The organism is Arthrobacter russicus (assembly GCF_031454135.1).
In the GTDB taxonomy this organism is placed as follows: domain Bacteria; phylum Actinomycetota; class Actinomycetes; order Actinomycetales; family Micrococcaceae; genus Renibacterium; species Renibacterium russicum.
On the sequence record NZ_JAVDQF010000001.1, the window covers coordinates 3352024 to 3465166 of the forward strand.

The window sequence follows — 113143 nt, forward strand, 5'->3', positions numbered from 1 at the left end:
CGCAAACCGCACCCGCGGGCCTGGGGGACCTTTCCGCGCTACCTCGGCCATTACAGCCGGGATCTGGCCTTGCTGGGCCTGGAAGAAATGGTGCACCACCTGACCGGACGACCCGCTGCCCGGCTCAAATTGGCCGAGCGGGGGCTGGTCAAAGCCGGCTACGCCGCCGACCTGGTGCTTTTCGACCCGCTGACCGTCGCGGACCGGGCCAGCTTCGCCGAGCCGCGCCGCGCCGCGATCGGAATCCACTCGGTGTACGTCAACGGGCAGGCCGCGATTTCCGAAGGGCTGCCGACCGGGGTCCGCGCCGGTCGGGCGTTGCGCCGGCAGGCCGATGGCCGGGCCGCGGCGAAAACCCAAAGCCGGCGACGCCACAATGACCAATCCCAAAACCGCCGACCCTGAACCGCCGGCGCTGCACCGCCGCAACGCCCCTACTATCGAAGGACCCGCCATGCCTGCTGAAAACTTCCGGCAACTTTTGCGCCAGGACCGCGCCGTCGCTGTGGTCCGGGCCGATGCCGTGCCGGACCCGGCTGAGCTTTGCCGGGCGCTCGTCCGCGGCGGCATCCGCGCCGTCGAACTGACCTTCACGATCCCCGGGGTCCTCGGCCTGATCGAAACCGCGGCTGGGAGCGCCGCGCAGCACGGCGCTACCGTCGGCGTGGGCACGGTGCTCGACGGCGAACAGGCCCGGGCGGCGATCGATTCCGGGGCCCAATTCCTGGTCACCCCCGGGCTGCGCCCCGAGGTCGCGGAGGTCGCGGTCCGGGCCAGCGTGCCATTCGCCTTGGGTGCATTGACCCCGAGCGAAGTCGGCCAGGCCCTCGACCTGGGTTCGACCGTGGTCAAGATCTTCCCGGCCCGGGCCATGGGGCCGGGCTACCTGAAGGATCTGCTGGGCCCGTTCCCCGGAGTGAAACTCCTGCCGTCCGGTGGAATCGACGCCGGGAATGCCGCGGACTACCTGCGTTCCGGGGCTTTCGCCGTGGCTTGCGGCACCTCGGTGGTGCCGCCGGCCGCCGTCGCTGCCGGCGATTGGGCCGCAATCACGGACCGGGCCGGCGGATTCGTCGCAGCGTTGCCGGCCGGACCGGCCGGGGACCCGCGCTGATGGCCGGTTTCATCGCCTGGCTGCAGCACGATACCGCAGGCTTGCTGCTGCTGGCCGGTGCCGGCATCGCGCTGTTGCTGTTCCTGATCATCAAGGTCAGGCTGGAACCGTTCATCGCCTTGCTCGGCGTGGGTGTGCTGGTGGCGTTGGCCGGCGGGGTGTCCGTCGAGGCGTTGGTCGGCACCGCGACCAAAAGCGGCGATTCGCTGCTGGAAAAGGGATTCGCCGGAATCCTGGGCCACGTCACGGTGATCATCGGACTGGGCACGGTGCTCGGCGCGGTGCTGGAACGCTCGGGCGGCGCCGAGGTGCTGTTGGGCAGGCTGGTCCGGATTTTCGGCGAAAAGGGCACTCCGTTGGCGATGGGCGTCACCGGCTTCGTGCTCGGAATCCCGGTGTTCTTCGACATCGGCATTTTCGTCCTCGCGCCGCTGGTCTACATCGCGGCGATCCGCGGCGGGCTCTCCTTGCTGCGCTATGCCCTACCGATGCTCGCCGGGTTGTCGGTCACGCACGCGTTCCTGCCGCCGCATCCGGGCCCAGTGGCTGCCGCGGGCTTGTTCCAGGTGGAACTCGGTTGGGTGATCCTGATGGGCCTGGCCTGCGGAATTCCCGCCTGGTTCGCTTCCGGCATCCTCTGGGGCGGCTGGATCGGCAAACGCATCATGGTCCGGGTGCCCGAAGACCGGGTGGTCGGCAGCGAACGCGCGGAGGACGGCAAACCGCCGTCGATCTGGGTCGTGCTCCTGGTCATCGGATTGCCGATGCTGTTGATTCTGGGCGGCACTTTCGGCAATGTGCTGTTGCCGTCCGGCGGCGTCCGGACAGTCTTGCAGTTTTTCGGCACCCCGGCCATCGCGCTGACCGTCGCGGTATTGCTGGCCATGTGGTTGCTGGGTCTCCGGCGCGGGATGTCCGGCAAAGAACTCTCCGAACTGAGCGCTGCGTCGTTGCGCCCGGTGGGCATGATCTTGCTGGTCGTCGGGGCCGGGGCATTCTTCGGCGCAGTGCTTTCGGCGACCGGCGTAGGCCAGGCGGTGGCCGGATCATTGGCCCAGCTGGGCCTGCCGTTGATCGTCTCCGCCTTCGTGATCTCCTCCGGGCTGCGGATCGCCCAGGGCTCGGCCACCGTGGCGATCGTGACCACTGGCGGGATTCTGGCGCCGGCGATCCTGGCCGGTGGATTCTCGCAGCCGCAACTGGCGTTGATCGTGATTTCGATCGCCTCGGGGTCGATCATCGCCAGCCACGTCAACGACGCCGGTTTTTGGATCATCGCGAAGTACTTCAACCTCACGGTCAAAGAGACCCTGGCCAGTTGGACGGTATTGGAAACCGTGCTTTCCCTGGTGGGGTTCGGCATGGCCCTGCTGCTGTACCAGTTTTTCTGAGCCGCCCGCTGCGGGGCCGCAGCTCCTCTGAACTGCTGCCCCCAGCCGGTCAGATGCTCGGCGCGCGGACGGTGCAGGGCGCGATGTCCAGGATGCCGTTGCGGAATTGCGGGTTGAGTGCTTTCTGGACGAAATAGATCGCCCGCGGGCTGTTGACGATGTTCAAATGGTCGGAGGCATCGACCTCGCAGCCGTTCTGCAGCGTGATGTTGTTCACCGTGGCACCCGGACCGGCCTCCAGGAAGCCGGATTCGTAGGGCGTGACCACTTGATCGTACTTGGTCACGATCACGGTGTAGTTCACTCCGGGCAGGGTATCGCCCCCGGCATTGAGCTGGTTCAGGAAATCCGAGCCGGCGGTTTGCTGCTCCGCGGCTTTGCCGGCGATCGCCTGGGTGACGCCGAACCGGCTCAACTGCCCGATGAGCTTGCTCGTGCCGAACCCGGTGGTGCCGTGGCTGGAGGGGGCGATGCCGACCAAGTTCTGCACTTTGGCCGCGCCGCCTTCGGCTTTGAGGTACTGCCGGGGCATCATGCCGCCTTGCGAATGGCCGACGATATCGACTTTGCCGGCGCCGGTGGCAGCCAAGACCTTGTCCACGAACCCGCCGAGTTCTTTCGCCGAGGCGGCAATGTCTCCGGTGCCATTCACCCCCGGAGGGATCGCGGCGACGCTGTCCCGGTTTTTCCCATAGTCCAAAGAGAAGACGCAATAACCGGTGCGCTGCAGCACTGGAGCGAGGTTGGACCAGTCGGCATATTGGTTTTCGAAGGTGCCGTGGACCAGGACCACGGGGCGCGGGTTCTGCTCGCTGGGCTTGCAGGACCAGTTGTTAGATCCAGTGGGTTGGACGCCCGGATTCAGCTGTGAATAGGCATAGGTGGCCAGGAAATCATCGGATTGCGGCCCGATTCCGGATGCTTGGGCAGGCATCCCGGTGGCCCACACCAAGGCAGCGCTGGCGGTGAATACCGCAAGCGTGGACGCTACTTTTTTCATCGGAATCAGCTTCTCTCGTCGTTGAGCTTTCTGGATCTATGGAAGAACAGGGGAAATCAGGGAATGGCTGGACGGCCGGGTTCCGGCACCGCAAATAGCACGGTCCCGGAACCCGGCCGGATCAGATCGCCAGTGGGATCGGGTCAGACGCCCGGCAGGCGCGGAGTGCAGGGTGCCACGTCCAGGATTCCGTTCCGGTAGTTCGGGTCCAGGGCTTTCTGCACGTAGTAGATGACCCTGGGGCTATTGACCATGCTCAGATGGTCGGAGCGGTCGATGCTGCAGCCATTCTGCAGGGTGATGTTGTTGACCGTGGCGCCCGGGCCGGCCTTCAGGAAGCCGGATTCGTACGGGGTGACTATTTGGTCGTATTTGGTCACGATCACGGTGTAGTTGATGCCGGGCAGGGTATCGCCGCCGGCATTGAGCGTGCGGACGAACTCGGAGTCCGCAGTCCATTGGCTGATCGCCTGGCCTGCGACCGCCTGGGTGACGCCGAACCGGTTCAGCTGACGTACCAGGGTGTCAAATCCCTGGAAAGTCGAGCCGTTGTTCGTGGGCGCGATGCCGATCATGTTCTGCACTTTCTTGGCACCGCCTTCGAACTTCATGTACTGCCGGGGCATCGTGCCGCCTTGCGAGTGTCCGACGACGTCGACCTTGCTGGTTCCGGTGGCAGCGAGCACCTTGTCGACGAAAGCCCCGAATTCCCGCGCGGAATCCCGAATGTCGCCGGTGCCGTTGACCCCCGGAGGAATCGAGGCCAAGCTCTTGTCGTCATTGCCATAGTCCAGGGAGAAGACGCAGTATCCGGTGCGCTGGAGCACTGGGGCCAGCTTGGACCAATCGGCATACTGGTTTTCGAAGGTGCCATGGGCCAGGACCACCGGTCGGGGCTTATCGGCACTGGGTTTGCAAGACCAGTTATTGGAACCGGTGGGCTGGACGCCCGGATTCAACTGCGAATAGGCGAAAGCTGCCATTGTGTTGTCGGTTTCCGGGCCGGTGCTGGCCGCCTGGGCGGACAAACCGGTTCCCAAGATCAAAGCAGTGCTAGCAGTGAGGACCCCAAGGATTGAAAGAAATCTCTTCATGTGCACGCGAATTTCTCAATTCTGCTCTAGTGGGAAAAGAGGAAAAAATATCAAGTTATTGCTTCAGAATAGATTCATTGAGCGCTCCGGTCCACTACGAAAAATTCAATGAAAGAACTGTGAACTTGGCGGAACCGACAGGATTTTCCGCCCGGAGCGGAGTCAAATCCAGGAATACTCGTTTTCCGGCCGCCCCGGGGTGCCGTAACGCGGCGTCCGACGGGCCGAACCCCGCTCGGCCAAATACTCCAGATAGCGCCGGGCAGTCACCCGGGAGATGCCCAAAGCTGCGGTGACTTCCTGTGCGGAGACCGAACCCGGGGCGTTCTGCAGCAGACCGACGACGGCGGCGAGGGTTTCCGGGGCCAGGCCTTTCGGCAGCGCCAGTGCGGCGGGCGCCGGTGCGCGCAGGCTGGCGAGTGCCTGATCCACCTCGTGCTGGCCGACTTCGGGCCGTCGGGCGGCATCCGGGCGGCCGGCTGCGGCGGCCAATTGTTCCCGGAACGTCCGGTAGTTGCCGAGCTTCTCGGCAAACGAGGCGAAGCTGAAGGGCTTGATCAGATACTGCACGATGCCGGCCGCGATCGCCCCGCGGACCACCTCCAGATCGCGCACCGCGGTGATCGCCACGATGTCCACCGGCCGGCCAGCGCTGCGCAGCCTGCGGGCGACATCCAGACCGTGCAGATCCGGCAGATTCATATCCAGCAGCAGGACGTCGACCAGTTCCGGATGCTCCGCGACGAAGCGCAAGGCGGCCTGCCCGTCATGCACGGTTCCGGTCAGCTCGAAACCCTCCAGCCGTTGCACGTACAGGGCATGCGCCTCCGCCATGATCGGCTCGTCGTCGACGACCAGGACCCGGATCACGCCGGGCCTGCCGGTGCGGTCCGGGGCACGGTCACGGTGAACTCGGCGTCGGGGGAGATCTGCAAACTGCCGCCCAGCTGCAGCACCGACTGCTGCACCAGGGCCAATCCGATGCCCCGACCGGTGGCATCGGCCGCCTTGGTGCTGAAGCCGCGCTCCAAGATCGTCGCCGGCTCGGCTCCGCCGAGGCCGGGCCCGCTGTCGCTGACCCGCAGCCGCAGAGCGGACTCGTCGTGCGCGACGGCCAGTGCCACCCAACGCGGCGGGGTACCGGAGCGGGCCGCATCCATCGCATTGTCGAGCAGGTTGCCGACGATCGTGACCACATCGTGGGCGCTGAGCAGCTCGAAGCCCGCAGCACTGTCCCCGGTGTCTCCCTCGACGCGCAATTCGATGCCGAGTTCCGCTGCCTGGGCGATTTTGCCCATCACCAGCGCGGCGAGCACCGGTTCACGGTCGGCGTCGACGACTTCGTCGACCAGCTGCTGGCTGAGCCTGAGGTCTTCGGTGGCGAAGGCCAGGGCCTGTTCGGTGCGGCCCAACTCCAGCAGCGACACGACGGTGTGCAGCCGGTTCGCGTGTTCATGGGTCTGGGCGCGCAGCGCATCGCTGAGCGTTCGGGTGGAACTGAGCTCATCGCCCATTCGCCGGAGTTCGGTGTGGTCCTGCAGCGTCGACACCGTGCCGTACGACGTTTTGGCTCCCGGCATGCTGGCCGGCTCCTGGCTGACCACCAGGAGCCGGTCTTCGATCACGTGGATCTCGTCACGGACGGAGCGGCCGCTGAGCAGCAGTTCCTTGAGCGAATCGCGAACCGGCAAGGCCTCCAGCGGAAGCCGTGGCACGCCGTCGGCCGGGCGCGGGATGCCGAGCAGATCGGCGGCCTGATCGTTGTACATCACCAGTTCGCCCTTGCGGTCCACCAGCAGCAGGCCGTCGCGGACCGAATGCAGCACCGATTCGTAATAGGAAAACAGCTGGCCCATCCGCTCCGGTCCCCAGCCCAAAGTGACCCGTTTCAAATACCGGCCCAGTAACCACGAGGTCAGTGTGCCCACGGCCAGCAGGCCGGCGCCCAAGAGCAGGATGAACGGGATCCGGCCGCTGGAGGCAATGTCCAGAGCGGAAACCGTCACGCCCACGGAAACCATCGCCTGGACCGCCCCGGCGCGGTCCAGGACCGGCACGATGGTGCGCAGCGAAGGCCCCAAGGTGCCGGCGATGGTCTCGGTGTAGCGGTGTCCGGAAAGCGCCTGGTCCACCGAGCCGATGTACGGCAGGCCGATTTTCTCCGGGTTCGGATGCGTCCACCGGGTCCGGTCCGGAGCCATGATCGTGATGAAGTCGACTTTGGTTTCCTGGATCACGGCCTCGGCGTAGGGTTGCAGCAAGGCGGTGGGGTCGGGGCTCGCCGCGGCTTCGAGCAGCAAGGGCGAATCCGCCAGGGTGGCTGCGATCGAGCTGGTGCGTTCGGTGGCCTGGCTGTAGGCGCGGTCGCTGGCGTCGAAGTAGGCCGCGGTCACCACCCCGGCGGTCAGCAGCAAAATGAACAGGAACTGGCCCAGGAACAGGCGGCGGGCGATGCTCCAGTCCCGCATGCCACCCCTCCTCTTCGTGGTCCGGATGCCGGCTTCCGGCAACTGCGGAACCGGCACCTCGGCGACAGCCCGGCAGTGAAACCGCGTCATGAACAATATGACCGCAACAGTGACCCCAGTCACAATCCCGGGCAGTCTGGATCCTGGAAAACGCTGGGGGGCGATCGCCGTCCAAGGATATCGGAGGAATCAACATGAGCTCTCAACGTGGAGAAGCAACTGTGCCGGGGGAGAAGCGCAAGCGCCGGCTCGACAAGACCCATTGGCTCTACATCGCGGTGATCGCCGCGGTGGTGCTGGGCGTCGTCGTCGGCCTGCTCGCCCAGGCAACCGCGCCGCCCGGGCAGGAGACCAAGAACTTCGCCACCTCGCTCAAGCCTTTGGGCGACATCTTCGTAGACTTGATCAAGATGCTGATCGCACCGGTGATCTTCTGCACCATCGTCACCGGGATCGGCTCGATCGCCAAAGCCGCCACGATCGGCAAGGTCGGCGGCCTGGCGTTGGCCTACTTCCTGGTGATGTCCACGTTCGCGCTCGCGATCGGTTTGGTGGTGGGAAACTTCCTGCACCCCGGCGAGGGACTGAAGCTCCAGGCCTACAAGCCCTCGGGCAGCGGGGGCACCGGCAATGCGCTCTTCGACTTCCTGATCGACATCATCCCGCCCGGAATCCCGGTGCTTCCGACGCTTTTCGTGGCGATCCTGGTCGGCTTCGCGGTGCAGCGAATGGGCAAAGCCGGCGAGCCGATCCTCCGCGCGGTCAAAACCGCCCAGGCTCTGGTCTTCCGGATCCTGATGATGGTCATGTGGATCGCGCCGATCGGCGCTTTCGGCGCGATCGCCGCAGTCGTCGGAGCCACCGGGTTCGAGGCGGTGAAGTCGATGCTGGTCCTGATGCTCGGGTTCTACGCCACCTGCATCGCTTTCATCGTGCTGGTGCTCGGCACCGTGCTCTATGCCGTCGCCCGGGTCAATATCTTCAAGCTCATGAAGTACCTGGGCCGGGAGTACCTGTTGATCTTCTCCACCTCGTCGTCCGAGGCGGCGCTGCCCCGGTTGATCGCCAAGATGGAGCACCTCGGGGTTTCCCGCCCGGTGGTCGGGGTCACGGTGCCCACCGGCTATTCGTTCAACCTGGATGGCACCGCGATCTACCTGACCATGGCGTCGCTCTTCGTGGCGAATGCCATGGGCGTGCAGATGGGCGTCGGCGAGCAGGTTTCGCTGCTGGTCTTCATGATCATCGCCTCGAAGGGGGCTGCCGGTGTGACCGGTGCCGGTCTAGCGACCCTGGCCGCCGGCCTGCAGGCGCACCGTCCGGAGCTGCTCAACGGCGTCGGCGTAATCGTGGGCATCGACCGTTTCATGTCCGAGGCCCGCGCGTTGACCAACTTCACCGGAAACGCCGTCGCGACGGTGCTGATGGGCACCTGGGTCAAGGAAATCGACCGGGCCAAAGTGGACCGGGTGCTTTCCGGATCCGAGCCTTTCGACGAGGCCAGCATGAATGCCGACAACCACGCAGCGGCCGCCGAACCGCAGGAGGCTTTGGCTCGGGTCTGATCGCTGGGCTAACTGCCCATGATCCCGCGCGAGTGCACATTTGGTGCGGATGTTTTCGGAAAACACCCGTACCAAATGTGCACTCGCGCGGGGTTTTGGGGTGTTGATCGAGTCGGAAGATTCAGGTTAAGGCTGAAGGTTGAGGCTTGAAAATGCTCCTGCGGCAATTGCCTTGCCTGCCGTTCGCCGAGCGGTAACGTTGTGGCTAAGCATTGCAAGAGTGCCACAACGAGGAAAGTGTGAACAGGTGAGCAGCGAAACCTTGGACGGAACGGATCTGGAAACCGTGCTCGGCCCCACCGGCCGGCCGATGACGGAATTCCCCGAGCCTCCGGTGCTGACCTCGCACGGCCCCGCCCGGGTGATCGCGATGGTCAACCAGAAGGGCGGCGTGGGCAAAACGACGTCGACCATCAACCTGGGCGCCGCGCTCGCCGAGCTCGGCCGCCGGGTGCTGCTGGTCGACTTCGACCCGCAGGGTGCGCTTTCCGCCGGTCTGGGCACGAACCCGCATGAACTGGACCTGACCGTCTACAACGTTTTGATGGACCGCAAGGTGCACGTCAAAGACGCGATCCGGCAGACCGAAACCGAAAACCTCGACTTGCTGCCGGCCAATATCGACCTGTCCGCGGCCGAAGTCCAGCTGGTCAACGAAGTCGCCCGCGAGCAGGTGCTGGACCGGGCGCTGCGCAAGGTCGAAGACGAATACGACGTGATCCTGATCGACTGCCAGCCCTCTTTGGGTCTGCTCACCGTGAACGCGCTCACCGCCGCGCACGGCGTGATCATCCCGTCGATCTGCGAGTTCTTCGCCCTGCGCGCAGTGGCGCTGCTGGTGGAAACCATCGAGAAGGTCCAGGACCGGATCAATCCCCGGTTGCAGATCGACGGCGTGCTGGCCACGATGTACGACGCGCGGACCCTGCACAGCCGGGAAGTGATTTCCCGCCTGGTGGAAGCCTTCGGGGACAAAGTCTTCGAGACCGTGATCAAGCGGACCATCAAGTTCGCCGACGCCACGGTCGCGGCCGAGCCGATCACCTCGTACGCCGGAAACCACCAGGGCGCGGAGGCTTACCGCCGCCTGGCCAAAGAGCTGGTGGCCCGTGGCGGAGCTCCCTGAGATTGCTGCGGTCGAAACCGAGCCGGCCGGGTCGGCCGACGCCGGATCGGCCGGCCAGGCCCGCTTCGAAGTCCGGCTGGACAACTTCACCGGACCGTTCGACCTGCTGCTGGGGCTGATCGGCAAGCACGAGCTGGACATCACCGAGGTGGCCTTGGCCACGGTGACCGATGAGTTCATCTCCTACATCCGGGCAATGCAGCGCCAGGACGGGCCCGACGGCGGCAAGACCGCATTGTCCAGCGGGGCCTTGGACGAGGCCAGCGAATTCCTGGTGATCGCGGCCACTCTGCTGGACCTCAAAGCGGCGCGATTGCTGCCGCAGGGCGAGGTCGAGGATGAAGAAGACATCGCCTTGCTCGAAGCCCGGGACCTGTTGTTCGCCCGGCTTCTGCAGTACAAGGCGTTCAAACAGGTGGCATCGCTGCTCGGCGGCACCTTGGCGCAGGAAGGCCGGCGCTTCCCGCGTCAGGTCAGCTTGGAAGCGCCGTTCGCCGCACTGCTGCCGGAATTGGTCTGGAAGCACACTCCGGAACAGTTCGCCGCGCTGGCCGCGAAAGCGCTCACCCCGCGGGAAGCCTTGCCGACCGAAGTGGGCTTGGCCCATCTGCATGCCCCGCCGGTGAGCGTGAAGGAGCAGGCGGAAATCATCGGAGCACGGCTCAAAGCCGGCAAACCGTTGTCCTTCCGCGCGCTGATCAACGATGCTGACGGCACTCTGGTGGTGGTTGCCCGTTTCCTGGCGCTCTTGGAGATGTTCCGCGACGCCGTGATCGCCTTCGAGCAGGCCAGCCCGCTGGGCGAACTGACTATCCGCTGGACCGGGGCGCAGCAGGACTGGACGGCGGAGAATCTGAGCGAAGAATACGAAGATATGGAGCCGGTGCCGGATGAGCCACGCTGAAATCGAATCTGAAGCCGAAGCCGGGGCCGGCTCGCCGAAGCCGGAGCCCGAAATGTTCGACGTCGACGCGGTGCCGGGCGGCTTGCCGGCGGCGCTCGAAGCGGTGCTCATGGTGGTCGACGAACCAGTCGACGAGGTGACTCTGGCCAGTGCGGTGGGCCGGCCGGTCGCCGAGGTCGCCCGGGCCTTGGCCGATCTGGTGCTGGAATACAACGGGTATACTGGTACCGATCCGGACGCTGCGTTGCAGGCCGAAACCCCCGCCAAGCAACCGAGGGGATTCGAATTGCGCAATGTGGCCGGTGGCTGGCGGTTTTACTCGCGCAGCGACTTCGCGCCTCTGGTGCAGCGGTTCGTCCTGGAAGGCCAGACGGCGCGGCTGACCCAGGCGGCACTGGAGACGCTCGCGGTGATCGCCTACCGGCAGCCGGTATCGCGGGCCAGGATTTCCGCGATCCGGGGGGTCAATGTCGACTCGGTGGTCAGGACGCTGACCCAACGCGGACTGATCACCGAAATGGAGACGGATCCGGAGACCGGAGCCATCCTCTACGGGACCACTGGCTATTTCCTGGAACGGTTGGGACTGGGCAGCGTTGAAGAGCTGCCGAAGATCGCACCGCACCTGCCAGGGCTGGAAAACCTGGAAGATTTTGACGAAACAAACCACAGCTGAGAAGTTGCGAGATTAAGGACGAACCATGACACCGACCCCCAGATCCGGCGGACAAGGCCGAGGCGGCAACGAGGGAGGGCGTCCCAAGCGGCCGCAATCCGGAGGCAAGCCCGGCGGAGCCGGCAGCAAATCGTTCGGCGAACGCGCCGCCAAGCGGGCCAGTGGAGCCGGCAAAGCCGGAACCCGGCACACCGGCGGCAAAGCCGCTGCCCCGAAAAAGGGTGCGCCGAAGTCCCGGCCGTTCGGCAAGGAACGGTTCGGCCAGAACCTCGGCCCGGTGAAGAATCCGCCGTCGCGCAACCGCGCCAACGACGGCCAGGACATGCACGATCCGGACGGCGTGCGGCTGCAGAAGGTGATGGCCTCGGCCGGCGTCGCATCGCGCCGGGTCTGCGAAGAGATGATCGAAGACGGCCGGGTGGAAGTCGACGGCCGGATCGTCACCGAACTGGGCCTGCGGGTCAATGTCGAAACCGCGATCATCGCGGTCGACGGGATTCGGCTGCAACTCAAAGAGAACATGCTCTACCTGGTCTTCAACAAGCCCAAAGGCGTGGTCTCCACAATGGACGACCCGGAAGGCCGCCGCAATATCAGCGACTTCCTGAAAAACAAATACGCCCATGAGCGGCTGTTCCACGTGGGCCGGCTGGACCAGGCCACGGAAGGCCTGCTGCTGTTGACCAACGACGGCGAGTTGGCGAACCGATTGACCCATCCGAGCTACCAGGTGCCCAAAACCTACTTGGTGCAGACCAAGGGCCCGATGGAGTCCGGGATCAGCAACCAGATGAAAAAGGGCGTCGAGCTCGAAGACGGGGTCACCAAAGTCGATGCTTTCAAGCTGGTCGACTCCACTCCGGGCCATGTGCTGGTCGAGGTGGTACTGCACTCCGGCAAGAACCGGATCGTGCGCCGCTTGTTCGACGCGGTGGGCTACCCCGTGGAGCGTTTGGTCCGCTTGCAGGTCGGGCCGATCCGCTTGGGCGATCAGAAGCAGGGCAGCATCCGCGTCCTCGGCCAGCAGGAAGTGGGTCATCTGCTCGCTTCCGTCGGGCTCTGACCTGTTCCCTATCGCGAGGAGTGTGAGCCGGGATGGCTGAACACAATGCCCAGCTGCCCAACAGCTACCTGAAAGGCCCGGTGGTGGTTTTCGGCACCGGGTTGCTCGGCACCAGCATCGGTCTGGGGTTGAGCCAGCGGGGTCTCCGGGTGCTGCTTTCGGATCCGTCGCCTTCGGCGCTTTCGGTGGCGGTGGACATCGGTGCCGGGATTCCGCTCGGCACCGATCCCGGCGTCTGGCCCGAGCTGGTGGTGGTCGCCGCGCCGCCGGACGTGTGCGCCCGGGTGGTGGCCGATGCGCTGGAACGATTCCCGGCCGCCTTCGTGGTCGATGTTGCCAGCGTCAAGGGCGCGATTCTGCGCGAATTGGCCGAACTCTCCGCCAAAACGCCGCTGGACTTGAGCCGCTACGTCGGCACGCATCCGATGGCGGGCCGGGAACGTGCCGGGGCGGTCTCGGCCCGCGGCGAACTGTTCAACGCGATGCCCTGGGTGGTCTGCCCGCATGCGGGCAGCAGCGCGGCAGCGGTGCAGGCCGCGCAGAACCTGGGTTTGGACCTCGGTGCGGTGTTGAGCCAATTCAGTCCGGAAGAGCACGATGAGGCAGTTGCCCTGGTTTCGCACCTCCCGCAGATGATGGCCTCGCTGGTCGCCGCCCGGTTGCAGGATGCCGCGCCGCATGCGCTCTCGCTGGCCGGCAACGGCTTGCGCGATGTCACCAGGATCGCAGCCTCCGATGCCAGCATGTGGGTGCCGATCATGTCCGCGAACGCGGAGCCGATCGCAGCGATCCTGCACGCCGTGCACGAGGATCTGATCAAGCTGATCGGAACCTTGGACGGGCCGGCTGCGCCGGGGGCCAGTCTGGCCATGGCGAAGCTGATCAGTGCCGGCAACGCCGGTCAGGCCCGGATCCCGGGTAAGCACGGCGGCCCGGCCCAGCCCTATGCCTGGTTGAGCGTGCTGGTGGACGACGAGCCCGGCCAGATCGCGCAATTGCTCACCGAGATCGGCGAAATCGGGGTGAACCTGGAAGATTTGCGCCTGGACCACTCCTCAGGGCGGAACGCCGGGATCGTGGAGATCTCGGTGTTGCCCGCGAAACGGGACGTGCTGATCGACGAATTGGCCGTGCGTGGTTGGAAGGTGTTGCAATGAGCGAACAGGACGCATCGCAGATGTTGCGGATCGGCCGTTCCCTGGTGATCGCGATCGACGGCCCCTCCGGTTCCGGCAAATCCTCGGTAGCCCGGGAAATCGCCCGCCGGCTGGGCCTGGCCTACCAGGACACCGGGGCGATGTACCGGGCGTTGACCCTGGTGTGCCTGGAGAACGGGGTTTCGGTGCAGAACCAGGCGGCCGTCGAGGAGCTCGCCGAACGGTTCTACTTCGAGCAGTGGTTCGACCCCGGAGTGGGCATGGTCGCCGCCGGGCTCGATGCCGAACGGGCGTTGGATGTCACGGATGAGATCCGTGAGCCAAGGGTGTCCGAGGCGGTTTCCGCGGTCGCCACCAACCTGGGCGCGCGTACCGAACTGATCCGCAGGCAGCGCGCCGCGATCGAATCGGTGCGCAACCGGATGGTCGTCGAAGGGCGGGACATCACTACCGTGGTGGCCCCGAAGGCCGAAGTGAGATTGCTGCTGACCGCCTCCGAGGCGGCCCGGCTGGCCCGCCGCGGCGCCCAGCTGGCATCCTCGGGGGAGCAGCAGTCGGCGGAGCAGCTGGCGCAGCAAGTGCTGGCCCGGGATGCCAAGGATTCCACCGTGGTGGACTTCCAACGGGCCGCCGACGGCGTGGTGACGATTGATTCGTCGGATTTGGATTTCGATCAGACCGTGGCCGCCGTGCTGCGTCTGGTGCACGAAACGGTGGGGGGATGAAATGATCGCAAGCGCTCCGGATGGAAGTACCCGGAAACGGAATGCGCCGGCGGCCTGGCGCACCTGGTGGTCCCGGCCGTTGGGTCGGATCCTGGACCATGTGACCTACCGGACCGCGGTGTACGGGAAGCCGGGGATCCCGCGCGAGGGCGCGGTGATTTTCGCCGCGAACCACCTGAGCTATCTGGACGGCCCGGTGATGGTCGGCGCCAGTCCGCGCTATATGCACGTGCTGGTGCGGGACACCATGTTCAAGGGGTTCCTCGGCTGGGTGCTGCATGCCTCGGGCCAGATCCCGATCGACCGGGCCGGGGACCGCGCGGCGCTCCAAGCGGCCAAAGCGGTGTTGGAACGCGGCGAGTGCATCGGAATCCTGCCCGAAGGGACCCGGGGCAGCGGCGACGCCGCCTCGGTGAACAGCGGGGTGGCTTGGCTGGCGCTGAACTCGGGCGCCGTGGTCGTGCCGGTTGCGGTGTTGGGCACCCGGGTGACCGGCGAGCACAAAGACAATATCCCGCCGCTGCGCCGGAAGTTCTCGGTGACTTTCGGCGATCCGCTGCGGATCGAACGGGTGCCCGGCCTTTCCGGGCGTGCTTCAATGGATGCGGCGGCGGAGCAGATCCGTGCGGCGCTCGCGCGCAATGTGCGCGAAGCGATCGAACAGACCGGGCAAGAGCTGCCGGCAGACGACAAGGTTGACAATGACTGACGAAGAATACGTACCCACCGGCGACGACCAGATTCTGGAAAAGCTCGCTGCCCTGGACGAGGACGATGCCGAGCAACGCGCCGAATCGCTGCGCGCCGGCTTGGCCGACTATGAGCTGGACGAAGACGATGCGGCCTTGCTGGCGGGTCTCGATTCCGGCGATTTCGACGACGCCGACGGCGGCTTGGCCCCGGTGCTGGCCATTGTGGGCCGGCCGAACGTGGGCAAATCCACGCTGGTGAACCGGATCCTGGGCCGCCGCGAAGCCGTGGTCGAAGACACCCCCGGGGTGACCCGTGACCGGGTGATGTATTCGGCGGAATGGAACGGCCGTCCGTTCACCGTGGTGGATACCGGCGGTTGGGAATTCGACGCCAAAGGGATCCACCAGCGGGTGGCCGAGCAGGCCGAAATGGCGATCGAGCTGGCCGATGCGGTGCTCTTCGTGGTCGACGCGACGGTGGGCGCCACCGCGATGGACGAGTCCATGATGAAAATGCTGCGCCGGACCAAGAAACCGATCATCCTGGTCGGCAACAAAGCCGATGACCCGCGTACCGATTCGGACGTCGCGACGTTGTGGGGCTTGGGCCTGGGCGAACCGTGGGCGGTTTCCGCGCAGCACGGCCGCGGGGTAGCGGATCTGCTGGACAAGATCATGGAGGTCCTGCCGGAGTTCTCCGAAGTGGAGACCACCGACCGCCGGGGCGGCCCGCGCCGGATCGCGCTGATCGGCCGGCCGAACGTGGGCAAGTCGTCGCTGTTGAACAAACTGGCCGGGTCCGACCGGGTGGTCGTGGACCCGATGGCCGGCACCACCCGGGACCCGGTGGATGAGTTCATCGAGCTCGGCGGCCGGACCTGGCGTTTCGTGGACACTGCGGGCATCCGCCGTCGTCAGCACATGGCGCAGGGCGCGGACTTCTACGCTTCGCTGCGGACCCAATCCGCGCTGGAAAAGGCGGAAGTCGCCGTCGTGCTTCTGGCGGTCGACGAGGTGCTTTCCGAGCAGGACGTGCGGATCTTGCAGCTGGCGATCGAATCCGGCCGGGCGCTGGTGCTCGCTTTCAACAAGTGGGATCTGCTGGACGATGAGCGCCGCCGGTACTTGGAACGCGAAATCGAGCAGGACCTGGCGCACGTCGACTGGGCGCCGCGGGTCAACATCTCCGCGAAGACCGGTTGGCACAAGGATCGGCTGGTGCCCGCCTTGGACACCGCCTTGGAATCCTGGGACAAGCGGATCGCCACCGGACGGTTGAATGCCTTCCTGGGCGAATTGGTTGCCGCGCACCCGCACCCGGTCCGCGGCGGCAAGCAGCCACGGATCCTCTTCGGCACCCAGGCGTCCTCGCGGCCGCCGAAGTTCGTGCTCTTCACCACCGGCTTCCTGGATCCGGGTTACCGCCGCTTCATCACCCGGCGGCTGCGCGAGACCTTCGGTTTCGAAGGCACGCCGATCGAGGTCTCGATGCGGGTGCGCGAAAAGCGCAAGCGGCCCCGCTAGTTCGCTTGCACTTCTGCTCACTGTTCATTGCGAACAGTGAGCAGAAGTGTCTATAGCTCATTATTCGGCTCGAATGGTGAGCAGGGATGTCGACCCAGGCGAGAGGTTGCAACGGATGACGGAGACCCGGCTCGAGGTGAGCCGAAACGGCAAGGCACTGTTGTTGCTGGCCACGGTGGTGGGCGGTGTCTCCTTGGGCGTCGCGTTGCCAGTGTTTTCGCGCTGGATCGCAACCTGGCAGTGGGCTCCGGCACAGAGTGTTTTCAGGTTCATCGGGAGCACCGATCAGTGGTGGATCATCGTTGGATTGCCGCTTCTGGGCCTGCTCGCCGGCCTCGGCTTTGCGCGCTACGTCCTGCACCGGACTCCGGCGTTGTTGATCTCCGACCAGGAAGTCCGGATCACGCAGGACGGTCAGAGCTGGGCGATCCCGCGTTCGAAGGTAACCGGAGTGCGCCGGGAGAAACGGAAGACCGTCATCGAAGCCAGTGGAGACGGGGAGTCGTTCGAAGGGGCGGTGGTGGGTTCCCCGGAAGAAATCCGGGACGCCTTCCTGCGGCATGGCTACCCTTGGGCAAGCGAATAGCCCAAGAGCAATAGTCTCAGCGCAGACCTAGTGAATTCTGGGCGGCACAGCCGTATTCTGAGGCCATGGAGCACGATCCGCTAAGCCCAGAAGGCCCAGAAGACCCCGCTCCGGCGAACAAGTTCGCTGCACTGCCGGAGCGGACTCCGCCGGAAGAATACATCCAGGCGGTCGAGGTGGACGACGTCGACTATGCCGAGCTCGATATGAATGACTGGCTCAAAAGGGCCGGCGGCTGATTCGGGGTCCTAGCGCCGGGGTTCCCCGCGTGCTCAGCCGATGACGCTTTGGCTGCCCAGTACCCCGAGCAGGGCAAGCTTTTCGGCGTCTTCAGTGCCCGGTTCCGCGGTGTAGACCATGATCCGCAGGTCGCTGCCAGCGACGCTGAGCAGATCGCAGTCCAGAACCAGCGCACCGAGTTCTGGATGGTCGATGGTCTTGCGCCCGGCGTGAGGCGAGCCGACCCCGCCGGAATCCCAGATCTCGGCGAATAGCACGCTCTTGGCCTGCAGCTCCGCGATCAGGCTGCGCAGCTGCGCATCAGCCGGATAGCGGTTTGCGCTGGCTCGCAGATCAGCGACCTGGGCAGTTTGCAATTCGCGCAGCGACTGCGGGGTATGCCGGACCCGGTTGCCGGAGCCCAGGAAATTCCGCCAGACCGCATTGCGTTCCTTGCCGGGTTGTTCGCCCATCAATGCGGTGTACTGCGGATTGGCGAGCAGCAGATTCAGTGCCGCATCGAAGACCGCAACCGGGGTGCCGAGCAATCGATCCAGCATCCGCTGCACGCTCGGGGCGATGAAGACGGGTACCATGCCGCGGCCCGGGGGCACCAGGCCGGCAGTGTGGAACAAATGCTCCCGCTCTGCAGCGTTGAGGCGCAGCGCACGGCCGAGCGCTTCGACAATCTGGCCAGAGGGGTTGCTAGCCCGGCCTTGTTCGAGCCGGGTCAGATAGTCGACCGAGATCCCGGCCAAGAAGGCGAGTTCTTCGCGCCGCAGCCCGACTGCCCGCCGATGGCCGCCGGCCGGCAGTCCAGCGGCTTCCGGGGGAACCCGATCCCGCCAGCGCCGCACCGCATTGCCGAATTCCGACGTCGTCATGCCGACCAGCGTACTCTGCCGACCGCCGCGCAGCCTGGCCCTGGCGGTCCCAGGATGCGCGGGGTGCTGGTTGGCTCAGCCGGGCAGGAACAAGCTGGAGGCATGAAAAAGATTCTGATCACTGGAGCAAACAAGGGCATTGGCTTCGAAACCGCACGGCAGCTGATCGCGGCCGGGCACACCGTGTACCTCGGCAGCCGGGATGCCGAGCGCGGGCAATGGGCGGCAGCGGAATTGGGTGCGCGGCTGGTCCAGCTGGACATCACGGACGATGCTTCGGTGGCGGCTGCGGCGCAGGCGATAGCGGCCGACGGCGGTTTGGACGTACTGGTCAACAACGCCGGGATCGAAGCGCGCACCGAAGGCAACGGCGTGGTCGACGCCCGGAATGTCACGGCGGACATCATGCGTGAGACCTTCGAGACGAACGTCTTCGGCACCGTGCGGGTGCTGCACGCCTTCATGCCGCTGCTGGAACGTTCGGATTCGCCGGTCATCGTCAATGTCAGTAGCGGACTGGCCTCGCTGACCGCGCTGAGCAACCCGGAATTCCTGGGAGCCGGCTATCCCGGGGTGGCCTATCCGGCCTCGAAAACCGCGGTCAATATGCTCACCGTGCAATTCGCCAAAGCCTTTCCGGCAATGCGGATCAACTCGGTGGAACCGGGGTTCACCAAGACCGACCTGAACGGGAACACCGGAGTCCAGACCGTGGCGCAAGGCGCGGCGATCATCGTCAAGATGGCTCAGGTAGGCCCTGACGGTCCCACCGGGGGTTTCTTCTACGCAGAAGGCGAGCTGCCCTGGTAGCTCCGGCGTTTTTCGCCGAACCTGCGGCTGACAGCAGGCTAAAATAAACGGAATGACGACGCCTGAGCCGAGAGCAGCAGTTGCTGCGCCCGGAATGGTCGCCGCCGCCCGGATCCCGCTCGGTGCCGGAGTGCTCGCCTCGCTGCTTCTGGTGTTCGGTTCGATAGGGGTCGGCTGGGTCGGCACGTCCTCGGTATTGTGGCGGAACCCCGCGTTCACTTGGATCCGGACCGAACCGGTCGGCGTGACGCTGGCGATCTGCAGCCTCGCCGTCGGCGGGTTGTTGCTGTTCTGGGCCTGGCTCAGACTGGGCCAATGCGCTCAAGGCTGGCCGCCGTCGTCGGGCCGTTTGGTCCGCTGGGCGATGGTGCTCTGGGGATTGCCGATGATGTTCGCGATCCCGCTCTCCAGCCGTGATGTCTACGCCTACATTGCGCAAGGCCGATTGGTGCTCTCCGGCGTCGATCCTTACACCAATGGCATCTCCTCCGGCGCCAATTGGTTCGGACTGGGGGCGGACAAGTTCTGGGCGGAAGCGCCGACGCCGTACGGTCCGGTGTTCTTATGGGTCGAGCATGCTGTGGTCTGGCTCAGCGGCGGAAGCCCGGAACTGGCGGTTTTCCTGTTCCGGTTGAGCTCGGTCATCGGCATCGTGCTCTGCGCGTACTACGTGGTCCGGCTGGCCGAGTTGCACGGAGTCAACCCGCACCGGGCGGTGTGGCTCTCGGTGGCCAATCCGCTCTTGCTGATCAACTTCATCGCTGCGGTGCATAATGACGGGCTGATGATCGGGCTGGCACTCGCCGGACTGTACTACTGCGCCACTAAGCGCGGTTTGCTGGGCGTGGTTCTGATCACGCTGTCGATCGCGGTTAAGCCGATCACGGTGATCCTATTGCCCTTCGCCGGGCTGTTGTGGGCCGGCAAACGGGCCGGCTGGCCTCGGAAGTTCGGATTCTGGGCGATGACCGCGCTGGTTTCGTTGGGTCTGCTGGCGCTCATGGGCTTGCTCAATGGCTTCGGCTTCGGCTGGATCAACGGACTGGCTGCGCCGGGCAGCGCCTGGCTTTGGTATGCGCCGATCGGCGCGTTGGGGTTCATGAGCATGACGGTTGCCTCGTTCTTCGGCGCCGACGGTTGGGGGACCGCCTACTTCGTCTGGAACGCGGCGAAAGTCGCCGCAGTGCTGCTGGCCCTCTGGCTAATCTTCCGGGGCAGCTACGATCAGCTGGTTCGCCGGCTGGCTTTGGCCTTCGCGGGCGTGGTGCTGCTGGCCCCGATCATCCAATCTTGGTATTTGGCCTGGCTCATCCCGCTGTTCGCGGTGACCGGGATCCGCGACGGTTGGCAGAGCAAGACCCTGTATTTCACCTTGGCGTTCTTCTCGGTCTACATGATTTCGGACCAATTGAGCATCTACCCCTATCTCAGTGAGCGCGGCGGAACGCTGACCACGGACAACGCCTGGATGCTGGCCGGCGGGATCGGCCTGGTGCTGGCGGCGTACATCATGGTGTTGGACCGGAATACCCGGCGGCTTTTCCTGCCGCAACGCTGGCTCAAAGACCGGGGTTGACCCGGAAAGCCAGGCACTTGGGCGCAGTTGTGCAGGGTTACGCTTCGATCTACCCTGCACAACTGCGCCCAAGTGGCTCGTGGGTTCCTCGGCTAGGTCTTTGTCTCGGAGCTAGCCCTGCGGATCGTGCAGGTGGGCGCGTTCGCCGTCATGGTCGAGGATCGAGATGATCTCCACCGGGCCGCCATGCGCGCCGATCACGTGCGGCACCATGGTGGAGAACTCAGCGGCCTCGCCGGCGCGCACCAGGAGCGTCCGATCGCCGAGTTGCAGCCGGGCGGTGCCGGAGAGCACCGCGAACCAATCCCGGCCCGGATGCACTTTCCGGTGTTCCGGCTGGGCCGGCCGTTCCGCGGTGATCCGCATTTTCGCCACCGTGGCGCCGCGCAGGGTTTCCCGGGACAGGATCCAGGTGGTCAGTCCCGGAGTGTGCTCGGGTTCGGGGCGGATCACCACATCTGGTTCGTCGGAAGATTCGACCAGCTCGTCCAAGCTCATGCCGAGCGCTTTGGTGATCGGCACCAGTTGGTCCAAGGCGATCCGGCGGTTTCCGGTTTCAATCCGGCTCAAGGTGGACGGGCTGATGGCGCACTTGGCGGCGAGGGATTCCAAAGACCAGCCGCGGGCCAGCCGGGATGCCCGGATGCGTTGCCGGATCATGCCCTCCAGGTCGATTTCTTGCGTCATACGCAATAGTGTATGCCGTTTGAGCAGGTTTCGGTTAGCGTGGCTGATATGACACATGATGCGCACCGGGACCATCCGGGTCACCGGCACCAGCCAGACGACGCCGGGTTGCTAGAAGTCTTGGAATTGGACGCGACGCTGTCCGGTTCGCAGATCGAGCAGATCATCGGGTGGTTGTCCCCGTACGCCCCGCAGCGCGTGCACTCGATCGTCGATGTCGGCGCTGGGCTGGGCGGTGGAAGCGTCGCCTTGGCGGAACAGTTCCCCGAAGCCTGGGTGCAGGCGGTCGACCGTTCCGAACCGATGTTGGCGCGGGTCCGGGAGAGCGCCGGGGCCCACGGGCTGGCGGATCGGATCAGCACATTGCCGGCGGACCTCGACCAGGAGTGGCCTCGGGAGGCAACCGGCGCCGATGTGGTCTGGGCGGCGTCTTCGCTGCACGAGGTCGCCGACCCGGAACGGACTTTTGTCCAGATTCACGCCGCCTTGCGGCCCGGCGGTTTATTGGCCGTCGTCGAACTGACCGGGTTGCCCAGGTTTTTGCCCGACGACGTCGGCCTGGGTGAGCCGGGGCTGGAGGCCCGGTTGCGCCGGGTGCTCAGCGGCTTGGGCTGGAATCGGCAACTGGAGTGGGAGCAGCTGATCCAGGCTGCGGGCTTCGAGCTGCTTGGAAAGGCCGGATTCTCCGCGGGCGGCGGGCACAGTGCCGAGGCGGCCCGGAAGTATGCGCGGACTTCCCTGGCCCGGATCCGTCCTGCACTGCAGGCCGGCGCGGCAACGGCCGACTTGGCGACGCTAGATGCGATCCTGGCCGGCGAAGATCCCGGCGCGCTCCTACAGCGGGGCGGGCTGGACGTGCGGGTGGACCGGGTGGCCTGGGCAGCGCGCAAGCGTTGAGCGGAAGCGCAGGCACGCCTGCGCGGGCCCTGGCAGGGTAGGCCCGGAGCCGCCCCGGGTTCAGTTCCGTCCGGACATCATCCGGCCCACCACCGGGATGACCAACCGGCGTGGGCCGACCCGGCCGAAGAAGGCCAGCGCGCCGTTGCTGGCGCCGTCCACCACGGTGTGCGAGTTGTTCGCCAGGCCCTTGAAGGTGGTCTTGACCACATCGTCCACGGTGCGCATCGAGCCGGCGGCCGCATCGGCTCCGGCCACCTCGAAGAACTGGGTGGAGGTCGCACCCGGGCAGACCGCGAGGGCGCGGACGCCAGTGCCTTTCAATTCGCCCCAGAGTGCCTGGGTGAAGGAGAGCACGAAGGCTTTGGTTGCCGCGTAGACCGCCATTTTCGGTACCGGCTGGAAGGCGGCGGTCGAGGCGATATTGATGATGAAGCCCTTGCGGTTGCTCAGCATGTCGGGCAGGTAGGTCTGGGTGAGGTCGACCAATGCGCCACAGTTGAGTTGGACCTCCTGGTTGACTTTGGCCGGATCCTGGTCCTGCAGGAAGCCGTGCGTGCCGAAGCCGGCGTTGTTGATCAGGCCGTCGACCTTGGGGTGCTTGTCTTTGAGCTTTTGCGCCGCGCCGGGTTCGGAGAGGTCGAGTTCGACGACGTCGGCCTGGATCCCATGTTGCTGTTCCAGTTTGCTGGCGATTTGCCGGAGCACTGCGCCGCTGCGGGCGACCAGGATCAGATTGGCCTTTTTCGCGGCGAAGGCCTCCGCGTAGGCGGTGCCGATGCCGGAGGAGGCGCCGGTAATCAGGATGGTCTGGTTGCTGAAATCGAGGCGGCTGGCCATGAGCGGTCCTTTGGTTGTCGGCGCTTTGATGTACACCGTATAGCAATCACTATACATGGTAAAGTTGGGTTGTGAACAAGCCCCTTTTGAGTCGAGAATCGGTGTTGGAAAAAGCTTTGGCGATTGCCGATGCCGAGGGCCTGGCGGCAGTGACGATCCGGCGGATCGCGGGGGAGTTCGGCGTGACGCCGATGGCGATGTACTGGCACTTCGCGAACAAGGAAGAGTTGTTGGCGGCGCTGGGGCAGCGCTTATGGAATTCCGTGGAGGTTGATCCGGAGGCGTCGTTGCGCGAGCTGCTGACGATTTTGGTCGAGGCCTTGCGGGCGCATCCGGCGATTGCCGGGCTGGCGGACACCCAGATGCTCTCCTCGGAAGGCGGCCTTGCGGTCACTGAGCGTGCCCTGGAACTGTTGGCCGGTTCGGGGTTCTCGGTGGCGGAGGCGTCGGCAATCGCCCGGAATGCAATGCAGCTTGCTGCGACGATGGTGATCGGTGAGCCCGGTGCTGATGTGGGTATTTCTGCCGCCGAGCGCGAGGCGTTGGTGGCGATGAAATGCCAACGGATTGGTGAGTTGTCGCAGCAGAAGTATCCGCGGATCGTGGCTGCGGCGAGTGCGTTGACCGAAGTCGACGATGTGGAGGAGTACTACCGGGTTTCGATCGATCTGTTCGTGGCCGGGGTGGAAACGATGGCGCGCTCGCGCAGCCTCCCCGGGTTCAGCTGATTTTTAGGTCTTTGGTCTCGCTGGAACCGTTGTAGCGGATGCGCAGGGTGAACCCGGCTGTCGGCGCGTTCTCTGGGAGTTCGACGATGTGGCTGCTCGGCCCCAGATCATCGGTGCAGACGTTGTTTTTGCTCGGCTCGAAGGTGAGTTCGACGACGTTGTCCGGCTCTGTGGTGATCGAGGCGGCGAGGGGCGGGCAGGTGGAACTGCCCCAGGTGACTACCCCGATTTTGTTTTCCGGCAGGCGGGCGGCCAACGGACCGTCCTGGCCGAAATAGCCGTCCGGGGTGCTACTGCTCGGGGTTGGGAGCGCCGCCGACAACTCGCTCGGGATGCCGCGTTGCGGGCTGGCTCCGATGCCCGAGGGATCGGGACTGGGGGAGCAGGCGGCCAACGTGAGCAGCGAGATGGCCGCTGCTATTGCCAGGTTTACCCGCCAGGGGAGTCTGCTGCGCTGCATGCCGACGAGTGTAGTCCTGGGTGCTTGCCGGTGGTCGGCCCTGCGGGAACTGCGGCTGAATCGTTAACTGGGGCGCCGTGGGTGGTGCCGGTTTTGGGCCGGTTACTGGGCCGGGCCGAGCGTACTGTATGATTTTCAAGTTGGCTTTCGCCGGGTTCGCCCGGGCTGAAATCAACGTTCGGGCTGTAGCGCAGCTTGGTAGCGCACCTGACTGGGGGTCAAGGGCACTAGGGCAGCGAAGCAGCCAAAAAATTCAACAACGGGATGTGGCGCAGCTTGGTAGCGCACTTGACTGGGGGTCAAGGGGCCGCAGGTTCAAATCCTGTCATCCCGACAAAAAAGCCCAGGTGAGAAGCGATTTTCTCGCCTGGGCTTCGTCTTTTCCAGGCCTTCACTGTTCTGGTCCCCAGAAGTCATGGTTACTTCGATCAGCACCGTCTCTCCTTCTCGCTCTGGTCGCGAGGGGGACCAGACGTGGCCCATTTCTCGCGGAAGTGGGGGGACCAATCCGGGCAGGGGAAGGCGCCGAGGCGCGATCAGCGGCTCGGCGGGTTTTCGTCTCTGGTCAGACCCCGGGTGCCCGGGTCGGCTTGATCTCCCTTCGCGCCGGCTTGGAGAGGAAGGCGTTTGCTTGGCGTGCGGCGTCAAGCAGGTGTCGGGTGTCCGGGTGGAGGTAGAGCCTCGTCGTCTCGATCGATCGATGGCCCAGGATCTGCTGAAGTATGTGTAGCGGCACGCCCGAGTCTGCGAGCCAGGTGGCTCCGGTGTGTCGGAGGCCGTGACGCTTGAGGTTTGGCAGGCCGAGTTCGACCACCAGGCTGTCCCAGTGGGTCGCTCGCCGGATCGAGGCGGTCGTGAGGACGCCGCCCTTCGGGCCGCGCAGCAGGGGCTCCTCCGGTGCGCGGCCCTCGGTAAGGCGCTTAAGAACCGGCTCGAGGGCTTTGAGGATCGGGACCGGCCGCGCTTGGCGTCCCTTAGTCGCTTTGGTGACGAGGCCGCCTTGTCCTGGGTAGGTCTGCTGCGCGATCGTGACGATCTCTGTCGTCCAGTCGACGTCGCCCACGCGGAGCCCGGCGACCTCTGACCCACGAGCTGCCAGGAGCGCTGCCAGCATGACGTGGTCGTGATAGCTCTGATGGACGAGCCCGCAGGCGTCAGCGAGCTTGTCGAGTGTGTCGAGGTCGGGGATTGCGTAGGCGCGCGGTGACCCGGTCGTCTGGGGAGCGCTGGTGTTGAGGCTTCGCCGCGCCCTGTTCTTCGCTGGGTTCGCGGAGATCACGTCTTCGCGAACGGCCTCGTCGAGCACACGCACGAGCGGGGCGATCGAGTTCTTGAGGATCGAGGCGGAGTATCGGGTCTCCCAGTCGTCGATTGCGCGGTCGATCATCCCGGGCGTGATCTTCCCGACCTGGACGTGCCCCAGAGCGGGGAGCACGCGAAGGCGCAGCCCGGCGTCGTAGCCTTGGGCGGTCGAGGTGAGGTCGAGGCCGCGCTTCCATCTATCGGCGATTCTCTCCACGAACGCGGTCAACGTGATCGTAGGGTCCGATCCGGTCTCGGCTGCACGCGCCATCTGAGCGAAGAACTCGTTGACCTCGTCCATGGTTTTCACGACGGTTGAGCGGGTCTGCCGCTGCTTGCTGATCGGATCGGTCCAGCGCACCCGCGCGCGGAAACCGTATGCGCGGCGTTCCACGTCTGGTGACAGCTTGACTCCGACCGGCGGGGTCTTACGCTCCGGTGTCTGCTCTGCCATTGCGGCTTTCCATCGACTCGACCCAGGCGCGAACGGTCTCCGGCCGATAGCGGGCGACGCTGGCAACGTGAATACACCCGGGACCGACGCCGCGTTTGCGCCACCGCGACAACGTCGCCTCGGAGATGTTCAAAAACGACGCAACATCGACGCTGCGCCACAGCTCAGGGGCCGCCATTCGTGCCTCCTGCTGCTCGCTTGTCCCCTCGAACCCATCAGCAGAGAACGGCATGGCGGTCCTCCTTCTCGTGCGCCGGCTAGCGATGCAATCCAGGTACGCCCATGCGGACACCGTTGACGACATATGGCGCACTCATGCGCACCTTCTCGGCGTCGACATGTCCAGGACCAGGGGTGGAGGACTAATGCCCGTTCCGCGCTCACGGCCCGAGCAGTTCGTGCCGTCCGGCTGGGACTCGGGTACACCCGAGCGCAAGGCGAAGTTCGTCAACTCGCTGCTGCGGTTCATCGTGGACGGGTTCCCGCGGGAGCGCTTCACGCGATCGCTGTATCTCGGGCTCTCGAACCACGGTTATTTCGGGTTCATCGCTCACTACGACATCCACGGTTTCTACGCCGAGCGGCTTTCGACCTCAGAGCGGCAAGCGTGCTTCCTGCGTGATCTGACGCGTGACTGCGAGCGAGAGGCAGGTCTTGACCGTCCCGATCTGTGGACCGACGTGAAGGCCGCGCTCGCCAAGCAGCTCCTGGTCGAGCCGGACGAGGCGTCGAGCCGCCGGCCGCGTCAGTTCCCGCCGATGGGTGCTCGCGCAGCTTCCCGCCGTGATGACGCACCAACCCTCTTCTGAGGCGAGAGAAACGTGGCGCGACGCTTAGACCAGATCGGTCAGCTCTCTTTCGACATCGACGCGTTGATCCACGCGGCGGAGGTCGAGGCTGCCCCGCGGTGGCAGGGCGCGCCGCTGCACTTCACGATTGGCTACTTCGCGCCGGCCGCCCTCGACGAGGCGTTCGAGCAGTGGTGCTTTCTCAACGGCCACTTCGATTCCATCGCACAGAGTCATATGTGGCACCGCTACCGCGCGCTGAACGAGCATGTCGACCTGGGTGAGCACAGCATCGACACTTTCACCGCGGACCTGCGCTGCAACGACCATGCGCACCGCGACAGCGCCGAGGACTGCTCGTGCGTCGGCGACATGGTACATCTGGCGATTTGCGAGCCGTGTGGTTGGCATCTCTTCACGGGTGACGAACCCTCGCATGTTGCAGTGAATGCAACTGTCCGTGCTTGCAATCGATACCTATTCGGCTCCTTCGGTGTCGAAGTGTTCCGACCATAACAGCGTGATCTCGCGGATGCGGAGATCTGGGTTGACACAGTGATGCACTGTCCCATACTTTGTTGCATCTAATGCAAGATTTTGAGGCTTCTCCAGCGGCGCTTCGGCTGATCACGTCAGCATCGAACGTCGCACTGGCGAACCCGGAAGCGCAGGTTTTCAGTGCGATGATCGATGGTTGGCGGAACCAGCAGCTGTCGCGCGGGCTCCGTGAGCAGACGATCCGGAACCGGACGGCGACGGTGACACGGTTCCGTGATTTCGTGGACAAACCGCCTTGGAGGTGGACTGTCGCGGATGTGGATGAGTTCACTGCTCAGTCTGGCGGTCGCACTCGGACGTTGTCGACGATGCGCGCCAACCATGGGTCTATCCGTGGGTTCTGTGACTACCTCACGAACCCGTTGTACGACTGGATGGAGATCTGCGATCGCGAGTTTGGGGAGGTCCCTTCGCAGGTGTGCCTGCCGTGGAACACGGTGGCGCACCGGTTCGAGTTCGAAGGCGATGGGAAGCGCCGCCCGTTCACGTACGACGAGATCGAGCGCCTGTTCGATACGGCCGACGCCCGCGTCGAGCTGCTCGTGAGTTCCGGGCGAAAGGGTGCGCTCGGCGCGTTGCGGGATGCCCAGTTGCTGAAGACGGTCTACGCGTTCGGTCTGCGCCGCACTGAGGCGGTGATGCTCGATACCGTCGATTTGCACCACAACGCGAAGATGCGCCAGTGGGGCCGCTACGGCGCGGTCCACGTGCGATGGGCGAAGGCGGCGGGCGGTGGCGCGCCACGACGTCGCACGGTGCTGCTGGTGCCGGAATTCGACTGGTGGGTCCCCGGCATGCAGCAATGGCTCGAGCAGGCCCGGGCCCGTTTCGCGCCCGGAGACGACCTCGACGCGCTCTGGGTGACCGAGCGCCGCACGCGTCTGTCTGCTGGGTATCTCGATCGGAGGTTCGCAGAGTTGCGTGATGAAGCCGGCCTGTCGAAGGACCTGACGTTGCACAGCCTCCGGCATTCCTATGTCACGCACCTTCTGGAGTTCGGGTACGCCGATCGATTCGTCCAAGAGCAGGTCGGGCATATGCATGCCTCGACGACCTCGATCTACGCCTCCGTCAGCTCGGACTACAAGAACCGTGTGCTCGCCGAAGCGCTGAAGGCCCTCATCGAAGGAGAAGCTGATGACCGTTGAGCTCGACACCGGCTGGAATCTGCGCAGCGTGATGGCGTCGCGCGGGATCTTCCAGACCTCCAAACTGAAACCCCTACTCGAAGAGCGCGGCATCGACCTGTCCCGGGAGCAGGTGTATCGGCTGGTGACTCAGCCGCCCCAGCGGGTGCGTCTTGACGTGTTGGCGGCGTTGTGCGATGCGCTGGAGTGCTCGCTCGACGATCTCGTGACGATCACTCGCCGGGAGGCCTCGACCCCGGTGGCGGTGGGCAAGGAGGCGACACGGGGGTCGATCGGTGATCTCCGTCCTGTTCGCGCGGCGATCCGTCGGCCGCGTACGAAGTAGCCGCGGTGGCCAAGCCTCCGCAGCTGCCGCGAGTCGCTGAAGTCGTCGCTCTCGTCCGCCCTCTCGTTCCCGAGATCTCTCGCGAGCGACTCACTGAGATCGTGCATACGGTCGCGCCAGTACCCCTCACGCAGCGGCTTCTTGAGCTCGCGCTGATCAAGCAGCCCGGAGTCCTGGAGGGGCAGCATGCGAACGTGCCAGCGACCGTTCAGAATCTGGCCCATGCGCTGGTCAAAGAAGGGGCGAGCCGGGTGGTGTTGCCGACGTGTGAGTCCTGCGGACGCGCGGTGAGAATGCCCCACAAGACGCCGGGCGGTGGTCGGCACTGCTCCCGATGCGAGCGGAAGGCCCGGTCCGTCTCCTGCGCGTCCTGTGGCCGGGTCCGGCCCGTGCAGCGCACCATCGACGGACAGCGTTTCTGCCGTGACTGTTGGCGAGCCGACCCTCGATCGTTCGGCGACTGCTCGCGGTGCGGTCAGCACGCGACCATCATCGTCCGTCGCCCGGAACTCGTCTGCCTGGCCTGCTACACCGCACCGATCAAGACCTGTGGTCTTTGCGGAGAACCTGGCCGCGTCGCCTCGCACCTCGACGGACGACGAGTATGCGCGCGCTGCTACTACGCGATGCGCAGACCCCAACCTTGTCCCGAGTGCGCGCGCAGAGTGTTCCTCACCGGGTTCATGAATGGCCAGAAGGTCTGCGCCGACTGCGCGGGCACTCCGATCACGATGGCCTGCCCTGGATGCGGCTCGATCGAGGAAATCCGCAAACATCACCTCTGCGTCGAGTGCCGCCGGCCCGTCGCGATCCAACAGCTGCTCGCCGACGATGCGGGAGAGATCCGTGAGGATCTCCACCCGCTTGCTGACTATCTGCTCACGCACCATGGCAAAGCGGCGTCGCTCGAACGCTGGCTGCACAAGAGCAAGTGCGCGATGGTGCTCCGCGAGCTCGCGGACGGGACCCTGCCGCTCACCGCCGAGGCGATCATCACCCGAGCCCGGTCGGGACAGTCGGTCGCGTTCCTCCTCTCACTGCTGGTCCGTTCCGGCGTGCTGCCGGAGCTCGACGTCGAGGGCACGCGCTTCGACCACTGGCTCAACGACTGGCTCGGTGGCATCGACCATCCCGAGGACCGGCTGATCCTGCGCCGCTACTGCACCTGGGAGCTCCTCCGATCCACTCGGACACTGCGCAGCGCGTCCAGCCCTGCTTCCGGCTTCCAGAGGCAGAGGGCTGCACTGAAGTACTGCGCCGCGTTCCTCGGGGAGATCCGGGCGCAGCAGGAGACACTGGCGACGTTCCCGCAGCGCCTACTCGACGCGTATCTGACCGATTCGCCTAGCCAACGCGACGCGCTGGCACCGTTCACTCGCTGGCTGCGAAAACACCGGCTGAGCACCCTTCGGGTCGAGTTTCGAGCCCATCGCCTCGAGGGGCGAGACTACGCCTCTGATCACCGATGGCAGATGGCCCGCAGGTTCCTGTCCGATGCCGACATGGACCCGAAGACCCGGGCCGCGGGTCTCCTCGTGCTGCTCTACGGGATCCAGCTGACCCGCATCGTCACGATCACCCGGGCACAGGTCGACACGAGCTCGCGGCCCGTGACGCTCACCGTCGGGGCCGAGCCGATCGAGGTCCCCGCGATCCTCGGCGACGCCATCGTCGAGCTCGTCGATGCCACAAAGGGCCATCCTGAAGGGTGGTTGTTCCCCGGCCGGAACCCGGGCCGTCACCTCACCCCGGGGCCGCTCAGCCGTCGCCTTCGCGCCGAAGGCCTGCTTGCCGGGAGCGCCCGCACGACAGCGCTCATCGAGCTCACCCGGCAACTGCATCCCCGGATCGTCTCGGATCTCCTCGGCATCACGACGGCATCCGCTGCCTCATGGTCGCGTCTCGCCGGTGGCGAGTGGTCCGATTACCCGGCTCTCCGCTCCACCCACCCCTGATCAAGCATCACCCGTCAGAGCCGGGCCGGAAATCGCTTCGCGCAGTTGCTCGACGGTCGGAGAGCCTCCCAGCCCGGCAGGGGTACGGAACACCCGGCAGGCGAGCCCGACCGGCGTGTGCTCGTCGGCGAAGGGATCGACGCCGTCGACGAGGACGGTCGGTGACCCGTGGAATCCGAGGCGCTCGGCGTCCTCGGCGGTCTCGACCAACTGTCGTGTGACGCGGATATCTGATCGACCGTCGAGCAGCTCAGCAAGCCGGCGGTCGAGTACTTCCCAGTTCGGGCAGCCGTCGAAGTACTGCAGGGTGATCTCCATGGTTGGCCCTCTCAGTTCTCGGTGCCGCGGAGCATCAGGAGCGCTCCGGCAATCGTAGCGGTGACGATCACGATGTCGGCGAGGTTCCCGATGAACCAGTTGCCGTAGGCGAGGAAGTCGACGACGTGCCCCCGGGCGAATCCTGGTTGGCGGAAAAGCCGGTCGCCGGCGTGCGAAGCAGCGGCCCCGCCGAGCGCACCGATCACGATCGCCCACCCGGGGCGTCGGACCCGGAACGCGAACACGATCGCGGTGGCCGTGGCCGCGACGGCGATGAGAGCGAACACCCAGGTGAAGCTCTCCCCGAAGGAGAACGCCGCGCCGGGGTTGTACGCGAGCTGCAGGCCCAACAGGTCGCCGATCAGCGGGATGCGCTCGTGCTCCGACAGGGTGGCCTCGGCCCACACTTTCGTTCCCTGATCGATCACGACGACGACCACGGCGATCAGAAGCGCCCAGGCAGTGAGCCGCCAGCGTCCTCTCTGCGGACGCTCTCCCGACGCCGATGCCGACTCAACGTCGGTATTCGTGTCCGGGGTCATGCGAGGGCCTCGAAGAGACGGACGATAACGCCGGATTCAATGAGGATGAACAGGCCCAGGCCGATGAACACGACGGGGACGAGCCAGTGCTCGACACGTTCGAGCGTTTCGGTGACGGCCTTGTGGGTGCCGATCAGTCGCCCGGCAGCGCACCAGACGGCGACGAGGATCAGGAACACGACGATCATGACCGCGACGTCGCCGGGCGAGCTGGTGCGGAAGATCGGCGTGTAGAGGGAGATGTTGTCGGCCCCGTTGGCGATCGTGATCCCGGCGACCCCCCATAGTCCGACCGCGGTGATCTTGGAGTCGTCATCATCGTCGTCGCCGTTACGGCGCAGGCCGCGAATGAGCGTCCAGATGCCGATGCCGAGCGGGATCAGACCCAGGAAGCCGACCCATTCGTCCGGGACGATCGTGAGACCGAGCGCGGCGATCACGCTGATCACGACGAGTGTGATGAACCCGAGGTACTGGCCTGCGACGATCTGCCACGGTCGCGGCTTTCCCCGGCTGGAGGCGAGGAACAGCACGGTGAGCACGACGATGTCGTCGATGTTGGTCGCCGCGAACAGGCCGATCGCCGACCCGATGGTTGCGAGCATCAGCTTTCCATTCGTGGTGTGCGGGTGCGTGCGGCGCGCAGGCCGTTGAGGATCACGATGACCTCCGCGACCTCGTGGACCAGGACGACAGCCGCGAGCCCCAGGACCCCGAAGAGCGCGAGCGGGAGCAGTGCGGTGATGATCAGCAGGGACAGGATGATGTTCTGGTTGATGATCCGCCGGCCCCGCCGCGCGTGATCGAACGCCCGCGGGATGAGCCGCAGATCATGACCCGTGAAGGCCACGTCCGCAGACTCGATCGCCGCATCGGAGCCGGTCGCTCCCATCGCGATGCCGATGTCCGCGGACGCCAGGGCCGGGGCGTCGTTGATGCCGTCACCGATCATCGCGACCGATCCCGCCTTCGACAACTCGCCGATCGCGGTCGCCTTGTCCTCAGGGCGCAGCTCCGCGCGCACATCAGCGATCCCGGCCTGCGCAGCCAGCGCACGAGCGGTGCGGGCGTTGTCCCCGGTGAGCATCGTCATGCCGACGCCCTGATCCGCAAGCGTGCGGACCACCTCGGGGACTTCCGGACGCAGCTCGTCGCGGACGCCGATCGCCGCGACCGGTGCCTCGTCGCGGTGCACGATCACGACAGTCATGCCCTGCTCCTCAAGCCCTGCAACCCGGTCGCCGAGCTCGCCGGCGTCGAGCCAGCGGGGGCTGCCGACCGTGATACGAGCGCCATCGACGGTGCCGTCGATGCCGTGCCCGGCCTGCTCGGTCACATCCGCGGCCACGGGAACACCCGGGGCTGCAGCGGTGATCGCCGCCGCAAGGGGATGCGTGCTGTGCTGCTCCAGAGCCGCCGCCCAAGCCAGCGCCTGCTCCTCGGCAATGCCGTTCGCAGTGAGGACCGCGGTGACCGCGGGCTCGTTACGGGTCAGGGTGCCGGTCTTGTCGACCGCGACGTGCCGGACCGTGCCGAAGCGCTCGAAGACCGCGCCGGACTTGATGATCACGCCGAACTTGCTCGCCGCGCCGATCGCGGCAACGACCGTCAACGGCACCGAGATCGCCAGCGCGCACGGAGAGGCCGCTACCAGCACGACGAGCGCACGAGTGATCCATACCTCCGGGTCGCCCAGCAGTGACCCAATGATCGCGACGAGCGCTGCGAGAATCAGCACACCGGGTACGAGCGGGCGGGCGATCCGGTCCGCGAGACGCGCACGCTCGCCCTTCTCCGTCTGCGCTTTCTCGACCAACTCCACGATCGTCGTAAGCGAGTTATCGGTACCGGCCGCGGTCGCCTCGACCTCCAGCACGCCGGAGCTGTTAATCGCGCCGGCCGACACCGCGTCCCCGGGCTCGACCTCGACGGGGATCGACTCCCCGGTGATCGCCGAGGTGTCCAGGCTTGAGCGGCCAGAGCGGACGATCCCGTCGGTTGCGATCCGTTCGCCCGGGCGGACCACCATGACCTGGCCGACCGTCAACTCCCTCGCCGGCACCTGCGCAGAGACGCCGCTCTGCAGCACGGTCGCCGTCTCCGGCACGAGCTTCAGCAGCGCCCGCAGGCCGCCACGGGCACGGTCCATCGCCTTGTCCTCAAGCGCCTCAGCAATCGAGTACAAGAACGCCAGAGCAGCGGCCTCCTCCACATAGCCGAGGATGACCGCGCCGATCGCGCTGATCGTCATCAGCAGCCCGATCCCGAGCTTGCCCTTGAACAGCTTCCGAATCGCGCCAGGAGTGAACGTCGACGCGCCCAGCAGCAGGCCGATCCAGAACAGTACGAGCGCCGGGATCTCGAGCCCGGACCATTCAAGGATCAGACCAGCCAGGAACGCGACACCGGAGAAGACCGGCACCATGATCCCACGGTCCCTCCACCAGGGCCGCTCCACCTCTTCGGTCTCATCCTCCGCCGCAGTGGCAGGCTCGTGCTCGCAGCTACACGCCGCGCTCACGCGTCCGCCCCTGTACCGCAGCAGCCCGGCACCGTGCACGACGAGTCCACACACGGCGCGTGCTCATCGACCGCCAGCGTCACATCCACGAGCGCGACCAGCGCAGCCGCAAGATGCGGGTCAGCGATCTCGTAGCGCGTCTGGCGACCCTCAGGCTCGGCGACCACGATCCCGCAGTCACGCAGGCACGTCAGGTGGTTCGAGACGTTCGAGCGGGTCAGCTCCAGCTCGCGCGAGAGCACGGCCGGATAGCTCGGGGCGTTCAGCAGAGTCATCAAGATCCGGGAGCGCGTCGGGTCCGCCATGGCCCGGCCGAGCCGGTTCATGACGTCGAGGCGCGAAGCAATAGTCAGCATGTACTGAACTATACAGCAAGCGCTGATCAATCATTGGTGATCAGTGCCCCACCATTCATTGGGAGAAGAGTCGGAAGCCGCTGAATACGCAACTCAGCAACAATCGGCGCTACCAGTAAAAACACAGCTGTCGAGGCGTGGCACGACCACGCCCTGCCCGGCTGGCGGCGCCTGCCGATCGTCCCGGCGCGGGTGCGCGTCCGTAACGACAAGGGGCTGACGAAGCAGGCGCGCGAGTGGATTACCGACCACTACCCGGCTTCGGCGCAAGTGCCGGGCGCGCCGATCATCACCGAGCGCGGCGAGTACGCCACTCGGCATGTGCCGAACTACTCGCCGTGGGGCGGGTACGACCTCTCGTACACCGCCGTCCCGGCCGAGCTCCGACAGAAGTCGGAGGCAGCGGCGCGGCGCGAGCGCCTGGCGCAGCCGGAGCCATCGGCGCTCGTTTCACGGTCTCGGGATCGTAGCCTCGGCCTCTAGCGCCCTAGAGTCCTAGACTCGGCCGGTCGACAACAACCCGCTCAACGGGGTCCCCCAGGGGTGCCGGGCGGCCCTCTTCTGGAACTCCGGGACGGATGCCCATCGTGGGTCGGAAGTCGCGAACCTGCTCCAGGCTCAACTCGACCTCCCGCTCCGGCGTGCGGGGACCGTCCTGCACCGCCGCCAGTTGCGTCTCGACTCGCGTGAGGTCTTCTTCGGCGTCGGCGAGCGTCTGAGCGTAGCGGAACGGCTGGCCGATGCGCCGCTCGGTGTCGATGACGAGGCGTGCGGCCGCGGCGTGGTCGTCGCGGGCGTGCTCAAGGAGGGCCGGGATGCCGGAGACACGGTTCTCGATGCGTTGGACGAGTCCTGAACCGCCTTCGAGGAATGAGTCTCGGGTCATGATGAAGCTGCTGCGGGGGACGCCGTCGAGGCCGACCTGCACTTCGGCTCCAGCCAGGCCGGAGCGGAGCTGCACGGTGATGTCGAAGCCGCTGAGGCGGCCGATGGTCCCGTAGTCGCGATTGGCGTAACGGTTCGCCCAGCGCATGTCGGTGCTGTTCGCCCACAGGGCGAGGGCGTCGGCGGCGTCGACGCGGGAGTCGAAGGCGCGGTCCTGGATCTGGATGCGGAAGCGGTCGCCGCTGGTGTCGGTGATCCGTGGCAGGGCGGCTTCCAGGCCGGTGATCGCGGCCTCGGCGCGGTCGGCGTCGCGCTGGGCTTCCCGCTGGGTGTGCAGGAGCATGTTCTCGTTGCGTTGGTGGGCGCGTTCTAGCCGGCGTAGTCGCGTGACCTCGTTCTGGATGGTCGAGTGCTCCAGCAGTAGCGGGTTGCCGGAGCTGATGGCCTTGGCCTCGGCGGCGGAGAGGGCGGCGGAGTCGATCTCTTCGATCTCGCGGGTGTCGAGCTTGCCGCGCATGAGCTGCCCGATGAAGGTCGCCTTCCGCTCGACGCCCTGCCACATGTACGAATCGAAGGACCGCTCGGTGACGAAGCGGACGATTGCGACCTCCGAGTTCTGGTTGCCTTGTCGCAGGATGCGGCCCTCGCGTTGGGCGATGTCGGAGGGCCGCCATGGGCAGTCCAGGTGGTAGAGCGCGACGGCCCTAGCCTGGACGTTAGTGCCGACGCCCATCTTCTCGGTCGAGCCGAGCAGGACGGCGATGTGGCCGGCGCGGGCGGCGGCGAAGAGGCGGGCCTTGTCGACGTCGGTCTTGGCCTTGTGCATGAAGCGGATCGCCTCGCCGGGCATCCCGCGCTGGACGAGCTGGAGGTGCAGCTCGTCGTAGACGTTCCACCGGTCCGGGTTCGGGGTACCGATGTCGGAGAACACCAGCTGCAGGGCGCCGCGCACCGATGAGGGCTGGCCGGTGATGACGTCGAGGTATTCGTTGTCGCGGGTGCGCTCCCATACGCGGAAGATCGCGTCCGCAGCCGCGTCGACCTTCGTCGGGCCGGACGGGTCACGGGAGAGCACCATGCGAATGTCCAAGGCCGCCTTCCGACCGTCCGTACTAATGGCCAGCATGTTGTCTTCTTCCGGCGCGACCGCCTTCGAGGCGACCTTGTCGGCCCGCGCACCCAACTGCTCGATGAACCGTTCGAGTTCAACGGTCGGCTGAACCGCCACCGTCGTCGGCGCCCGCAGCCCGTCGTCCCGTGCGGCCAGGTCCGGGGTTGGGAGTTTCAGGTCGTCGGCGGTCTTCACGTCGGCGAACGTCGACCAGAGCTTCAGCATTTCGGGGACGTTGGAGAACTTGGCGAAGCGCGTCTTGAGGCGGAAGTTGTTGTTGCCGGTCGGGGCCATCTCCATCTGCGTGACGGTCTGTCCGAAGGTCGCCGCCCAGGCGTCGAAGGCGCCGATGCCGGCCTTCTCCAGTAGGTCCGGGCGCAGGTAGCGCTGCATCACGAACGCTTCCGTCACGGAGTTGCTGATCGGGGTGGCGGTGGCGCCGGTGACGACTCGGTCGCGGCCCTGCGCGCGGAGGTATTCGAGCTTCATGTGCAGGTCGCTGGCGCGCTCGCTGCCTTCGATCGCGGCGTCGCGGATGTTGCTGTCGGTGGCTAGGTTCTTGTACATGTGCATCTCGTCGACGATGACGTAGTCGATGCCCGAGTCCTCGAAGCAGACCCCGCCGTCGCGGCCGAGGTCGGTGCGGGACTTGATCTTGTTCTCCAGGGCGAGCAGCTTGCGTTCGACGCGCTTGACGCTCATCCGCTCCTCGCCCTTGGCCTCCTGGAGCACTGCGCGGACCCGGTCGACCTGGCCTTGGACGTAGGCGGTCTGGGTCTCGGTGCGCAGCGGGATCTTCGCGAACGCACCCTGTGTCAGGATTACGGCGTCCCACTCGTTGGCCGCAGCTCGGGCGATGAACATGCGGCGCTTGTCGGCGGTGAGGTCCTGGCTGGAGGCGGCGAGGATGCGCGCCTGCGGATAGATCTGCAACCACTCGCGCCCGACTTGTTCGAGCATGTGGTTCGGGACGACCACGACCGGTTTGGAGACCAGGCCCATGCGGCGCATCTCCATCGCGCCCATGACCATTTCGGCGGTCTTCCCGGCACCGACCTCGTGGAACAGCCCGGCGGCCGGCTCGGCGATCATCCGGGCGACTGCCGCGCGTTGATGCTGTCGCGGGGCAAAGCTGGCAGCCATGCCTGGCAGGGACAGGTACTCGCCGGCGTTCGTGTAGTCGCGTAGAACGATGCTGTTGAAGCGCCGGTTGTATTCGCTCACCAGCTTTCGGGCACGCTCGGGGTCTTCCCACACCCACTCCGCAAACCGTTCCTGGAGAGCGTCGGCCTTCTCCTGCGCCGCCGTAGTCTCAATGGCGTTGAGGACGCGCTTCGTGTTCCCGTCGATGTCCTCGTACTCGTCGTAGACCAGCAGAGTCCGCTGTTCCATCACCGCTTGGGCGATATCCGGCGCGGGACGACGTTCGGTGCCCCACTCCGAGGTCGACAGCAGCCCGGCCCGGCCACCGCGAACCTCCCACATGCCCGGCAGCAAGTTCTCCACCCGCACGTCGTCGTCGGAGTGCAGGATGTCGCGCAGGAACTCCTCGTGGATGCCGGGGCTGATCCACACCGCGCCCATCCGCGCGGTGATGTCCTCAACCCCAAGATCGCCGGGCAGAACGTCGGTGAGCGCGTCGATGTTCGGCTGGAACTCGGGATGCTCGGCGACGGCTGCCTGCGCGGCGTCGAGCTTCTCCCGCACGTCGCCGGACAGGTACTCGGGTGCGTGGATCAGCTCGCCGCTGATTGGGTCGGCGAAGACCAGGCCGGTCAGTGCCTGCCGCGCCTCGGGTTCAGGCATCCCGAGCATGTCGGCGATCAGCGTCAGGTCGATGCGGCCGGTGCGGTCCAGGCTCACCGCGATCGCGTCCGCGGGTGTTTCGACGCCTTGGAGCTCGGGGCGTGGCGCGACGACGCGGCGGCTCATGATCGCCGCAGGCGTTGCGGTCTGGTCGGTGTCGTCGAACTGTTCCAAGGCGATGACGAGCGGCCCGAACGGATCGCCGCGGAGGATGCGGATCGGCGTGGGCACGATCCGTGCATATGACGGTTCACCGTCCTCGTCGGTGCGTCCGGTCGGTCGCAGCGAGTAGCGGTTCAACGGCCCGTAGACGCCGAGGTATCGCTGGTAGTCGTGCCGCAGCGTCGCGCGTGCTGCGGTGATCTCCGGGGTATCGTCGGCGCTGGCGGACTCCAGCCCAAGCAGCCGGACGGCCTGGTCTCGCAGGTCCAGCAGCGCGGTCAGCTCGCGGGCCGCGGACTTCGGCACCGCTAGCGGTGGCAAGGCGCCGCCGGCGACCTCGGCGAAGCTGCCGCCTGGCTGCGCGACGATGCTGCCGTCCCACAGCTCCGGCGGTGACGGGGTGAACGCAACCCGGCGCGACTCCTGCTCGGCGGTGCGCTCCGTCATCGTCAGCCCGGTCCGGCGGGCGGCGAATACGAGCTGGTCGAGGGTGTTGTCCAGCTCGGCTTCGAGGGTGTCGAGGTCGCCGCTGATCGAGAGCGTTTCGGCGCCGTACATGCCTACGCGCACGCCGATGTCGCCGAGCATGTGCTCGGGGTGGGCGTCGAAGTAGTTGTTGATCCGCATCGGCCGCCCGTCGATGGTGATCGGTGTGACGGTCTCCCACAGATCGTCGGACGGCGGCTGGTCGGCCTCGCGGCGGCGGAAGAGGAGCAGGTCGGTCACGACGTCGGTGCCCGCGGCGCGCCGGAACGCGCCGGTGGGCAGCCGGATCGCGCCGACGAGGTCGGCCAGCTCGTTCATCTCACGTCTCGCGCCGGGGTTCTGGGCGTCCATCGTGTAGTGCGAGGTCAGCACTGCCATCAGGCCGCCGGGTCGGGTCAGGCGCAGTGACGTGAGGATGAAGTAGTTGTGCATGTTCTGCCGGGTGCCGTTGTGCACGGGGTCGTGCAGCACGACGTCGCTGAACGGGACGTTGCCGATCGCGGCATCGAACGCGCCCTCGGGAATCCGGGTGTCCGTGAAGGACTCGGCCCGGATGCTCGCGTGCGGGTAGAGCGCCTGGGCGATGGCGGCGGTGACCGGATCGAGCTCGACGCCGGTCATCCGCGCGCTCTCCGGGGCAAGGCCGATGAAGGTGCCGGCCCCGGAGCCCGGCTCCAGAACCGTTCCGCCGGTGAAACCGAGCTGGCTCATGGTCCGCCACATCTGGCGGGCGATGATCGGGTCGGTGTAGTGCGCGTTGATCGTCGTGCGCGCCGCGGCATCCCACTCTGCATCCGTCAGCAGGCCACGCAGCTCCGTGCGCTCGGCCTCCCACTCCGCCTTCTCGGCATCGAACACCTCCGGGAGCGCACCCCACGACGACCAGCGCGCCAGGATACGCTGCTCGTCCGCAGTCGCCGGCCGGTCCCGCTCGGCGAGCAGCCGTGCCAAGCGGATCGCGGCGACGTTGGCCTGATAGCGGGCCTTCGCCCCAGACGGGGCAAGGTCGTCCTGCGTAGCCGGGACGAACCGCGGCGGAAGCCCTACCGGAGTTCGCGCAGGAAGCGGATCGTCGTCGCTTCGTTCAGCTCCGCCTGGTGCGCCAGCAGATACTCCCGAGGCGGCTCGGACGCCACCAACCTCTCCAGGAACTCCACCGAGACCGCCCACTTCTGGGCCAGGTCGTCCATCTCCTGTGAAGAGGGCATCGAATCCGGGTAGTCCTGAATCCGCTCCGCCCAGGAGATCAGGTTCTCGTCCGAGGGTCGGATCTGCTCCCACTCCTCGCGCGCCTGATCCAGCGGCAGCTCCGGGTCCCCGGTCCACACCAGGTTCGCCATCACGACCTCCTCGGCCAGCCTCCGGGCCGTCATCAACCGGGCGGCCTTCTCCAAGTAAGTCTCCGCCGGAAGGTCCGGTCCTGCCAGCTCCCACGCCAGATCGGTCACCTCGGCCTGAATCTGCATCCCTAGCTGGGAGAAGTACACCGTCGGGTCCGGCAGCGTTTGGATCCTCGTCGGCATCCACCGTTGCCAGTGCGCCAGCGCCAGCGTCCCGTACTTGTTCACTCGCATCCTCCCGACCGGTGTCGATGTCGGCAGCGGCGTCCTCGGCGTGTTCGACCAGGCCGCTGGCCAGGGCGATCAGCGCATCGGCGGCGGTCTCACCGATGCCCCACAGGTCGAACTCGAGCTGACCTGCGTCGGGAACCGTGCTGCGCCGCCGCCTGGCCATCAGTCCTGGATCTCACCGGTTGTGGGGTCGATCCCGTCGGCATCTTCGGAAGCGCGGCGACGGTTCACGTCCTCGATGACCCACTGGACGAAGTCCTCGTCACGGTTCTCAATTGGGGTCTCGCTGATCTCCGGTCCGCTCTTTTCTCCGGGCCAGTAGGTCTGGCGGGTGGGCCGGTCGCGGTCGAGCTTTGTGCCGGATGCGGCTACCCACTCGCGCAGACGAATCTGGGCGTCGGCGAAGTCACGGTGCCAGCCCAGCGGCGCGGAGCCGTTCTGCTCGGGGTCGTACGCACCGAGCCAGTGCAGATGCAGCGCAGAGAGTTCCCAGACCAGTTCCGCGTGCCGGTGCCATAGCGGCGGGATCACGGTCGAGGGCAGCCCGTAGGTGCGGCGCAGCCAGTTGACCCAGCCGTTGAGCTCCAGCCACTCTGTTTCGGCCTCGTCGGCGGTCAGCAGTTCCCAGTTGATGGGGTGCGGGGGTTCGGGGTAGAGGTCGTCGGAGCCCAGGTAGCTCTCAGCCGGTTCGTCGGGTTCCTGCTCGGGAACGTAGCCCTCGTCGAAGTTCGCCATCGTTTGCCCGCTCCGCTACAGCGAAACCGCAGCGCCCGCACTCGCAGGCGCGGTCCGCCGCTGGGTCGCCGCCTCGAGACTTCGGTCTGTGGCCTGCTCGACCCCTTGATCGCGGCGGGGGGCGCGGTCGACGGCGTAGGTGGTGCGGGCGGCGTCGTGGCCTAGTTTCTTGGCGACGAACTCCTCGCGCAGCTCGACTGTCCCATCCGGCTGGGTCTGCTCGTAGTCGTGGGTGTAGCCCTCTGCTACGAAACTGTCGCCCCTGCGGAACTGCTCGTAGGCCCGTTCGGCCGCGGTGCGGTACTGCACCATGTCGGTGTACTCGACGCCGGTCTTCTCGAAGTTTCCGTCGTCGAGCCGGCGGAACTGCTCCTGCCCGACGCGGGCGTAGAACCGGGCCTCGCCTCGGCTGGTGAAGGTCAGCTGCGGGTCGCTGGCGATGTAGCCGGTCAGTGACTGCTGGGTACGAACGCTCATGTCGTCCACCCCTTTCTCGTGGTTGTTCGCCCTGGTGGGCGGCTCGAGGAGCAGGTACGCCCTGTGTTCCAGCGCTCAGATGGTCTGGCGCAGCAGGCTCTCGACCTCGGCACGATCGGCTTGTAGCGTCTTCGCGTCGGCGCGACTGGTCCAGGCGCGCAGGTCGGCGACGATCGGGCGGGTGGTGCGCAGCAGGATCGTGCCGGTGCCGAAGGGCATGGTGCGGATCACGTCTGGTGGCATGACGGGGACGCGGCGCACGGATTGTTGCAGGGAGCGGGAGCCGTAGTCGCCGATGGTGGTGGAGTCGGTACGTTCGTCCCGTTCACCGATCAGCGTCGAGAGGTCCTGCAGGTCACGTGAGTTCGATGCGCCGCCGAGGATGATCTTCACGATGGAGGCGTCCCAGATCGCGTTTGCCTGATTGTCGCCCCATTTCTCCCGCGCCTGAGCGAGTGACTGGAGGACGGGGAGGGTGGTGATGCCGGTTCCGCCTCCTTCTGCCATGAGGGTTGGCAGTGAGGGCAGGGGGGCGAGGTTGCCGATCTCGTCGAGGGCGGCGAGCATCGGCGGGTCGAGTCGCGCGCCGGGTGAGGTGGCGGCGAGTTTGCGGGCGGTTTCGACGACGTCTTCGATGAGCGCGGCGACGAGAGCCGCGGAGGCGCCGGCGCCTGCACCGGTAGCGAGGAGGTAGAGGGTGCCGGTCTCGGAGAGGAATCGCGCTGGGTCGAAGTTTTCTCCCGGGTCTGGTGTGACGGCGTTGAGCACGCGTGGGTCGGCGAGGGCTGCGAAGGCGAGGGAGACGCCTTGCCAGATCGAGTCGCGGGTGCGCGGGTCGGACGCGATTGTTGCGTCCAGGGATTCGGCCCACCCGTCCGCAGCGCGGCTGCTGGTTTGGAGGATGCGTACGGCGTCGGCGGCGGCCGTCGGGTTCAGTGCCCATTGATAAAGGGAGCGGGCGTCGCGGCCGTCGAGGGCGGCGGCGTGCAGAAGGGTTTGGATGGCGGTGCGGGTTTTGCCTTCCCAGAATGAGCCGTTGTCTACGCCGCCTGCGCCGAGGCCGGTGGAGGCGGAGAGGCCGGTGGCGCGGATCATCGCTGTCAGCGGGTCTTCGCAGCCGCGAACGAGTGACCATCGCATTCCGGCGTGAATGCCGGGCGCGAGTTGTTGCGGATCGAAGACCGCAACCGGTCCCTTTCGTTGCCGAGCGCGGAGTGTGGCGGTGAGATTGTCGGGCCGCGTGGACGTGGTGATGACCGCGCCTGGCGCGTCCAAGATCGAGTTGATGACGATGTTCAGGCCCTTGCCGGAGCGCGGCGGCCCGATGAGCAGGATCGAGTCCTCAACCGTGGCCCAAATCTGCCGGCCGTGCGAGGACCCGAGCAGGTAGCCGATGTCCGCCGGCCCTGGATGCGCAAGAGACGGGCGGAGGGTCGACGCTTTGCGCAGCAAGGCGTGGCGGGATGCAGCCTGAGTGATCTCGCCTGCGCTGGCGGTTCCGGCCCGTCGCCGCGGATCCGCCTGGGCCTTCTGCCGCTGATTCAGCACACGCCGGGCCACCCACCAGGTCAGTCCGACCGTAAGGCAGAGCAGAAGCGCCGCGACGATCCAATATACGACCGGGTTCAACCCTGGCGCATCGAGCGGCACTCCGGGGTCCAAAGGATGAGCCAGGACGCCGAGGCCTCCTGCAGGTCCCGCCTTGGGTTGGGTCATGCCGGTGAGGAACGCAGAAATTGTTCCCGCGACACGAAGCACCCCTGCGACTGCTGCAAGGCCGATCACGCCGATAAAGGCGACGTTGGTGAGCTGATCGCTCACCGGCCGCGGGGTCACCGGGGTACTTTCACGACGTGGATGGTGCCGGAGACGCGCCCGAAGACGAGGACTTCCCCGACGTTCTCGCTGAATTCGACGAGGGAACGTACTGACCCATCGGAGCGAGCCGAGGAGTGGATGAAAATCGGGGCGAACGCCACGTCTTCGCCCGGTACAAATCCGTCGCCAGTGATTTCGAGCAACGGCGACTTCCCCGCCAGGGTGGTGGCCCCAAGCTGCGGCTGGTTCGGTTCCGGTTCGATCCGATCGTGCGGGTTGAGCAGATCGACGTAGTTGCTGCCGTCGGCCTCGTGTACCTCCACCCGAAGGGCAGTCCCGTGCGCGCGGAGCAGTTCGTCGAGCAGCGGCCCGAACGCCTCACGCCCAATGGGATCCGGGGTGAACCGGTCACCATCAACCGTGACTGTCAACCGGCCGTGGGAGTCGACATCGGCGCGGACGAGTCGAACCCTGTTTGGCACAGGCACGTCGGGTACCTGTTTGTGGAGGCTGCCGTTCTTCGAACGTCGGCTCGGCTCTATTGGTCGGAGATCAGGGACCCGGGGAGTGCGCATGTGGGTCAGGTGCGTTCACGCGGCCCTATCCTGCGTTTTCAGAGGTGCGGCGGTTCCAGGGGGCCGCGGGACGGCGGGTTCTGCTTGAGCGTTTCGGAGCGGACGGCGATGTCGCGCGTTCGACGCGCCCACGCTGCCGCCTTGGTCAACAGGACCGCCACGTCGTCGGATTGGACTTCGCCGCGTGCGCTGACCCGCCACGGATTCGTGCCTTCCGTGTTCGGGAGGTGGCGTTCGGCGCGCCAGGCCCAGGAGGTGGGGAGCCGGTCGGGGTCTGACCAGTCGGTGCCGGTGTACTGCTCTTCGATGGTGAAGCGTGAGCGCGTGTTGCCGGATGGGTAGAGCACGAAGTGGCCGCCGCCGAAGGTTAAGGGGTCCTCGTAGGCCAAGGTGACGTGGGTGTTGTTGTTGCGTTGGATGCGCTCAAGACCATCGGTGAGGACGTTCATGTTCTGGGTCAGTCGTCGTTCTTCGGCGTCGTACTCGGCGGTCGCCAGGCTGTAGGCGGTAATGCCGATTCGTAGTGATTGCTCGATCCGGGCGAGTAATTGCGCGGCTTCGTTCTCAGGAAGCCCGAGGGTCGGTGCGGCGGCGACCGTGTCGCTGATGTCGAGTGGACGGCCGCTGAGGGGACCGGTGCGCAGCCTGTGGCCGAGGTCGTTGACGTCGACTGCGACCATGACAACGCGGTCGTCGTCGGTGAACAGCCCCACCTCGGCGACGCCCGGGGCGAACCAGAGTTGCGCGAAGGGCAGGTTCGCGAGAGCCGGGTCGCTGTCGACATCGGCTTCGAAAGCGCTCCTCGCACGGTGGTCGGCGATCCGATCCCGAGCTGTTTCTATCGACTCATCGTCAGGCATCAGAGAGCCGTCCGGACTCCGGATACGTGAGGGTGGGTGAATTTGTCTCAACTGCCGCAAGTTCGTGCATGCGTTTCACGCTCTGAGTTCTTCATATCTATGAGGTGCGCGGCTCTCCCACTAACTCTTGATTCGCGGAAAAAGTTCACGATTCGTGAAAGAACCGGCGTATTATTGATGCATGTGCGGTGTTTGTGAACTGGCGAGGTCATGAGACTCGCTGCGGTGCGAAGCATCGGGAGCGCTCGCGGGCTCCGTGATGAGCAGGACGCGGCGGATTTCGAGCAGGAGATCGTCGATCAGTACGCGCTGGCGATGGCGGCCGCGGGGCTGACCGACGCGCATATCCTCGCGGCGCGCGCGACGGTGTTCGAGTTCCGGCAGAGCCTGACAGCACCGTTGTGGACTGCCGGACCGGATGACGCTGACCGGTTCCTCTCGGGGCTTCGCCGTGCGGGCAGGGCGGTGAGTACGAGGGCTGGAAAGGCGGGCGCGCTGGCTCAGTTCTACGACTTCGCGATCACCCGGTACCAGGCTGATGTGCACGCGTTGACGGGGTTCGTGCTGGAGCAGCCGATCGACGAGTTCAACCGGCAGTCGGGCAACTCGCTGGGCAGGGTTCGCGTGCCACCGTCGGATGCTGAGGTGGAGGTGCTGTTCGCGGGCTGGCGGAGCTCGCTGTCGAGCGCGAGGAAGTTCCTGCCCGCAGCTCGCGACTACTTCGCCGCATCGCTCTGGCGCAGGCTGGGGTTGCGGATCATCGAGTCCGCGAGGCTCGACATCCGTGACTGGCGTGCGGACCTGGGTGAGTTCGGGAAGCTGCATGTCCGGTTCGGGAAGGGCTCACGTGGTCGCGGCGCGAAACCGCGGCTCGTTCCGGCGATCAACGGCACGGACCGGTTGATCGATTGGTGGCTCGCTGAGGTGCGCCACCTGTTCGGCCCGGACTGGGAAGACCCGGACGCGCCGATGATCCCTTCGGAGCGGTTCGACGCTGAGCTGGGCCGCTGCCAGCGGGCCAGCGATGACGTGCTGCGGCAGGGCCTGAAAGCCCAGACCGCAGTGTTCCTGCCAGCATGGGTGGGGCGGATGACCCCGCACGTTCTGCGGCACTACTGCGCGTCGTCGCTCTACGGGCGGGCATGGATCTCAAGGCGATCCAGGAGGTCCTCGGCCACGAGTGGCTCTCCACCACGACCCGGTACATTCACGTCTCCAGCGACCACGTCGAACAGGCATGGGTCAACGCGAACCGGCGTCTGGAGACCCGATTCGGAGGGAGGGTGTGAACCCATGAAATGGAACCTGCGGATGGCTGCCGCCGAGCGCGGCATCTGGAAGTCCTCGGAGTTGCGGCGGATGCTCGCCGATGCCGGGCTGGAGATCAGTGTCGGCAAGATGTCGAAGCTGTGGACGACGACTCCGACCACGCTCCGTCTGGACGATCTCGACGTGATCTGTGCGGTGTTGGACTGCACGCCCGGTGATTTGCTGGCCGCGGACTTGGCTGCGGCTGCGGCACGCAAACCCCCGGCCGAGATCGAGCAGCAGACCAGTAACGGGTCGCCTTCGATCGTGCGGCCCCGGTTCAACGGGAAACGGCCAGAACCACCGCTATGAGCCCCGCGCCCGGTCCCACTGCGAGGCTGCGTCCACCGGAGAAATGCACCGGCTGCGGCGTCGCCCGAGTGGCCTGGGTGCGGCCCCGCGTCGACTACTGCTACGCCTGCCTCCCCGGCGGACCGTTTACCCCACCACCGTGCTCACGATGCGGATCGATGGCGTACTTCAGTCAAGGACTCTGCGAGCGATGCCATCCCGGCAGCCCCGAATACCTGGGCGCCTGCAAAGACTGCCTCGCCTGGGGCGTCTACCGCCGCCACAACTGGCGATGCTGGCAATGCCGTTGGTGGCAAGGTCACTACCCGGTCGGAGACTGCGCCTGGTGCGGCCGCCACGTCCCGATCGGCGAGATGGGAGCCTGCCGTCTCTGCCTCGAATCCGCCCGCCGCATCACCCCGCCCGGCGTCGCCCCGAACCTCGACGATGTGCTCACCGTCGGTCAGCAGCTGTTCTTCGCGAACCTCCCCGCACCCCGCAAGCCGAAGCATCCCAAGCAGCTCCTGCGCGCCTCCCGCATCGTCCTCGACGCCAAAGCCGCCGCAGCTGCGACCGCCGCCTACGAACAGTCCGCGTTGTTCGATATCGATCCCGACCCCGAGGTGCTGCGGCGTTTAGCGACCGAACAGGCCCGCGACTGGACCTACCGCACCGACACGATCGTGTTCGAGCACGCCGAACGCTTCGGCTGGTCGAAACGCCAAACGAACCAGGTCCGCCGCTCGTTGAAGATGCTCCAGTTCCTGAACCCCGACGCGAACACGATCAGAGCCAGCGAGGTCCTCCGCCTGCGCCGTCACGATGCGGACGCGAACGTTGTCTCCACCCTCGATGTCCTCGACGCCGCAGGCATCCTCATCGATGATCGGGTTCCGACCATCGACCGCTACTTTGACGGGAAGTTCGAGGGCCTCCCGGTCACGATGCGCACCCAGCTCGAGCTCTGGTTCGACATCATGATCCACGGCAGCAGCAGTCCACCCAGACGCAAACCCCGCGACCCCGCCACCGTGAAGATTCAGATCCTCGGCATCGCTCCGATCATCACCGACTGGGCTGCGGCCGGGCACGACTCTCTCGCCGAGATCAGCACGGACATGATCCTCGACGCCCTCCCCGCCGAGCGAGGGAAACGACACTGGGCAGAACGCGGATTCCGCACCCTGTTCAGCATCCTCAAGGGCCGCAAGCTCATCTTTGCCGACCCGACCCGCGGCATCCCTCTCACCGACTCCGGTGAGAGCATCCCGCTCCCGATCGACACTGACACGATCCTCGCCGTCCTGAACCACCCCGACCCGGCCATCGCCCTCGCGACCTCGATCGTCGCGTTCCACGGCCTCACCAGCGGCCAAGTCCGCGACATCCAACTCACCGATATCGTCGACGGCCGACTCTCCCTTGCCGACGGGCGGGAGATTCCGCTCGCCGAGCCCGTCCGGGCCCGCCTGGCCGTCTGGCTCGACCACCGAACCACGACCTGGCCGTCCACCCTCAACCCGCACCTCTTCGTCAGTCTGCTCACCGCAGGACGCCTCAGCCCGCCGGGGCACCAGTTCCCCTGGCAGAAGGCCGGGATCTCGGCCCAAGCGCTCCGCAACGACCGCATCATCCAAGAGATCCAAGCCAGCGGTGGCGACGTCCGCCGCATCGCTGACCTCTTCGGCATCGGCGTCAACGCAGCCACCCGTTACCTCCGCGTCCTTGACCCAGACCTCAGCAAGGGGCTCGACGGGGAGGGTTGAAGGTGCTCAGCGACAGGAGAATGCGGGAGTGGCTGGGGTCGGCCACTGCCCGGCCGAGCCGGTTCATCTCGTCCACCCGCGAAGCACGAATCAGCATTTACTGACCACACAGCCGTCAGTGACCTCTTGGGTGCCTGCGAGACTGGAATCATGCGAGCAGGCGTCGAGTGGATGGAGCGGCACCAGGTTCCCCTCTACCTGGCCGCGCTCGTTCTCGGCGCTGCTGTGGGTCTGCTGGCTCCCGCCATCAGCCACCCGGCGGAGTTGGCGATCAACCCGGTGCTCGGGTTGCTGCTCTACGCCACTTTCCTCGGCGTGCCGTTCGCCAGGATCGGGCAGGCGTTCCGCGACTGGCGCTTCCTCGCCACGATCCTCGTCGTCAACTTCGTCCTCGTGCCCGCGGTGGTGTTCCTGCTGTCGCGGATCGTCGCGCACGATCGGGTACTGCTGGTCGGGGTGCTGTTCGTGCTGCTGACCCCGTGCGTGGACTACGTGATCGTATTCACCGGCATCGCAGGCGGTGCCAAAGACCGCCTGCTCGCTGCCGCCCCGATCCTGATGCTCGGCCAGATGCTCCTGCTGCCGCTCTACCTGCTGTTGTTCGTCGGTCCCGAGTTTGTCGAGGCGGTTGACCTCGCCCCGTTCGTCGAGGCGTTCCTGCTGCTTATCGTCCTGCCGCTTGTCGCGGCCGGCCTCACGCAGCTCGATGCCGTCCGCACCCGTTGGGGAGTGGTTGTGCAGGAGGTCGTGCTGGGCGCGATGGTGCCTTTGATGATGCTCACCCTCGCCGTCGTCGTCGCCTCCCAGATCACCGGCGTCGGACAACAGTTCGGTGCGCTGCTGCTTGCGATTCCCGTCTATGTCCTGTTCGCCGTGGTCATGGTTCCCATCGGCGCGGTGGCCGGGAAGGTCGCCCGGTTGGACGTGTCGGCGCGCAGGGCGATCGTGTTCAGCGGCGCGACCCGCAACTCCCTGGTCGTCCTCCCGCTCGTTCTCGCCCTGCCCGCCGCGTTCGACCTTGCCCCGCTCGTCGTCGTGACGCAGACCCTCGTCGAGCTGATCGTGATGGTCGTCTTCGTCCGCCTCATCCCGCGGCTCCTCCCGACCCGCCTAGAGCACCCCGCCGCCGCACACCCGCAGTCACGACTGCCCTGAAACGGCCCGTCGGTCAGTCGTCTTCCGGATCACGCAATCGGTCCGGGACGATTCCTGAACTGCGGGGCCCAGCGACTGGCATCGACCGCTACGGTACCGATGGTGCATCGGGGTTCGGGGTCAGCTCGGGCGGCGTCGCTCGATGAGGATGGTGTCGCGCCAGGTGCCGGCGAGTGGGCCGTAGTCCATCAGGGCGATGCGTTCTCGGATGCCGACGGTGCGGAATCCGCGGCGTTCGTGCAGGCGCAGGCTTGCGGTGTTCTCCGGAAAGATCGAGGACTGGATCGTCCAGATCCCTCCCACGTCGGCGGCTCGGATAAACGCATCCAGTAGGACACCGCCGACACCACGGCCGTGCGCGCGGTCGGCAATGTAGATGGAGTGCTCGACGACCCCGCGATACACGGGGCGCGCCGACACGGCGGACGCGGCTGCCCATCCCACGACGGCACCGTCCGCATCGGTCGCCACCAAGCGGAGACCCGGGGCTTTTCCGGCGTCGAAAGCGTCCCAGGTGGGTGGTTCGGTTTCGAAGGTGGCGTGTCCGGTGGCGATGCCTTCGCGGTAGATGCGCTCGACCGCTGGCCAGTCCGCCGGTTCGAGCGGGCGGATGTCGACTGCGGTCATTGCGGCAGGAGGGTCCGGGCGGCGTTCTCGAGGGCGCCGTCGATGACGCGGAAGTAGGCCCACTTGCCGCGTTGCTCGCGGGTGGCGAGTCCCGCTTCGACGAGCTGCTTCATGTGATGCGAGACCGTCGGCTGGGACAGCCCTACCGGATCGGTGAGATCGCAGATGCACATCTCTCCGGTCTCGCTGCCGCCGATCAGCGACAGGAGCTTGACCCGGGTGGGGTCGCCGAGGGCCTTGAACACGCGGGCGATCCGCTCCGGCTGCTCGGACTCGAGCGCGCCGCCGGCAACGGTGCCGCAGCAGGCGGAGTCGTCCTGGGTGAGGAGCGGGAGGGCGGTGGTCATGGTGCCCATTCTGCCATTCGTATTGACATCTGTCGATGTATCGAGGATTCTCGATGTATTGATGTTAGTCGATGTGAGGAGTTGATGGTGGGTCTTCCTGTTGTGGTGATCGGTGCCGGGCCGCAGGGGCTTGCCGCCGCGGCGCATCTGCTGGAGCGCGGTCTTGAGCCGCTGGTGCTGGAGCAGGGCGCGACTGCGGCTGCCGCGGTGTCGGAGTGGGGGCATGTGCGACTGTTCTCCGAATGGCCCGAGCTGGTCGATACTGCAGCCGTCCGTCTGCTCGAACCATCGGGGTGGCAGACGCCCAAGCGCGGGTATCCCACGGGCAGCGAGTGGGTCTCCGGCTACCTCGCCCCGCTCGCGTCTGCTCTCGGTGATCGTGTCCGCAATGGCGCGAGGGTCACGGGTGTCGGACGGAAGGGGCGGGATCTGCTGGTGGATGCCGGGCGGGCCGAGCAGCCCTTCGTCGTTCACGTCGAGGATGGAGACGGCCGGGAGTCGCGGATCGAGGCGCAGGCGGTCATCGACGCGTCCGGTACCTGGTCGACGCCGAATCCGGCCGGCGCGGACGGGCTGCCCGCGCTCGGCGAGACGGCCGCCGCCGGCTTCCTTGTGTATAGGATTCCGTCGTTCGCTGGCGCTGAGCAGTATGCGGGCCGACACGCGGTCGTCGTCGGCAACGGCCACTCCGCGGCGACGGCGATCACCGAGCTGGCCCGGATCGCCCGTCAGCATCCGGACACGCAGGTCACTTGGGTGCTGCGCCGCGGGACCGTCGGTGCAACGTTCGGTGGAGGCGAGTCGGATGAGCTTCCGGAGCGTGGCGCGCTCGGCCAGCGCGCTCGCACTGCGGTCGAGCAGGGTCTCGTAAGCCTGGTGACCGGGTTCCGTACTGAGCGGATCGACACCACGCCGCAGGGCGCGGTGCTGATCGCCGAGGACGGCCGAGAGCTCGAGCCTGCGGACCGGGTGGTGGTGCTGACCGGGTTCCGGCCGGACCTGTCGATCCTGTCCGAGGTGCGGTTGGAGCTGGATGCCCGGTTGCAGGCGCCGGTGCGGATCGCGGCGGACATCGACCCGAACATCCACTCCTGCGGGTCAGTGCGCGCCACCGGCGCCACCGATCTCGTCCAGCCGGAGCCTGGCTTGTTCATCGTCGGGGCGAAGTCCTACGGAAGAGCCCCGACGTTCCTCGCGCTGACCGGGTACGAGCAGGTCCGCAGCGTCGTCGCGGAGCTCGCCGGTGACCACGAGGCCGCGAACCGTATCGAGCTGGTGCTGCCGGACACGGGCGTGTGCGGCGGGGTCGGCCTGTTCGACGACCCAACTGGGGCGAAGGGCGGAGCCTGCTGCGCGCCCGCACCCCAGCTGATCCAGCTCGGCCGCACCCCGGCCGGTTCTGCGGTTTAGGTTCTCGCGGGGACGCCGAGTTCGGCGAGCAGGTTCAGCACACGGGTCTCGATCTCGTCCCGCACCGGGCGCACGCCTTCCGGGGTCCATCCGGCGGGGTCGGGCAGGGTCCATTCCTCGTAGCGTTTGCCGGGGAAGACCGGGCAGGCGTCACCGCAGCCCATCGTGATCACCACATCCGCAGCGCGCACGACCTCGTCGGTCCACGGCTTGGGGTACTCGCCGGCGATGTCGATGCCGCGCTCAGCCATGACCTCGACGGCGACCGGGCTGACCTCGTGGCCCGGTTCGGAGCCGCCGGACCAGCCAACCGCGTGCTCCCCCGCGTGATGCTGGAAGAACCCGAGGGCCATCTGCGAACGGCCAGCGTTGTGAACGCACAAGAACAGCACCGTCGGCTTCCCATCGACGTGGAGCCCGTCGACCTTGGCGAGGGCGCGCAGCCGCTGCCGCGCGAACTTCTCCGTCAGCAGCGGCAGGTAGTTCGGCACGGTCGCCCGGGCGGCGAGGTCGGCGTAGGAGGCGTGCAGGAAGCGGTCGATCGTCTCACGCCCGAAGGCGCCGTCGAACTCCCGCGTCAACCGCTCGGCTCCCGAGGCCAGCGCCGCCTCCTGGTCGATGGTGATCGTGGCGTGCGGTTCGTGCTGTGGTGACATCGTCGTCATCCCTTCGTCGTGGTCAGCATCGGGGCGAGGCTCTGGATGCGCGCAGCGATCTCCTCGAAGGCCGCATCGAACGCCGCTTCGGACCCGTCGCGCACGGGGTCGGGTACCGACCAATGCACCCGGCCCGCCCCGGCGAGTTCTTCGTGGGCGGTGTCGCAGACCGTCACCACGAAATCGTCCGCCTCGGCCACCTCATCCAGTGCGCGCGGTCGGGCGGCACGGAGGGTGAGACCGTGCCGGTTCGCGGCGGCGATCGCACCGGGCTCGATCGCCGCCGCGGGGTGGGTGCCGGCCGAGGCTGCCGGGACGTCGCTGGCGTCATGCCACAGGGCGGCGGCGAGCTGGGAGCGGGCGGAGTTGCCGGTGCAGACGAACACCACCCGCCGCACCCCGAGCGCCGGGGACGGGGTTAGCCCCGAGAACGCATCGGGGGCGAGGTGCAGGTAGGTGCGGCGCCGGTCGGCCTCCGACCGGGTCCGCACGATCAGGCCCGCGTGCTCGAGCTGGTTCACGTGGTGCGCGAGCAGGCTGGAGGAGATCCCGAGCTCGCTCTGCAGCTCGACTGGGGCGACATCGCCCAGGGTTAGCAGGTCCATGATCCGCAGTCGCACCGGGTCGGCCAGCGCCGCATACCGCGCTACTCGGCGCGTCAAGTCAGTTCGCTCAATGTTCATTACCTCAATAGTGACTGAGCAATGTATCGTCGTCAAGGTGAACCACGAATCGAGCCCAAGATCGACCTCCTCGCCGCTGTGGCGGCGCGCGGTCGCCGAGTTCCTCGGCACCGGTCTGTTGGTGTCGATCGTGGTCGGCTCCGGCATCGCCGCTCAGCGCCTATCGCCGGGCGATGTCGGGCTGCAGTTGCTGGAGAACTCGCTGGCGACCGCGCTCGGTCTGGCCGTGCTCATCCTGATCTTCCAGCCCGTCAGCGGCGCGCACTTCAATCCGGTTGTCACCCTCGCCGACCGGCTTCTGGGCACCCGTCACCGGCCGGCCGAGATCACCGCGTACCTCGTCGCGCAAATCGCCGGAGGGATCGGTGGCGCGGTCCTGGCGAACCTGATGTTCGATACGCCGACGACGATCGCCACGACGGATCGGCTCTCGGCCGGGCATCTGCTTGGCGAGGTTGTCGCGACCGCGGGCCTCGTGCTGCTGATCTTCGCCTTGGCTCGCACCGGCCGTAGCGTGCTGGTTGCCCCGGCGGTCGGCGCGTATATCGGTGCCGCGTACTGGTTCACCTCGTCCACGTCGTTCGCGAACCCCGCGGTGACGGTCGGCCGGGTCTTCACCGACACCTTCGCCGGCATCGCCCCGACCGCCGCCGTGTGGTTCGTCGCCGCACAGCTCCTCGGCGTCGCTGTGGGCGCCGGACTTGTTCTCCTGCTCTTCCCGAATCGAAAGGCCCACCAATGACCCACCTGATCGCCATCGGCGGCTCCGACGCCGGCATCTCCGCAGCCCTCCGCGCCCGCGAACTCGACCCCAGCACCGACGTGACCGTCGTGGTCGCGGACGAGTACCCGAACTTCTCCATCTGCGGCATCCCCTACTACTTCACCGGCGAAGTTCAGCCGTGGCAGTCGCTCGCGCACCGCACCGCGGCGGACCTGGAAGCGACCGGGATGAGCCTGCGCCTGAACACTTTCGCCACGGGCATCGATGTCGCAGGACAGCGCCTCACAGTCCGCACCCCTGACGGCCGCACCGAGGACATCGGCTACGACGAGCTGATCGTCGGAACCGGTGCCCTCCCGTCCCACGCTGGCATCGCTGGCCTCGACCAGCTCGCTCCTGCAGATGGCGTCCATGTCATCCACTCGATGGGCGACACCTTCGCCCTCGACCACGACCTCACCGACCGCCAGCCCGCCTCGGCGATCATCGTCGGCGCCGGCTACGTCGGTCTGGAGATGGCCGAAGCCTTCATCACCCGCGGGATGACGGTCACCCAGCTCCAACGCGGCCCAGAAGTGCTCTCCACTCTTGACCCCGAACTCGGCGCCCTCGTCCACGTCGAGCTCACGACTCATGGTGTCGAGGTCGTCACCGGCACGACCGTCACCGGGATCGAGAAGACCCCGGCCGGGCTCGCCGTCACCGGCACTCGCGACGGTCAGCCGTTCACGCAGACCACGGACCTCGCCCTCGTCGTCGTCGGTGTCCGGCCGAACACCGAACTGCTCGAACTGGCCGGGGCACGCCTCGGCGCGGGGCGCGCGGTCGTCGTCGACGAGCACATGCGCACCGGGCTCCCGCACGTCTGGGCCGCCGGCGACGGCATCATCACCCACCACCGCCTCCTCGGCCAGACCTACCTGCCCTTGGGCACCACGAGCCACAAGCAGGGCCGCATCGCCGGGGAGAACGCGCTCGGCGGCAACCGTGCCTTCGCGGGCTCTGTCGGCACTCAGGTCGTGAAGGTGTTCGACCTCGTCGCCGCCCGCACCGGCCTCCATGACCACGAAGCCGTCGCTGCCGGATACACGCCCGCAACGGTCGATGCGGCGGCCGACGATCACAAGCGGTACTACCCTGGCGCGCACCCTATCCACTTCCGCATCACCGGCGACACGAACGACGGCCGGCTCCTCGGAGCGCAGCTCGTCGGCAGGCGCGGCACCGAGGTCGCCAAACGCGTCGACACCTACGCCACCGCCCTCTACGCCGGACTCACCATCGAGCAGATCACCGAACTCGACCTCTCCTACACCCCGCCGCTGGGCTCCCCGTGGGACGCCGTCCAGGTCGCGACCCAGGCGTGGGACGCGCAGCACCGCCTCGCCGCGACCCCCGTTTGACCCGCACGAACTCACGGGTCCAGATATGCTGAAACGGCACCTGGACACGTGAGTTCCCACCATTTCAGGGTTCACGAATCGTGAACTCACGGGGGTTGTTGCTCATGCGAGCGGTGGTGTCGAAGATGCGCAGTTCGTCTGGGTGGAGTTGGTGTTGGACGACGAAGGAGCGGTCTTTGATGCGCCAGAGCCCTTGTCCGGTGCCGAGGTTCGGTAGCAGTGCTTGTTCCGTGCCGGTCAGTCCCAGGGCTTCTGCTGTGATGCCGAGCTGGTCGGATTCCTGTCGGTAGACGATGCGGGTTTCGGCGTTGGCGAGTAGTGAGGAGGCGAGGGCTCGCATGGCGGAGCCTTGGTCGCCGACGTTGTCGAGGTCGGATAGTTTGTGGAAGATGAGCATGTTGCTGATGCCGTAGTGCCGGGAGAGACGCCATTGTGCGTCCATCCGTCGTAGCAGGGCGGGGTGGGACATGAGCCGCCAGGCCTCGTCGTAGATGACCCACCGCTGTCCGCCGTTGGGGTCGAGGAGGGCTGATTCCATCCACGCGGAGGAGCACGTCATGAGCACGGAGATGAGGGCGGAGTTCTCGGCGACGCGGGAGAGGTCGAGGGAGATCATTGGTAGTGACGGGTCGAACTTCACGGTGCTGGGTCCGTCGAAGAGTCCCATGAGGTCGCCGGCGACGAGGCGGCGCAGGGCGTGGCCGACGAGGCGTCCGTCGTCGGCGAGCCGGTCGTCCTCGCCGCGGTCGGGGTTCAGTATTCGGTCGACGATCATGGGCAGGATGGGTACGTCGGCGGTGCGGATGGTGGCGGTGAGGGCCAGGTCGATTGCGGTGTGTTCCAGTGGGGAGAGGGGCCGGTCGAGGACAGTTTCGGCGAGGGCTCCGACGAGGTCGCGGCGGCGGGAGGCGACCTGGGCCGCCCACTCGGCTTCGGAGAGTCCGGCGATGCGGTGGCCTTCGTCGAGCGGGTTGAGGCGGGTGCGCAGCCCATGCCCGAGGATGATGGCTTTCCCGCCGACGGCTTCGGCGACGGCGGTGTGTTCGCCTTTCGGGTCTGCGGCGACGTAGACGCGCCGTCCGAACGGGATGCTCCTGGTGTAGAGGGATTTTGCGAGAGAGGATTTGCCGGCGCCGACGATGCCGGCGAGCACCACATTGGGGGCGGTGATGATGCCGTGTTGGTAGAGCACCCAGGGGTCGTAGACGAACGATCCGCCGGAGTAGAGGTCTTGGCCGACGAACACTCCTTCGGAGCCGAGGCCTGCTTCGGCGAGGAAGGGGTAACCGCCGCCGAGGGTGGCGGAGGTGTCCTGGTGTCGGGGAAGGTGCAGGCGTCGCGGGGTGCGCAGCATCCGCGGCCCAGGCTCGCCCGAGGCTGGCAGGTAGGTGGTTTGACGGGCTTCGGCGCGCTCGGCAGTGAGACGTGCGTCGGTCTGGGCTTTGCGTTCGGCTGCGGCGTCCGTGTGGATGCGGGCTGCCGCTTTTCGTCGTGCGTTGCGGCTGGCTCGGCTCTCCCCGGTCGGGGCGATGAGGACGGAAGCGTGCAGGGTTTTCTTCTCACGGTCGGGCATCACGAGGTTCCTGTCGTTCAGATGGTTCGGGCCAGCGGCAGCGCGGCGACGGTGAACGCCTGGGCTTGCTGTCCGACGAGGCGGCGCGTCTCCAGCGAGGCTTGGATCGCGGCCTGCTCGATCGCTGAGACGGCAGCCTCGAGCTCGTCGGTGGTGGGGGCGCTGACGGAGACCAGGCCGGTGTAGCGGAGGACGCCGTGCCCGGAGGTGAGGTCGGCTTCCTGCTGGAGCACGTCCTGGTATTCGGCGGACTGCTGGGCGTCTTCGATTTGTCCGATTCGCTGCCGTTGGGCCGCGTCGCTCACGTATTCGGTCTTCTTGCGGCGAATGTCGCGGGCGGCCTGGTCGGATCGGATCGGGGTGCACACCAGCGAGAAAGCCCGCCGAATCCCCGTGGACAGCAGCACAGGGGCGAGGAAGCCAGGGAACACGAGCGCCCTGGGCCATTCGGAGATCCAGAGGACGGCGTGGTGTGCGCTGTCGGTGCGCAGCCTATCCCAGCTCTCGTCGACCGCGACGGGGCCGGCGGTGGCGAGTTCGATGCCGAGTTCACCGAGCCGGTCGAGGCTGTTGGCGACGCCTGGATCGTAGGCGGACCGTAGGGCGACGGCGAGGTCGGTCGGGGTGAACCAGGCACCGGGTTTCAGGTCGGCAGTGCGCAACGCCGTGACGAGGGTGGTCATCTCCTGGCGTAGGAGTGCGGCGCCCCCGCGGAGACCGCCGCCGGCGGTGCGAATCTGCCGGGCAGCGGCCTTCATGTCCAGGGCTAGGGACAGAGTCGTTGCGTGTCGTTCCCCGGCAGGGCCGGCGCGGTCGATCAGCTCACCGTAGGTGCGGGCGGCCCAGGAGCCGTCGTCTGTTCCGTGCTCGGCCCACCATTGCGCCAGTCCGGCTCCGGAATCCGGCAGGGTGCGCTCCAAGACTTGGAGTCGGGCGATCCGTCCGGATCGACACATCGTCGCCAGCACACGGCCCCATCCTGTGACGCGGCGCTCTTGCTGCAGCGGGTCCAGTAACACGAATGCCGGATGGGTTACCGGGAGGATCACGGTCAGAGTTTGCGCGTGCGGGTCGTGGACCATCACGGCGCCCGTTTCCGGGTCCAGGTATTCCCGCAAGGCGGCGGCGTCGCCGGGAAGCGCGAGAGTTCCGGCGGGGCGTGGTTTGACGACGCGACGCCGGTACATGGTCTGCCCGCCCAGCAGCCGCAGCAGCCAGTGGAGCACGACCGGCACCCACTCGACAGCCTTTCGCCCGCCAACCGGGAACCACGTCAACGCGGCCGCCGACGCCCACGCTGGGGCGGTGTAGATCAGGAGTTGGCCATCACCCGCATAGAGGGCGAGAACGAAGGTGATGATGCCCATGGCGAGAGCAATGAGTTGCGCTAGGGACAGGCCGAGGATGATGCCCCGGCGGGTAAGTCGGCTGAACTTCACCGGGCTCAACTCCCAGCTAGTTTCTGAATGGCTGGACACGATCCCTTTACTTACTGCTTTGATGGCATCGGGCGAGCGGGACCGGATGACGGCTGCGGGCTGGCCTTAGGTGCCTGAGTCGGTGCGGCCGGTGGCGCAGGTGTGCTTGCCTGAGCCGATGGTGTGTTTCGCGGCGTAGCGCCAGCGGGCGGCTGTGTGTCGGTGGCCGCGGATTGAGCGGCATGCTGTTCGGCCGCTTGCCCAACGGCGCCGCCGAGCTTCGGGCCCGCGGTCGCGGCTGCTCCCACGACCTTCGCTCCGGCCTCGGCGGCGATCCCGATCGGTCCGGCCGCCGCACCGGCACCTGCCGCACCCGCGCCTGCACCAGCGGTTCCCGCCGTCGCGGCACCGGTCTCTCCTGCCGCTGGGGCCATTCCGCCTCCGCCGCCTGGAACTGGCGGCGCACTACCGCCGCCGCCGCTGCTGCCTGCTTTGTCGCTACCGCCGCCGTCGAGGACCTTTTTGGCGCTGTCGGTGGGTGGCTTGTTCGGCATCGGGAGAGGCCGGTTCATGCTGCTCTTCGCGTCCTGCTCGGAGCCCATCGCGTGGTAGATGTCAAAGCCCATGAAGCTGATGAACCGGTAAGCCATGTAGGGGGCGAACGCGGCGACGAACATGAGGACCACCCCGGCGATGGGTTGGCTGATCGAGGCAAGGTCGAAGTTGATCGGAGCGTCCAGTTGCGCGGTCGCGACGAGGAACACGACGACGATGACGAGCTTGGAAACCGCCAGGGCAAGTACGAAGCTCGCCCACTTCCCAAACCAGCCCTTCGTGGCCTCCCACGCCGACCCCGACAAAGCGATCGGGGCCATCACGATCGCCACCAAGAGCAACGCTTTGCGGATCAGAAGCGAGAACCACACGATCGCTGCTGCGCTGATGGCGAGCCCGGCGAGGAAGATCGTGACGACCGCACCGACACCCGGGGCGCTGATATTGATCGCCGTGAGACCGAGGGCGAGCGCGCCGATCCGGGCACCCATCTGATCCATGGTCGTTCCGGTGGCCTGCACGATACCGACGCAGAGCTGGTCGACAATCTGCAACATCGTCGCGGTGAGCGTGATAACCAAGAACGAGCCGAGGATCGCCCGGCCCATCCCCAGGGCCGCTTTTGACAGCGAGCCGGGATCTCGACGGATCAACCCGGTGATCAGCTGGAGACAGAAGAAGATCAGGGTGACGAACACCGCAACACCGAACAGGATGTTGTAGACCGACACGTACTGCGGGCTGGTGACATCGACGGCGGTGGTCGAGTCGAAGATGCCCCACACACCCTGGAACATCCACTGCGCCGCCTGCCCTGCCGCCTGCGCGAGGTAGTCGAACGGGGCAGCGACAAGGGACGCGGCTCCCTGGCCGACAGTGTTGCAGACGGTGGAAATGACGGGTACATCGCAGACACCCACGACGAACTCCTCTCAGAACGAATCGGATCGGGTCGGCTTGTTAGGAGACGGTCTGGCCGACGTTCCAGAAGAAGTTCACGAGCGTCACCGCGGCCCCGCAGACGACAGCCGCGCCGCAGGACACGAGGACGCCGGTCTTGCCGCGGGACGCGAGGTGCGGGTTGGAGGAGTTGGCACCGAATCCCCAGACGATCGCGGCGACGATCAACGCCAGGACGGAGAGGATCAGGCCGCCCGTCATGACCGCGCCAACGATGGTGCGCAGCGCCTCGATACCGGGCAGCCCGTCGCTGTTCGGGGTGATGTTGATATCCGCAGGCAGTGCGGCGGGCAGGGTGGCCAGGCGGTTGGCGAGCTCGAGCAGCATGATGACTCCTTCACATGGGCTGTCCCGCGAAGTCCGCGGGCTCGACAACCCAGGTGCACCGACCAGGCCCGGACCTTAGAGGGTGCTGCCGAGGTGGAGGAGGAAGTTCGCCCAGGTCACCCCGGCCCCGGCCAGCGCTGCGGTGCCGACAGCGATCCACAGTCCGGTGCGGGCACGTCCAGCGGTCTGAAAGTTGCCGTGCGAGTTGGCCAGAGCCCAGGTAATGGCGCAGACGACGAGCATCAGCACGGCGACGATCAGCACAACCGTCAGCAGCGCCCCGATGACAGAAGAGAGCTGATCAGCGCCGCCGACGCCGCCGAAGTTCGGGTACACGTCCGTGGTGAGGCGTTCGGTGAGAACACGGTTCGGCGGGAGAAGAAGGTTCGGCATCGGTCAGGCTCCTGTCCAGAGGCGGTCACCGACCCAGGTGCGCCTATCGACCCCCATTGCGGGATTACCGGGGCGTCGGTCGTGATGATCGTCACAGGGTGAGTTGGGCGCTGCCGATCCCGCGGATGTCGACGTGCTGGTGGTTGCAGGTGTCGGCGAACTGGCCAATATGGTCAAGGCGGATCGGGTCGCCGGCGGTGGCGCGGCACTCCGATTGGCCTACCCATGCCCCCGAGGGCAGGATCGTGTCCAGGTATTGAAGTAGGGCAATGTCGGCCGCGTTCGAACCGTTGAGTCCTTGGCCGCCGATGCTGATGAAGTCAATCGCGAGGTCCGGGATCGTGCAATGCGGGGACGACGGGCAGTCCAGGGTGCTTCCAACGCATGGCCGGCCGAGGTCGCTGATCCCGACGGAGCCGAAGCGCTGCATGGTGAGGACAAGTATCTGGAGCACTCGAGGGTCGACCTGGCAGCGGGCGGTGACCGTCCCGTTCGCGGTGGCCTCGATTTGCTGGCTGAACATCGCCGGCTCGGATTGGGTGAAGATTCCTTTCGCGTGGCCATCGACCAGCAGTTGCGCGAGCTGCCGGGAATCGCCCGAGACCAGACAACCGACACTGCCCGAGCCCGTGCTGGAGTTCGTGGTGCCAGTGAGGGTCGCGAGGATGGCTGTAGCGACGGGCTGGTAGTTCGCGTAGCGATCAGGGAAGGCGGAAACCTCGACGCTCTGAGCCGCGACCCCTGGCGACATCGACTGCCAGCCGGAAATGTCCAGCAGGCCGCGCGGGGAGGGATAGTTCGGGCCGGCAGGGCCGCCGAAGAAGGCTTTCGCCTGATAGCTCGGGTCCATCAGTTGAGCGACCGTTCCCCAGCCGGATTGTGGTCGCATTTGGAACATTCCGAGACTGTCGTGGTCGCCGCCGTCACCGTCATTGGCATAGCTCGCCGATTCTGGGTAGACGCCCGGGTTTGCCAGCATCCGCAGTGACGACTCGGTCAGCGCGGCCATCAGCGCAACAGTCACACCCTGTTTGCCGACCCCGGAGATCTGTCCGCCGACGGTGATGATCGTCGCGGCCCTGCCCAGTTGTGTGCCATCCAGGGTGACCGACGCCCCGTCCGCGGTCGTGGCGGTGAGCGAGTCGGGAGTGTGATTCACGGTCAGCGCACTATCGGGCAGGCAGCGCGATTGCGCGGCGGGATTCATCAGCACCGCCACGCCGACCAAGACACCGGTAGGACCGAGGACTAGTGCTCCGGCAGCGAGAGCGGCAACGATCTTCTTCCACATCGACGGCGGCTACTTCAGCGGGTTGTTCAGCTGGGACAGCCGCAGCAGATGACACTGGACAGAGGTCGGCGGGCAGAGCTCGAAGACCGTGAACGTGACCGGGCTGGCAGCCTGTTGAGCTTGGCCCTCCCAGATCCCAGCCCGGTGCCTGGTTCCGCGGATCGTGACGGCAACCGTGCCTCGTTCCAGCTGAGATCCGGAGGAGGCGACGATTCCTGGCCACGAGGCGGGGATGTTCGCTGAATCGATCGTGAGGGACTGGCTGGTTTGGTATGTGCGAAGCTGCTTCCAGACCTCATCGGTTGGCAGATAGGCGGCCAGGTCAGCGACTAGCCCCGCGGTCTCGCCGGCGTCGGGGTCGGCTCCGGCGACGATCGCGTTCTCGGACTCCTGCAGCGTCAGCCCTGACATCGTGTCCCACGTGAATAGAACCTTCGCCACCGCCCGCGCGTAGATGACGGGGTCATTCGTCGTTGGCAGGGTGGGTGTGTCCGGCACTGGGGTGGTGTCCGGGACGTTCGGCGTGATCGGCGCGGTCTGGTGCGGGGATGGGATGCCAGCGGGAGCCGTGGGGGAGGGTCCGCGCAGGAGACCGTAGATGCCCAGACCGGTCAGCGCGAGGGCGACGACCGCGGCGGCTACCACGGTGACGAGGAACGCGCGGCGTGGGCGCGGTGAGGATGAACGCATGGTGCACTCCAGAGCAGGCCGGTGGGTTTCCAGCCAGGTGCACAACCTCGCGCAGGCGACGTTCGGTCAGGCTTGGGCGGAGGTGCGGGCCTCTCGCGCCGTGTCGGCGAATGCGACCGTCGCGGCGACGGTCGCCTCGAACTGCGTCCATTGCTCCGCGCTGAGAGCTGGCCCCACGATGATCGGGTCGTAGTGCTCGGCCCACCCGGACATCTCGTCCCAGGTCAGCAGGAACGCCCGCACCGTGTACTGTCGCACCGGCTCAGCACCCGTGCGCAGAGCGCGGGGGACAGGCTTGTGCTTCTTCTCCGCGGACACGCGGGCGAGGGCCTGGTCGGCGAGGTAGTGCAGTTCGGCGTCGTGCCCGGCTTGAGCTGCCTTAACTCGCTGGTAGTGACCAAAGACCGTGCCATCCGCATCTATCTCGGACAACTCTGCAGTCGCGAATTCTCGCAACGCCGTAGGGGTCTCAGAGGCGGCAGCGAGTTCTTGGATCTCGCTCACCTGCTCCAGGCGTGTGTACGAGTTTGTGCCGGTGACGAGCTGGGCTGCTTGCGCCCTGGACTTCCGATCTGACGGTGGTGCCGATTCGGCACCACCGGAGATTTCACCGATTTCGGTCCCGGAGCCGAACCGGGTTGCCTGCTGGCGGCGGGCAGCGTCTTCAGCCATGACCGCCTTCAGCTCCTGATAGAGGGCAGCTCCTTCGGTGGGGGTCAGCGGCTTGTGGAGCAGGTTGTCGTCCCTCTCCGCCATGAGCTGTCCGAGGCGGGACGAGATACCAGAGCGCACCCACACGTTCACGCTCCTCCAGCCCAACAGTCGAATCGCCGCGATACGACGGCGACCACACAGCAACATGCCGTCCGGTGCGATCGTTATGGCTTGTAGCAGGCCGTCCTGCTCAATGGACGCGGCTAGGGCCTCGATGTCGCCCAGATCGTGCCGGTGACGGTCCCCGAACCAGATCGAGCTCACCGCGCGATCCAGTTCGATGTGGCCCAACGGGTTAGCCATCGTCACCGCCCCTGTGAGCCCGTGGTGCCGCAAGGGTCACTGCAAGCACGAGGTCGTCGTCGCTAAGCAGATCGGCGAGGCTGTCACCGATGAGGAGTCTGACGAGGGTCCCGCGGCGGGCGTTCGCGCTGGCCGCGGTGGGATGACCGAGTGTGATCCGTAGCAAGCCGATCCATGAGGCATGCGGCAGGTCCAGGAGGGCGCGTGCGCTCTTATCGCGACGGAGTGCGTCGTATGCGGCGGCGCGGTCGCCGTAGTCCAGCAGGCGGGAGCAGATGTATTCGATGCCGCCGCGCCCGGTGTCCTCATCCCAACCCAACAAGACGAGCAGGGTGACCGTCGACTCGACTGCGCGCCCCGCATCAGTTGAGCCGGCCGTGTCTTGTTCGTCAGGCGGGAGGGTCCGGAAGGCGGGGTGGTATTCGGTGAGCTCGGTTTCGCGGTCGCTGAATCGTTCGGCGTCGTGGAAGACGGAGAATTGCGGACGGCGTGCTCGCTCGGTCGAGGTGAGCAGGCCGTGGGCGCGCTGCTCAGCGATCAACGTGATTCGTACAGCGACCGTGACGACCGCCCACGGGTCATCGGCCTTTCGGGTGGAGTCATTCAGCATCGCCTCGAACGCGGCGACGGCCGCGTCTTCAGGTTCCATCCCGAATTTCCGCGCCAACGCCCCGTACCGGCGTGCCGTGAACCGCATCAGCTCCGCGGCCTCCGGATCAGTTCGCCACGCCCCCGCGCCCGCCTTGTGGAGGCGCTCCAGAAGCACACGCAGACCCTCCGAGCCGGCGAAGGCCGGTTCGTTGACATCGTCAAAGCTCGTGCGTGGCATCGATATCGGGACTCCTCAAAGTGACGAGGGTCAGGTGCACGCCCGCTCCCAGGGTGGCCACTCTGTCTCGTCGTTGAGGCGAGCTGACTAGCGGTGAAGACTCATCGCTGCGCCACGAACATCGCGGTTGGCACCGTATGCACCTAGCGGGGCGAGACGTGACGCACGATCGGACCTGATCGTGTCTCCGACCTCGCGTTCTCGCTGCACCAGGGGCTTCAGCGCTTGGGTTGGACGGTGGACTGCGTGGGTGAGTCGGATGCCGTGACCGGCAACTCGCCCACTGGCACCGGAGAGAACATCGCTCGCGCGAACCCACGTCACCTGACCGGTTCTGGGTAGGCGTGGCTGTCGGACGGAGTTCCGCACTCGTTGCTGCAAGACTTGTTGTTCGATCGCGTCGGGTGTCTCCTGCGAGGTCGGCGACTCCGACGTTCGGGTTATGGGCGCGATTTGTTCTGGACCGTGGTGCGACGCGTCGCGCCTCCCGTCGATCGTGGTGATGCTGTCAGTCATTGCCGCCCCTCTCTTTTAGTGCGCCGATAGAGCTCCCTGCTCCTCGGCATTCGCGGAGGCATCGTCGCCTCCGACGTTCTCTAAACCAGCAGGAAGCCATCTGCCGACCGTGGACGGGTGCACGTTCAACTCACGAGCGATCCTTCTGTTCGACCACCCGGCACCCCGAAGTCGTGCGGCAACACCGCGCGGATCTGCCGCTGCGAACACCCCTGCCGCCGACGGCTCCGCCACTGCAGCGACGAATGTGGGAGCGACGGCATCGCGACCGGCTGGGATGCGGGACCGTCGCGTCAGGTCGACCGTCAGATGGGTGCTCGCCAACAGGACGATCGGAGGAATCGCGGAGACACAGGCCGCCAACGGCTTCGAAACAGCCACATCAGCAGCGACCCAGGAGTGTGCAATGTTCGCTGCCACCGATACGGCCGTTCCCGCGATCAGCAGCCCCCACGGGTAGACGATCGCCCTGCGCCCGTGCGGGCTCAACGCGACTACTGAGATCGTTGCGACCACGATCATCCCGTCGACGATCAGTGGCCACACCCACGCCTCTGCGGGCGAGATCCCTGCCAGTCCGGCCAGATTCGTGAGCGCTGTGAACGACAGCCAGAACGCTCCTAACGCGATACCAATGTTGCCGGATACTGCGGCCATGACGACCCAGCGGGCCACGGTGATGACCGCTGTGGCGTTCACCATTGCATCCGCCAACTACGTTCGTGGGTGTACGAGTTGGGACTGGTGTGGCGATACGCCGAACCGATGGTCGCCGTCGCCTCGAGTTGCGTCAAACCAGCCTTGAGCGCAGCGTCGAGCAGAACTCGCTGAGCTTCATGCTCTGGCAGACCCTGGTCGACATATCGGCAGGCCGCCCAAAACAAACTGCTGTTTCGAGAACCCTCAGGACGCCGCGCCATCCACCCCGCGATCCTTTGGTCGTCGGGCGTATGGCGACCAGGTGCGGGGAAGGAGATCCCCGCCGCTGCTGTCGGCGTTGGACGCAGAAATGCTTTCAGTGCCACTGCGTCGAGGGGCCGAGGATCGCGACCTACCGCAATGACCTCATATGGGCGGCTGGCGCCGTCCGACTGCGACACCGTCGAGGGCGGAGCCAGTATGTAGCCGCCGGTCCCGCGAAAGTCGATATGCACCTCGCCCGCGCTCCAGGAGCGTTGGGGGCGTTCAGGGAGTGCCGGATAGTACAAGTGGAGCCCTCCCGAGGGCGTCCGAACAATAAGCGCCCATCCTTCAATCAATCCAGCCCGGCGCGCTCGTTCCAGCGCAGAAAATCCGCTGCCGTTCTCGTGGGCGTCGACGTCCACCACGTCCACGCCCGCGCCCCCGGTCGCGATGGCAAGGTTTGCGTCTGGCCACCGATCGGCCCACCGCGCTATTCGCCGCCCGGAGGTTGTCGCGTCCTTGAAGCCGTGAGTACTCAGCGGCGATTTGCTGTAAGGAATACAGGGAAATACTGGCAATTTGGCGTCGGCTATCTGCGTCGCTGCAGAGAAGAAGGGTGACCCGTTGTACTTCGGGAAGGTGTTGCGGCCACCTAGCCCAGCGTGGTTGACGGCTTCAGGGTCCCGGTTCGCCAGTCTCAGCATCGCTTCTGTCCAGCCGGTCTCGCGTTGGGCAAAAGGTACAGGCGAGTTGTCGGTGTGTCGGTTCAACGATTGCCCCCCAATCGGACGGGACGCCGCTTGACCGCTTCGCCGGTGAGCTTTGGGAACTTCACGGCCTTCAGGAGCAAGGGATCGCAATGGTCCGGAAAGTGATGGGATTCGTGGGCTGCGGTCAGTGAATGCCACATGATTTCGTCCTGCACCTGGTCCTCCCTGCATGCGCTATCCGTACGCGCGCAAAGGCGAGCGAAGGTGCCGTCCGGCCAGTCGTATCAGAGAGGTGCGAACGGCAAGCCCGAGCTGGTTCCAGCGCTCGAAATGATCGCTGGCTTTTCTATGGAGCTAGCGCGGCGAGCGTGGGTGCTTGACGCCGCGCGTACCAAACGTCCACCGAGAATCGCAAGCGGCACGTCGGGAAGTTCATCCACCAGGTTCCTTCGGAATCGGACGGTCGCGACTATTCGCGATAGCAGGCGCTGAGCGAAATCCGGTCGTCTGCCACGTCGTTGCTTTCAGCTCAAGACCGGTCAGCGGAAAGCTGGCGCATGCGCTGTCGCGCGTCGTTGCATCGGAACCCATCGCCCCAGTTTTGCAGATTTGCGGAAAATTGGCAATGGTGCGGAAAGAGCGGTTTCACCTCGGCTTAACGGCGTGGTTGCCCTCGATCCAGCGCCGAGCAACCTCCGAGAAACGCTGAGGGTCCTCATTCCACTCCATCGCATGGGGGCAGGGCGGAAACTCCACGAGTTCGACGAGATCGGATGCGGTTGCGAACGCAGAGGAGGATGCGAACGGCGCCGTCCGGTCTCCCTTTGAGTGGATGACGAGGGTCGGGACGATCGGCGCGGGCAGCTGGTCGGGCAAGCTCAGGGACCTGTCGAGGCGAAGTAGACGGCTGCTGAGCGGTAACGAAAGTGCTGCCATTGCCGAGATGGCGAGCACGCTGGGAACACGGTTCTGTGCCATGGCGTACCGAATGCTCCTGGCCCAGCTGATCACGGGCGAAATGAGCAGCATCCCGGCGAGCACATCGCGATGAGATCCGTTCTCGGCGGCATAAAGTGCGATCGTTGCTCCCAACGACCAGCCAATGAAGAAGATTTTCGTTGCCCCCCGCGATCGCGCAAGGCCGACGGCGTCGTCCACCGCCTGCCATTCTGTTTGACCAAGGGCGGAAGGACGCGGGGCCTCGCCGGGGGCTTCGCGATCACCTGGATAGGAAACCACGAGAGAAGTCCATCCAGAGCCAGATATCGCCCGAACGCTACGGAACGCTGAGTCTCTTCCCGCGAGCATGCCGTGAATGTGGATGACCCAAGTCGTAGCCGCTGGGCCCGACCCCGGAAAGAGCCAAGCAGGCTGTGTGCCCGTCGCTGTCTGTACATCGACGGCGAGGGGCGAAACTCCGGTTACTTCGTCGGGTTGGAAGACGTTGCCGCACGCTCGAGCGTCGGTCTTCGGGTGAAGGTCTGCCGGGATGGCCATATGGCGAACGACCCCCTCGCCCCCAGCGGGGAGGCGTGTTCCCGGGCTCATCACTGCGAGCCTGGCCTCGTCGTCGTAGAGCAGACCGATGATTCCCTCGAAACGAGTGAGCGGGGTCGCGGACAAGACGACTTCGGATGCTCCCACCGTGTTAAGGATGCGTGTAGGCCGTGCTCGGCGCGGATAGACAATCTCCCGGGCTAGAAGCAGAGTCGTGGCCAGGTAGGCCAAAAGCGTGAAAAGGATGGCTAACGCGACAACAAGTGTGAGCGTCAACGCGAAGCCTCTTGGAGTCGGCCAGATAGTAGTCGCTCCACAACAGCGAAGATGAGGTTGTCGGCCTTGGATAGGGTTTGGGTCCCCATCTTGAGTCGATCTCGGATGTTCACCGCGGAGTCAACGGCAAGCTGGCGAGATGACCAGCCGCTGGCCTGGGCGCGCACGAGGACGCGCGCACAATACTCGGCGCAGTGTGCGCGTCCGTCTACTTGAAGAGTCCATCGGGCGAGGGATTTCCAGAACATTCGGAGACCAAGCACCCAGACGAAACCCAGCACGGCTATGAAGATCCCGCCGAAGAATGGCCCTTCGGCTGCGTAGTAGAAGGACTCTCTGAAGTCTTCGTTGGGCGGACCGAAATGAGTGATGCAGAGATAGGTCAACTCCATCGCGCTGCCGATCAGCATCAAGGAGAGACCGAGGATGTACAGCCACGTCATCACCGATAGCTCCCGGATCAAGAGGGCAATGACGCGCGCAGCGAGCACCCCCATGATCGAGATGTAGACGCTTGCAAACAACCAGGTCGGGAACTCGTCCAGCCGGTCGAGGACGAAGTCCGGTGAAGTAGGTCCGGGTTGCGGTATCAACAGAAACGGGATGATGAAAGCGGCCAATACCAAGCACAGGCCCCACACCGGCAACCTCCGTTCCGGACGCCGACGCTCGGCTGCGACTGCGTTGTGGAAGAACCACATCGCAGCCACAGCGGAGGTATCACGTAAGAGGGTCAAAAGATTGCGGTCGCCGAGAAACCTATCCATGACCGTCGGACTTATCGCAAAGATGCCATAGGTGGCTATGGAGACCGCGGCGAACGTCGTAGCCCACCAGGCTGGCTTCCGCCAAGAATTGCGGGCACGCAAGACGACCACCACGATCAGGGCGATGAGGCAGAGGAACTGGATCACGCGAAGTGGTCCTCCTCCGGAGAGTCTGCAAAGACACGAAGCCGCCGCATAAGCGATCTCGCCATTTGCTCGACGAGCTTTTCCTCGCGCACTGTCTCGGCGTCGACTGATTCACTGCTGTTGCGCGGGCAAATGCGCAGAAACAGGCGAGACTGCTGGGCCGGCTGCCGTGGCCTGGACAATTGTGGCGAGAACCAAACGTCGGGCGCGCTGCGGATGATGAGGTGGCAGAGCTCATGAACCCGGCTAAGCAGGCTGTAATACTTGCTGTCTTCGGCTGGCACCATCACGCCGGTGAATGTGGCGGCATCAAAGACGATTCCGGTCGCGGCATGCAGAGCGGCGCCGTGGATCTCTTTGAACCGCAGCGGACGGCCGTACAAGGCCTCGACAGCACGGCTGAGGTCATCAAAGTCTGGCCGCGGGGGCAATGCCAGACGCAGGATGAACTCATCGACCGGGCGCGGAGCTACTGCTCGCCCCGCACCTGCGCGGGGCGAGCGGCCAGACCGAGAAGCCTTTGCCATCCAACTTCGACCGCTTAATGACAGTAGAGCCGCGCCACCGGAGCGTCTCCACCGCTACCGCTAGGGGCCTTCCTCCTCGTCGATGAACTCGCGGATCGCATTTTCCACAGCATGAATCTCCTCGGGCTCGAGCTCATCCAAGGAGCGGGCGGCAAGGCGCACGACCCCCACCTCACGCATGGTTCGTGCGAACTTCAGCTGTACCTCGACGCGCGAGGATGCCGCATCGTCCGTCCCAGCCAAGTAGTCGCTCGGGACTTCGAGGAAACTGCTGAGGGCGGATACGGTTTCGGCCGAACCAATACCCTCGAGGAACGCGTACCAATCTCTCTGCGACAAGAGATGCCCTTCCTCAGAGAGAGCAGCTCGCGCCTTGAGGAAAGCGGCGTCTAGGTCGTCGTAAAGCCCAGCCGCTTCCACCGCAAGTCGGGCTCTATCTGCGCGAGCGATCTCCGCAGCCCGCGAACCTCGCACCGATTCCCCAGCACGCCGCGTCGCTCGCGAGATCAGATCCAGAGGATCGTCGTCGATCGCCTGGCACAGCATGACCAGTTCCACTACAGAGACCGGACGACGACCGCGAAGCACTCGATAAATGGAATCGTCGCTGATTGAGGCGCGTTGCGCCCAGGTCTTGACGTTGATCTGCGCGATCGCTTGCGCGGCACGCAGTTCAGCCGCCAGGGCTTCCTGGAGAGGAAGGACGGCAGCCTCGTTCATTGGAGGACCCACTCAGCACGCAACTTGTTCATCAGCATTCTCCGGCAAATATACGGCATTCCCGCGGATCTGCAACAGAGCCGTTATTCTGCGGCCACTTCTCCACCCTGTAGATGCACACCCGGGCCCAGGAATTCAGCAGTCGGAACATAGGTCTGCACAGCGACAAACACGGCTACGGCCCCTTCTGCCGCCGTTGGCTTGTGCCTGGCCATTCCGGCAACTCAACTGGGAGAGAACGGCTCGGGGTACGTCGAAACCTGTTTCATCGGCGGCATGTAGCTGCTGGCGCGGAAATCGGGTTCGCCTCCAGCGGACATGATGATCCGAGCGTTTTCCGGTGTGATGATTTCAACTTCGATCGTGTTCCAAGGCATCGTCGTTGGTCCCGTCACACATCCGGGTCTGATGGCAGAGCACGCTTTGGCGATGACGTCGATTTCCGAACCCCCACAGGCGTAGGTGACCGAAACCAATGACGGTTCATCAGATCGACCGAGTGGAATCAGAACGACATCTTGGAACGCCTGGCGTCGCATGTGCGTCAAGCGGCCGGGGAGGCTGAATTGTTCGAAGAATCCGAGTCCTCGCGTCCAAAAATCGATGGATTCCGACAGGTCAGTGGTCGGGATCGTAACGTACGTCGGCATGCCGAAGATCCCGCGATAGATCTCCGACGCCTTTGTTGCAGGATCAGGCGCCGGAACCGGGCTGATCTGGAGGGCGTCGTCCTCATCACTCATGGTTCATGTTCTCCAAACAACTACGCTCTGACTTCCGGCTCGGCGATCTCGAGCTCCTTGATCGCCGGCCTCATCCCGCTTCCCGACTCCGAAGGCCTTGCCGCCCTCACCGACCCCCCCACCGGCCGATCGGACCCGACGGGCAGCGATGGGCATCGCCGATCGGCCGATCGGGGCTGCGCCGGCAGGGGGCCGGGGATGCCGCTGGCTAGGGCTGGACGAGGATTTTCACTTGCGTGTCGTTGTGGTTGATGAGGGCATCGAATCCTTTGTCGAGGAGGTCGTCGAGGCCGATGCGGGCGGTGATGAATGGCTCGAGCTTCACCTTCCCTTGGCGGACCAGTTCGATGGTCGCGGGGTGGTCGTTCGCGTATGCGATCGTGCCGCGCAGGTCGATCTCTTTCAGCACGAGCTTCTGCATGTCCACGGTCGCGGGGTGGCCCCAGATCGAGACGTTCACGATCACGCCGGCGGGGCGAACGGCGTCGAGGAGGGTGTCGAGGACCGCGTTGACGCTAGAGCACTCGAAGCCGACGTCTGCACCCAGGCCGCCGGTCAGTGCACGGACCACTTCGGCGACATCTGTTTGGCTGGGGTCGAGGACATGATCGGCTACTCCCGTGCTGGTGGCCATGTCTTTGCGGGCCTGGCTGAGTTCGGACACGATGACCGTGAGGCCCTGGGCCTTGAGTACCGCGGCGAGAAGCAGCCCGATCGGTCCAGCACCGCCGATCAGGGCGACATCCCCGCTCTTTGCCCCGCTGCGCACGAAGGCATGGTGGCCGACGGCGAGGGGTTCGATGAGGGCGGCGGCGTCGAGGGGGATGTCTCCGATGGGGTGCACCCAGCGCCGTTCGACGACGATCTTCTCGCTGAGTCCGCCGCCGCGTCCGGCGAGGCCGATGAAGTTCATGTTCGGTGAGAGCTGGTATTCGTGGCCTTCGCTGACGTCGACGTCCGCGCCTATGATGTAGGGCTCGACGACCACATTCTCGCCGACGGTGAGGTCGGTGACTCCCTCACCGAGTGCTGTGATCGTTCCCGAGAACTCGTGTCCCATGGTCACCGGTGCCGACTCTCCTGAGATGGGGTGCGGGTGCCCGGCGGCGGGGATGAAGATCGGGCCGTCGCGGTATTCGTGCAGGTCCGTGCCGCAGATCCCGCACCAGGCGATGTCGATGGCGACGGTGCCGGGGAGGAGCTGCGGGGCGGGGATGTCCTCGATGCGGATGTCGTTGCGGGCGTAGTAGCGGGCGGCTTTCATGTCATTTCTCCTTATTTGTGTGGGCCAGCTGAGTGCTTGGCCCTGCATTGCGGTGATATCCCGGCGTTTGTGCCGGGCGGTTCTGGTCTGAGCCGGGGCGGGCGGCACCGAGGATGCGGTCACTCACGCGTGGAATGCAGTGCGGTGATGGTCATGACCCGTCGCGGGCGTTGATTGGCGACGACCTCGAGGATCAGGGCCGCGAGGACGGCGGCGACGCCGGTCCAGCCCAGGGCCGTCTGGTGCTCGCCGAGAACGAAGACCGAGAGGGCGATTCCGAATACCGGGACCAGTAGTATCCAGGCGGTGAGCTGGTCCAGGCGTGCGCGTTTGCTTTCGGTGATCCAGGCGACGTTGGAGAAGGCTGTGCCGATGACGGCCATGTAGAGGAGTGCCAGCACAAGTCCGGCGTTCCAGTGGATGATCGGCGGTCCCTCGACGAGGAACGCTGCGACCGCGAGGACGACGCCGCCGATGAGGAACTGCCAGGCGGCTAAGGTCAGCGGCGGCACATCGATGATCCTGGCCAGCAAGGTTCCGCCGGTCGCGGCGGCGGCCGCGACGAGCGACAGCACCGCTCCGGTACCGAACCCGGAGGGCAGTGCCACAAGAACGAGTCCGACGACGCCGAGCAGCAACGCGCCGACCGTGAGCGCCTTGGGCTTCTCGCCGAACAGCCACCATGCGGGCAGGAGGATGAGGACGGGTTGGGCGTTGGCGAGGACGGTGGCCCCTCCGGTGGACATGCCGGTGAGGCCTCCGAACATTGCCCAGTACGCCAGGGCGACGTTCACGAGGCCCATTGCGATGACCAGCAGCCAGGTCCGGCGTCCGCGGGGACGCGGGGAGCGCCGCACGCGGGCAACGATCAGCAGCACGACGGCGGCCACGAGCACGCGCAGCGCGGCGGTCCACAGCGGCGGCGCATCGCGCAGGGCGATGCTGATGGCGAGGTAGCACGACCCCCAGGCGAAGGTGATCGCGATCATCCGCCAAGGCCGAGGCGCGGGCCTGGTGTTGTCCATCAGGGGCGGGGAAGCGGGGACAGGAAGTCGTCGCGCATTCCCAGGGTGTCGTCGGTGATCTTCATCGAGGTGGCGGCGTCGGGTGCGGTCCGGGTGAGGGCGCGGATCGCGTCAATGGTTTCCGGGACGACGATGGCCTCGTTGTAGACCTGGTAGGTGAGGAACGCTTCGTCGCCTTGCACGGTGACGAGGTCCTCCCACACGGCCACTTCCCACATGTCTCCCCGGGGGCGACCGAGATCGCGCATCAGCTCGATCGTCGAGTTGAGGGCGACGAGCCCGTCGGACATCCGGATGAAGGCGATCCGCGGTGCGGCGCGAAGCGCGTCGAGGACTTCCTCTCGTGTCGCTTCGCGGGTCAGTTGCAGGGTCCAGTAGTGGTTGTGGGTCTGGGTGTGGGCGCCTTTCGCGGCGATGGTGACCAGGTCCAGGTCGGGGATCACGGTTTGGGCGTCGGGGCCCTGGTGGGAGGGGATCTTGGCCTCGGGGACCATGGTGTTCATGATTCCGCCGAGGTGCGATTCCCACGGGTCGGTGGCGCGTCGGATGAGCACGCCGCGAGCCCGCAGGAGGAGCCCCGCGTCGCGGAGCGCGCCGAGGACCCGGACGATGCTGGTGGTGTTGCAGGACACCACCCGGGTGGTGTCCCGTCCGAGGGCGCTGGCGTAGTTGGCCTGGGCGACGAAGGAGTGCCCGGTGGTGCTGTGCGATTCACCGCCTTGGAAGATGGCTTTCACACCGGCTGCGGTGTAGCGGGGCAGGTTGCCGGCGGCGACATGTTTGGGGGTGCTGTCGACGATGATGTCAGCTTGCGCCAGCAGGTCGTCCAGGGTTCCCAGGGGGTGCAGTCCTTCGGCGTTCATGGCGGTCAGGGCGTCCTGGGTGGAGGCGAAGACGGGAATCCGGCCGGCGACGGACTTGATGCGCCAGTCGGTGGCGATGTCAGCGATGCCGACCAGTTCCATGTCCGGCTGCAGCAGCACGGCGTCGGCGACGCGCTTGCCGATGACTCCGTAGCCGTTGACGGCAACTCGTGTCTTGCTCATGGTGGTGCCTTTCTCTCAGTGTTCTGTGGTGGTGGGGTGGGATGTCATCGTCGGCGTCGCATGGTCCAGAGGAGGTAGCCGCCGAGTGCGCTGGCCACGCCGGCACCAGCGCCGATCATGACGCCTTCGCGGGAGCGCCACTTGGTGTTGTTGCTGACGAGTTCGCCGATGCCGTTGACCAGCGCGGCCGCGATCAGGCCGGCGATGAGGCGATTGCCGATCCGCTCGGCCCGGCCCACCAGGGGTTCCAGCTCGGCCGCGCGCAGGTGCACTTCGAAGCCGTTGGTGTCTAGGATTTGCCGCATCCGGCGGAGGGTGGCAGGCAGCTCGAGGAGGAGGGCCCCGGCATCCGCTGACGCCTTTGCCCACCGTTTCGCCAGGGCGGGAAGGGAGAGCTGGTGTTGCGCCAGTCGTTCCGAGAACGGGGTGAGGGCCTGCAGCATGTCGAACTGCGGGTCGAGTTCCGCGGCTAGTCCCTCGGTCATCATCAGCACCTTGAACAGCAGTGCCGTCTGCTGCGGCAGCTGAAGATGCTGGTGCCGCAGCAGGGCGAGCAGTTGCCCGAGGAGGTGGGAGAGGTTGATCTCCGACAGGGGACGGCCCCGGTACAGCCCGATGAAGGCGGCCAGGGAGCGGTGGAGGTCGTCGCGGTCGGGGGCGTCTTTCGTGACCGAGAGGGCGAGCACCGCGGTGGTGAGCGCATCGAGGTCGCCCTGGGTGAAGGTGAGGAGGACCTCGGAGAGCTGGTCGGTGACGTCTTCGTCCAGGTGCCCGACCATGCCGAAGTCGATCAGGGCGATGGATCCGTCCGGCTGGATGAACATGTTGCCCGGGTGCGGGTCGGCGTGGAAGAAACGGTTCTCGAACACCATGGTCAGGATCAGGTTGGCGCCCCGCTCGGCGAGTTGGTGCCGGTCGATGCCGGCCGTGTTGAGGGCGGTCAGGTCGTCGACCCGGAGCCCGCGCATCCGTTCCAGGGTCAGCACCCGTGACGTGCTCGTCTCCCAGAAAACCTGGGGAATGGCCACATCGGTGGAGCCGGTGAAGTCGGCGGCGAACCGCTCCGCGTTCCGGCCCTCCTGGAGGTAGTCGAGTTCGGCGAGCAGTGAGCGGGAGAACTCCTCGACGATGCCTGGCAGGTTGTACTGGCGGGCGGACTCCCACCGTTTGTCGGCACGGTCGGCGAGGTTCTGCAGGATCTCCAGGTCTTCGTGGATCTGGGCGACCGCGCCGGGTCGGCGGACCTTCACCACGGCCTCGGTCCCGTCGTGGAGGGTCGCGGCATACGCCTGCCCGATCGACGCCGCGGCGAGCGGTTGCGGGTCGAATTGCGCGAAGAGCTGCTCCGGGTCGGCGCCGAGCTCCTCACGGATCACCGCTTTCATCGGCTCCCAGTCCTCCGACGGTGCGCCGTCCTGCAGCTTGGCCAGCTCGGCGAGGTAGGCGGCGGGAAGCAGGTCGCTGCGGGTGGACAGCAGCTGGCCGAGCTTGATGAACGTCGGGCCGAGCTCCTCCAATGCCAGTCGGACGTGTTCCGGGTTCGTATAGGGCTCGGCCCGGCGCGCATGCCCGAGAACACCCTTATTGAAGGGAATCCATTTCTCCAGGCCGAGCAGCCCGAGGCCCAGGCCGAGGCCGTGCCGCTCGAGGATGGTGGCGATTCGCCGATACCGGTTCCGGTGTGTGCTCATTGGTCGAGGGCTCCTTCTTTGCTCGTGCTCGCGGGCCGGGGCGGTGCGGCTGGTCGGGTGGCGAACTGTCTGGTCTGGCCGCCGGTCAGCGTCGCGGCGTTCGCGTTGACGCGCACCCGGATCGGAGCAGCCGACCCGGGGTGCGTGTGCAGCCCCAGGCTGCGGCGGCTGAGGGTTACGTCGATGAGGTGGCTGCGGTATCGGATCTGGAACCGGGCCCGGGTGAGGTTCGGAGGCAGCTGCGGGGTGAAGACGAGCTCGTCGTCACCGAGAGCCATGCCGGCGAAGGAGCGGACGGGCAGATCGACCGTGCCGGCCATCGCGCCGAGATGGATTCCCTCGCGGGTCGTCCCGCCTTGCGAGTCGTCGAGGTCGGCGATCAGCGCCTCGCGGAACTCGGTCCACGATCGTGACGGATCCACACCGGCCAGGACGGAGGCCTGGACGACCCGGCTGAGTGTGGACCCGTTGCTGGTGCGGGCGAGGTAGTAGTCGATCGTGCGCATCAGGTCCGCCTCGGGGAACGGGTAGCCGAGCGCCGCGAGCTGCTTGCGGAGCCCGTCGCGGCCGAGAAGGTAGACCAGCATGATGACGTCGGGTTGTTTGGCGAGCTTGTAGCGGTTGGTGCTGTCGTCCTCGGACTCGAGGATGAGGTCGAGACGGCCGATGTCGCCGTACCGCTGCCGATACCGGTCCCAGTCCAGTTCCTGAAGGCCCTCGTAGCCGTCGAACTGGGTCAGGATGCCGTCGCGGTGGAACCCCACGGCGAGCCGGCTGCCGAAGTGGGCCCAGTGGGCGATCTCCTCGACGGTGACGCGCAGCCGGTCTCGGAGGGACTCGCCCCGGTGGCCGGCGAGAAGGATCAGGACTTCTCCGGCACGTGCCGCGACCCAGGCGGCGAGCACGTTGGTGTAGCTGTTGTCGCGCAGGCCGCTGCCTGGAGCGTCCGGAGGGCCGTCGTGGAACTCATCCGGTCCCATCACGCCGGTGATGTGGAAGCGGTCGGCGGAGGAGTCGTACTCGGCCAGGGAGGCGAACAGGCGGGTGACCTCGATGATGAGCTCGCCGCCGCGTTCGGCGAGCCACTCGAGGTCGCCGGTGGCCTGGTAGTGCTGCCAGGCGTTGTAGGCGATGGCCACAGTCCGACGTGGCGTTGACGATGCGAGTTGTCGGGCATCCACCGGCCGGAACGCGGGTTGTAGAGAACGTTCGGGGTCTCCTCCCGACCGTCGCTGCCGCTCTGCCACGGGAACAGCGCCCCAGCCAGGCCGGCGGCGCTCGCCGCGACGCGGGCGGCGTTTAGACGCCGCCACCGGTAGTCGATCAGCGCGCGGCTGACCTCGGGGAGGCGGACGGCGAGGACGGGGAGGACGAACACCTCGTCCCAGAAGACGTGCCCCCGGTATCCCTCGCCGTGCCAGCCGCGGGCGGGAACCCCGGTGTCGAGCTCGACGGTGTGCGGGGACAGCGTCTGCAGCAGGTGGAAGATGTGAAGGTTCAGAACCAGCTGGCTGTGCCGGTCACCGTCGAGGGCCACCGCGAACAGGTCCCAGAGCCGCCGCCATGCGGCCTCATGCTGCTCGAGCAGAACCGGGATGTCCTCATTGCGGTGCGCGAGCCGGTCCAGGGCGGCGCCGCCGGGCTCGGAGATGGCGCGGTCGTGGGAGGTGAAGATCGCTGCCGTCTTGGTCAGGATGACCGGGGCGCCGTCTTCCAACTGGACGCGGAACGCCCGGCTGCGCTGCGATCCTCGTCCCGTGGTCCGCACGGTCGCCGCGTCCGCGCCGGTGAGGCGCGTGCGAACGGCGGTCGCGATGCGCACCGCGCTCTGCCGGGTCTCGACCTCGCACAGGATGACCTCCCCCGTCCGCCGGAACACCGCCGGGGTGAGGTGGGTGGAATCCGACCCGATGTACGCGGCCACATTGGTATTGCGGACGCTCGCGTCGATCCCCGCCCGGACCGTGACAGGTCCGCTCCAGCCCTGCGCGGTAATGGTGGTCTCCAGGACGGCCAGATGCGGGTCGTGCAGAGAGGTGAAGGACCGTTGCGCGACATCCAGGCGACTCCCGCCCGGATCGGTGAGGGTGACCCGTCGAACGACCAGTCCGCGCCGCAGATCCAGTTCGCGATGTTCGCCGTGACCGACAAGCCCACCCGCGGACCACCAGGGCCCGTCGCCGATGCGGAGATCCACCGGGAGCCAGTTGGGGGTGTTGACCAGGTGCTCTTCTTCGATGGCCCGGCCGTGGAGGGTGCTGCGCAGCCGGTTGTAGACGCCGGCGAGGTATGTACCGGGGTAGTGGATCCCGTCGTCATGGCGCTCCGGCCGGGCGCCGCGGGTGACGAGATACCCGTTGCCCAGCGCGGTCAGCGCTTCCCGGTGGCCTTCGTGCGCGGGGTCGAAGCCCTCGTAGGCCAGCACCCACGGGTCCGTGGCCGACAAGCCCAGATCCAGCTCGCCCACATCGTCGAGAACGATGTCCGCTCCGGCCGCCTCGAGCTGTTCGCGCTGCCCGGCCCGGTCGATTCCGACGACGAGACCGAAGCCGCCCCGCCGGCCGGCCTCGACCCCAGCCAGCGAATCCTCGACGACCACGGCACGGGCCGCCGGCACGCCCAGCCGGCGGCTCGCCTCCAGGAACACCGCAGGATCAGGCTTGCCCGGCAGGCGCTGTGTGAGCGCGGTCTCGCCGTCCACGATCGTGTCGAAGGCGCCGGCGAGGCCGGCTGCGGCCAGTAGCTGCCGGGCGTTGCGGCTGGCCGTGACCAGGCCGACCGGGATGGCGGCGTTCCTCAGGCGCTGCAGCAACGCGGCGGTGCCCGGGTAGACCCGCAGGCCCCGGTTGTGCAGCTGGGTCAGGAAGAGCTCGTTCTTCCGGGCGGCGAGCCCGGCGATCGTCCACGCGTCCGGCGGATCGTTCGGCTCCCCGGGCGGCAGCGTGATCCCTCGGGCGCTCAAGTACTCGGATACCCCGTCCTCACGGCTGCGCCCGTCAACGTATTCGCGGTAGTCCGTCACCGGGTCGAAAGCGCGCGCAGGGTCGGTGACGTGGACGCGCGGGTCGTTCAGCACCTGGTCGAACAGCTGCTTCCACGCGGCGGCGTGGATCGCGGCCGTGTCGGTGACGACCCCGTCCATGTCGAACAGGACCGCGGCGTAGCCGGCCTCGAGCTGGTGAGTGCCATGGGCTGCCGACAGGGTGCTCATCTGGACCCAGGGGTGGTCGGTTCGGCGGGATCCGTCGGCGTGCTGTCCCAGATCCAGTCGCGGATCTCAGGGTGGTCTTCGCCGTGCTCGCGAATGTATGCGCGGTGCTCGATCAGGGCGGTGCGCAGTTCATCCCGCACGTGGGCGGAGACGTCGCGCAGCCGGGGCACCCGGTCGATGACGTCGATGGCCAAGTGGTAGCGGTCGAGTTCGTTTAGCACGCACATGTCGAACGGGGTAGTGGTCGTGCCTTCCTCCTGGTAGCCATGGACGTGCATGTTGGCGTGGTTCGCCCTGCGGTAGGTGAGCCGGTGGATCAGGGTCGGGTAGCCGTGGTAGGCGAACACGACGGGCGCGTGCGTGGTAAACAGGGCGTCGAAGTCCGCATCGGACAGGCCGTGCGGGTGCGCCTTCTGGTCTTTGAGCCGCATCAGGTCGACGACGTTGACGACCCGGATGCGCAGGTCCGGGAAGTGGGATTTCAGGATCATCACGGCGGCGAGGGTCTCCATCGTCGGCACATCGCCGGCGCAAGCCATCACGACGTCGGGTTCCAGACCGTCGTCGCTGCTGGCCCAGTCCCAGATCCCGATGCCCTTGGTGCAGTGCTCGATCGCCTGCTCCATGGTCAGGAACTGCAGCTGGGGTTGCTTGCCGGCGACGATGACGTTCACGTACTGGCGGCTGCGCAGGCAATGATCGGCGACCGACAGGAGTGTGTTCGCATCCGGCGGCAGGTACACCCGGATCACGTCGGGTTTCTTGTTCACGACGTGGTCGATGAAGCCGGGGTCCTGGTGGGAGAAGCCGTTGTTGTCCTGGCGCCACACGTGGGAAGTGAGCAGGTAGTTCAGGGACGCGACCGGGCGCCGCCACGGGATGCTGTTGGTGGTGGTCAACCATTTGGCGTGCTGGTTGAACATCGAGTCGACGATGTGGATGAAGCCCTCGTAGCAGGAGAAGAACCCGTGCCGGCCGGTGAGCAGGTACCCCTCGAGCCAGCCCTGCAGGGTGTGTTCGGAGAGGATCTCCATCACCCGCCCGTCGACGGCGAGGTGATCGTCGTCGGCGACGGTGGCGGCGTTCCACGCCCGGTTCGTGGCGTCGAGGACGGCGTCGAGCCGGTTGGAGTTGTTCTCGTCCGGGGCGAAGACCCGGAAGTTGTCCATGTTGGCGCTCATCACGTCGCGCAGCAGCCCGCCGAGCACCCGGGTGGACTCACCGGTGACCGTCCCCGGGGTGGGCACCGCCACCGCATGGTCGCGGAAGTCGGGCATCCGCAGATCGCGCAGCAGAGCGCCGCCGTTGGCGTGCGGGTTGGCGCTCATCCGGCGGTCGCCGGCCGGGTGCAGGGTCGCGATCGCCTCGATCGGTGCCCCGGTTTCGTCGAAGAGTTCTTCGGGACGGTAGCTGCGCATCCAGGCTTCGAGGATCGCCCGATGTTCGGGGTTCTCCCGCGCCTGGGTGAACGGCACCTGGTGGGACCGCCAGCTGCCCTCGACCTTCTTCCCGTCGACCTCCTTCGGCCCCGTCCACCCTTTCGGGGAGCGCAGCACGATCATCGGCCACATCGGACGACGGGTGTCCCCGTCCTGTGACCGGTTCTTGATGTTATGGATCTCGTCCAGGCAGGCGTCCAGGGTGCGGGCGAAGTCCTGGTGCATTTGTGTCGGGTCGTCGCCTTCGACGTAGTGCGGGGTGTGCCCGTAGCCGCGCAGCAGGTGATCGAGCTCTTCGGGGCTGATCCGCGCCAGCACGGTGGGGTTGGCGATCTTGTAGCCGTTCAGGTGCAGGATCGGCAGCACCGTGCCGTCCCGGGCGGGGTCGACGAACTTGTTCGACTGCCAACTGGCCGCGAGTGGGCCGGTCTCGGCCTCCCCGTCGCCGACCACTGCGGCGACGATGAGGTCGGGGTTGTCGAACGCTGCCCCGTAGGCGTGCGAGAGGGCATACCCCAACTCGCCGCCCTCGTGAATGGAGCCGGGGGTCTCCGGTGCGACATGGCTGGGGATACCGCCGGGGAAGGAGAACTGCCGGAACAGCCGCCGCATGCCGGCGGCGTCCTGGGTGATGTCCGGGTAGGTTTCGGTGTAGCTGCCCTCCAACCAGGACGCGGCGACCGGGCCGGGGCCGCCGTGGCCGGGCCCCATGACGTAGATGGTGTCCAGGTCGCGTTGCATGATGGCCCGGTTCAGGTGGGCGTAGATGAAGTTCAGCCCAGGGGTGGTGCCCCAGTGTCCGAGCAGCCGCGGTTTGATGTGCTCAGGCAGCAGCGGCTCCCGCAGCAGCGGATTATCCAGCAGGTAGATCTGCCCCACCGAGAGGTAATTCGCCGCCCGCCACCAGGTATTGATGCGATCCAGTTGCCCGGCATCGAGCACCGGATCGGTGCTCATCGGAGTAGACGGTGTAGTCATCGGTTCATCACTTTCTGTCGGCAGGGACGTGCGGGACGGTTACGGTGCGACGCTTGGTGCGGGTGCGGGTGCGGGTGCGGGTGCGGGTGCGGGTGCGGGTGCCGCCGGGACGGGCAGGCGAAGCCGCTTGAGCAGGAGCGCGTTGACGGCGACGATCACGGAGGAGCCGGACATGCTGATCGCGGCGATCTCCGGGGTGAGCATCAGCCCGAACGCGGGGACGAACACGCCGGCGGCGATCGGGAGGGCGATGGCGTTGTAGCCGATGGCCCAGCCGAGATTCTGCCGCATTTTCCGCAGCGTGCCCTTCCCGATCTTCAGGGCGATCGCGACGTCCAGCGGGTCGGAGCGCATCAGCACGACATCGGCGGTCTCGATGGCGACGTCGGTGCCGGCGCCGATGGCGATGCCGAGGTCGGCCTGGGCGAGCGCGGGGGCGTCGTTGACGCCGTCGCCGACCATCGCGACCTTCTTCCCGGCCTTCTGCAGCTCGGCGATCTTCGCCGACTTGTCCTCGGGCAGCACCTCGGCGATGACCGTGTCGATGCCCAGCAGCGACGCGATCCGGTTGGCGGTGGGCTGGTTGTCGCCGGTGAGCATGACCACCTCGATGCCGGCCTCGTGCAGGGCGTCGATGGCGGCTTTCGCGGTGTCGCGGGGGGCGTCGGCCAGTCCGATGACGCCGGCGGCTTTTCCGTCGACGGCGAACATGATCGCCGTGCGGCCGCTTTCGGCGAGGGACTTCTGTGTCGCTTCCACCGACGCGGTGTCGATGCCCTGTTCGCCCATCAGCCGGGTGTTGCCGAGGACGACCTGCCGTCCGTCGACGGTGGCGATGGCACCCCGCCCGGCGATGTTGCGGAACGCGGACGCGGTCCGGCGCGGAATGTTCCGCCCGTCGGCGTAGGCGACGATCGCCTTCGCCAGCGGGTGCTCCGATTCCCGTTCGAGCGCAGCGGCCAGCGACAGTAGTCCGAGGTCCTCCATGCCGACCGGGAGGTAGTCGGTGACCTCGGGTTCGCCTTTGGTGAGGGTGCCGGTCTTGTCCAGCACGACGGTGTTGATGCGGGCGGCGGTCTCGATCCCGGCGGCGTTCTTGAACAGCACACCGCGTTTCGCGCCGAGGCCGGTGCCGACCATGATCGCGGTCGGGGTGGCAAGCCCCAATGCGTCGGGGCAGGTGATGACCACGACGGTGATCGCGAACAGGATCGCGGTCGGCACGGACGCGCCGGTCAGCCACCAGACCAGGAAGGTCACGCTGCCGCCGATCAGGGCAACCAGCACGAGCCAGAACGCGGCCCGGTCGGCGAGGCGCTGCCCGGGCGCTTTGGAGTTCTGCGCCTCCTGCACCAGTTTCACGATCTGAGCCAGCGCGGTGTCGGCGCCGACCTTGGTGGCGCGGACCCGCAACGTGCCGCTGGTGTTGACGGTCGCGCCGATCACCGCGGATCCGGGGGTCTTCTCCACCGGCATGGACTCGCCGGTGACCATCGATTCGTCGATCTCGGATTCGCCGTCCTCCACCTGCCCGTCGGTGGGGACCTTCGCGCCGGGCCGCACCAGCATCAGATCGCCGGGGACCACCTCGGAGGTCGCGACCTCGACTTCTTGCCCGTCGCGGATGACCACGGCGCGGGCGGGGGCGAGCTCGAGCAGGCGGCGGATGGCGTCGTTCGCTCCTCCGCGGGCGCGCATCTCCACCCAGTGGCCGAGCAGCACGAAGGTGGTGAGGACGGTGGCGGCTTCGTAGAACACGTCTCCGCCGCCGGTGAGGGTGACGATCAGGCTGTAGATCCACCCGGCGCCGACGCCGACTGCGACGAGGACCATCATGTCCAGGGTGCGGGCGCGCAGCGCGCGGAAGGCGCCGTCGAAGAAGATCCAGGCGGAGTAGAAGATCACCGGCAGTGACAGGATCAGGGTGAATACGTCGTCGCGGAGTCCGAACGGGGCTGGCACGGTGAACCCGAACACGTTCCGGCCGATTGGGGAGAACAGCAGGATCGCGACTGACAGGATCGCGGCGACCAGGAACCGGTTGCGCATGTCGCGGATCATCGCCGCCATCGACATGCCCGCATGGCCGCCGCCGTGGCCCATCACCTCTTGGGCCGTGCGGGGCGCGGTGTCGTGGTCGCCGTGACCGGCAGCGTCCGGTGCGTGGTCGCGCATGGCGTCGGCCATCGCGTCCCCGGTCATCGAGCCGTCGGTCATGGAGCCTGCAGGCATGGAGCCCGCGCTCATGGCGTCCCCGGTCGTGGAGTCCGCAGGCATGGGGTTCGCGGTCGTAGATTTGTCGGTCATCGGGTGATCGTGCATCGCCGGCAGGGAGTGGCCGGTGTGGGATACGTCGTCGGGGTCGTCGGCCGGGTTGCAGATGTGGTCGGGGACGGACTGGCCGGCGCAGTGGTACCCGCAGTCGGTGATCCACCGGCTCAGTTGCGCCAGGGAGGTCAGCTCGGGGTTGTAGGAGATGTTCGCGGTCTGGGCGACCGGGTTGGCCTCCACGGCGGTCACCCCTGGGCGGCGGAGGAGGGTTGCTTCGATGACGGATTTCGAGGATGCCCTTTGGAGGCCGGATACTTCCAGGACGATGTGTCGTGTGCTCATGGTGTCTGCTTTCTCCTGCTGGTCGGTTAGGCGGTCTGGTAGCCGAGGACGGTCATCATCCCGGCCTCTGCGTGGTAGATGTTGTGGCAGTGCGCCGCCCACCGTCCCGGGTTGTCGGCGTCGAACTCGACGGTCAACGACCTGCCCGGCAGGACGATCGAGGTGTCCTTCCGTGGACCGGGCCCGGCGTGCTGGTAGGTGTGCCCGTGCAGGTGGAACGGGTGCCACATCTGGGTGGTGTTGACGATGCGCAACCGCACCCGTTCGCCCTGTTTCACGCCGAGGGCGCCAGCGAGCGGGTTGCTCGGGTCGAAGCGGTGACCGTTGATCGCCCAGTCGTAGGCCATCATCGAACCGGACAGTGTCGCCGTCAGCTCCCGATCGACCGGGCGCTTGCGGAGGATCACACTCGGATCGGCGGTGAGCTTGTCCGCCGTGAGGACCGACCGGGTCAGCTCCGGGATGCTCGCCGTCGTGCGCGGCGCCTGGCCGGATGCGGTGCGGACGAGGGCGAACGCGGCCGCGCCTTTGCCCTCGGCGGCGGCGACCAGCGGGAACACCCCATCGGCAAGGGTGACGATCGCGTCGTAGCGTTCGCCCATCCCGATCAGGATCGCGTCCGTGTCCACCGGGGTGACCGGGAACCCGTCGCTGTGGGTGACGGTGAGCCGGTGCCCGCCGAGGCCCACCCGGAACGCGGTGTCGCCGCCCGCGTTGATGAACCTGATCCGCACCCGCTTCCCCGATGCACTGGAGAAGGTCTCGGGGTCGGCGGCCGGCCGGCCGTTGACTAAGAAGTACGGGTAGGCGACATCTCCGGCGTCGCCGCCGAGCAGCTCGGAGCGGGCGCCCATCATCATGTGCCCGCCGCCTCCGCTCATCATCCCGCCCATCCCGCCGCTGAGCTCCTTGAGCACCTGATCGGGGGTACCGGTCACCCCGTCGAGCCAGTCGTCGAGGATGACCACCCACTCGTCGTCGTAGCTCAAGGGTTCGTGCGGGTCGTCGACGATCAGCGCCCCGTACAGGCCGCGGTCCAGTTGCGGACCGACGTGCGGGTGGAACCAGTACGTTCCCGGGTTCGCGGCCACGAACTCGTAGTCGAAGTCCTCTCCGGAGGCGATCGGCTTCTGGGTGAGTCCGGGGACTCCGTCCATGTCGTCCCGCAGCGCCACACCGTGCCAGTGCACGGACGTGTCGGTAGGGAGCCGGTTGTGGATCGTGGCGTGCAGGGTGTCGCCGGCGGACAGGCGGATCGTCGGCGCCGGAACGGCACCGAAACTCCAGGTGCTCGCGGTGGTGCCGGCGAGGTCGAGTTCGGTCGGCGCGGCGGTGAGCTCGACCCGGGTGACCCGGCCGGTCCCGCCGCGGGCGGTCTCCGCCTTCCGCACCGGGGAACTGGTGGCGGTGAGGTAGCGCGGTGGGGCGGGCGTGCACGAGGCGAGGACCGCCGTGGCGAGGACGCCGGTGCCCACGGCGAGGAAACCGCGCCTGGTCACGCTGGCGTTGATGGGGTTGTTCACAAGAAGTCCAATCGGGCCCAAAGGCCGATATCACAACGTCGCGGGGAGGGGGCGTGCTGCGGTTGCCCGCGAGTTGGAGCAACCGCAGCACGCGGGGGAGGGGTGCCCGGGGTTAGAGGCTGCCGAGGAGCGACTGCATGGTGGTGATCTCGGCGCTCTGGCTGGCGCTGATCTTCTTCGCCAACGCGGCGACCTTCGGGTCTTGCCCGTTGTCAATCACGGACTTGGCCATCTGGATGGCGCCCTGGTGGTGGCTGATCATCCCGGTGAGGAACAGGCGTGCCGCGTCAACCCCAGTGGCGTTCTCCAACGCGGCCATGTCGTCCTGCGACATCATGCCGTCGCCCTGCCCCATGCCTGCCATACCGCCGGTGGCGGAGGGTTCGGGCATTCCCCAATCCTTCAGCCAGGACGCCATGGTGGTGATCTCGGGGCCTTGGGCGTCCTTGATCTGCTGGGCAAGGGCGGTCACCCGCGGGTCGATGCCGTCCTTGCCGAGGATGACATCCGCCATCTGGATGGCCTGCTCGTGGTGGGGGATCATCATCGTCACGAACATCTCGTCGGCGGAGTTGAACGTGCCGGCGGTCGGGGATGCCGGCATGGACCCGTTGTCCATGCCGGGCATGCCGCCCATATCGTTGCTCTGGGCGCAGCCGGCCAGCAGCAGGGTCGCGGTGATCAGTGCGCCGGAGGCCAGCGCAATTGTGCGTAGTCGCATTGTGTATGTCCTTTAGTCAGTCGGAAACAGGGTCGTGATTCGGTGCCCGGGCAGGGCAAAACCTTCTCCCGGGGAGACCAGGAGAACGGGCGGCGAATCAGGTCCGGCTGATGGACAGGACGAGCAGTGACGGCGGGCGCGGGTGCGGCAGCGCCCGGGCCGTGCCGGGAAGAAGCACGCCACGAGGCAGTGACGTGCCGGTCAGGGTGAGGAGCGCGGCGGAGACGGCGGCGATCGCGACGGCGAGCAGTGCCATGGCGCACATCATGAGCAGCATCGAATGATCCGGCATTTTCCCCGGGGCGTCGCAGGCATTGTCGGCGCAGGGAACTCCGCAGCCGTCGCCCGCGCACGGGGAATCGGTGGTCGCCGCGGCGCTCACCGTCATCGGCAGCGTGCTCTGGGCTGTCTGGGTCTTCTGGGCATGGTGGGCGGCGGAGGACGCGGGCATGCCGGACCCGTTCTGGTCGCCACCGGGAGTCAGCATGTTGTGCATCGCCAGCAGGCCGACGATCAGGGGGACCGCGAGACCGACCATGAAGACGATGCGACGGGCCGTCCAGCCGGTGCCGGTGAGGGAACGGAGGGCATTCATCCGCCGGTTCCCCCTTCAGGTTCAGGTTGCTGCCCGCCCTGCACGACGGTAGCGGCGCGGACAAACCGCGGTGACACCATTGTCCCGCTCAAGCGGGGTGTTGGTAAGGGTCGAAAGTCCCTGTCGAGCCGGCGCGCGGTCGCAGTCCTCATCAGAGTCGTGCTCCTCTCGTCCGGCCGGAACGGCATGCGGTGGGTCAGGCGGTGGGGTTGTCAGGATCGGACCAGGCGGGCGATGGCGGCGCTGGCTTCCCGGAGTTTGTCTTCGGCGACGGTCCCGCCTTGTTCGGTGGCTTCGGCGACGCAGTGCATCAGGTGGTCATCCTGCAGCGCCAGGGCGACCGCTTCGAGCGCCCGGGTGGTGGCGGAGACCTGGGTGAGGACGTCGATGCAGTAGGTGTCCTCTTCGATCATCCGCGCCACCCCGCGCACCTGGCCCTCGACCCGGCGCAGCCGGGCCAGAAGGGCGTCCTTGTTGCCTACGTAGCCGTGCATGGGGATCCTTTTCGGGTTTAGTGCTGCGGGTGGCCGTAGCGGTGCGGGTCGGCGTCGAAGGCGGCGGCGCAGCCGGTGGAGCAGAAGGAGAACGTCGTCCCGTCGTGCTCGCGGGTTGCCGCCGCGGTGGCCGGATCGATCTTCATGCCGCAGACCGGGTCGATGACCAGGGTGCTGCCGGTGGGGTGCTCGTCGTGGTGTGTCATGGGATTCTCCTCGTGGGTGTGCTGTTTGCCGATCTCGACCACCGGTTCGGTGCTCGAGGCTCCGGCCGGGATGGCCGGGGGCTTGGGGGTGAACCGGCGCAGCCGGCTCGAGTTGGTGACGACGGAGAGGGAGGACAGGGCCATCGCGGCGGCGGCGATCATCGGGCTGAGCAGCAGCCCGAACGCCGGGTAGAGCACCCCGGCGGCGAGGGGGATGCCGATGATGTTGTACCCGAACGCGAAGCCCAGGTTCTGGCGGATGTTGCGCATCGTGGCGCGGGACAGGTCGATCGCCGTCACCAGACCGGCGAGGTTGCCGGAGATCAGGGTGATGTCGGAGGCTTCGATCGCGACGTCCGTCCCGGTGCCGATCGCCGACCCGACATCGGCCTGCGCCAGGGCCGGGGCGTCGTTGATGCCGTCACCGACCATGCCGACGACACGGCCTTCGGCCTGCAGACGCCGAACTTCGGCGGCTTTGTGCTGGGGCATCACTTCGGCGACGACCCGGGCGATGCCGACCTGCCGGGCGATCGCCGCAGCGGTGGTGCGGTTGTCGCCGGTCATCATCACCACATCGACCCCGCGGGCGGCAAGGCCCGCGATCGCGGCGGCCGAGCCGTCCTTGATGGTGTCCGCCACACCGATCACCCCGGCCGGGACACCGTCGACCGCGACGAGCATCGGGGTCTTGCCGTCCGCAGCGAGAGCATCCACATCCGCGGCGAGACCGGTGACGTCGGCGCCAGCCCCGGTGAGCAGGCGGGCATTGCCCACCAGCACGGTCCTGCCGCCCACCCGAGCGCGCACCCCCTGCCCGGTGATCGACTCGAAACCATCCGCCCGCTGGATCTCGAGGTTGCGGTCCTTCGCGCCGGCGACGATCGCGGCCGCCAGGGGGTGCTCGGAATCACGTTCGGCCGCCGCGGTCAGTGCCAGCACCTCGTCACTGTCGAACCCGTAGGCGGGGAGCACGTCGGTCAGGGCCGGGGTGCCGTTGGTGATGGTGCCGGTCTTGTCGAGGATGACGGTGTTGACCTTGTGCGCGGTCTCGAGCGCCTCCGCTGAGCGGATCAGGATGCCGTTGGAGGCGGCCTTGCCGGTGGCGACGGTGATGGACAGCGGGGTCGCCAGCCCGAGCGCGCAGGGGCAGGCGATGATCAGCACGGCGACGGCCGCGACCAGGGCGAACACTCCGGCCGGAGGCGGGCCGAACACCCACCAGGCGGCGAAGGTCCAGATCGCGATCGCCATCACCGCCGGCACGAAATACGAGGAGACTTTGTCGGCGAGCCGTTGGATCGGCGCCTTGGAGCCCTGGGCCTCACGGACCAGCTTGATTATCTGGGCGAGCATGGTGTTCGCGCCGACCTTCGTCGCCGTGTACCGGAACGATCCGGTCTGGTTGACGGTCGCGCCGATCACCGTGTCGCCGACCGTCTTGACGGCGGGGATCGGCTCCCCGGTGATCATCGACTCGTCGACGGGCGACGAGCCCTCGATGACCTGCCCGTCCACCGGTAGCTTCTCACCCGGGCGGATGACGATGACATCGCCGACGGCGACCTCGTCGATCGGGATCTCCAGCTCGCTGTCTCCGCGGACGACCCGGGCGGTGCGCGGCTGCAAGCCGATCAGGGTGCGGATCGCCTCACCCGTCCCGGCCTTCGCCCGGGTCTCCAAAAGCCGGCCGAGGAGGATCAGGGTCAGGATAACGCCGACCGCCTCGAAATACACCCCGCGCGCCGCCTCCGGCAGCACCCAGGGCAGGAACGTCGCGACCAGGCTGAACCCATATGCCGCGATCGACCCGAGCGTGATCAGCGAGTTCATCTCCGCGGCACGGTGCGCGAGCGCAAGCCACCCGGTGCGGTGGATCGGCCACCCGGTGTAGAACATCACCGGGGTGATCAGCAGGAACTGGAACCAGGGCGTCAACAGCAGAGACGGCACCCACATCGCCCCGAACACCTCGTGCGCCATCACCGCCAAGAACACCGGCAGAGTCAGCACCGCGCCGACGATCACCCGGCGCAGCAGATCCGCGATCTCCTTGCCATGCTCAGCCGCCTCCTGGTCGCCGAGATCCTCCACCGGCGGACCGCCCACCTCGACCGGAGCGTCCCTGGTATCCGCCGGACGCTCAAGAACCGCCGTTGCCGCGGTGGACCCGCTGGCCGAACCGGCGACGACCTTGACCGTACCGTGCAGCATGTTCATCCCGCAGGCGAACTCGAAATCCCCGACCTCGCCGGGGACGAACTCCACCGCCGTGGTCGCATACGCGGGCAGGCTCTGGTTCACCTTGAAATCGGGGAACACCACCCGCGAGGAGCAGTCACCGGTCTCCTGCCGATCGAACAACAGCCGGGTCCGCACCCCCTGCACCAGTTCTACGACGCTCGGGGAGTAGCCGCCCTTGACCGTGATCGTCTGCACCTGAAGATCCCCGTCGACGGCGGCCCGCTCCGACGCACGCGGGGCGAAGAAATACCACGCAAGAAGCCCCGTCAGGGCCAAGGCGCCGACAACCACGATCACATCCATGTTCCGACTTTCTGCTCAGCGGCACGAACAACCCGAAGCGTATCATACCCCTTAGGGGTATACTAGGCCTGGTGATGGGCAGCTGCTCATTTTCACCAGCTCCCGCTCCGCTTAAGTGGGACCAAAGACCTTGGCGCACGGCTTCGGCTTGCGCCAGGCTTGCAGGAAGCGGTGCGGTTACGCCCTCGTAGGAAGCACGTTCAGGCTTGGAGAGGCACAGATCATGATGTGGGGATACGGATACAACGGCTGGGGCTGGATGTGGCTGGTCGGCGCCGTGGTTCTTGTCTGCGTCGTGGTTCTTGTCGTCGTTCTGGTTCGCAACTCGATGGCGCCCAGCCGCGGCCGCGAGGCGGTCACCACGGGGAGCCCGACAGCGCGCCACATCCTCGATGAGCGATACGCACGCGGTGAACTGACCGCTGAGGAGTATCGCGAGATGCTCAAGAATCTGGGCGGCGGAGCGTAGGCGCGGCCGTCGCTCGGCAACGGCCAGCCTCAGAGTCGTTCATGACGTCAGTGCAGGTGTCCTCCCGGATTCCGTTCCGGAAGGAGAAGAGGACATCGTGACCAATTGGTGCGTCATCACGGGAGGCCCCAGCTCGGGCAAGACCACGACCGTGAACCTGCTCCGCGATCGCGGCTTCAGCACGACGATCGAGCATGCCAGGCACTACATCGACCTCCGGCGAATCGGCGGTGAAACCGTCGACGAGATCCGCGCACGACAACGCGAGTTCCAACGAGGCGTGCTGGAGATGCAGCTGAAGCAGGAGGCGGCACTGGATCCCGACCAGGTCGTGTTTCTGGACCGCGCGATTCCCGACTCGCTGGCCTACTACCGCTTCCTCGACTTGGAACCGGATCCGCGCCTGCTCCAAGCGTTGAAGACCGTGTCCTACAAGAAGACCTTCCTCCTTGACCTTCTTCCTCTCGAGAGCGACTACGCACGCACCGAAGATCAGGCAGACCAGCAGACCATTCATCGCCTGCTTACCGAGGTCTACACCAGCTTGCCGACCCCGGTGATCCGGGTGCCGGTTCTGAGCCCCGACGACCGGGCGGACTTCATCGTCTCGTCGTTGTGAGGGTCTGTCAGAATTTTTGTGTAACTGGTTCGGCGTGATGCTCAGGCCGCCCAGCGCGATCGACCTTGCCGCTTTGGCCGCGCCGGAGCGGACATGAACGAGTGGCGGCAGGCGGGCAATTACTCGGTAGATTCTCGTCTAGGACTGGTCCAACGGCTAAGCCCGCCCCGCGCGCGCGAGCACCCCAAGGCCCGACCCCCCGCCTGCTTCTGACCACTTCCGACCTTGCCACGCTTCTTGCAGATCGAGGATCGTGCGAGTCGTCAATTGGATAGTCCGTGCCGCGTGAGATTCTTTTCCTGACGGGCACGGACGAAGGAGCGGTTGTGGCTAGCGGGTTCAAGATCAACAAGCAGGGCATCCTGCAATTCACCCGTGAATTGGAGCGCGAATTCGCGAAGCACCCGGTTCGCGTCCCCGTCGAAGCGGACCCTCACGGCCTCAAGCCCGCGCTGACTGTCAACAACTACAACGGACCTGTCGTCACCGTCACGGGTGACCACGCCCAGCTCGCGTGGGACAACAGCGGCACGGCGACCCAGGCGCAGAGCCGCGTCGAGGAGATCGCTCCCGGTTATGAGGATCTCGCCGCACTCTCACTGATCTGCTGGCGAATTTGCCCGACCTCCCCCTCGGTGCAGATGAGGCCGAAGTGCGGGCCGCGGTTGAAACAGTCCTGGGCGAGGTCACGAGACCCAAGCCCGATCAGAGCGTCGTCAAGCGTGGTCTGACCATGGTCAAAGGATTGCTGGCTCCGATCGCCACCGGGGTGGGAGCAGCCCTCACCGCCGAGTCGACGGAGGCTGCGCGGCATGTGATCGAAGCCCTGGGTCGCAATCTGCCATTCTGAGGCGGAGCAGTCGTGGGCCGAAATGCGACGCGCGCGCGCATCGTAGCCCTCTGACGGGGTACACGCACCTGTGCCGCAAGGGGTGCGGTAGTGACGGTTTCGATGCGCGTCATGTCGGCAGGCGATGGCTACCGCTATCTGCTGCGGACGGTGGCAGCGGCGGACGGCGATCGGGCGTTGTCGACGCCGTTGACGAGGTACTACGCCGAGAAAGGCACGCCGCCGGGGTTCTGGCTGGGCTCCGGCCTGCCGATGCTCGGCGGCGGCGAACTGAGCGAACACGAGACGGTCTCTGAGGCGCAGCTCGAGCTGCTGCTGGGCTTAGGCCGCGATCCGATCACCGGAAATCCACTAGGGCGCGCCTACCCGGTCTACGAGCCGGTCGAGACGCGCATCACCGAGCGCATCGCCGCGCTGGACGCGGCGTTGACCGTGGACGAGCGGGCCGACGCGATTACCCGCATCGAGACCGAAGCGAGAGCGAAAGGGACGCGACGGGCCGTTGCTGGCTACGATTTCACCTTCTCGGTGCCCAAGTCGGTGTCGGCGCTCTGGGCGGTCGCGGACGCCGGCACGCAAGCCCTGATCGCGAAGGCGCATCACCAGGCCGTTGCGGAGGTCGTTGCGTTCATGGAGCGCGAGGTTGTAGCCACCCGCGCCGGTGCAACAGCCCGCGACGGGGCCGTTGCGCAGGTTGACACCTTCGGCCTGGTCGCAACGGCCTATGACCACTATGACTCGCGCTCCAACGACCCTCATCTACACACGCACGTCGTCGTGAGCAACAAGGTGAAGACCGTCCTCGACGCTCGGTGGCGGAGTCTGGACGGGCGTCCGATGCATGCCGCGGTCGTGGCCTTGTCTGAGATGCACGAGGGGATCATCGCCGACCACGTCACCCGCCTGTTCGGCCTCGGCTGGCAGCCGCGTGATCGCGGTCGGGATCGGAACCCGACCTGGGATATCGAGGGCGTGCCGCTGGAATTGATCGAGGAGTTCTCCTCCCGTTCGGCACAGATCGATCGGGAAGCACGCCGTCTCGTTGAGCAGTATGTCGAGGGACGCGGGCGGCAGCCATCAAAGGCCACGATCCTCAAGCTCCGGGCGCAGGCCACGCTCTCGACCAGGCCCGAGAAGCAGATCCACTCGCTTGCCGAGCTGACCGCGGAGTGGCGGGCTCGCGCGACCCGGGTGCTCGGACGAGACGCGACACGATGGGCCAGGCAGCTCGCCGGTGAACCGACGGCGCGCTCCCTGTTGCGGGCCGACGACGTGCCGCTGGAGCAGGTCGAGGAGATCGGGCGCCTTGTGGTCGGCATTGTTGGCGAGAAGCGATCGACGTGGCGGCGATGGAACCTGCACGCCGAGGCGTCCCGCCAGATCAAGGGCTGGCGCTTCGCTTCTACAGAAGACCGCCAGGCGATCACCGGGATGATCGCCGACGCGGCGGAGAACGTATCGCTGCGGCTGACCCCGCCGGAGCTCGCGGTCTCGCCGCCGGAGTTTCAGCGTGCGGACGGCACTAGCGTCTTCCGTCCCCGCTATTCGGCCCTGTACTCGTCACAGGAGCTGCTTGACGCCGAGGACCGGCTCTTGGAGCGATCCCGCAGGACCGACGCTCCGGGAGTGCCGCTTGCCACCGTCGAGGACGTGGCAGCTCGCCCGGACGCCCGCGGTCGCGTCTTGAGCGTTGACCAGGCTGAGGCGATCACCGCGATCGCGGTTTCTGGCCGCACCGTTGACGTGTTGGTCGGGCCGGCCGGGGCTGGGAAGACGACTGCGATGACGGCGCTGCGCGCCGCGTGGGAGGCCGAGCACGGACCCGGTAGCGTCGTCGGGCTCGCTCCGTCCGCCGCTGCTGCTGAGGTCCTGGCTGGCGATCTCGGGATCGCGACGGAGAACACCGCGAAGTGGCTGCAGGAGCACCGCCAGAACGGTGCGACGTTCGCAGCAGGCCAACTCGTCGTCGTGGACGAGGCATCGCTCGCCGGGACCTTCACCCTCGACGCGATCACCCACCTCACCGAGACGGCCGGGGCAAAGACGCTGTTGGTCGGCGATTGGGCGCAACTGCAATCCGTTGACGCAGGCGGCGCGTTCGCATTGCTGGTCCATGACCGAGACAATGCGCCGGAGCTGGCCGACATCCACCGCTTCGCCAACGAGTGGGAGAAGCTCGCCTCGCTCGAGTTGCGCCACGGACGCCCCACAGCGATCGACGCCTACCAGGAGCACGGCCGCATCCGAGGAGGCACGACCGAGGAGATCACCGAAGCGGCCTACACCGCCTGGCGGACCGACGTGACCCTGGGAAAAGCGAGCATCCTGGTCGCCCAGACCCGCGAACTCGTCGGGAATCTCAACGAGCGCGCCCGCCTCGACCGCATACTGCTCGGCGAGGTCGACGCAGAGCACGAGGTCTCCCTGAATGGTGGCTTCGTCGCCTCGGTCGGTGACGCCATCATCACCCGACACAACGACCGACGCCTGAGCACCCGGGCCGGCGAGTGGGTTCGGAACGGCACCCGCTGGACTGTCACGAAGCTGCATGCCGACGGCGCGATGACGGTACGCCGCTCCGGCCGTCGCTGGGGATCATCCATCGTGCTTCCCGCCGAGTATGTCGCCGAGCACGTCGACCTCGGCTACGCCGTGACCGGCCACGGCGCCCAAGGCGTCACCATCGATACCGCGCACGCGGTCGTCACCCCCGAGACCACCCGGGAGAACCTGTACGTCGCACTCACCCGCGGCAGCGAGTCGAACATCGCCTATGTCGCCACCGATCGACCTGACGAGCTGCACGGCGGGCCGCACGACGGCGACCACAACAGCGACACCGCCGTCACCGTGCTCGCCGGGGTTCTCCAGCACATCGGCGCTGAGCCCTCAGCGCACGAAGCGATCGTCGCGGAGCAGGAGATCTGGACGAATATCGGCCAGCTCGCCGCCGAATACGAGACGATCGCCGCCGCCGCGCAGCACGACCGTTGGGCAGGCCTCATCCGCCGCAGTCCGTTAACCGACGATCAGACCGAGGCCGCACTGTCCTCAGCCGCTTTCGGCGCTCTCACCGCCGAGATGCGCCGAGCCGAGGCCAACCACCATGACCTCCAGACCCTTCTGCCGCGCCTTGTTGCCGCTCGCGGCTTCGAGGACGCCGAGGACATCGCCGCCGTTCTGCACTATCGTCTCGCTATCGCCACGGCGCGGCCCGCAGGCTCGGGTCGAGCTCGCCGCCCGGTCCGGCTGATCGCCGGCTTGATCCCCGAGGCCACCGGGGTCAGCGACCCCACACTCCGACGCGCACTCGCCGAGCGCCGAGAGCTGATCGAGCAACGCGCCGCCGCGCTCGCGAACCTGGCCGTCTCAGAGAACCAGCCGTGGACTGGGGCGCTCGGGCCGCGGCCGCGCGACCGTGCCGGCGCTGCGACGTGGACACGGCAAGCACAGATCATCGTCGCCTACCGTGACCGGCATGGCATCACCGCAGATGACCCGCTCGGCCCGGCGGCGACAGAAGGGACGCAGCAACTCGATCGTGCCCGCGCCCAGGCTGCATTAGATCGTGCCCGCCGCCTCGTGGCGGCCACGGAAAGTCGCACGGCTTCGGCCACGCGAAGCGGCCCCGACCTCCGGTACTGACCCGATGCTTCCGATTGTCGGATCTCGGGTTTAGCCTTGTATGTGAGCGGAGACACCTTCACTTACGCCGTATGGCCAGCCTCTTGGGGGCACCTCTTCCTTCGCCGCTCTTGACGAGAGAAGAGGATCGCCGTGTTCCGACTCATCTGGGCCGCCAGCGTTCGAGTGCACCACCTGCTGCGCTGGGCACCGACCAATCTCCTGCTTGACCGCATCCGCACTCGACGCGGGCTCAAGTGGGGCATCCCGGCGATGCTCCTCGCAGCCCCCCTCCTGCTCGCCGCGGCCACTTGCGCCGCAGGCATCCGGGACGGTGGCCCGGGCTGGCTCAACCTGGCCGTCGGCCTCTTCATCTGGGATGCGTTGAAGTTCCTCGTGATGGGTCCGGTCAGCTTGGTCGTCCTCGCGCGTGTCCACGCGGTGGAAGCTCTTGAGCGTCGCCACGCAAGACGGCAGGCGCGGGCTGAGCAGGCGGTCCACGTCTAGAAGCTCCCGCCGCGCGCGGCGAAAGGGCGTTGCTGATTCGGATGAATCGGCAACGCCCTCTTCGTATCGCGGCACGACCTCCAGCCTGCCGAAGCCGTTTCCGGGCTATAATTCACGTGGGCGGTCTGGACTGCCTGTCTCCGAGTCTGAGTCCCCACGCGGCGAAGACGTCGAGGACAACCGCTAATGCGGAATCCAGAGAAGCACTACCTGTTGGTTCGAGATCTCTCTCATGTCACAGGGCTGGTAGGCGTGGGGTGCATAGCCCGGAACAAGAGACTGAGATGACTCCCAGCAACAACACTCCGAGCCGCGCGTTCCAGCAGGACGCGCGTGCCTGGTCGGCCTTCACCGGCACGAACTACACATCCGCGCTGCGGCAGATGAGCTCCCCGCTGGCCCAGGGTCTCCTTGGTCCGCGGGCCAGCGCACGGCGGCTGATCGCCGCACTCAGCGATCACGAACTGATCGGCGCGCACGGCGGCGCTCCTCGTCTCGGCGAGAACGGCGTCCGCTCCGACTCGCCATGGAGCTTCAACGGCAAGACCGACTACATCCAGCTCGCCCTCATCACGGACATGCTGCGGATGTTCACGCCCACCTTGGGCTCTGAGGCTTCTGAGGTCGGCAGCTACTCCTTAAAGCACACCGCGGAGTGGTTCCTCAGCCCGCACTTCTCCTATGTGTCCAATGGCCGACTGATCTGGGCGGCAGCGGCGCTGGGCCTCCCGATCACGGACCCGGACGGGGACGGTCCGAACCTCCTGATCGGCATCTCCGAGCGCGAGCATGACTACGTGCGCCGGATGGTCGGCTCCGGCCAGGTGCGACCGCGGGCCAGCCACTACCGCCCCGCCGGGTACGAGCACCTGCGCGAAGCACTTGCGCGGGCAGCCGCCGGCGAGCTCATCACCGAGGGCTGGGTCCGGCCGGATCCGGTCGCCGAGTCGGCTCCGTTCCACGACTGGCTCGTCCAACAGGCCGGCCGCAACGACGTCGTGGGCGATCTCGCGGGCGACTACTTGGCCGGTGTCCGCGACAGCGATCACCGCGTCGCCCGCACCGCCGACGAGCTTCTGGCGATCTTCCACGAGGTATCTCACTCGCCCTCGGCCTACGACGCCGTAGTCACCTCGATCGCGGAGTGGATGCGGACGGAACCTTCGCCGGCCCCTATCCGAACGGAGCCGGTCGGTGGAGACGCACACGACCACGAGGGCTGGGGCGCCGGTGCCGGAACGGTGGAGCGCTACGAGTTCCTGTGCCCCTGCGGGGACGGGACGATCGTGGAAGAGCACGACAATATCCCGGGCTTCCGGGAACATGACGTGCGGATCCTCTGCGACAAGTGCCGCGCAGAATGGCTCTTCGTCGAGGGCAGCGGTGTCCGGGACTGGGCTCTGGAACCCGTCGCGGCAAGGGCGGCCTGACAGTCGAAGCAAGAACCGTGCGCCGCACCGAGCCGGTGCAAATCCGACTCGGTGCGGCGCTTGCGGGGGAGTCGCGACTACGCCGACGCGTCTCGGGCAGGCGGCTGGATCATTAACACGTGCGAGATGCCGCCCTGATTCACGCAGTCCTGAGCGAAGTCGTGAACGTGCCAGAAGAAGTCCGCTGCCGGCTCGATGGCGTTCACGGTTGTCTCAACCGGCGTGTAGCGGTGTAGCGGGACCGAAACGCCCTCGTAGGTGAAGCCCATGTTGTCCTTCGTCAGGATCGTTATCGGCTGCTGACCCGTCCATTCGATCCCCAGGCGAACGTCGTATTCATCGTTGTCGGTTGCCTCCGCGGTGGTTCTCATGAGTGCCATCAGATCGGCGATGGCGCACTCGATCGCGGCAGACTCCACCTGCCAGCCCTCGAAGTACCCGTCGCTGCTCATGCGATGCCCACCGACAGCCGCCGTGACCGTCACAGACCCGTCACTGTGGATGCTCATCCACGCCTCCCTCCAGACCGAACGTTCGCCGGTCGCCGAGTTCACGGCCACCCAGCGGCGCAACCCGGGACGCGGGTTATCGCGGTCCACATTCTCCAGTGGGTGGATGCCTCCGCGCCCGGCATAGGTTAGGGCCAGCCCCACGGTCTTCGTCAGCACCCCGCGCGCATCCTCGCGAGTCAGCCGGTCACGGAAGCGAGGGATGCGCGGGTGAGCAACCGCGACCAGCCAGGCGCGCTTGTCAGAATCTCGACCTGCTGCCGCCTCGCCGTACAGCGCGTCCAATGCCTCTGTCGCATGTCGACGCTCCTCGAAACGAGCCCGGTACATCGCCTCGATCTGGCGCTCCTTCATCCACACCGTGTCCGAGTCATTTCGCACTGGAGCCGCGAAGTAGTCGTTCTTGTAGATCAGGTGCGGCCCGTCGATGCTCGCTGGCACTTCCACCACGAACGCCCGATTGCCCTCGTCTCCAAGGCGATAGACATTCAATCCGAACACTGGCGGCGAGATGGCGGTGATCGCGGCGCTCCGCAATGAGCGCTCGTAGGCTTCGTCGAGCTCGCCCACGTCGATTCGTTCGGTCGCTGCCTTCTGGGACTCGCGGACGCCGAACACGATGATGCCGCCGCCGCTGTTCGCCATCGCGGCGACGTCCTTCGGGAAGTCCGTCTGGGGCAGGCCCTTCGCCGGCGGCAACTCCGACTTCCAATCCAGGTCATCCGCCTCCATGACACCTGCGGCCACCGCTGCATCGAGCAGCGCATCAGTCAGCGGTCCCGGCGCAAGGCCGAGCGCACGGTGGAGCGCGGTGAAGGTCATGCTCCAAGACTAGAGAGGAGCGCAGACGTGACCCGGAGCCTAGACGACCCCGTTCAGGATGAACCGGATGGCGGCTACGATCGCCTGCATCCGAATCTGAGCCTCGGTCTGGTTGCTCATGCCGGGGTGGGAACCGTTCGTGTGACTCATGCCCCACAGGCCTTTGAGGTAGTCGTGCTCGTGATCGTTGAGTGCCTTCTTGCCGTGAAGTACGTCGAGAGCTTGCCCACCGGAGTTCCCGGTCCAACCAAACCTCGTCCGAGCAACCTCAATGAGCACATCCTCGTACGTCGCCCGAAGCTGGCCGTTCGCGGCTTCCCATCGCCCCGCCATGAGGGACTGAAAGGCCTGGTCGAAGTGATTCGCAGCAATGTCCATCCCACGCGACTTGAGATCCGCGGCCAACGCGGTCGCATTCGCCGCAAGCGGCACATCTTCGTCCCCGAGGGGTGATATCTTCCAAGTCCGCTTTGCCGTGGGCGAACCCCAGAAGCCCGGAGCTTCGTCCTCAGTTTCGACGGCGATCGCGTCATAGCCGTCAGCGCGCAGCGACAGGCCAAGCTCCGTCGCCCAGGACGGCATCTCACCTTGCGAAGCGAGCCGGTTGAGCACGGTATCTGCCAGCGCCAGGAGCTCGGGCCACCTCTTCTTGGCCAGCGCATCCTTCACGGCGGCGGCAGCGCGCTTGTCCCGCGCTATTGACTTTCCCGCGCGATCCAGCTGCCCCGGGTCGCCATCGGCGATCCCTGCTTTCAGAAGCTCCGTCGAGAGCGACGCATGACCGAACTCAGATGCCGCCTGCGCGATCAGACCGACCGTTCGCTGCGAGAGGGGCATATTCCGAGTTTATCGTCGGCGCTCTACACGTCAGCTCGTTGCTCGGCGAGCGGACGCCTTCAAGGTCGTAGCCTCATCAAGGCCTGGCTCATTGCGCTGAGGGACTAACAGCGTTGTTGGAGCGTTCCCCGCCGAGCGCCGATGAGGAGTCTTGTCGGCGGACGATGGCCTCCGCCGCTGCGAGCGGTGGCCGCGTTTCGGGATGGACCGGAAGAGGAGTGCGTTGGTCTGTTGCGCGGTTTCGATCAGGTGCGGGGCTCCGGCGCGCGGCAGCTCAGCGGCTGTCGGAGGGGGCGAGTTCAATAGGCCTCGTGGCGCCACGGCGTGAGGCGTGGTGCCCGCTGAGGCAAGGTGACGATAGCTAGACTGGGGGACAGCCTGCCGAACCTAGTCAGGACCAGACTCGTGCGCCGAAGGAGGTGAGGCCGTGGCAACCAACGACCAGCTCAAAGCGCTCGTGAAAAGCCATGCAGACGGCGATGACGCTCAATTCTACGCGGTCGCGATGCAGGTCGCTGCGAAGGCCGCGCGCTCAGGACAGTCGAACTTTGCCCAGGATCTTCGCGACCTCGTGGACGACCTGCGCAAGCGAGCCACAGCTCCGTCGCGCGTCGCGGCCGTCGTGCCCGTCACCCAACCTCGAGGCGAACTGGGCTCGCTTCTGACCGTCAGCTACCCAGACGCGCGCCTCGGCGATCTTGTCCTGTCTGACGATCTGAGCGCACGTCTGAAACACGTCCTGCTTGAGCAACGTCAGCGCGACACGCTCGCCCGCCACGGACTTCGCCCCGCTCGACGACTCCTGCTGATCGGACCACCCGGTACTGGCAAGACCTCGACCGCGCGGGTGCTCGCCGGTGAGCTCGGATTGCCTCTGTTCGCGATTCGCCTGGACACGATTATCACCAAGTTCATGGGGGAGACCGCGGCGAAGCTTCGCCTGATCTTCGACGCGCTCGTTGAGACGCGGGGGGTCTATCTATTCGACGAAGTGGACGCGCTCGCTGGAGACCGCGCGGCAGCGAACGACGTCGGCGAGATCCGTCGAGTCCTGAATTCGTTTCTCCAGTTCCTAGAAGAGGACACCTCGGAAAGCGTCATCGTCGCGGCCACGAACCATCCGCAGTTGCTGGACAACGCGCTGTACCGGCGATTCGACACGGTCATGGATTTCGTGCTCCCCAATGACGCGAATGCCCAAGCGGTCATCAAGAACCGTCTGGCGCTGTTTCACATCAGCAACCTGAGCTGGCCGCGGGTGCTCACAGCGGCTCGCGGACTCAGCCACGCCGAGATCGCGACAGCCGCAGAGAACGCCGCAAAACATAGCGTCCTCGCCGACCGAACAAGGATCCTCACGAGCGATCTGATTGCGGCCCTCGACGAGCGGCCTCATCTCACCGGTCAACGCAACCAGAGCGTGTAGGCGGCATGGCCGAACGTGACCGTCCGCACATCGTTGTGCCCGGGCTACCGCGCTCCGAACCCTTCACCATTCCTACGGGTGGCGGCGGTACCGACGGTTCCGGGTTCTCGGGGGATCGAGGCGGACACGGTTCGGCCCTTGTCCAGCAATATGAAGCCGCGCTGGCGACTCCGGTCGACGCGCCTGAGGTTTCGGGGGCCTATATCTCGTTTCTCTCCTTCCCCGGCCTCGAGCTGGCCCTGGAGAGTCTGGATGTGCAGCGCTCCGGCGAACAGCCTGAGCTTGTCGCCGTCCGGGAGGCCGATACTGTGGACGGTCCCGTCCAGGTTGCGACCGTCTATATCCCGGATGGCAAGAAGGAGTATTTCCTCAAGAAGTTGACTCAGTACGTCGAGTCATCTGGTGAGGACAAGGCGCGCAACGCCGCCCTGGTGGACGGAATCCAGTCCATCCGCCGGGCTACGATTCGGGAACTCTGGACGGAGTCCGACGGGACCTACCCCACTGACTCGTCTGAGACCAGATGGTGGGAGGTGTGGCTGCGCAAACGCGACGGCAATGAGCTGGGCCGGTTCACCGAGTTCGTCGCCGCGCACGGCCTCCGCACCAGTGACCACTACCTCGGGTTCGGCGAACGAACCGTCGTGCTGCTGTACGCCACGGCGGATCAGCTCGCAGACGCGTTTCACACGCTGGACGACATCGGCGAACTGCGGCAACCTCACGCCGTCGCAAGCTTCCTCACTGAACTGCCCGCCGCGGAACAGGCCGAGTGGGTCGAGGAGCTCCGTCAACGGCTTCGCCCGGCATCAGCTGGCGCTCCCGTCGTGTGCATCCTGGACACGGGTGTGCAAGACGGGCATCCGCTGCTGGCCGACTCAATCGCCGCCCCAGACCTCCATGTGGCCGATCCGTCATGGCAGCTGCCGCCCGTGCATGGGCACGGGACCGAGATGGCTGGACTCGCTCTCTACGGCGACCTCCACGGCGCCGTGCTCGACTCGGGCGTGGTCGAACTCCGTCACCGCCTCGAATCCGTGAAGTTCCTGCCCGACAGGGGAGACAACGATCGGGACCTGTACGGCGCCATCACCGCTCGCGCGGTCGACCAGCCCGAGATCCAAGCCGTAGACCGCCCACGGGTGTTCATGCTCGCCGTCACAGCGCAACGCTTGAGACCCGTCGCCGGTCAAGAAGATTCAACGGCGGTCCTTGAAGCAGGCAAGCCCACATCCTGGTCCGCATCGATCGACGCGTTAGCATTCGGCCGTGCCATCGACGACACCGACCCCAAGTTCACCTACCTCGATCGCGATGAACCCAGACGACCGAGACTGTTCGTCATCTCCGCGGGCAATGTCCGCGACGTCGTCGGCACCGACGACCACCTCAGCCGCAGCGACCTCGAACCGGTCGAGGACCCCTCCCAGTCCTGGAACGCACTGACCGTCGGTGCATACTCCGCCCACGACGACATGTCCGGGGCACCTGCCGGTTTCGCCGGCTACCAGCCCATCGCCCCGCGAGGCGAACTCTCCCCGGTCAGCCGTACTTCTGTCCTGTTCGATCGCAAGAAGTGGCCCTTCAAACCAGACGTCGTTGCCGACGGCGGAAACGTCGCCGCCTCACCAGACAAGACCGACGTGGACACCCCGCCCAACCTCGCGCTCCTGACTACGCGCTTCCGCACACTCGGCGAAGGCTTCCTCACCACAACTCGCGATACCTCCGCAGCCACCGCCTCCGTCGCCGCGATCGCCGCTGACATCTACGCCGCGTATCCCGGCCTGCGCCCTGAAACCGTGCGTGCGCTGATCGTCCACTCCGCGGAATGGACCGATCCCATGCGTGCGCGCTTCGACGCTGAATCGAGTAAGACAGCGCTCACCTCGCTCCTGCGCCGCTACGGGATGGGCGTGCCTGACTCGGACCGGGCACTCTACAGCGCCACTGATGCACTCACGCTCGTCGCTGAAGCACGCATTCACCCGTACCAGCGTGACGGTTCGAGCAGCGCGGGCAAGACACGCGAGATGAGTCTCCATGAGCTGCCATGGCCGATCGAGCAGCTCGAGGCGCTCGGGGCCGCGAAGGTTCGGATGCGCGTGACTCTCTCATACTTCATCGAGCCGAACCCCTCCAGCCGCGGATGGACCGGTCGCTACATCTATCCCTCTCATGGACTTCGGTTCGCGACCCGGCGACCCGAGGAAAGTGTGGATTCGTTCCGGCAACGTATCAACACTCGCGCCCGCATCGACGGCGAGAAGCCGCCGAGCCTCGACACCGAAGCAGGGTGGCTGTTCGGCAGTAACCAACAGCAGGCTGCAGGCTCGCTCCATACCGACATCTGGTCCGGAACCGCCGCCGCCCTCGCCAGCAAGGGAGCCATCGCCGTCTATCCGGTCGCAGGCTGGTGGAAGAACCGCGCCAAGGACGACCAAAGTGATCAGGGCATCGACTACTCCCTAATCGTCAGCATCGAATCACCCGAGGTCGACGTCGACCTGTGGACCCCCGTTTACCAGCAGGTCCAGCCGACTATCGACATCACCACCTAACGCCGGCACGACCATCGGCCGGCAACGAGGGGGACCAGAAGGGGGACCGCAACGTGTGCAAGGAGAGCAAGGAGAGCAAGGGCTGATGCCGAAAGTCGGCGAAAGTAGGCTACTGCAAGGGCAATGAGGCCGATGGTCCTACCTGGGGGTCAGGGGGTCGCAGGTTCAAATCCTGTCAGCCCGACATAAAAGCCCTGGTGAGCGCAGGTTTCTCACCAGGGCTTCGTCATGTCCGCGGACCGTTTTCCCTGGTCCTTCTAGTCCCCGTGGCGTAGCACCGGATATTCACCCGTGGAGACGCGGTCTTCCTTCCTCAACACAGTGATAGTTGAGCCGAGCAGTTGGCTCTTGATCAGTACTCAAAGCTCGCTACCGTCAGGGGCTCGCCCTCGATCCAATGCAGTATTGACGTTGTCAATGATGGGGAGGCGCAAACGGTGAATTCCCGTGCTGCTCGGACACCGGCGCCCAGCACATCGTTTTGCTCGATCCGACGCTCGTGAATACCCACTCCCGATTCGCGAAGCTCCCGCACCGTTGCCCCGTGTCGAGCATTGGCTGGTCCGGTCACGAACAACGTCATGCCGAGACTGCTTGGCTTGCGGTCCTTGAGGAAGTCGAGCGCGAGCGGCAGGTCCTCTGATCGCAAGCTCCACAGAATACGCAATCGATGCGTCCGCGAACCCGTCCATGTCATGAAATGTGTGATCCCGACGCCGCCAGCGATTGCAACGGAGGTGACCGTAGCTTCTGCGAGGTTCGCTGCCCCGGCGCTGCCGGGCGATCCCCCTCCGCCGAACCCGAGTACCGGGACCTCCAGGCGGGTTCGCGGTGCCCAGCTTGAGAGAAGTCCGGTGACGGCACCCTTTGTGCGGACGGTAATCTCGAACTCGCCACCGTGAGCTGACTTCGCGACGTCATTCATCATGGCGGGTGCCGGTCCGCCGGTGATAGTGAAAGAGCGGATGTAGTCGTCGTTGAGCGAACGTGGATCGTGGTCCCGCATATGCGCCCAGCCTCGGTCGAGTTGAGCGGAAAAGTCCAGCGTCACATGCTGCCCAGGTCGCCAGATCGCGCTCCCTGCCTGTGATTTCGACGACCTGTCGGCCCGCATCTGAAACCGGTATCTGCTGATGGTCGGGGTGAGTCTTTCGGCGCCGATCAAGGTGGCCGTTCCCACGCTGCTTGGTCGGCCCCCGGGGTTGGACTGCCGTGCGTGGTCCGGGTGGGCCGCCGTGAGTTCAAGGGCCAGCCGTCTTGCCGGCGGATTGTATGGGGACCGGTCGAGACTGCTGCCTCGGAAAGTCAGTGCGTCGTAGACGAATCGGGCGGCATCGACCGTAATGCGGACAGCCACGTTGCTGTGGGGGAGCAGAGAAGCCGCTTCGCTTCCCAGGAGCACCTCCGCGCGCCCCGTCGTGTAAAGGACGTCTCCGGTTTCGAAGTTCGGGAAGGTGACTCCTACTGCGGGGTCGGAGGTGATGTTGCCCAGCGTTTGCAGGAGCCGGTTGCCGGAATACTCGGGGTAGACGAGCACGACTCCATCCTGCGCGGAGTTGCTCAGGATTCTGACGAAACCTGGTTCCCCGCCGCGATGGTTGGTGTCCATACTCTGGCCTCCGTGGCGACTGGAGATGAAGAAAGTATCGGCGGTGCCAATCAGATTGACCGATTCCTCGGATAGCGGAAGCCGCTCGTGCTGAAGCCGCGGTGCGGCCTCGTGCGGTGTGATGAGCCTCCGATTGATGTATTTGGGGCAATTGCCCAGGGTCTCGTCCACAGTGACAGCCAGGCCCGTCTGTGCCGGACGAGGCGATTCAGGCGACCCCGGCTCGATTCCGGAGGCTGTTGTTTTCACGATTCCTCTGAACACGCGGCCGGCGATCTTCACGCGGGTTCGTTGCTCGAAGTCGATGGCAAGCCCGGAAACCAGTTTCCCTGCCGGCCCATGGTCGACGGTCAGGAGGCTTGAGTCTTTCGGCTGCCCGGTCTCGTTCTCCTGGCCCGCCCCCGCCGTCTGGTCCGGAGTGCGGCCGAGCAGAGCCTGCAGCACCGGATCAATGCTTACTCCGGGACGGGTCGCCGATGAGCCGGGCCATAGGTGAGTTGTTGATTTGATAGCGAGAGTTCCCCTCGCGATGGGGGTGGCGACCCCTATCGCGCCACCCAGGACCGTGGTCCAAACCCGGCCTTCGTCGTCGATCGCGCCTAGTGCCAGGAGCGGGGCTTGGCTCATCCATCGTCCGTAGGCCATTGGCAGACCGGGCATGGTGGGATTGTCCATGTTCGGCACCCCCAGGAGGCGGTGCATCTCGTCCTCGCCGGGATGCCACTGGCCTGACGCCGCTTGCTGAATTGCTGGCATGTCTCTCCTCAGCTGACTGCGACGAGGTCAGCGGCCGGGCGCGGGTTCCTCGCGCGGATGGTCTGGATGGCGAGTGTGAGGGCTGCCAGGAGTGCGAACGCGCTTCCGGTCCACATGGCGACCGCCGGATCATCGCCGAAGACGCCAATCGTCACCGCGCTGATGGTGGTGCCGATGGTGATGCCCATCGTGATGACCGAGGTGTGGATCGTCGAGACGAGGTTCCCGCTGCCGCCAACCTCTACGACTCGGGTGACCAGCGGCGGGTTCATCGTCACGCCGGCGAGACCGACGATGAGGACTGTGACCACGACGATTGGTTGGCTCTGCGCGGTCAGCGCAAGGACTCCGAGGGAGGTGAAGAGCAGCGCGTGGCCGAACCGTAGTACGCCGACTGCGTGTTTGTCGGCGAGTTTGCCCACGATCAGGTTTCCCACGAAGGAGCACAGCCCATAAGCCAAGAGGACCAAGGTGGTGGCATCGGCGCTGAATCCCGCGGTTTGTTCCAGCAGTGGGGTGAAGTAGGAGAACGCCGCGTAGGCTGCGCCGATGGTCAGGAAGCTCACGAGGTAGCGCGACCACAGCGCGGGCAGCCGGAGGTTGCGCAGGTCCTTTGCGCTGTCGTCGGCACTGGCCGTGCGCCTCGGCGGCAGTGCCGTCAGACTGATGACGAACACCAGCAACGCCGCAGCGCCAAGGACGTAGAACGTGGCCTGCCAGTCGAACCGAGAGGCGATGAGGCTGGATGCTGGGAGCCCGATGACGGTGCCGACCATGATCCCCGACAAGACGACGGAAACCGCCTCGCCGATCTTGTCCGGGCGGGGAGCGAGCCGGGTGGCGTAGACGATGGAGAGCCCGACCGCCGCCCCGGCGAGGCATCCGGTGACGACCCGCATGAGCGCAACCCACCAGTACTCGTGGATCAGCGGCACGAGCATTTCGGGGAATGCATACACCGCCACCACGCTCAGCAGCGCCTTTTTGGGCGGCCGGTGTCGCAACACGAAGGCGATGATCGGCCCGCCGAGCGCCATGCCGATCGCGAAGATCGACACTAGAAGTCCGACGCTGCTGGTGCTGACTCCGAGATCTCGGGCCATTTCCGGCATCACCGCCGGGACTTGCAGCTCGCTGGCGACCACGATCATCAAGGTCAGCATCAGCAGGTACAGGTGTCTCTTCACGACTGTTCCTCTCCGGCGCTACGCGCCGATTATGTACTTTATTATCCAAAACCTTGGCACGCTCCGGCGCCGCGGAAAGGGCCGGTCTCGGCTGGCGCTTTAGCTTTCGGGCTGTGCCTTGGCGCTCAAGGTGCGAAGCGAGTCGAGGTGCAGGTCTGCGACGCGGCGCAGTTCCTGCACTGCCGTTCCGGACTGCGAAAGCACTCGGATGCCCGAGATTGCTGAGATCAGCATGAGTGCGGCACTCTGCGGGGAGAATTCTCGCCGCAACGTGCGGTCGAGTTGCCCTGATATCACCGCCCCTGCCAGGAGTAGCGCCTGTTGATCCATGAATCTGTTGAGAATTCGTTGCACCCGGGGATCCCGTCGGCCGAGGTCAGGTGCCATCCTGGATGCCACGATCATGCATCCAGCCGCGTTGCCGCCGCGCCGCGCCTCTGCCTCTTCGGCGAGGATGAGGTCGAACAGCACCGTCAGGCGAGCCGCCCCGCTCAGGCCGGCATCGGTCAAAACGCGTTCCTGTTGGTCGAGGGTGATCTCGACGTGCCTTTGCAGCGACCTCACAAACAACTCGTCTTTTGATGCGAACGTGTTGTACAGGCTGCTTCGCCCGACTCCGGCAGCCTCGCAGAGCTGCTCTGTCGAGGTGTCTGCGAACCCGTGTGTCCGGAACTGCTTTGCGGACGCTTCCAGCACTGATGCTTCGTCGAATTTCCTCGGCCTTCCCATATGTTCAGACTATCAGGTTTTGTACTCAAAAATTCAAAACGTGCGGCTGAACTGCCGTGCTTCAGGCGCTCTTGATTCAGCTAGATTTCTGGGCCAATGGCGCCCGACGCCTCGTGCGGTGCGGCCTGGGCGGCTCCGGCCTGCGGGGAAGTGCTGGCGGGAGAATCTTCGAATCCATGCTTGACAACTCCTGGAATCGCAAGCAACATTAACAGTGTTAGATAAACTAACAACGTTAGATCAGGTGGTGATGACAATGACTTCATTTCGTGCGACGCGTCGGGCAGCAGGCCGTGAGCGGGTGCTCGCCGCTGGGCTCGGCGTCCTCGAGCGGGAAGGGCTCGACGCCGTGACGGTTCGCCGGATCGCCGCCGAGCTCGACTGCACGGCACCGTTGATCTATCAGCACTTCACCAACAAGGACGAGCTGTTGGGCGAGATCGTCGCCCAGGGGTTCGACCGCCTGGCAGAGCGCAGCCGGGCAGCAGCAGTGGGCCACCCGACAGAGCGTCTTTTCCGCGCGGCCCGGGAATACGTCGACTCGGCCCTGGCCAGTCCCCACCTCTACCGGCTGATGATGGACACCTCGGTCTTGGACGCCGGGCGACGCAGCCGGGCGGCGTCCCGGATCGCCCGGGACACGGAAGCGCTACTCGGCGACTGGGCCGTGGAGGGCTGCCGCGCACTCGATGTCCGGCGTGCGGCGGAGCTGCTCTGGGCCGTACTGCACGGCGTCGTCCAGATCGCGGTGCTCACCGGCATGGAGCCGTCCGAATCGCGACGCCTCGCCGAGGCGGGCGTCACGTCTCTGCTCGCCGGGTTGACTGCCAATCCACCTGCTGATCTCGTCCGTTCCGTCCGACAGGCGGAGCCGGAGTCCGCAACAAACCCCAAATATTAGGAGAAGAAACCATGATTTACCACGGTGTGCGTATGACCATCAAGCCTGGCGTCAGCCCGGAAAAGCTCGAAGCAGCGCTGGAGAGCCTGCGCAATCAAGGCCGCGTGATTCCCTCGGTCAAGAGTTTCATCGTCGGGCCCGAGCACGGCGGCGATTTCGAATGGGGCGCCTTGTACGTCATCGAGGACCTCGATGGCTACTGGGAATACCTGATCCACCCGGCGCACGCGCACAGCGACGAAATCGGTCTGCCGCTCGTCGACCGGTTCGAATCCTACGACGTGGTCGACGACGCCGAACCGGAAATGGGCGAGAAGATCGCGGAACTGCACCGCCGGCGGTTCGAAGGCAACGCCGAACTCACGAAACTGGTCACGGACCTCGGTTCGTATTCCGGCAGCGGCGCGCCGACCGCCTGATGATGCCGAGCGGCCGGGTCCTGGCTGAACTTCCGGGACCCGGTTTTCCGGTGCCTGTTTTCGCTGGTCGCAGCGCGCTGCAACCGGCTACCCGGCCGGCTGGTCCAGCGCGCCCCTGAGCCAGCCGAAAGTCAGCGTATCCAAGGCCCGCTCGGCGAGCTGTGCGGCGTGTTCGTGCCCGATCGATGCGATTTGCCCAAGCGACGCCATGCCGTGCAGGGTTCCCCAGACGAGTTCGTTCGTCTCAGCGGCGGCGTCCCCGAGCCCGACGCCGTTCGCGCTCGCCCACGCTTCGAGGTAACCCTGCGTCAGGGCGATCACGGCTCCGGCAGCACGACCGCGCTCGGCCGAGTCGACCCCGCCGTCGTTCATCAGCAGATAGAGTTCCGGGCGCCGCTGGGCGAAATCCATATAGGCCCGGGCTGCCAGCCGGAAGCGCTCGGCTTCGGGGGCCTGGGCCGCCGACCTTTCCAGATCAGTCCGGAGGTCTTCGAAGCCGAGCATGATCAACGCGAGCAGAAGTGCTTCTTTGCCGGCGAAGTGTTGGTAGACGACCGGCGCGGTGTACTCGACATCGCCGGCGACCCGGCGGATCGTGAGCGCCGAAGCGCCCTCGCTTTCGAGTATCTGCAGGGCGGCATCGAGGATGCGGCTGCGATTGCTTTCCCTCGCGCGCTCGCGTCGCGTGTTTGCCGTCATCGGTCCTCGCTCTCCAAATGAGCCAATCCTATCCGGGGCCCGGCCTGGCCCGCTTCGGCGTCGAACGCCCTGAAGTCATTGCCTCCCCGTCTTCGGATTCAGGGCATTGGCCCAAGACAGCACCGAAGCCGGCATCCCGAGGTCGTAGACCATTTGGTGCCGGGTATCCGGGGGCTGGTACCCCAGGTAGGACAGCGTCGCTTCGAGGGCGATGAAACCGCTGAGGCTGAAGATCGCGGTGGTGATGATCGGCGCGATCGAATTCGGCAGGATGTGCCGGAAGACGATGTTGCGGCGCGAAGCGCCGAGCGCCCGAACTGCCAGGACGAAATCGGCGTCCTTGACGTTGATCACGGCTGCCCGGGCGATCCGCGCCATGATCGGCCAGGAGAAGAGTGTGATCGGCAGTGCGGTGGTCCAGAGCGATTTCTGCCGTTGAACATCGGCAGATAGGTGATCAGGAATACGCCAAGAACCAGGGGGAAGGCGAAGATCACGCTCGAAACCCAGGTGACGATCGAATCGAGCCAGCCGCCGAAGAAGCCGGCCAGTACGCCGAAGACCCCGCCGATGAGCAGAACTCCGAGAGTCGCGAAGACCCCGACGAAAAGGGAGGCCTGGGCGCCATAGACCGTCCGGGCGAAGATATCGCAGCCGTTGGTGTTGTAGCCGAAGATATGCCCGGCGCTGGGTCCTTGGAGCGAGTACTTGATGTTTCAGTCCGTCGGACTTTCCTGAGTGAACAAATGTGGCAAAAAGGCGGCAATCAGCACCAGGAGGGCGAGCAGTGCGGCGATGATGAAGACCGGTTGGCTACGCAAGCTGCGCCAGGCTTCCCGCCAGCGGCTGGCCGGGGCGGCATGGGATGCCTCCGGACGCATATCCTCCTCCACATCGGCTACGTAATGATCGATTTCTTGACTGCCTTCCATAGCGGAAACTCGGATCCGGTTTTGCGTCATACAAAAGATACGCTCGCCACTGGGTTTTGCCCAGAGGCTGCAACTTGTAAAGTTGATCAAGCGCTCTAGTTCGTGGATTCCTGCCGGGCGCTCTGATCGAAGCGCCGCTGCGGCGTCGAACACTTGAGGATGGTGTCGTGGAAGAAGACTGGATGATCATCACGTTTCTCGGCGCGGGGGTTCTGGTCCTTGCGCTGATCGTGTTTTTCGGGGTGCGGTCTTCGATCCGCAAGGCGCGAACCGGAACCATATCCTGGCAGTCCGGTTTCCGGTGGCTCGGCGACCAGACGTTCGTCGAATCCTCTGCAGTGGAGCTCGGCGACAAGCGGCAATGGGAACTGTTCCGTGCCGTCTACCAGATCGGCAGCCGCATCGATGCGGTACCAGTCCCGGTCGGGCCCGATGAAGCGCCGGCTTTCGCTTCGTTCACGGTCTCCCGGGTTTCGCAGAGCCTGGGTGCCGGCTGGCCGAAGGCGAAGCTCGGCTTCACCGCCTACTTCAAAGAGTTCGAGGGCGTCGAATTCCCGGCTCGATATGCCGTCAAGGCCGATCGGCGAATCAGCTCACTGAGCTTTGATGCCGCCGGCGTCGTCGGGCACGACAGCGCGGGGGAGCAGGCCTGCTCTGCATCCTGGGAGCAACTCCGCTTTTCCAACGGCTCCGATTTGATACTCACCGACGGCTCGACGATGATCCACGTCGAATTTCCGAAGGACAAGGATGAGCGGGACAGTCTGGAAGAGCTGGTGATCAAGTATGGGACACTCAAGCAGATGCATTTCTGACCGACGCCGGAAAACCGGCGGTGAATCGTGCAAAGGGCGAACCATGACACAACCTCCGGTCCCGTTCCAGGCACACGATTCCGGCGCCTATCTGCATGGCACCAAAGCCTCGCTCGCAGTAGGCGACCTGCTCGGCCCCGGATTCGAGTCGAATTACGAAAAGGACCGGATTTCGAATTACATCTACTTCGCCAAGACGCTCGATGCTGCGGCTTGGGGCGCCGAGTTGGCTGCCGGTGACGGGCCGCTGAGAATCTACCTCGTGGAGCCGACTGGCGCCGTCGAAGACGATCCGAACGTCACGGACAAGAAGTTCCCAGGAAATCCCACGATGTCTTACCGCTCCGCCGAACCGGTGCGCGTGGTCGGCGAGCTCGAAGGCTGGGCGGGGCACAGCCCGGAGCAAATCGCCGCGATGCGGCACGGTCTCACGGAACTCCAGCGCGCCGGTAAGGCGCAGATCGAAGACTGAGCTTGCGAGCATGTCCCCCCGAGATTCCAGACTCACGGGGTCAGAATGGGTAGGTCCCACGGGGTCGCAGAACTCAGTGGGACCCACTGCTGCCGGTAAGCCAAAATCCCAGGAGGAATGATGTCTGAAATCGCAAGTGTTGCCCCACCGGTGGCCGGTCGGCATGCCGGCAAAGTGGCTTTGGTGACCGGCGGCGGCACCGGTATCGGTGCGGCGACCGCAGCCCGTCTGGCCGCGGAAGGTGCTCGGGTCGTGGTGACCGGACGCCGTTCCGAACCGCTGAAAGCGGTGGCCGGGCAGATTTCCGGGCGCGCGATCGTCGCGGACATGTCTGATCCGGCCCAGGTCAAGGCCACGGTGCAGCAGCTCATCGCAGAGTTCGGCCAGCTCGACCTGGTGGTGGCGAATGCCGGCGCGCCATCGGTTTCCGCAGTGGCGGATACCAGCGA

At 66.2% G+C, this 113143-nt stretch carries 105 protein-coding genes, 1 tRNA gene and 2 pseudogenes (2 of these 108 running past the window's edge); 44 read left to right on the top strand and 64 right to left on the bottom strand.

Annotation, left to right across the window (positions count from 1 at the left end; genetic code table 11):
- The 3 genes in view from JOE69_RS15715 to JOE69_RS15725 are tightly spaced (at most 49 nt apart) and all read left to right on the top strand, a layout consistent with a single transcriptional unit that may run on beyond the window.
- Positions 1-405 carry the final stretch of an N-acyl-D-amino-acid deacylase family protein gene (locus JOE69_RS15715; protein WP_309800286.1) on the top strand. It extends 1281 nt beyond the left edge of the window, so only the last 405 of its 1686 coding nucleotides appear in the window; its start codon lies beyond the left edge, outside the window; the stop codon is at positions 403-405.
- 49 nt (positions 406-454) lie between these two features.
- Entirely contained in the window at positions 455-1114 is a 660-nt protein-coding gene (locus JOE69_RS15720; protein WP_309800288.1) for a bifunctional 4-hydroxy-2-oxoglutarate aldolase/2-dehydro-3-deoxy-phosphogluconate aldolase, read from the top strand.
- Positions 1114-2505: a GntP family permease gene (locus JOE69_RS15725; RefSeq protein WP_309800290.1), complete on the top strand. Its 1392-nt coding sequence runs from the start codon at positions 1114-1116 to the stop codon at positions 2503-2505. Before JOE69_RS15720 ends, JOE69_RS15725 begins: the two co-directional genes overlap by 1 nt.
- A gap of 49 nt (positions 2506-2554) precedes the next feature.
- Here the strand turns inward: JOE69_RS15725 and JOE69_RS15730 are convergent, their stop codons facing one another.
- The 4 genes from JOE69_RS15730 to JOE69_RS15745 all read right to left on the bottom strand — a co-directional run bounded on the left by JOE69_RS15730 (position 2555) and on the right by JOE69_RS15745 (position 7067).
- Positions 2555-3505: an esterase/lipase family protein gene (locus tag JOE69_RS15730; RefSeq protein WP_309800292.1), complete on the bottom strand. Its 951-nt coding sequence runs from the start codon at positions 3503-3505 to the stop codon at positions 2555-2557.
- Between the two features lie 143 nt (positions 3506-3648).
- Complete coding sequence (locus tag JOE69_RS15735; protein ID WP_309800295.1) at positions 3649-4533, bottom strand: esterase/lipase family protein; 885 nt, start codon at positions 4531-4533, stop codon at positions 3649-3651.
- Positions 4534-4761: 228 nt separating this feature from the next.
- On the bottom strand, positions 4762-5469 hold the full coding sequence (locus JOE69_RS15740; protein WP_309800297.1) for a response regulator: 708 nt from the start codon (positions 5467-5469) through the stop codon (positions 4762-4764).
- Positions 5466-7067 carry an ATP-binding protein gene (locus JOE69_RS15745; protein ID WP_309800299.1) on the bottom strand — a complete coding sequence of 534 codons (1602 nt, stop codon included), beginning with the start codon at positions 7065-7067 and terminating at the stop codon, positions 5466-5468. Before JOE69_RS15745 ends, JOE69_RS15740 begins: the two co-directional genes overlap by 4 nt.
- Positions 7068-7261: 194 nt before the next feature.
- Here JOE69_RS15745 and JOE69_RS15750 point away from each other — a divergent pair, with 194 nt between their 5' ends.
- The 11 genes from JOE69_RS15750 to JOE69_RS15800 all read left to right on the top strand — a co-directional run bounded on the left by JOE69_RS15750 (position 7262) and on the right by JOE69_RS15800 (position 17324).
- Positions 7262-8632 (top strand): cation:dicarboxylate symporter family transporter, encoded by a 1371-nt coding sequence (locus tag JOE69_RS15750; protein ID WP_309800301.1) that lies wholly within the window; start codon positions 7262-7264, stop codon positions 8630-8632.
- 310 nt (positions 8633-8942) lie between these two features.
- On the top strand, positions 8943-9758 hold the full coding sequence (locus tag JOE69_RS15755; protein ID WP_425545991.1) for a ParA family protein: 816 nt from the start codon (positions 8943-8945) through the stop codon (positions 9756-9758).
- Positions 9742-10662: a segregation and condensation protein A gene (locus JOE69_RS15760; RefSeq protein WP_374709720.1), complete on the top strand. Its 921-nt coding sequence runs from the start codon at positions 9742-9744 to the stop codon at positions 10660-10662. Before JOE69_RS15755 ends, JOE69_RS15760 begins: the two co-directional genes overlap by 17 nt.
- Positions 10649-11338: an SMC-Scp complex subunit ScpB gene (gene scpB / locus JOE69_RS15765; protein WP_374709721.1), complete on the top strand. Its 690-nt coding sequence runs from the start codon at positions 10649-10651 to the stop codon at positions 11336-11338. Before JOE69_RS15760 ends, scpB begins: the two co-directional genes overlap by 14 nt.
- 25 nt (positions 11339-11363) lie before the next feature.
- The gene (locus tag JOE69_RS15770) at positions 11364-12401 is read left to right on the top strand and encodes a pseudouridine synthase (RefSeq protein ID WP_296361233.1); all 1038 of its coding nucleotides are present in this window, start codon (positions 11364-11366) and stop codon (positions 12399-12401) included.
- 32 nt (positions 12402-12433) lie between these two features.
- Positions 12434-13558 carry a prephenate dehydrogenase gene (locus JOE69_RS15775; RefSeq protein WP_309800306.1) on the top strand — a complete coding sequence of 375 codons (1125 nt, stop codon included), beginning with the start codon at positions 12434-12436 and terminating at the stop codon, positions 13556-13558.
- A complete protein-coding gene (cmk, locus tag JOE69_RS15780) occupies positions 13555-14283 on the top strand; it encodes a (d)CMP kinase (protein ID WP_309800308.1) in 729 nt (242 codons plus the stop codon). Before JOE69_RS15775 ends, cmk begins: the two co-directional genes overlap by 4 nt.
- A 1-nt stretch (position 14284) precedes the next feature.
- Entirely contained in the window at positions 14285-14992 is a 708-nt protein-coding gene (locus JOE69_RS15785; protein ID WP_309800310.1) for a lysophospholipid acyltransferase family protein, read from the top strand.
- Complete coding sequence (der, locus tag JOE69_RS15790) at positions 14985-16499, top strand: ribosome biogenesis GTPase Der (protein ID WP_309800312.1); 1515 nt, start codon at positions 14985-14987, stop codon at positions 16497-16499. Before JOE69_RS15785 ends, der begins: the two co-directional genes overlap by 8 nt.
- 115 nt (positions 16500-16614) lie before the next feature.
- A complete protein-coding gene (locus tag JOE69_RS15795) occupies positions 16615-17085 on the top strand; it encodes a YqeB family protein (RefSeq protein WP_309800315.1) in 471 nt (156 codons plus the stop codon).
- A gap of 65 nt (positions 17086-17150) precedes the next feature.
- Entirely contained in the window at positions 17151-17324 is a 174-nt protein-coding gene (locus JOE69_RS15800; RefSeq protein ID WP_309800319.1) for a hypothetical protein, read from the top strand.
- A gap of 33 nt (positions 17325-17357) precedes the next feature.
- On the opposite strand, the gene JOE69_RS15805 is transcribed toward JOE69_RS15800, so the two are convergent.
- Complete coding sequence (locus tag JOE69_RS15805) at positions 17358-18188, bottom strand: helix-turn-helix transcriptional regulator (RefSeq protein ID WP_309800321.1); 831 nt, start codon at positions 18186-18188, stop codon at positions 17358-17360.
- A 102-nt stretch (positions 18189-18290) separates the two neighbouring features.
- Here JOE69_RS15805 and JOE69_RS15810 point away from each other — a divergent pair, with 102 nt between their 5' ends.
- Both JOE69_RS15810 and mptB read left to right on the top strand, forming a co-directional pair.
- Positions 18291-18998 (top strand): SDR family NAD(P)-dependent oxidoreductase, encoded by a 708-nt coding sequence (locus JOE69_RS15810; protein ID WP_309800323.1) that lies wholly within the window; start codon positions 18291-18293, stop codon positions 18996-18998.
- A 52-nt stretch (positions 18999-19050) separates the two neighbouring features.
- A complete protein-coding gene (gene mptB, locus JOE69_RS15815) occupies positions 19051-20574 on the top strand; it encodes a polyprenol phosphomannose-dependent alpha 1,6 mannosyltransferase MptB (RefSeq protein WP_309800325.1) in 1524 nt (507 codons plus the stop codon).
- 111 nt (positions 20575-20685) lie between these two features.
- Here mptB and JOE69_RS15820 read toward each other — a convergent pair whose 3' ends face one another.
- The gene (locus JOE69_RS15820; protein ID WP_309800327.1) at positions 20686-21261 is read right to left on the bottom strand and encodes a helix-turn-helix domain-containing protein; all 576 of its coding nucleotides are present in this window, start codon (positions 21259-21261) and stop codon (positions 20686-20688) included.
- 48 nt (positions 21262-21309) lie between these two features.
- Here JOE69_RS15820 and JOE69_RS15825 point away from each other — a divergent pair, with 48 nt between their 5' ends.
- On the top strand, positions 21310-22158 hold the full coding sequence (locus JOE69_RS15825) for a class I SAM-dependent methyltransferase (protein ID WP_309800329.1): 849 nt from the start codon (positions 21310-21312) through the stop codon (positions 22156-22158).
- 60 nt (positions 22159-22218) lie between these two features.
- On the opposite strand, the gene JOE69_RS15830 is transcribed toward JOE69_RS15825, so the two are convergent.
- A complete protein-coding gene (locus JOE69_RS15830; RefSeq protein WP_309800331.1) occupies positions 22219-22998 on the bottom strand; it encodes an SDR family NAD(P)-dependent oxidoreductase in 780 nt (259 codons plus the stop codon).
- Between the two features lie 71 nt (positions 22999-23069).
- Here JOE69_RS15830 and JOE69_RS15835 point away from each other — a divergent pair, with 71 nt between their 5' ends.
- Complete coding sequence (locus tag JOE69_RS15835) at positions 23070-23726, top strand: TetR/AcrR family transcriptional regulator (RefSeq protein WP_309800334.1); 657 nt, start codon at positions 23070-23072, stop codon at positions 23724-23726.
- On the opposite strand, the gene JOE69_RS15840 is transcribed toward JOE69_RS15835, so the two are convergent.
- Positions 23719-24186 (bottom strand): hypothetical protein, encoded by a 468-nt coding sequence (locus JOE69_RS15840; protein ID WP_309800336.1) that lies wholly within the window; start codon positions 24184-24186, stop codon positions 23719-23721. The genes JOE69_RS15835 and JOE69_RS15840 overlap by 8 nt on opposite strands.
- Positions 24187-24446: 260 nt before the next feature.
- Here JOE69_RS15840 and JOE69_RS15845 point away from each other — a divergent pair.
- Positions 24447-24520, top strand: a tRNA-Pro gene (locus JOE69_RS15845).
- Between the two features lie 231 nt (positions 24521-24751).
- Here JOE69_RS15845 and JOE69_RS15850 read toward each other — a convergent pair.
- A complete protein-coding gene (locus JOE69_RS15850) occupies positions 24752-25942 on the bottom strand; it encodes a tyrosine-type recombinase/integrase (protein WP_309800338.1) in 1191 nt (396 codons plus the stop codon).
- Positions 25917-26120 (bottom strand): helix-turn-helix transcriptional regulator, encoded by a 204-nt coding sequence (locus JOE69_RS15855; protein WP_309800340.1) that lies wholly within the window; start codon positions 26118-26120, stop codon positions 25917-25919. Before JOE69_RS15855 ends, JOE69_RS15850 begins: the two co-directional genes overlap by 26 nt.
- A gap of 187 nt (positions 26121-26307) precedes the next feature.
- Between JOE69_RS15855 and JOE69_RS15860 the strand changes: the two genes are divergently transcribed.
- From JOE69_RS15860 to JOE69_RS15880, 5 genes are all read left to right on the top strand, one after another.
- Positions 26308-26751: a hypothetical protein gene (locus JOE69_RS15860; protein ID WP_309800344.1), complete on the top strand. Its 444-nt coding sequence runs from the start codon at positions 26308-26310 to the stop codon at positions 26749-26751.
- Positions 26752-26763: 12 nt separating this feature from the next.
- Positions 26764-27246, top strand: coding sequence for a DUF6349 family protein (locus JOE69_RS15865; RefSeq protein WP_309800345.1), 483 nt, complete (start codon positions 26764-26766; stop codon positions 27244-27246).
- Positions 27247-27317: 71 nt separating this feature from the next.
- Positions 27318-28436: a tyrosine-type recombinase/integrase gene (locus tag JOE69_RS15870; RefSeq protein ID WP_259981722.1), complete on the top strand. Its 1119-nt coding sequence runs from the start codon at positions 27318-27320 to the stop codon at positions 28434-28436.
- Entirely contained in the window at positions 28426-28761 is a 336-nt protein-coding gene (locus JOE69_RS15875) for a helix-turn-helix domain-containing protein (RefSeq protein ID WP_309800348.1), read from the top strand. The genes JOE69_RS15870 and JOE69_RS15875 overlap by 11 nt, the downstream gene beginning before the upstream one ends.
- Before the next feature lie 101 nt (positions 28762-28862).
- On the top strand, positions 28863-30716 hold the full coding sequence (locus JOE69_RS15880; RefSeq protein ID WP_231868265.1) for a site-specific integrase: 1854 nt from the start codon (positions 28863-28865) through the stop codon (positions 30714-30716).
- Here JOE69_RS15880 and JOE69_RS15885 read toward each other — a convergent pair whose 3' ends face one another.
- The 5 genes from JOE69_RS15885 to cmtR are packed head-to-tail and all read right to left on the bottom strand — an operon-like array spanning position 30717 to position 34453.
- On the bottom strand, positions 30717-31034 hold the full coding sequence (locus JOE69_RS15885; RefSeq protein WP_058631820.1) for a hypothetical protein: 318 nt from the start codon (positions 31032-31034) through the stop codon (positions 30717-30719). It abuts the gene before it with no gap.
- Positions 31035-31045: 11 nt separating this feature from the next.
- A complete protein-coding gene (locus JOE69_RS15890) occupies positions 31046-31576 on the bottom strand; it encodes a signal peptidase II (RefSeq protein ID WP_036297873.1) in 531 nt (176 codons plus the stop codon).
- Positions 31573-32181 carry a cadmium resistance transporter gene (locus tag JOE69_RS15895; RefSeq protein ID WP_036297875.1) on the bottom strand — a complete coding sequence of 203 codons (609 nt, stop codon included), beginning with the start codon at positions 32179-32181 and terminating at the stop codon, positions 31573-31575. Before JOE69_RS15895 ends, JOE69_RS15890 begins: the two co-directional genes overlap by 4 nt.
- Positions 32181-34097 carry a heavy metal translocating P-type ATPase gene (locus JOE69_RS15900; protein WP_036297919.1) on the bottom strand — a complete coding sequence of 639 codons (1917 nt, stop codon included), beginning with the start codon at positions 34095-34097 and terminating at the stop codon, positions 32181-32183. Before JOE69_RS15900 ends, JOE69_RS15895 begins: the two co-directional genes overlap by 1 nt.
- Positions 34094-34453: a Cd(II)/Pb(II)-sensing metalloregulatory transcriptional regulator CmtR gene (gene cmtR / locus JOE69_RS15905; RefSeq protein WP_036297877.1), complete on the bottom strand. Its 360-nt coding sequence runs from the start codon at positions 34451-34453 to the stop codon at positions 34094-34096. The genes JOE69_RS15900 and cmtR overlap by 4 nt, the downstream gene beginning before the upstream one ends.
- 171 nt (positions 34454-34624) lie before the next feature.
- On the opposite strand from cmtR, the gene JOE69_RS15910 reads away from it, so the two are divergent.
- Positions 34625-34936, top strand: a complete 312-nt coding sequence (locus JOE69_RS15910; RefSeq protein WP_374709751.1) for a DUF6349 family protein — start codon at positions 34625-34627, stop codon at positions 34934-34936.
- Positions 34937-34940: 4 nt separating this feature from the next.
- Here JOE69_RS15910 and JOE69_RS15915 read toward each other — a convergent pair whose 3' ends face one another.
- The 7 genes from JOE69_RS15915 to JOE69_RS15945 all read right to left on the bottom strand — a co-directional run bounded on the left by JOE69_RS15915 (position 34941) and on the right by JOE69_RS15945 (position 44939).
- Positions 34941-39854, bottom strand: coding sequence for a helicase-like domain-containing protein (locus JOE69_RS15915; protein ID WP_309800367.1), 4914 nt, complete (start codon positions 39852-39854; stop codon positions 34941-34943).
- Positions 39855-39946: 92 nt separating this feature from the next.
- A complete protein-coding gene (locus JOE69_RS15920; protein WP_309800373.1) occupies positions 39947-40471 on the bottom strand; it encodes a hypothetical protein in 525 nt (174 codons plus the stop codon).
- 165 nt (positions 40472-40636) lie between these two features.
- Positions 40637-41209 carry a hypothetical protein gene (locus tag JOE69_RS15925; protein ID WP_309800375.1) on the bottom strand — a complete coding sequence of 191 codons (573 nt, stop codon included), beginning with the start codon at positions 41207-41209 and terminating at the stop codon, positions 40637-40639.
- 15 nt (positions 41210-41224) lie between these two features.
- Positions 41225-41686, bottom strand: coding sequence for a single-stranded DNA-binding protein (locus tag JOE69_RS15930; RefSeq protein WP_309800378.1), 462 nt, complete (start codon positions 41684-41686; stop codon positions 41225-41227).
- A 75-nt stretch (positions 41687-41761) separates the two neighbouring features.
- Complete coding sequence (locus JOE69_RS15935) at positions 41762-43507, bottom strand: type IV secretory system conjugative DNA transfer family protein (RefSeq protein ID WP_309800381.1); 1746 nt, start codon at positions 43505-43507, stop codon at positions 41762-41764.
- 11 nt (positions 43508-43518) lie between these two features.
- Positions 43519-43992: a hypothetical protein gene (locus JOE69_RS15940; protein ID WP_309800384.1), complete on the bottom strand. Its 474-nt coding sequence runs from the start codon at positions 43990-43992 to the stop codon at positions 43519-43521.
- A gap of 125 nt (positions 43993-44117) precedes the next feature.
- Positions 44118-44939: a hypothetical protein gene (locus tag JOE69_RS15945; RefSeq protein ID WP_309800387.1), complete on the bottom strand. Its 822-nt coding sequence runs from the start codon at positions 44937-44939 to the stop codon at positions 44118-44120.
- Positions 44940-45164: 225 nt separating this feature from the next.
- Between JOE69_RS15945 and JOE69_RS17905 the strand changes: the two genes are divergently transcribed.
- Positions 45165-46559: a helix-turn-helix domain-containing protein gene (locus JOE69_RS17905; protein WP_425545986.1), complete on the top strand. Its 1395-nt coding sequence runs from the start codon at positions 45165-45167 to the stop codon at positions 46557-46559.
- 158 nt (positions 46560-46717) lie between these two features.
- The gene (locus JOE69_RS15960; protein WP_309800391.1) at positions 46718-48304 is read left to right on the top strand and encodes a site-specific integrase; all 1587 of its coding nucleotides are present in this window, start codon (positions 46718-46720) and stop codon (positions 48302-48304) included.
- 7 nt (positions 48305-48311) lie between these two features.
- On the opposite strand, the pseudogene JOE69_RS15965 reads toward JOE69_RS15960, so the two are convergent.
- Positions 48312-48401: pseudogene (locus tag JOE69_RS15965) on the bottom strand (transcriptional regulator); the annotation flags it as partial.
- Between the two features lie 53 nt (positions 48402-48454).
- Between JOE69_RS15965 and JOE69_RS15970 the strand changes: the two are divergent.
- Positions 48455-49459: an arsenic resistance protein gene (locus JOE69_RS15970; RefSeq protein WP_309800393.1), complete on the top strand. Its 1005-nt coding sequence runs from the start codon at positions 48455-48457 to the stop codon at positions 49457-49459.
- A gap of 120 nt (positions 49460-49579) precedes the next feature.
- Here JOE69_RS15970 and JOE69_RS15975 read toward each other — a convergent pair whose 3' ends face one another.
- Positions 49580-50086, bottom strand: a complete 507-nt coding sequence (locus JOE69_RS15975; protein WP_309800395.1) for a GNAT family N-acetyltransferase — start codon at positions 50084-50086, stop codon at positions 49580-49582.
- Positions 50083-50433: an ArsR/SmtB family transcription factor gene (locus JOE69_RS15980; RefSeq protein ID WP_309800397.1), complete on the bottom strand. Its 351-nt coding sequence runs from the start codon at positions 50431-50433 to the stop codon at positions 50083-50085. Before JOE69_RS15980 ends, JOE69_RS15975 begins: the two co-directional genes overlap by 4 nt.
- Positions 50434-50517: 84 nt before the next feature.
- Between JOE69_RS15980 and JOE69_RS15985 the strand changes: the two genes are divergently transcribed.
- Complete coding sequence (locus JOE69_RS15985; protein WP_309800400.1) at positions 50518-51843, top strand: NAD(P)-binding domain-containing protein; 1326 nt, start codon at positions 50518-50520, stop codon at positions 51841-51843.
- Here JOE69_RS15985 and JOE69_RS15990 read toward each other — a convergent pair.
- Together JOE69_RS15990 and JOE69_RS15995 are read right to left on the bottom strand one after the other, a co-directional pair.
- On the bottom strand, positions 51840-52499 hold the full coding sequence (locus JOE69_RS15990; RefSeq protein ID WP_309800402.1) for an arsenate reductase ArsC: 660 nt from the start codon (positions 52497-52499) through the stop codon (positions 51840-51842). The two genes, JOE69_RS15985 and JOE69_RS15990, sit on opposite strands and share 4 nt — an antisense overlap.
- A gap of 5 nt (positions 52500-52504) precedes the next feature.
- Complete coding sequence (locus JOE69_RS15995) at positions 52505-53182, bottom strand: arsenate reductase/protein-tyrosine-phosphatase family protein (protein ID WP_309800403.1); 678 nt, start codon at positions 53180-53182, stop codon at positions 52505-52507.
- Positions 53183-53219: 37 nt separating this feature from the next.
- Here JOE69_RS15995 and JOE69_RS16000 point away from each other — a divergent pair, with 37 nt between their 5' ends.
- On the top strand, positions 53220-53924 hold the full coding sequence (locus JOE69_RS16000) for an aquaporin (protein ID WP_309800404.1): 705 nt from the start codon (positions 53220-53222) through the stop codon (positions 53922-53924).
- Positions 53921-55309, top strand: coding sequence for an FAD-dependent oxidoreductase (locus JOE69_RS16005; RefSeq protein WP_309800406.1), 1389 nt, complete (start codon positions 53921-53923; stop codon positions 55307-55309). The genes JOE69_RS16000 and JOE69_RS16005 overlap by 4 nt, the downstream gene beginning before the upstream one ends.
- 64 nt (positions 55310-55373) lie before the next feature.
- Here the strand turns inward: JOE69_RS16005 and JOE69_RS16010 are convergent, their stop codons facing one another.
- The 29 genes and pseudogenes from JOE69_RS16010 to JOE69_RS16150 all read right to left on the bottom strand — a co-directional run bounded on the left by JOE69_RS16010 (position 55374) and on the right by JOE69_RS16150 (position 90521).
- A complete protein-coding gene (locus tag JOE69_RS16010) occupies positions 55374-56882 on the bottom strand; it encodes a VirB4 family type IV secretion system protein (protein ID WP_309800408.1) in 1509 nt (502 codons plus the stop codon).
- Positions 56883-56899: 17 nt separating this feature from the next.
- Positions 56900-58363 carry an SCO6880 family protein gene (locus JOE69_RS16015; RefSeq protein WP_374709752.1) on the bottom strand — a complete coding sequence of 488 codons (1464 nt, stop codon included), beginning with the start codon at positions 58361-58363 and terminating at the stop codon, positions 56900-56902.
- A gap of 8 nt (positions 58364-58371) precedes the next feature.
- Entirely contained in the window at positions 58372-59775 is a 1404-nt protein-coding gene (locus tag JOE69_RS16020; RefSeq protein WP_309800412.1) for a TrbL/VirB6 family protein, read from the bottom strand.
- Positions 59776-59815: 40 nt separating this feature from the next.
- Positions 59816-60142 carry a DUF6112 family protein gene (locus tag JOE69_RS16025; RefSeq protein WP_309800413.1) on the bottom strand — a complete coding sequence of 109 codons (327 nt, stop codon included), beginning with the start codon at positions 60140-60142 and terminating at the stop codon, positions 59816-59818.
- 75 nt (positions 60143-60217) lie between these two features.
- Positions 60218-60535, bottom strand: coding sequence for a DUF6112 family protein (locus tag JOE69_RS16030; RefSeq protein WP_309800416.1), 318 nt, complete (start codon positions 60533-60535; stop codon positions 60218-60220).
- 91 nt (positions 60536-60626) lie between these two features.
- On the bottom strand, positions 60627-61826 hold the full coding sequence (locus tag JOE69_RS16035) for a hypothetical protein (protein ID WP_309800420.1): 1200 nt from the start codon (positions 61824-61826) through the stop codon (positions 60627-60629).
- A gap of 9 nt (positions 61827-61835) precedes the next feature.
- Positions 61836-62516, bottom strand: a complete 681-nt coding sequence (locus JOE69_RS16040) for a hypothetical protein (RefSeq protein WP_309800421.1) — start codon at positions 62514-62516, stop codon at positions 61836-61838.
- Between the two features lie 66 nt (positions 62517-62582).
- Positions 62583-63533, bottom strand: coding sequence for a ParB/RepB/Spo0J family partition protein (locus tag JOE69_RS16045; RefSeq protein ID WP_309800423.1), 951 nt, complete (start codon positions 63531-63533; stop codon positions 62583-62585).
- A complete protein-coding gene (locus JOE69_RS16050; RefSeq protein ID WP_309800425.1) occupies positions 63526-64362 on the bottom strand; it encodes a hypothetical protein in 837 nt (278 codons plus the stop codon). Before JOE69_RS16050 ends, JOE69_RS16045 begins: the two co-directional genes overlap by 8 nt.
- 531 nt (positions 64363-64893) lie before the next feature.
- On the bottom strand, positions 64894-65580 hold the full coding sequence (locus tag JOE69_RS16055; RefSeq protein WP_309800427.1) for a DUF2637 domain-containing protein: 687 nt from the start codon (positions 65578-65580) through the stop codon (positions 64894-64896).
- Entirely contained in the window at positions 65574-66551 is a 978-nt protein-coding gene (locus JOE69_RS16060) for a bifunctional DNA primase/polymerase (protein ID WP_309800431.1), read from the bottom strand. The genes JOE69_RS16055 and JOE69_RS16060 overlap by 7 nt, the downstream gene beginning before the upstream one ends.
- A gap of 585 nt (positions 66552-67136) precedes the next feature.
- Positions 67137-68039 (bottom strand): alpha/beta fold hydrolase, encoded by a 903-nt coding sequence (locus JOE69_RS16065; RefSeq protein ID WP_309801351.1) that lies wholly within the window; start codon positions 68037-68039, stop codon positions 67137-67139.
- 221 nt (positions 68040-68260) lie between these two features.
- Positions 68261-69178 (bottom strand): hypothetical protein, encoded by a 918-nt coding sequence (locus tag JOE69_RS16070; RefSeq protein ID WP_309800433.1) that lies wholly within the window; start codon positions 69176-69178, stop codon positions 68261-68263.
- On the bottom strand, positions 69175-69705 hold the full coding sequence (locus JOE69_RS16075) for a hypothetical protein (RefSeq protein WP_309800435.1): 531 nt from the start codon (positions 69703-69705) through the stop codon (positions 69175-69177). Before JOE69_RS16075 ends, JOE69_RS16070 begins: the two co-directional genes overlap by 4 nt.
- A 60-nt stretch (positions 69706-69765) precedes the next feature.
- Positions 69766-70425, bottom strand: coding sequence for an XRE family transcriptional regulator (locus JOE69_RS16080; protein ID WP_309800438.1), 660 nt, complete (start codon positions 70423-70425; stop codon positions 69766-69768).
- A gap of 224 nt (positions 70426-70649) precedes the next feature.
- Positions 70650-71168 (bottom strand): VOC family protein, encoded by a 519-nt coding sequence (locus JOE69_RS16085; protein ID WP_309800440.1) that lies wholly within the window; start codon positions 71166-71168, stop codon positions 70650-70652.
- 208 nt (positions 71169-71376) lie between these two features.
- A complete protein-coding gene (locus JOE69_RS16090) occupies positions 71377-72432 on the bottom strand; it encodes a 2,3-butanediol dehydrogenase (RefSeq protein ID WP_309800442.1) in 1056 nt (351 codons plus the stop codon).
- Between the two features lie 119 nt (positions 72433-72551).
- Positions 72552-73421 (bottom strand): DMT family transporter, encoded by an 870-nt coding sequence (locus tag JOE69_RS16095; protein ID WP_309800445.1) that lies wholly within the window; start codon positions 73419-73421, stop codon positions 72552-72554.
- 35 nt (positions 73422-73456) lie between these two features.
- Positions 73457-74503 (bottom strand): type II glyceraldehyde-3-phosphate dehydrogenase, encoded by a 1047-nt coding sequence (locus JOE69_RS16100; RefSeq protein WP_309800447.1) that lies wholly within the window; start codon positions 74501-74503, stop codon positions 73457-73459.
- 44 nt (positions 74504-74547) lie between these two features.
- On the bottom strand, positions 74548-76194 hold the full coding sequence (locus tag JOE69_RS16105) for an ABC1 kinase family protein (protein WP_309800449.1): 1647 nt from the start codon (positions 76192-76194) through the stop codon (positions 74548-74550).
- Positions 76191-77333 (bottom strand): glycosyl hydrolase family 65 domain-containing protein, encoded by a 1143-nt coding sequence (locus tag JOE69_RS16110; RefSeq protein WP_309800451.1) that lies wholly within the window; start codon positions 77331-77333, stop codon positions 76191-76193. The genes JOE69_RS16105 and JOE69_RS16110 overlap by 4 nt, the downstream gene beginning before the upstream one ends.
- Positions 77334-77395: 62 nt before the next feature.
- Positions 77396-79405: pseudogene (locus JOE69_RS16115) on the bottom strand (beta-phosphoglucomutase family hydrolase); the annotation flags it as partial.
- Positions 79402-81822: a phosphoketolase family protein gene (locus tag JOE69_RS16120; RefSeq protein WP_309800453.1), complete on the bottom strand. Its 2421-nt coding sequence runs from the start codon at positions 81820-81822 to the stop codon at positions 79402-79404. The pseudogene JOE69_RS16115 and the gene JOE69_RS16120, both read right to left, overlap by 4 nt.
- A gap of 39 nt (positions 81823-81861) precedes the next feature.
- Positions 81862-84435, bottom strand: a complete 2574-nt coding sequence (locus JOE69_RS16125) for a heavy metal translocating P-type ATPase (protein ID WP_309800455.1) — start codon at positions 84433-84435, stop codon at positions 81862-81864.
- Positions 84436-84461: 26 nt separating this feature from the next.
- Entirely contained in the window at positions 84462-85958 is a 1497-nt protein-coding gene (locus JOE69_RS16130) for a multicopper oxidase family protein (RefSeq protein ID WP_309800458.1), read from the bottom strand.
- 112 nt (positions 85959-86070) lie between these two features.
- Positions 86071-86679: a DUF305 domain-containing protein gene (locus JOE69_RS16135; RefSeq protein ID WP_309800460.1), complete on the bottom strand. Its 609-nt coding sequence runs from the start codon at positions 86677-86679 to the stop codon at positions 86071-86073.
- A gap of 97 nt (positions 86680-86776) precedes the next feature.
- A complete protein-coding gene (locus tag JOE69_RS16140) occupies positions 86777-87274 on the bottom strand; it encodes a hypothetical protein (protein ID WP_309800463.1) in 498 nt (165 codons plus the stop codon).
- Between the two features lie 212 nt (positions 87275-87486).
- Positions 87487-87768 carry a metal-sensitive transcriptional regulator gene (locus JOE69_RS16145; protein WP_309800465.1) on the bottom strand — a complete coding sequence of 94 codons (282 nt, stop codon included), beginning with the start codon at positions 87766-87768 and terminating at the stop codon, positions 87487-87489.
- A gap of 17 nt (positions 87769-87785) precedes the next feature.
- Positions 87786-90521: a heavy metal translocating P-type ATPase gene (locus JOE69_RS16150; protein WP_309800467.1), complete on the bottom strand. Its 2736-nt coding sequence runs from the start codon at positions 90519-90521 to the stop codon at positions 87786-87788.
- Between the two features lie 223 nt (positions 90522-90744).
- On the opposite strand from JOE69_RS16150, the gene JOE69_RS16155 reads away from it, so the two are divergent.
- From JOE69_RS16155 to JOE69_RS16180, 6 genes are all read left to right on the top strand, one after another.
- Entirely contained in the window at positions 90745-90990 is a 246-nt protein-coding gene (locus JOE69_RS16155; protein WP_309800469.1) for an SHOCT domain-containing protein, read from the top strand.
- Positions 90991-91087: 97 nt separating this feature from the next.
- Entirely contained in the window at positions 91088-91609 is a 522-nt protein-coding gene (locus JOE69_RS16160) for an AAA family ATPase (RefSeq protein WP_309800471.1), read from the top strand.
- A 278-nt stretch (positions 91610-91887) separates the two neighbouring features.
- The gene (locus tag JOE69_RS16165) at positions 91888-92340 is read left to right on the top strand and encodes a hypothetical protein (RefSeq protein ID WP_309800473.1); all 453 of its coding nucleotides are present in this window, start codon (positions 91888-91890) and stop codon (positions 92338-92340) included.
- A gap of 221 nt (positions 92341-92561) precedes the next feature.
- Positions 92562-96104 (top strand): MobF family relaxase, encoded by a 3543-nt coding sequence (mobF, locus tag JOE69_RS16170; protein WP_445344331.1) that lies wholly within the window; start codon positions 92562-92564, stop codon positions 96102-96104.
- Positions 96105-96236: 132 nt separating this feature from the next.
- Positions 96237-96590 (top strand): sulfate permease, encoded by a 354-nt coding sequence (locus JOE69_RS16175; RefSeq protein ID WP_267180038.1) that lies wholly within the window; start codon positions 96237-96239, stop codon positions 96588-96590.
- Between the two features lie 284 nt (positions 96591-96874).
- A complete protein-coding gene (locus tag JOE69_RS16180; protein ID WP_309800476.1) occupies positions 96875-98020 on the top strand; it encodes a hypothetical protein in 1146 nt (381 codons plus the stop codon).
- A gap of 77 nt (positions 98021-98097) precedes the next feature.
- Here JOE69_RS16180 and JOE69_RS16185 read toward each other — a convergent pair whose 3' ends face one another.
- Complete coding sequence (locus tag JOE69_RS16185) at positions 98098-99351, bottom strand: AlbA family DNA-binding domain-containing protein (RefSeq protein ID WP_309800478.1); 1254 nt, start codon at positions 99349-99351, stop codon at positions 98098-98100.
- Positions 99352-99390: 39 nt separating this feature from the next.
- Positions 99391-100188, bottom strand: coding sequence for a hypothetical protein (locus JOE69_RS16190; RefSeq protein WP_309800480.1), 798 nt, complete (start codon positions 100186-100188; stop codon positions 99391-99393).
- 427 nt (positions 100189-100615) lie between these two features.
- Here JOE69_RS16190 and JOE69_RS16195 point away from each other — a divergent pair, with 427 nt between their 5' ends.
- On the top strand, positions 100616-101614 hold the full coding sequence (locus JOE69_RS16195) for an AAA family ATPase (protein ID WP_309800482.1): 999 nt from the start codon (positions 100616-100618) through the stop codon (positions 101612-101614).
- Positions 101615-101619: 5 nt separating this feature from the next.
- Positions 101620-104175, top strand: coding sequence for a S8 family peptidase (locus JOE69_RS16200; protein ID WP_309800484.1), 2556 nt, complete (start codon positions 101620-101622; stop codon positions 104173-104175).
- Between the two features lie 352 nt (positions 104176-104527).
- Here the strand turns inward: JOE69_RS16200 and JOE69_RS16205 are convergent, their stop codons facing one another.
- From JOE69_RS16205 to JOE69_RS16215, 3 genes are all read right to left on the bottom strand, one after another.
- A complete protein-coding gene (locus JOE69_RS16205) occupies positions 104528-106540 on the bottom strand; it encodes a pyridoxamine 5'-phosphate oxidase family protein (RefSeq protein ID WP_309800487.1) in 2013 nt (670 codons plus the stop codon).
- Between the two features lie 8 nt (positions 106541-106548).
- A complete protein-coding gene (locus JOE69_RS16210; RefSeq protein ID WP_309800489.1) occupies positions 106549-107727 on the bottom strand; it encodes an MFS transporter in 1179 nt (392 codons plus the stop codon).
- Between the two features lie 99 nt (positions 107728-107826).
- The gene (locus JOE69_RS16215; RefSeq protein ID WP_309800491.1) at positions 107827-108423 is read right to left on the bottom strand and encodes a TetR/AcrR family transcriptional regulator; all 597 of its coding nucleotides are present in this window, start codon (positions 108421-108423) and stop codon (positions 107827-107829) included.
- Positions 108424-108712: 289 nt separating this feature from the next.
- Between JOE69_RS16215 and JOE69_RS16220 the strand changes: the two genes are divergently transcribed.
- The gene (locus JOE69_RS16220; protein ID WP_309800493.1) at positions 108713-109357 is read left to right on the top strand and encodes a TetR/AcrR family transcriptional regulator; all 645 of its coding nucleotides are present in this window, start codon (positions 108713-108715) and stop codon (positions 109355-109357) included.
- An 11-nt stretch (positions 109358-109368) separates the two neighbouring features.
- Complete coding sequence (locus JOE69_RS16225; RefSeq protein WP_309800495.1) at positions 109369-109776, top strand: Dabb family protein; 408 nt, start codon at positions 109369-109371, stop codon at positions 109774-109776.
- An 87-nt stretch (positions 109777-109863) separates the two neighbouring features.
- Here the strand turns inward: JOE69_RS16225 and JOE69_RS16230 are convergent, their stop codons facing one another.
- The 3 genes from JOE69_RS16230 to JOE69_RS16240 form a co-directional block, all read right to left on the bottom strand.
- Positions 109864-110475, bottom strand: a complete 612-nt coding sequence (locus tag JOE69_RS16230) for a TetR/AcrR family transcriptional regulator (RefSeq protein WP_309800497.1) — start codon at positions 110473-110475, stop codon at positions 109864-109866.
- 75 nt (positions 110476-110550) lie between these two features.
- Positions 110551-111195 (bottom strand): ABC transporter permease, encoded by a 645-nt coding sequence (locus JOE69_RS16235; protein WP_309801356.1) that lies wholly within the window; start codon positions 111193-111195, stop codon positions 110551-110553.
- A complete protein-coding gene (locus tag JOE69_RS16240; RefSeq protein ID WP_309800501.1) occupies positions 111192-111560 on the bottom strand; it encodes a hypothetical protein in 369 nt (122 codons plus the stop codon). The genes JOE69_RS16235 and JOE69_RS16240 overlap by 4 nt, the downstream gene beginning before the upstream one ends.
- Before the next feature lie 14 nt (positions 111561-111574).
- Here JOE69_RS16240 and JOE69_RS16245 point away from each other — a divergent pair, with 14 nt between their 5' ends.
- The 3 genes from JOE69_RS16245 to JOE69_RS16255 form a co-directional block, all read left to right on the top strand.
- Complete coding sequence (locus JOE69_RS16245; protein ID WP_309800504.1) at positions 111575-112222, top strand: hypothetical protein; 648 nt, start codon at positions 111575-111577, stop codon at positions 112220-112222.
- A 43-nt stretch (positions 112223-112265) separates the two neighbouring features.
- The gene (gene arr / locus JOE69_RS16250) at positions 112266-112694 is read left to right on the top strand and encodes an NAD(+)--rifampin ADP-ribosyltransferase (protein WP_309800506.1); all 429 of its coding nucleotides are present in this window, start codon (positions 112266-112268) and stop codon (positions 112692-112694) included.
- Positions 112695-112814: 120 nt separating this feature from the next.
- Positions 112815-113143, top strand: the 5' portion of a protein-coding gene (locus JOE69_RS16255) for an SDR family NAD(P)-dependent oxidoreductase (RefSeq protein ID WP_309800508.1). 502 nt of this gene lie beyond the right edge of the window; only the first 329 of its 831 coding nucleotides appear in the window; its start codon is at positions 112815-112817; its stop codon lies off the right edge, out of view.

Bases quoted from the DNA above. Each gene is read 5' to 3' on its own strand.
- JOE69_RS15725 (WP_309800290.1), top strand. From the start codon at position 1,114: ATGGCCGGTTTCATCGCCTGGCTGCAGCACGATACCGCAGGCTTGCTG.
- JOE69_RS16200 (WP_309800484.1), top strand. From the start codon at position 101,620: ATGGCCGAACGTGACCGTCCGCACATCGTTGTGCCCGGGCTACCGCGC.
- JOE69_RS15775 (WP_309800306.1), top strand. From the start codon at position 12,434: ATGGCTGAACACAATGCCCAGCTGCCCAACAGCTACCTGAAAGGCCCG.
- JOE69_RS15805 (WP_309800321.1), bottom strand. From the start codon at position 18,188: ATGACGACGTCGGAATTCGGCAATGCGGTGCGGCGCTGGCGGGATCGG.
- JOE69_RS15895 (WP_036297875.1), bottom strand. From the start codon at position 32,181: ATGCTCGCAACCATCGGGTCGGCGATCGGCCTGTTCGCGGCGACCAAC.
- JOE69_RS15960 (WP_309800391.1), top strand. From the start codon at position 46,718: ATGGCGTACTTCAGTCAAGGACTCTGCGAGCGATGCCATCCCGGCAGC.
- JOE69_RS16105 (WP_309800449.1), bottom strand. From the start codon at position 76,194: ATGAGCACACACCGGAACCGGTATCGGCGAATCGCCACCATCCTCGAG.
- JOE69_RS15800 (WP_309800319.1), top strand. From the start codon at position 17,151: ATGGAGCACGATCCGCTAAGCCCAGAAGGCCCAGAAGACCCCGCTCCG.
- JOE69_RS16075 (WP_309800435.1), bottom strand. From the start codon at position 69,705: ATGGCAAAGGCTTCTCGGTCTGGCCGCTCGCCCCGCGCAGGTGCGGGG.
- JOE69_RS15975 (WP_309800395.1), bottom strand. From the start codon at position 50,086: ATGACCGCAGTCGACATCCGCCCGCTCGAACCGGCGGACTGGCCAGCG.
- JOE69_RS16225 (WP_309800495.1), top strand. From the start codon at position 109,369: ATGATTTACCACGGTGTGCGTATGACCATCAAGCCTGGCGTCAGCCCG.
- JOE69_RS15730 (WP_309800292.1), bottom strand. From the start codon at position 3,505: ATGAAAAAAGTAGCGTCCACGCTTGCGGTATTCACCGCCAGCGCTGCC.
- JOE69_RS16190 (WP_309800480.1), bottom strand. From the start codon at position 100,188: ATGCCCCTCTCGCAGCGAACGGTCGGTCTGATCGCGCAGGCGGCATCT.
- mptB (WP_309800325.1), top strand. From the start codon at position 19,051: ATGACGACGCCTGAGCCGAGAGCAGCAGTTGCTGCGCCCGGAATGGTC.
- JOE69_RS15875 (WP_309800348.1), top strand. From the start codon at position 28,426: ATGACCGTTGAGCTCGACACCGGCTGGAATCTGCGCAGCGTGATGGCG.
- JOE69_RS15785 (WP_309800310.1), top strand. From the start codon at position 14,285: ATGATCGCAAGCGCTCCGGATGGAAGTACCCGGAAACGGAATGCGCCG.
- JOE69_RS15750 (WP_309800301.1), top strand. From the start codon at position 7,262: ATGAGCTCTCAACGTGGAGAAGCAACTGTGCCGGGGGAGAAGCGCAAG.
- JOE69_RS16080 (WP_309800438.1), bottom strand. From the start codon at position 70,425: ATGAACGAGGCTGCCGTCCTTCCTCTCCAGGAAGCCCTGGCGGCTGAA.
- JOE69_RS15995 (WP_309800403.1), bottom strand. From the start codon at position 53,182: ATGAACATTGAGCGAACTGACTTGACGCGCCGAGTAGCGCGGTATGCG.
- JOE69_RS15945 (WP_309800387.1), bottom strand. From the start codon at position 44,939: ATGCCTGACGATGAGTCGATAGAAACAGCTCGGGATCGGATCGCCGAC.
- scpB (WP_374709721.1), top strand. From the start codon at position 10,649: ATGAGCCACGCTGAAATCGAATCTGAAGCCGAAGCCGGGGCCGGCTCG.
- JOE69_RS16030 (WP_309800416.1), bottom strand. From the start codon at position 60,535: ATGCCGAACCTTCTTCTCCCGCCGAACCGTGTTCTCACCGAACGCCTC.
- JOE69_RS15770 (WP_296361233.1), top strand. From the start codon at position 11,364: ATGACACCGACCCCCAGATCCGGCGGACAAGGCCGAGGCGGCAACGAG.
- JOE69_RS15745 (WP_309800299.1), bottom strand. From the start codon at position 7,067: ATGCGGGACTGGAGCATCGCCCGCCGCCTGTTCCTGGGCCAGTTCCTG.
- JOE69_RS16055 (WP_309800427.1), bottom strand. From the start codon at position 65,580: ATGGTGAACGCCACAGCGGTCATCACCGTGGCCCGCTGGGTCGTCATG.
- arr (WP_309800506.1), top strand. From the start codon at position 112,266: ATGACACAACCTCCGGTCCCGTTCCAGGCACACGATTCCGGCGCCTAT.
- JOE69_RS16045 (WP_309800423.1), bottom strand. From the start codon at position 63,533: ATGGCTAACCCGTTGGGCCACATCGAACTGGATCGCGCGGTGAGCTCG.
- JOE69_RS15930 (WP_309800378.1), bottom strand. From the start codon at position 41,686: ATGAGCGTTCGTACCCAGCAGTCACTGACCGGCTACATCGCCAGCGAC.
- JOE69_RS16010 (WP_309800408.1), bottom strand. From the start codon at position 56,882: ATGCCCGACCGTGAGAAGAAAACCCTGCACGCTTCCGTCCTCATCGCC.
- JOE69_RS16145 (WP_309800465.1), bottom strand. From the start codon at position 87,768: ATGCACGGCTACGTAGGCAACAAGGACGCCCTTCTGGCCCGGCTGCGC.
- JOE69_RS16040 (WP_309800421.1), bottom strand. From the start codon at position 62,516: ATGCGTTCATCCTCACCGCGCCCACGCCGCGCGTTCCTCGTCACCGTG.
- JOE69_RS15980 (WP_309800397.1), bottom strand. From the start codon at position 50,433: ATGACCACCGCCCTCCCGCTCCTCACCCAGGACGACTCCGCCTGCTGC.
- JOE69_RS16230 (WP_309800497.1), bottom strand. From the start codon at position 110,475: ATGACGGCAAACACGCGACGCGAGCGCGCGAGGGAAAGCAATCGCAGC.
- JOE69_RS15970 (WP_309800393.1), top strand. From the start codon at position 48,455: ATGCGAGCAGGCGTCGAGTGGATGGAGCGGCACCAGGTTCCCCTCTAC.
- JOE69_RS15985 (WP_309800400.1), top strand. From the start codon at position 50,518: ATGGTGGGTCTTCCTGTTGTGGTGATCGGTGCCGGGCCGCAGGGGCTT.
- JOE69_RS16050 (WP_309800425.1), bottom strand. From the start codon at position 64,362: ATGCCACGCACGAGCTTTGACGATGTCAACGAACCGGCCTTCGCCGGC.
- JOE69_RS16100 (WP_309800447.1), bottom strand. From the start codon at position 74,503: ATGAGCAAGACACGAGTTGCCGTCAACGGCTACGGAGTCATCGGCAAG.
- JOE69_RS16220 (WP_309800493.1), top strand. From the start codon at position 108,713: ATGACTTCATTTCGTGCGACGCGTCGGGCAGCAGGCCGTGAGCGGGTG.
- JOE69_RS15850 (WP_309800338.1), bottom strand. From the start codon at position 25,942: ATGGCAGAGCAGACACCGGAGCGTAAGACCCCGCCGGTCGGAGTCAAG.
- der (WP_309800312.1), top strand. From the start codon at position 14,985: ATGACTGACGAAGAATACGTACCCACCGGCGACGACCAGATTCTGGAA.
- JOE69_RS15755 (WP_425545991.1), top strand. From the start codon at position 8,943: ATGACGGAATTCCCCGAGCCTCCGGTGCTGACCTCGCACGGCCCCGCC.
- JOE69_RS15870 (WP_259981722.1), top strand. From the start codon at position 27,318: ATGCAAGATTTTGAGGCTTCTCCAGCGGCGCTTCGGCTGATCACGTCA.
- JOE69_RS15890 (WP_036297873.1), bottom strand. From the start codon at position 31,576: ATGACCCCGGACACGAATACCGACGTTGAGTCGGCATCGGCGTCGGGA.
- JOE69_RS16085 (WP_309800440.1), bottom strand. From the start codon at position 71,168: ATGAGTGATGAGGACGACGCCCTCCAGATCAGCCCGGTTCCGGCGCCT.
- cmtR (WP_036297877.1), bottom strand. From the start codon at position 34,453: ATGCTGACTATTGCTTCGCGCCTCGACGTCATGAACCGGCTCGGCCGG.
- JOE69_RS16095 (WP_309800445.1), bottom strand. From the start codon at position 73,421: ATGATCGCGATCACCTTCGCCTGGGGGTCGTGCTACCTCGCCATCAGC.
- JOE69_RS16205 (WP_309800487.1), bottom strand. From the start codon at position 106,540: ATGCCAGCAATTCAGCAAGCGGCGTCAGGCCAGTGGCATCCCGGCGAG.
- JOE69_RS16090 (WP_309800442.1), bottom strand. From the start codon at position 72,432: ATGAAAGCCGCCCGCTACTACGCCCGCAACGACATCCGCATCGAGGAC.
- JOE69_RS15825 (WP_309800329.1), top strand. From the start codon at position 21,310: ATGACACATGATGCGCACCGGGACCATCCGGGTCACCGGCACCAGCCA.
- JOE69_RS16035 (WP_309800420.1), bottom strand. From the start codon at position 61,826: ATGTGGAAGAAGATCGTTGCCGCTCTCGCTGCCGGAGCACTAGTCCTC.
- mobF (WP_445344331.1), top strand. From the start codon at position 92,562: ATGCGCGTCATGTCGGCAGGCGATGGCTACCGCTATCTGCTGCGGACG.
- JOE69_RS15840 (WP_309800336.1), bottom strand. From the start codon at position 24,186: ATGCAGCGCAGCAGACTCCCCTGGCGGGTAAACCTGGCAATAGCAGCG.
- JOE69_RS16135 (WP_309800460.1), bottom strand. From the start codon at position 86,679: ATGCGACTACGCACAATTGCGCTGGCCTCCGGCGCACTGATCACCGCG.
- JOE69_RS16005 (WP_309800406.1), top strand. From the start codon at position 53,921: ATGACCCACCTGATCGCCATCGGCGGCTCCGACGCCGGCATCTCCGCA.
- JOE69_RS16150 (WP_309800467.1), bottom strand. From the start codon at position 90,521: ATGGATGTGATCGTGGTTGTCGGCGCCTTGGCCCTGACGGGGCTTCTT.
- JOE69_RS15925 (WP_309800375.1), bottom strand. From the start codon at position 41,209: ATGGCGAACTTCGACGAGGGCTACGTTCCCGAGCAGGAACCCGACGAA.
- JOE69_RS16025 (WP_309800413.1), bottom strand. From the start codon at position 60,142: ATGCTGCTCGAGCTCGCCAACCGCCTGGCCACCCTGCCCGCCGCACTG.
- cmk (WP_309800308.1), top strand. From the start codon at position 13,555: ATGAGCGAACAGGACGCATCGCAGATGTTGCGGATCGGCCGTTCCCTG.
- JOE69_RS16140 (WP_309800463.1), bottom strand. From the start codon at position 87,274: ATGAATGCCCTCCGTTCCCTCACCGGCACCGGCTGGACGGCCCGTCGC.
- JOE69_RS16120 (WP_309800453.1), bottom strand. From the start codon at position 81,822: ATGACTACACCGTCTACTCCGATGAGCACCGATCCGGTGCTCGATGCC.
- JOE69_RS15990 (WP_309800402.1), bottom strand. From the start codon at position 52,499: ATGTCACCACAGCACGAACCGCACGCCACGATCACCATCGACCAGGAG.
- JOE69_RS16065 (WP_309801351.1), bottom strand. From the start codon at position 68,039: ATGAGCCCGGGAACACGCCTCCCCGCTGGGGGCGAGGGGGTCGTTCGC.
- JOE69_RS15720 (WP_309800288.1), top strand. From the start codon at position 455: ATGCCTGCTGAAAACTTCCGGCAACTTTTGCGCCAGGACCGCGCCGTC.
- JOE69_RS15795 (WP_309800315.1), top strand. From the start codon at position 16,615: ATGACGGAGACCCGGCTCGAGGTGAGCCGAAACGGCAAGGCACTGTTG.
- JOE69_RS15855 (WP_309800340.1), bottom strand. From the start codon at position 26,120: ATGGCGGCCCCTGAGCTGTGGCGCAGCGTCGATGTTGCGTCGTTTTTG.
- JOE69_RS15830 (WP_309800331.1), bottom strand. From the start codon at position 22,998: ATGGCCAGCCGCCTCGATTTCAGCAACCAGACCATCCTGATTACCGGC.
- JOE69_RS15810 (WP_309800323.1), top strand. From the start codon at position 18,291: ATGAAAAAGATTCTGATCACTGGAGCAAACAAGGGCATTGGCTTCGAA.
- JOE69_RS16180 (WP_309800476.1), top strand. From the start codon at position 96,875: ATGACTCCCAGCAACAACACTCCGAGCCGCGCGTTCCAGCAGGACGCG.
- JOE69_RS15885 (WP_058631820.1), bottom strand. From the start codon at position 31,034: ATGGAGATCACCCTGCAGTACTTCGACGGCTGCCCGAACTGGGAAGTA.
- JOE69_RS16125 (WP_309800455.1), bottom strand. From the start codon at position 84,435: ATGAGCACACGACACATCGTCCTGGAAGTATCCGGCCTCCAAAGGGCA.
- JOE69_RS16155 (WP_309800469.1), top strand. From the start codon at position 90,745: ATGATGTGGGGATACGGATACAACGGCTGGGGCTGGATGTGGCTGGTC.
- JOE69_RS16185 (WP_309800478.1), bottom strand. From the start codon at position 99,351: ATGACCTTCACCGCGCTCCACCGTGCGCTCGGCCTTGCGCCGGGACCG.
- JOE69_RS15860 (WP_309800344.1), top strand. From the start codon at position 26,308: ATGCCCGTTCCGCGCTCACGGCCCGAGCAGTTCGTGCCGTCCGGCTGG.
- JOE69_RS15820 (WP_309800327.1), bottom strand. From the start codon at position 21,261: ATGACGCAAGAAATCGACCTGGAGGGCATGATCCGGCAACGCATCCGG.